The sequence below is a fragment of the Quatrionicoccus australiensis genome, from assembly GCF_020510525.1.
GTDB lineage: Bacteria > Pseudomonadota > Gammaproteobacteria > Burkholderiales > Rhodocyclaceae > Azonexus > Azonexus australiensis_B.
Window position 1 is genome coordinate 786,396 of record NZ_CP075188.1, and the last position, 112,831, is coordinate 899,226.

A 112,831-nucleotide genomic window follows, 5' to 3' on the forward strand; every position below is an offset into this window, starting at 1 on the left:
GATTCGCCGGATGGACTGCCATCACTGTGGTGCTCGGGTGGTGGAGCAGATTGCCTGGCTGGACAAGCGCAGCCGAATCACCCACCGGGTCCGGGCCTGGGTGGAAGCCCTGGCGCAACTCCTGCCGATTGCTCATGTCGCCCAACTGACAGGGCTTCACTGGCACACGATCAAGGCCATTGACCATCAGCGCCTGGAGCGCCTGCACGGTGAATTCAACGCCAAGGGGAGCCGGCGCTTGGTCATGGACGAGTTTGCGTTGCACAAAGGGCATCGCTACGCCACCGTCGTCATGGACGCCCAGTGCATGCGGGTACTCTGGGTCGGAGAAGGCAATAGTCGGGAGGCCATTCGGCCTTTCTTTGAATTGCTCGGGGAGGAAGCTTGCCGACAGATCGAAGCCGTCGCGATGGACATGAATACCGCATTCGATTTGGAAGTGCGCAAACACTGCCCCAATGCCGAAGTCGTCTATGACCTCTTTCATGTGGTGGCGCGCTTTGGCCGTGATGTGGTCGATCGCGTTCGCGTCGATCAGGCCAACGCCCTGCGCGAGCAACCCGCGGCTCGAAAAGTGATCAAGCGCAGCCGTTGGCTCCTGCTGCGCAACCGGGATAACCTGCAAGAGGAGCAGGCCGTCAAACTCGAGGAGTTACTTGCCGCCAACGCACCGTTGGCAACTGTTTATCTCCTGAAAACCGAACTCAAGGAAATCTGGTTTGCCCCGTCCGTCCGAGAGGGGGCACAACGGTGGCGGCGCTGGTATCGCCTTGCCATCGAAAGCCAACTTGCTCCCGCCATCCAGTTCGCTAGGCGATTACGGAAGTATCTCCGTGGGATTCTCGCTTCCGCCATCTACCCAATGAATTCCTCCATCCTCGAGGGCGTCAATAATCGGATCAAGGTCATCAAGCGCATGGCCTACGGATTTCGTGACTCAGCCTACTTCTTCCTGAAGATCAAGGCCGCATTCCCCGGTAAAGCGCGATGAACCAATTTTCAGGGGAAATTCCACGTCTGTTTCGCGATATTAGCCATGTCTGATGGCGGTGTTAGCGGGCGAGTCTGCTAAAATCGCACGACTTTTTCGAGGGTGGTGCTTTGTCGGACGACATTCTGGTCGATATCGAAGACCTTCAGTTCAACTATGACGGGCGGCCGGTGCTGCAGGGGATCAACATGAAGATCCCGCGCGGCAAGGTGGTTGCCATCATGGGGGGCTCGGGTTGTGGCAAGACGACCTTGCTGCGCTGTATCGGTGGTCAATTGCGACCGACCGGGGGGCGTGTTCGTCTGGAAAAGCATCAGGTTTGCGAGATGTCGGAGGCTGAGCTTTATCGCCTGCGGCGCAAAATGGGCATGCTTTTCCAGTTTGGCGCGCTGTTTACCGATATTTCCGTGTTCGATAACGTGGCATTTCCTTTGCGCGAGCACACGGACCTCTCCGAACAAATGATCAGCGATCTCGTCTTGATGAAACTCGAGGCGGTTGGTCTGCGTGGTGCCCATAAATTGATGCCTGGAGAGTTGTCCGGGGGGATGGCGCGGCGTGTTGCGCTGGCGCGCGCGGTGGCGCTTGATCCGATGCTGGTGATGTATGACGAGCCCTTTACCGGCCTTGATCCGATCGCGCTGGGCGTGATCGGCCAGTTGATCCGCAAGTTGAACGATGCGCTGGGGGCGACCTCCATCATGGTGACCCATGATGTGCAGGAGTCCTTGCAGATTGTTGATTACATCTACTTCATTTCGAATGGTCAGATTGTTGCCGAGGGGACGCCGGATGAAATCCGCGCCTCGCGCGATCCTTTTGTGCACCAGTTTGTGCATGCCGAGGTTGATGGTCCGGTTCGTTTCGATTACCCGGCGCCTTCGGTGAAGCAACAATTTCTGGCCGGAGGTGCGCATGTCTAGTCCGGCGGTGTTGTTGCGCAAGCTTGGTCATGCTGTTGTGGAGCGCATCTGGCGGCTGGGTTTTGCGACGCGTTTCCTGTTCGCCATCCTGACCCATTCCGGCACGGCGTTCCGTCGCCTGCCCCTGACCTTGCGCGAGATTTATTTCAGTGGCGTGCTTTCGCTGGTGATCATCCTAGTGTCCGGTCTTTTTGTCGGTATGGTGCTGGGCTTGCAGGGGTTTGAAACCTTGCAGCGTTTCGGGTCGACCGAGGCGCTCGGCATCATGGTGGCCTTGTCCTTAACGCGTGAGCTGGGGCCGGTAGTTGCCGGCTTGTTGTTCGCCTCTCGCGCCGGCACCTCGGTGGCGGCGGAGATTGGTCTGATGAAGGCAACCGAGCAGTTGAAGGCCATGGACATGATGGCGGTCAATCCGATCGCCCGTGTCGTGGCGCCGCGTTTCTGGGGGGGCATCATCTCCATGCCCCTGCTGGCGGCGATGTTTTCCGCGATGGGTGTGCTTGGCGGCTGGTTGATTGGCGTGGTGTTCATTGGTGTTGATGATGGTGCCTTCTGGTCGCAAATGCAGGCTGGTGTTGATTGGCGCTACGACATCTGGAACGGCATCATCAAGAGTTTTGTTTTTGGCATCGCGGTATCGCTGATTGCTGTTTTCGAAGGTTACGATTCGGTGCCAACGGCCGAGGGGGTGTCACGGGCGATTACACGTACCGTGGTGACATCGGCCTTGACCATTCTTGCACTTGATTTCGTTCTCACTTCGTTCATGTTCCGGGGAACTTCATGAACCGTACCGCTCTCGACCTCTGGGTCGGCTTTTTTGTGGCGCTGGGCCTTGCAGCTGTGTTGTTTTTGGCGACAAAGGTAGGCAACCTTTCGTCGGCCAACCTGTCTGAGGCTTATACGCTGCAAGCCAAGTTTGATAACATCGGCGGGCTGAAAGTGCGCGGGCCGGTAAAGAGTGCCGGCGTGCTGGTCGGCCGGATTACCGATATCAGGCTTGATCCGGTGAGCTATGAGGCGGTTGTGACCCTGAGCATCGATGGTCGTTTCCGCTTCCCAAAAGATACTTTCGCTTCGATTTACACGGCTGGCTTGCTCGGTGAGCAATATGTCGGCCTTGATGTCGGTGGCGATGAAAAGATGTTGCAGGCGGGCGATACCGTTACCAAAACGCAGTCGGCTGTGGTTCTCGAAAAGCTGATCAGTCAGTTTCTTTTCAGCAAGGCGGCAGAAGGACAGGATAAAAAATGACGGTGAAGCTTGAATTGTTGCGGCTTGGTTCGCGAAGCCGGTTGCTGCTCGGTGCCCTGATGGCGTTGACGTTCGCCGGAAGTGTCGTGGCCGAAGATAATCCGCGTGACCCTTACGAGGGTTTCAATCGCGCCATGTTCTCGGTCAACGAGGCAGTGGACAAGGCGCTGATCAAGCCGCTCGGGCAGGCTTATGACAAGGCCGCGCCGCTGCCGGTCAAAGCCAGTGTCGGTAATTTTTTCGGTAATACCGGTGATCTCTGGATCGGTGTTAACAGCGCGATGCAGGGCAAGTTCGCCGATGCCGGCATTGACGCCGGACGTTTGCTGATCAATTCGACGGTTGGCATTTTGGGTCTCTTTGATGTCGCCAGCGAACTCGGGCTGGAAAAGCATGATGAAGATTTCGGTCAGACGCTTGCGGTCTGGGGCGTGGCGGATGGCGGCTTTCTCTACTGGCCGATCATCGGGCCGCGCACGCTGCGCGATACGGCAGGCTGGGGGGCTGACTCCTTTGCTGATCCGGTGCGTTATGTGCGGCCGGTTACCGTGCGCAACAGCATGAACGCGCTGCGTGTCGTCGATATTCGGGCCAGCCTGTTGCCGGCGGACAAGGTGGTTGAGGAAGCTGCTCTGGACAAGTACGCCTATGTGCGTGACGCCTATCTGCAACGTCGCCGCAACCAGGTTTTCGATGGCCGCCCGCCGCGGCTGGATGATTGATTCAACTCAGATGACGATGATGAAAAAGCTATTTGCCCTCTTCTTTGCCGGTTTTGTCGCTGCCTCGGCCCATGCCCAGGAGGCGCCAGACGCGCTTATTCAGCAGGTGACGGAAGAGGTTCTGGATATTATCCGCAAGGACAAGGATATCCAGAATGGCAACACCCACAAGGTGATCGAGCTGGTCGACAAGAAGGTCCTGCCGCACTTCAATTTCCCGCACATGACGGCACTTGCGGTCGGCAAGGACTGGAAGAAAGCGAATGCTACCCAGCAGCAGCAACTGGTTGTTGAATTCAAGACCCTGTTGGTGCGTACTTATTCGAACGCATTGACTGGCTACAAGAACCAGAAGGTTGTCTTCAAGCCCTTCAAGATGGCGCCGGGTGAAACCGATGTGCTGGTCCGTACCGATATTCTGCAACCGGGCAGCAAGCCGGTTCAGCTCGACTACAACCTGGAAAAGCTGGAGGCCGGCTGGAAGGTGTATGACGTGACGGTGGCAGGGATCAGTCTGGTCACCAACTATCGCGAACAGTTTGGCCAGGAAGTTCGCAACTCCGGCATCGATGGTTTGATCGCCTCCATTTCGGCGAAGAACAAGTCGCTTGATCCCGTAGCCAAGGCCGATAAAAAATGATCGAGCGTGAAGCCGGGCGCCTGGTTGTCAAGGTGCCGTTGATCATGGCGAATGCGCGCAGCCTGCTTGATGCAGGCTGTTCCGCTTTGGCAGAGGGGGAACAGATCTTTGATTTTTCCTGCGTGACCGAGGCTGACTCTTCGGCTGTGGCTGTGATGCTTGGCTGGCTGCGTGCGGCACCGGCTACACGGTCGACGCTCAAATTTGCCCATATTCCAACCGGCGTTCGTTCCCTGGCTGAGCTTTACGGCGTTTCCGAACTGTTGCCCCTCGCCTGAGGGGGATGCTATGCCGGCTGCCGTTTCCATCGTTGACGTCGTCAAGCATTTTGGCTCGCTGCAGGCGCTGGCCGGGGTTTCGCTCGAAATCGCCGAAGGCGAGTTTTTCGGTCTGCTCGGTCCGAATGGTGCCGGCAAGACGACGCTGATTTCGTCGCTGGCCGGTCTGGTGCGGGCGGATTCCGGTTCGCTGAAAGTGCTCGGTCACGATGTGGTCAAGGATTTTCGCGAGGCGCGCCGTTTGCTCGGTGTTGTGCCGCAGGAACTGGTTTTCGACCCGTTTTTCAATGTCCGTGAAACCCTGCAGATCCAGTCCGGCTATTTCGGTATCCGCAAGAACGACGACTGGATAGACGAGATCCTGCACAACCTTGATTTGACCAGCAAGGCCGACGTCAATATGCGCCGTCTCTCCGGTGGCATGAAGCGGCGCGTGCTGGTCGCCCAGGCGCTGGTGCACAAGCCGCCGGTCATCGTGCTCGACGAGCCGACGGCGGGGGTCGATGTTGAGTTGCGTCAGGGCTTGTGGCAGTTCGTGCGCCGTCTCAATACCGAGGGGCACACCATCATCCTGACCACGCATTATCTCGAAGAGGCTGAAGCCCTGTGCGGTCGCATCGCCCTGATGAAGCAGGGGCGGGTCATCAAGCTCGACAGCACCGCCAATCTGATGGCGGCTCATCCCGGTGGCTCGCTGGAGGATGTTTTTGTGCAGGCGATGAATCAATGATCGGTTTCTCGACCCTGTTCTACAAGGAGTTGCTGCGCTTCTGGAAGGTTGCTTTTCAGACGGTCGGCGCACCGGTGCTCACGGCCTTGCTCTACCTGCTGATCTTCGGCCATGTCCTCGACGAGCATGTGCAGGTGCACGGTGTTGGCTATACGACTTTCCTGGTGCCCGGCCTGGTGATGATGCAGGTCCTGCAGAATGCCTTTGCCAACTCGTCATCCAGTCTGATCCAGGCCAAGATCACCGGCTCCATTATTTTCGTGCTGCTGCCGCCGATTCCCTACAGTGCATTCTTCGCTGCCTATGTTCTGGCTGCGGTGGCGCGCGGCCTGATGGTCGGGGCGGGGGTCTTGCTGGCGACAGTCTGGTTTACCCATTTGCAGGTGGTGGCGCCGCTCTGGATCGTTGCGTTTGCCCTGTGCGGCGGTGCGATGTTCGGCGCACTCGGCATGATTGCCGGCATCTGGTCGGAAAAATTCGACCAGCTTGCTGCCTTCCAGAACTTCCTGATCATGCCGCTGACCATGTTGTCCGGTGTCTTCTACTCGATTTACTCGTTGCCGACGTTTTGGCAACGCCTGTCGCATTACAATCCCGTTTTTTACATGATAGACGGCTTCCGCTATGGCTTTTTCGGCGTCTCCGACGTGGCGCCCGAAATCAGCCTGGCTGTCGTCTTTGCCTGCTTTGCAGGAGTGTCGCTGTTGACGCTCAATCTGCTCAAGCGTGGCTGGAAACTAAGAGCCTGAACCCATGCATCCCGATCAAATCAAGGAACTCATTCTCGCCGGCATGTCCTGCGATCATCTTTCGCTCGACGGCGATGGCCAGCATTTCGAGGCGCTCGTGGTCAGTGCCGAGTTCATCGGGAAGAACCGCGTTCAGCGGCAGCAACGTGTCTATCAAACCCTCAAGGAAAAGCTCGCGACCGGGGAGTTGCATGCCCTTTCCTTCAAAACCCTGACCCCGGAAGAATGGAGCGCCCAGCGTGGATAAGTTATTGATTCAGGGCGGCAATGCCCTTTCCGGCGAAATCTCGATTTCAGGTGCCAAGAATGCGGCGCTGCCTATTCTCTGCGCTTCGCTGCTGACCTCCGATCCCGTCCATTTTACCAATGTGCCGCATCTCAACGACATCTCGACGATGCTGCGCCTGCTGGGTGACATGGGCGTCGGTGTGACCATCGACGGGGTTGATGGTCTGGAGCTCAATGGTGGCGGCCTGAACAATCCCGTGGCTTCCTACGAGATGGTCAAGACCATGCGTGCGTCTATCCTTGTACTCGGCCCGCTCGTTGCGCGCTGCGGCGAGGCGCGGGTCTCGCTGCCCGGTGGCTGTGCCATCGGCGCGCGTCCGGTCGATCAGCACATCAAGGGGCTGCAGGCGATGGGTGCCGAGATCAAGGTCGAGCAGGGCTACGTGCATGCCAAGGCTTCGCGTCTGAAGGGCGCTCGCATCTGTACCGACATGGTGACCGTGACCGGTACCGAGAACCTGATGATGGCTGCCTGTCTGGCTGAAGGCGAAACGATCATCGAAAATGCCGCGCGTGAACCGGAAGTGGTCGATCTGGCCAACTGCCTGGTCAGCATGGGGGCACGTATTTCCGGCGCCGGCACCGACGTCATCCGTATTCAGGGTGTGGAGAAGCTGCATGGCGCAACGCATGCCATCATGCCTGACCGCATCGAGACCGGTACCTACCTGTGTGCGGCGGCTGCGACAGGTGGCGATGTTCGTCTGCTCAAGACCTCGGCGGCCTACCTTGATACCGTGGTCGACAAGCTGATGGATGCCGGTTGCGACATCACCGTCGAGCGCGATGCGATCCGTCTCGTCGCACCGAAGCGCCTCAAGGCGGTCAGCCTGCGTACGGCGCCGTACCCGGCTTTCCCGACCGACATGCAGGCGCAGTTCATGGCGATCAATTGCGTCGCCGAAGGCGTTGCGACGATTCGCGAAACCATTTTCGAAAACCGTTTCATGCATGTCAGCGAGCTGATGCGCCTGGGGGCCGACATCCAGATCGAAGGCAATAATGCCATCGTGCGTGGCGTCAACCGTCTGGAAGGTGCAACGGTCATGGCCACCGATCTGCGTGCTTCGGCCTCGCTGGTGATTGCTGCCCTGGTGGCCCAGGGCGAGACGCTGATCGACCGGATTTACCATCTCGATCGCGGTTACGAGCGGATCGAGGAAAAGCTGGCGCGCCTCGGGGCGCAGGTCAAGCGCGTCCACTAAGCATTGTGCGACAAGGCCGGGCGGGATTTAACCCTGCCCGGTGTGTTGTTTATTCGTTGAATCGGATGCTTTTCACCGGTCGCCCTCCGGGCGACGTAAAAATGTCTTTGCATTACCGATTGAAGAGGGCATACTGCGGGCTTCGGGATTTCCAGGCAGTGTTTTGTGCCTACGCCGTACCCGGCTAGTAGCGTTTATTCGTTACCTGCTTTTCGGTTTGTCAGCTCCTCGGTCTTGATTCTCGTATTTTTCTCGGGCTTGTGTTTAGCCGGCCTGTTCTACTGTTTTTTCCAAGGAAGCTATTCATGGCAACTGGTACCGTCAAGTGGTTCAACGACTCCAAAGGTTTTGGTTTTATTTCCCCGTCTGAAGGCGGCGAAGATCTCTTCGCTCACTTCTCTGCCATTCAAGGCAACGGCTTCAAGACCCTGGCCGAAAACCAAAAAGTGACGTTCGACATCGTCACCGGCCCGAAGGGCAAGCAAGCTGCCAACATTCGCCCTGCTGAATAAGTCAGGCGAAAGCGCAAGCTTCGACAAAAGCCCGGCGTCCGCCGGGCTTTTTTGTTTCCAGAAATATCGCATTGGCTGTGTCGTAGCCCGTGCAGGAGAATCATTGCATGGCTAAAGAAGAAATCATTGAACTGCCGGGCGTTGTCGCCATGGTCTTGCCGGATACCCGTTTCCGCGTCACGCTGGAAAACGGTGTCGAAGTTGTCGCCTATGTCTCGGGCAAGATGCGCAAGCACCGCATCCGTATTCTGGCCGGCGATCGTGTGACGCTGGAAATGTCGCCCTACGATCTGACCAAGGCGCGCATCAGCTTCCGTCACAAGGACGAGCGTTCTGCCGTGGCTTACGCTGCACGTCACCAATAAGCACGATCTGAAGTGCCCTGGCGTCTCGGGGATTTGCCGGCTCTGCTAAAATAGCGGTTTCGCCAATCGAGCAAGATTCCCCGTGACGACCATCACCATTGCCCTGTCCAAGGGCCGCATTTTCGACGAAACCCTGCCTTTGCTGGCAGCGGCAGGGATCGTTCCCACCGAAAACCCGGAAACCTCGCGCAAGCTGATCATCGGGACCAATCGTCCCGAGGTTCGTGTCGTCATCGTGCGCGCGACCGATGTGCCGACCTACGTGCAATACGGCGCCGCCGATCTCGGCGTGGCCGGCAAGGACGTGCTGATCGAGCATGGCGGTGAAGGCCTCTACTCGCCGCTCGATCTCAAGATCGCCAAGTGCCGGATGATGGTTGCCGTGCCCGAAGGTTTCGACTATGCCAATGCCGTGCGCCAGGGCAACCGCCTCAAGGTCGCCAGCAAATACACGCAGACGGCGCGGGAACATTTCGCCAGCAAGGGCGTCCATATCGATCTGATCAAGCTGTACGGCTCGATGGAGCTGGCGCCGCTGGCCGGTCTGGCCGATGCCATCGTCGACCTGGTGTCGACCGGTGGCACGCTGAAGGCCAACAAGCTGGTGGCCTGTGAGCACATCATGGACATTTCCAGCCGTCTGGTGGTCAATCAGGCTTCCCTCAAGGTCAAGCGCGAAACCCTGCAACCGATTATCGACGCCTTCGCACAGGCGGTGGAGAAATAATCCCTATGGTCGCCATCAAGCGTCTTTCAACGGTCGACGCCGATTTCACGGCAAAAATGAACGCGCTGCTCGCCTTCGAGGCGGCGTCCGATGAGGGCATCGAGCGCACCGTCGCCGGCATCCTCGCCGACGTCAAGGCGCGCGGCGATGCGGCGGTGGTCGAATACACCAATCGTTTCGATCGCCTGAGCGCAGGCGGCATGGCTGACCTTGAACTGTCCAAGGCAGAAATGCAGACGGCGCTCGACGGCTTGCCGGCCGAGCAGCGTGCGGCGCTCGAAGCGGCCGCGCAGCGCGTGCGCGTCTATCACGAGAAGCAGAAGCTCGAAGGCTGGTCCTACACCGAAGCCGACGGCACCATGCTCGGCCAGATGATCACGCCGCTTGACCGCGTCGGTCTCTACGTGCCGGGCGGCAAGGCGGCCTATCCCTCTTCCGTGCTGATGAACGCGATTCCGGCCAAGGTGGCCGGCGTCAAGGAACTGATCATGGTCGTGCCGACGCCGGGCGGCGAAAAGAATGCGCTGGTATTGGCGGCGGCCTGTCTGGCCGGCGTTGACCGCGTGTTCACGATGGGCGGGGCGCAGGCGGTCGGGGCGCTCGCCTACGGCACGCAGAGCGTGCCGCAGGTCGACAAAATCGTCGGGCCGGGCAATGCCTATGTCGCCACGGCCAAGCGCCGGGTGTTCGGCATCGTCGGCATCGACATGGTGGCCGGACCGTCGGAAATTCTCGTGGTCGCCGATGGTTCGGGCAATCCGGACTGGGTGGCGATGGACCTGTTCTCGCAGGCCGAGCACGACGAGCTGGCGCAATCCATCCTGATCTGTACCGACGCGGATTTCATCGAGCAGGTGCAGGCCAGCATCGAAAAGCTGCTGCCGACCATGCCGCGTCGCGAGACGATCGAAACCTCGCTGACCAATCGCGGCGCCTTCATCCTGGTGCGCGATCTGGAAGAGGCGATTGCCATCGCCAACCGCGTCGCGCCGGAACATCTCGAACTGGCGCTGGCCGAGCCCGATCCGTGGGTCAGCAAGATCCACCACGCCGGCGCCATCTTCATCGGTCACTACACCTCCGAGTCGCTCGGCGATTACTGTGCCGGCCCGAATCACGTGTTGCCGACTTCCGGCAGTGCGCGTTTCTCGTCGCCGCTCGGTGTCTACGACTTCCAGAAGCGGACCAGCCTGATCAAGGTGTCGCAGGCCGGCGCGCAGACGCTGGGGCGCATCGCGTCGACGCTGGCGCAGGGTGAAGGCTTGCCGGCGCACGCCAAGTCGGCCGAGTTCCGGCTGGAAAACTGAGCCGGAAAAGCCGTTGACCGCTGCGACTGAATCGATGCCCAAGCGCCCGGACCTCCGGGCGCTTTTTTTCGGCTTTTCCGCGGTCGGCCTGTCCGGCTTTGGCGGTGTGCTGCCCTTTGCGCGCCGCATGCTGGTCGAGGAAAAGCAGTGGATGACGGCCGAGGAATTCAACGCCCAGCTTGGTCTCTGCCAGTTCCTGCCGGGGCCGAACGTGGTCAATCTGGCGGTGGTGGTCGGCAAGCGTTACGGCGGTCTGGCCGGTGCCATCGTCGCGCCGCTCGGTCTGCTGGCCGGGCCGTTTGCCATTGTGCTGTTGCTGGCCATGATCTACGACCGTTACGGCAATCTGCCGCAGGCGCAGGCGATGTTGCGCGGCATTGCGGCGGTCGGTTGCGGCCTGCTCTTTGCCATGGCCTGGCGCATGGCGGCGGCGATCAAGGAAAAAGTCTTTTTCCTGCCTTTTGCGCTGTTGACCGTTGGCGCCATCGCTTTTCTGCGCTGGCCGATGCCGCTGGTCATGCTCGGCGGTCTGGTGCTGTCCGGTGGCATCGCCTGGTGGCGGCTGGGTAAGAAATGAGCCTCGTCCTCGAACTCTTCCTCGAGTTTGCCTTGCTCTCCGGCGTCGCCTTCGGCGGCGCGACGGCCTTGCTGCCCGAGATGCACCGCGTCGTGGTCGAGCAGCATCACTGGCTCGACGACACCACCTTTACGCATTTGTACGCCATCGCCCAGGCGGCGCCGGGGCCGAACGTGCTGGTCGTCACCTTGATCGGTTGGAAAATCGCGGGTCTGGCCGGGGCGCTGGCGACGACGCTGGCGATGTGCGCGCCGATGAGCGTGCTGATTTATCTGCTGATCGACCGCTGGGAAAGCTTCGCCGGCAAGCGCTGGCAAAAGGCGATCAGCCTTGGTGTGGCGCCGCTTGCGGTCGGCCTGATCTTCTCCGGCGCAACGCTGATCGCGCAGGCGGCGGGTTTCGGCTGGCCGGCCTGGTTGCTGCTTGGCGCGACGCTGTTTGCCAGTCTGCGCAGCAAGCTGCATCCGCTGTGGTTCATCGGCATCGGCGCGGCGCTCGGCCTGGCTGGCCTCGTCTGATTTTGCCTGCCGGACGGCAGTCGACCGCTAGGACTGCTGGTAAGGGTTGTGCAGCCCGGCGATGACTTCCTGGAAGACGGCGCGGATCTGGCCTTCCTCGCATTCCATCAGCAGCGCATCCTCAAAGGCGTCCTGCGCCATCTGGCGCAGTTCTTCGAGGTTCTCGCGCAGCACCTTGATTTTCTCGGTGCAGGCGACGATGCTGCCGTCCGGGCGTTTCCAGATGGGTTCCATGGGCTTCAGCCGAGGATCTCGCGCAGGGCCGTGGTCAGGGCCTGGCATTCGGCGTCGGTGCCGATGCTGATGCGCAGGAACTGGTCGATGCGCGGCAACTTGAAGTGGCGGACGATGATGCTGCGCTCGCGCAGTGACTTGGCCAGTTCGGCGGCGTCGTGCTGCGGGTGGCGGGCAAAAATGAAATTGGCGGCGGACGGCAGAACCTCGAAACCGAGTTCGCCCAGTTCCGCGCTCAGCGTGTCGCGCGTCGCGATCACCTTGGTGCAGCATTCTTCGAACCAGGCGCTGTCTTCCATCGCGGCGACGGCGCCGACGATGGCCAGGCGGTCGAGCGGGTAGGAGTTGAAGCTGTTCTTGACCCGCTCCAGCGCCTCGATCAGTGTCGGGTGGCCGATCGCGAAACCGACGCGCAGGCCGGCCAGCGAACGCGATTTCGACAGCGTGTGGGTGACCAGCAGGTTGTCGTAGCGGTCGACCAGGGAAATGGCCGATTTTCCACCGAAGTCGATATAGGCCTCATCAACGACGACCACCGAATCCGGATTGGCGACGAGAATCTGCTCGATGGCAGCAAGCGGCAGCAGGCGGCCGGTCGGCGCATTCGGGTTGGGAAAAATGATGCCGCCGTTCGGTCGACCGGTGTAATCGGCCGGATTGATGCTGAAATCGTCAGCGAGCGGCACGGTCTGGTAAGCGATGCCGTACAGGCCGCAATACACCGGGTAGAAGCTGTAGGTAATGTCCGGAAACAGGATGGGCTGCTCGTGCTTGAGCAGCGCCATGAAGACATGGGCCAGCACTTCGTCCGAGCTGTTGCCGACGAACACCTGGCGGGCCGTCACCGCATGCGTGCGGGCGATGGCGTTCTTGAGCAGGTCGGCGTTCGGGTCCGGGTAGAGGCGCAGGCGCGCCGCATCGTCGCCAAGCTCGGCCTGGATCGCCGCCAGTGCCCGCGGGGAGGGCGGATAGGGGTTTTCGTTGGTGTTGAGCTTGATCAGGTTGGCGATCTTGGGCTGTTCGCCCGGGACGTAGGGGGTAAGGTCATTGACGACCTGGCTCCAGAAGCGGCTCATGGGGTTTTCACGGAAAGCTTAAAAGTAGGCCGAAATGGTATCATGGCCCTCCGATCAAATGCCTTTTGCAGCCTTTACCCATGCGGCAAGCCGAAATCACACGCAATACCCTGGAGACGCAGATCACCGTGCGTCTCGATCTCGATGGCACCGGTCAGGGCAAATTCGCCACCGGCGTTCCCTTTCTCGATCACATGCTCGACCAGATCGCCCGGCACGGGCTGATCGATCTCGACATCGTGGCTAAGGGCGACTTGCACATTGATGCGCACCACACGGTCGAGGATATCGGCATCACGCTCGGTCAGGCGCTGGCCAGGGCTTGGGGCGACAAGAAAGGCCTGACCCGTTACGGCCACAGCTACGTGCCGCTCGACGAAGCACTGTCGCGCGTCGTCATCGACCTGTCCGGTCGGCCGGGACTGGAGCTGAACTGCGAATTCACGCGCGCCGTGATCGGCCAGTTCGACGTCGATCTGGTTTCCGAATTCTTCCACGGCTTGGTCAACCACGCCGGCATGACGCTGCACATCGACAACCTGCGCGGCAAGAATGCCCACCACCAGGCCGAGACCATCTTCAAGGCCTTCGGTCGCGCCTTGCGCATGGCGGTGACGCCTGACGAGCGCATGGCCGGTGCCATGCCGTCGACGAAGGGTTCGCTGTGAGCATCGCCGTCATCGACTACGGCATGGGCAATCTGCGTTCCGTGTCGAAGGCACTGGAGCATGTTGCCGGCGGCAAGCCGGTTGTCGTGACTGCCGATCCGGCGGTTGTGGCGGCTGCCGAGCGGGTCGTGTTCCCCGGTCAGGGCGCGATGCCCGACTGCATGCGCGAACTGGATGACCGCGGCCTGCGCGCTGCCGTGCTGGCTGCCGCCAGGGACAAGCCGTTCCTCGGCATCTGTGTCGGCGAGCAGATGCTTTTCGAACACAGCGACGAGGGCAATGTGCCGGCGCTGGGCGTGTTCCCGGGCAATGTCAAACGTTTCCCCGACGAAAAAATGTACCTGCCGAGCGGCGAGCGCCTGAAGGTGCCGCACATGGGCTGGAACGAGGTGCGCCAGACACCGCACGCGCTGTGGCGTGGCATCGCCGATGGCGCACGCTTTTATTTCGTGCACAGCTATTTCGTCGAACCCGCCGATCCGGCGCTGGTGATGGGCACCTGCGACTATGGCGTCCCCTTTACCTGTGCGGTGGGCCGGGATAATATCTTCGCGGTTCAGTTCCACCCCGAGAAAAGCGCCCGCGACGGCCTGCAGCTACTGCAAAACTTTGTTGAGTGGCGTCCCTGAGACGCCTCCTGTTGCCTTCCCCTTCTTCTGATATCCCATGCTGATTATTCCCGCGATTGACCTGAAGGACGGCCAATGTGTCCGTCTCAAGCAAGGCCTGATGGAACAGGCCACCGTCTTCTCCGACAGCCCTGCCGAACAGGCCCGGCACTGGCTGGAGCAGGGCGCCCGTCGTTTGCATCTGGTCGACCTGGATGGTGCCTTTGCCGGCAAGCCGAAGAACCAGGTGGCGATCAAGGCCATCCTGGCTGAAGTCGGCGACGAAATTCCGGTCCAGCTGGGCGGCGGCATCCGCGATCTCGACACCATCGAGCGTTGCCTCGATGCCGGCCTGAGCTACGTCATCATCGGTACCGCTGCGGTCAAGAATCCCGGCTTCCTGCACGATGCCTGCGTTGCCTTCCCCGGTCACATCATCGTCGGTCTTGACGCCAAGGACGGCAAGGTGGCGACCGATGGCTGGTCGAAGCTGACCGGCCATGATGTCGTCGACCTCGGCAAGAAGTACGAGGATTACGGCGTCGAGTCCATCATCTATACCGACATCGGTCGCGACGGCATGCTTTCCGGCCTCAATATCGAAGCCACCGTGCGTCTTGCCCAGGCGCTGACCATTCCGGTCATCGCATCCGGCGGCCTGTCCAACCTCGACGACATCAAGGCGCTGTGCGCTGTCGAAAAGGAAGGCGTGGTCGGTACCATCGCCGGGCGCGCCGTGTACGACGGCTCCCTCGACTTCAAGGCCGCGCAGGCGCTGGCCGACGAGCTGGGCGCCTGATGCTGGCCAAACGCATCATTCCCTGTCTTGATGTCACGGCCGGCCGGGTCGTCAAGGGGACCAATTTCGTCGACCTGCGCGATGCCGGCGATCCGATCGAGATTGCCCGCCGTTACGACGAGCAGGGCGCCGACGAGGTGACTTTCCTCGATATCACGGCGTCCAGCGACCAGCGCGACATCATTTTGCACATCATCGAAGCCTGCGCCGAGCAGGTTTTCATTCCGCTCACCGTCGGTGGCGGCGTGCGCAAGGTTGAGGATGTGCGCCGCCTGCTCAACGCCGGGGCCGACAAGGTCTCGATGAACACGGCCGCGGTCAATGATCCGGATCTCGTCTTCAATGCGTCGAGCAAGGTCGGTTCGCAATGCATCGTCGTGGCGATCGATGCCAAGCAGACGGCACCGGGTCAGTGGCAGGTGTTTACGCATGGCGGCCGCAACAATACCGGCCTCGATGCGGTCGACTGGGCAAAACGGGTCGAAATGCTCGGCGCCGGCGAAATCCTGCTGACCAGCATGGATCGCGACGGCACCAAGAACGGTTTCGATCTGGCGCTGACCCGCGCCGTTTCCGATGCCGTGAAGATTCCGGTGATCGCCTCGGGCGGGGTCGGCAATCTGCAGCATCTCGCCGACGGCGTCACCGAAGGCCGGGCTGATGCCGTGCTCGCTGCTTCCATCTTCCATTTCGGTGAATACACGGTCCGCCAGGCCAAGGAATACATGGCCAGCCGCGGCATCGAGGTTCGCCTGTGAGCGATCTCGACAACAGTCTGCCCTGGCTGGAGGCGCTCAAGTGGGACGCCGACGGCATGATTCCGGCGATTGCCCAGGACGAGAACGGGCGCGTCGTGATGTTTGCCTTCATGAATCGCGAGTCGTTGCAGGAAACGGTCAGTTCCGGCAACGCGGTATACTGGTCGCGTTCGCGCCAGCGCCTGTGGCGCAAGGGTGAAGAGTCGGGCTTCTTCCAGAAGGTGAAGTCGATTCGTACCGATTGCGACGGCGATGTGCTGCTGCTGTCGATTGTACAGGTCGGTAACATTTCCTGTCATACAGGACGGGTAAGCTGCTTCTTCAATGAATTACAGGCGGAACGATGGGTTCCCGTCGATCCGGTTTTGAAAGACCCTAAGGAAATCTACGCAAAATGAGCACGCATGACATCCTGCATCGTCTCTCCGAGACGCTGGCTTCCCGTCGCAACGCCGACCCGGAAAAATCCTATACCGCCAAGCTGTTCTCCGAAGGCCCGGATTCGATCCTGAAGAAGATCGGTGAAGAGTGCGCCGAGCTGATCATGGCCGGCAAGGATGGCAAGCGTCTGAACATCGTCTGGGAATCGACCGACGTGATCTATCACGTGCTCGTCCTGCTCGCCTTCTACGGCTTGAGCATCGAGGACGTTTCCCAGGAAATGCGCCGGCGTGAAGGCATTTCCGGTATCGACGAAAAGGCGGCACGGGGCGCCAAGTGAGCGACTGCATCTTCTGCAAGATCGTGGCGGGCCAGATTCCGGCGAAGAAGGTGTTCGAGGACGAAGACATCCTCGCCTTCAACGACATCAATCCGGCCCGACCGGTCCACGTGCTGGTCATCCCGAAAAAGCACATCACCTCGCTGGCCACGGCCACGCCCGAGGATACGCTGGTGCTTGGCAAGATTCTCGCCAAGGCCAACGAAATTGCCGTCGCCCAAGGAAGCCCGGATGGCTTCCGTGTCATCATCAACACCGGTCGTGTGGGGCAGCAGGAAGTGCCGCATCTGCACGCACATATCGTCGGCGGTCCGGACCCGGTCGGTCCGATGCTGAAACGTATCTAGGAGAAAGTCATGGGCAGTTTTTCCATTTGGCACTGGTTGATCGTTCTGGTCATCGTCATGCTGGTTTTCGGTACCAAGAAATTGCGTAACGTCGGTCAGGATCTCGGTGGCGCCGTCAAGGGCTTCAAGGATGGCATGAAGGAAGCTACCGCTGACAACAAGCCGGCTGAAGAGCAGGCGACGCAGCAGGTCAGCGGCCAGACCATCGACGTCGAAGTCAAGGAAAAGACCAAGGGCTAGGAGCCAGTTGTCAGGATTGAGGATCGAGTGAATATGTTGCTCGATCCGCGATCCTGAATCCTCGATCCCAGGAATCTATGTTCGATATCGGCTTTTCTGAACTCATCGTCATCGCCATCGTGGCGCTGGTCGTCATCGGTCCCGAGCGCCTGCCCAAGGTGGCGCGTACGCTCGGCCTTTTGCTCGGGCGGGCGCAGCGCTACGTCAATGATGTCAAATCCGACATCAGCCGCGAGATGCAGCTCGACGAGCTGAAAAAGCTGCAGTCGCAGGTTGCCGAGTCGGCCCGTACGCTGGAAAGCTCGGTGCGCAGCGAGTTTGACGCGGCCCAGAGCACACTGACCTCGCCGTTCCAGGAGGCTCAGTCGGCGGTTGCCGAGCTTGAGGCTACTGCCCAGGCTGCCGTGCAAGAGTCGCCTGTTGCCACCCCGCCTGTCGTTACCCCGCCGGAAAAAACCGCAGCATGAGCGATAGCCCGGAAGAGTCTTTCATTTCGCATCTGGTCGAGTTGCGCGATCGCCTGCTGCGCAGCCTGATCGCCGTCGCCGTGGTGCTTGGCGTCCTTTGTTTCTATCCCGGTCCCGGCGATATCTACGATTTCCTGGCGGCGCCGCTGACGAGTGCCCTGCCGGAAGGAACCAAGATGGTTGCGATCGGCGTCATCACGCCGTTCATGGTGCCGCTCAAGGTGACTGCCATGGTCGCCTTCGTGCTTGCCCTGCCGTTCATCCTCTACCAGGCCTGGGCCTTCATCGCGCCCGGTCTGTACGACCATGAAAAACGCCTGGGCATTCCGCTGATCATTTCCAGCACCTTCCTGTTCATGCTCGGCATGGCCTTCTGCTACTACTTCGTGTTTGGCCAGGTTTTTCATTTCATTGCCGGTTTCGCCCCGAAGAGCATCACGCCGGCGCCGGATATCGAAGCCTACCTGTCTTTCGTGATGACCATGTTCCTCGCCTTCGGCCTGGCTTTCGAAGTGCCGGTGGCGCTCGTCGTGCTGGTCAAGCTCGGCGTGGTGACGGTTGAGAAGCTCAAGGAATGGCGCTCCTACTTCATCGTCGGTGCATTTGTCGTCGCTGCCGTGGTGACGCCGCCCGACGTAGTGTCGCAACTGGCTCTGGCGATTCCGATGTGCCTGCTCTACGAGTTGGGCATTCTTGCCTCGCATCTGGTTTCGAAGCCGAACCCGGTAGCGGTCGACGCTGCCGCCGAGGCCGAAATGGATGCCGCCGAAGCCGCTTTCCGCAACCTGGAAAAGTAGTCAGCCGGCCTTCTTGACGGGGCCGGGCATGGTTTCCCGCCTTTCCACGACATCGCCCTCGGCAACCACCACAGGGTGCCGGGCGGCATTTCCTGCCAGCGCTCGTTGTCGGTCAGCGGCTGCGTGGCGATGACGGCGACCCGGTCGTGGAAATTGGTCAGGGCGCGGAAGTCGACCGTCACGTCCTGATCGTTCAGATGGGCTTCAGCGAAGGGCGCCTGGCGCACGATGTAGCTGAGCCGGGTCGAAGCGTGCGCAAACAGCCAGTCGCCGTTCGAGAGCAGGAAATTGAACTCGCCGTGGCGGGCAAGCTCAAGAGTCAGTGCGTGCAAGGCCGCAAACAATTCGGCATGCGCCGGGCAATGGCTGCCGAAGCGCTGGCGCAATTGCTGTAGCAGCCAGCAGAAGGCGCGCTCGCTGTCGGTCAGGCCGACCGGGAGAAAGTTGCCATCCAGTTCGGGCGCGAAATCCAGCAGATTGCCGTTATGGGCAAAGATCCAGTATTGCCCCCACAGTTCACGCCGGAACGGATGCGTGTTCTCGAGGCCGATGGCCCCCTGGGTGGCCTTGCGGATATGGGCGATGACGTTCGTCGACTTGATCGGATACTGGCGAACCAGTTCGGCCACCGGTGAGGTGCAGGAGGGATTCGGGTCGAGAAACAGCCGCGTGCCCCGGCCTTCAAAAAAGGCGATGCCCCAGCCGTCGGAATGCACGTCGGTGGCGCCGCCGCGGGCCTGGAAGCCGGTAAACGAAAAACAGATGTCGGTCGGGACGTTGGCATTCATGCCCAGCAGCTGGCACATGGCTTACTCCTGGGAAGCACGCATGGCCGGGCGTTTGCCGATCTTGACCTGGACTTCGAGAATGTTCTTGTCGCGACGCAGGCGGAAGGGCGTGCGCTCGTCCGGTTTGAGCGCGGCGATCAGGTCGAGCATGACCTGCGGATCCTTGACCGGTTTGCCGGCGACTGCGAGCAGGACGTCGCCGGGGCGGATACCGGCGCTGTCGGCCGGGCTGCTGCGTACGACGCCGGCGATCAGTGCGCCTTCGGTGTCGGGCAGGCCAAAGGATTCGGCGAGTTCGGCGGTGATTTCCTGGGCTTCGACGCCGATCCAGCCGCGCGTCACGCCGCCGTTCTGGATGATCTGTTCCATGATGCTCTTGATGCTGGACACCGGGATGGCGAAGCCGATGCCGAGCGAACCGCCGGTGCGCGAGTAGATTGCCGTGTTGATGCCGACCAGGTTGCCGTAGATATCGACCAGGGCACCGCCCGAATTGCCGGGGTTGATTGCCGCATCGGTCTGGATGAAGTTCTCGAAGGTGTTGATGCCAAGGTGCGAGCGGCCGAGCGCCGAGACGATGCCCATGGTCACCGTCTGGCCCACACCGAAGGGATTGCCGATGGCGAGCACGACATCGCCGACGCGCAGGTTGTCCATCTGGCCGAAGGTGATGGCCGGCAGCTTGTCGGCCTTGATCTGCAGGATGGCGAGGTCGGACTCGGGGTCGCTGCCGATGACCTTGGCCTTGAGCGTGCGCCCGTCGTTCAGTGAAACCTGGATGTCGTCAGCCGCTTCGATGACGTGGTAATTAGTCAGGACATAGCCATTGGCACTGACGATGACGCCCGAGCCAAGACCGGAGTTGCGTTGCGGCTGGCCTTCCGGGCGGTCGCCGAAGAAGTGGCGGAAGATCGGGTCGTCGAATAGCGGATGGCGTTGTGCCTTGATTTCCTGTGTCGTGTAGATATGCACGACGGAGGGCAGGGCCGAGCGCGCGGCATCACGGTAGGAACCCGGGGTGCGCGCTTCTTCGCCGGCAATGGCGGGCGCTTCCTGGAGGGCGACGACGCCGCCGCGATGGGGCAGCCACTCGGGTTTCAGGGTGGTGACGACGAACAGAATGGCGACCGCAACAGTCACCGTTTGTGCAAAAATCAGCCACAACCTCTGCATGAAAGACCGTATCGTGAAATGTGAAGCGCTGGTGGAATATCTGGATGGATTGCTTGAGCCCGCCAAGTTCCGGGATTATTGCCCAAATGGCCTGCAAGTGGAAGGACGCCCGCTGGTCCGGCGTATTGTGGCCGGGGTGACGGCCAGTCAGGCGCTGCTCGATGCAGCGGTCGACTGCGCTGCCGATGCCATTTTGGTGCACCACGGCTATTTCTGGAAAGGCGAGGATGGGCGTATCACCGGCATACGCAAACGCCGGCTGGGGACCTTGCTCAATCACGACATCAATCTGCTGGCCTACCATCTGCCGCTCGATGCCCATCCGCTGCTCGGCAATAACGCCCAACTGGCGAGTCGCATGGGCTGGCAGCCGGAGGGGCGCTTCGGCGAGCAGGAAATTGCCTGGCTGGGGCAGTCGACCGCTACGGACAATGCCGGCGCGCTGGCCGTCAAGCTGGAAAACCTGCTGGGTCGTCAGCCCTTGCTGATCGGCGACCCGGCGCGGCCGATTCGGCGGATTGCCTGGTGTTCAGGCGGTGCGCAGGGCTATTTCGAGCAGGCGATTGCGCAGGGTGTCGATGCCTATGTTTCCGGCGAGATTTCCGAGCAGACTGTGCATCTGGCGAGGGAAAGCGGCGTCGCCTATCTGGCTTGCGGCCACCATGCGACCGAGCGTTTCGGGGTGCAGGCACTGGCGGCGCATCTGAGCGAAAAGTTCGCTCTCGACTGCCGTTTCGTCGATATCGACAATCCGGTCTAGCGGGCAGCCCGTGCCGTCTGCCGGCGGCTGACGAAATGCGCCGCCCCGGCGGCGACCAGACCGCCGACCAGCGTGCTGAGCAGGAGTTGCAGCCAGTTGTTGCCGGATCCCTTGCGGGCCGCCACCGGGGCCGGTGCGCTGCTCGTGATGGCCGGCTGCTGCAGGCTTTGCGCCAGTTGCAGCTCATGCTTGGCGGCGAGCATTTCGGTGCTCAGGGTCAGCGAAGTATGCAGGGCATCCATTTCCTGGTTGAGCGTGCTCAGCGAAGTTTCCATCCTGAGTACGCGTTGTTCCAGTTCGGAGCCGGGGTTGCCGGCCGCCGGCGGATTGTCGGTTGTACCGAAGTCGACCGGTGCCGCGCTCAGCACCAGGCGGTCGCCCGTACTCGGCGTGGCTGCGGTGGCGCGCGGCGCACTTTCGCGGATTGCCTGGGCTCGGGGCGGTGTCGAATTGGTGGCAAGGCGTCGTTCCGGCGACTTGCCGGGGGCGCCGGCTTTGGCCTGTTTGCCCGGGCTGGGCGGCGGGTTTGTCTTGCCGGCGGGCGGCCGGGCCGGTGTGAATGCTGGCGGCGGTGCGCTGAGGCGGGGGGCGTTGTCGACCAACATCGCTCCCGGTAGCGGTGCTTCCGGCATCAGGACATAAGTGCGCTGCAAATCAATGCCGCAACCGGCTCTCAGGTTGATGCTGAAGACCGGTTCGGCGAGCGGCTTGCTGCCGATGAGCAGCAGGTGTGTGCCATTCCTGTTCTGCACCAGGCGAATGCGGGCATTGGTGATGACCGGCAGGTCGGCACCGGGAATGGCGGTCAGCGTGAAACAGGCGGCATCGTTGATGTCCCTGGCGTTGCCGGTGAGCGGAATTTCCGCCAGCAATTCTTCGCCAATACGCGAGTGCAGGTTGATCTCGCCCAGGCCGGCGGCGCCGGCCGTGCCGCTCAGCAAGGTGCTGGCGAGCATGATGCCGCGTATCAGGGGCGGGCGGGCTCGCTTGGCTTGAGCCGGGCGGCCTTTTGTTCTCGTTGATTCCATTCCGGCATTGTACTGGCGACAGAAGGGTGAAATATTGCACACTTCTCAGCTGCTTTTTCGTTCAGGGTGAATTTTTATGCCATTTGTCTTTCCTCCGGTCGCCAATTCGGCTTTGCCGGTTGCGGGTAGTGATCAGTTGTTTCCGGTGCGCCGCGTGTTTTGTGTCGGGCGCAATTACGCCGAGCATGCGCGCGAAATGGGCGCGATCGATCAGGCCGACGGGCGCGAGCCGCCGTTCTTTTTCATGAAGCCGGGTGATGCGCTTGTCGGTGGTGACGGTGAACTGGCAGTGGCCTATCCGCCGCAAACCGCCAATCTGCACCACGAGGTCGAACTGGTTGTCGCATTGCGTGCCGGTGGGGCCAACCTAGCGGTCGACGCGGCAAAAGAGCTGATTTTCGGCTACGCCGTCGGCCTTGATCTGACCCGCCGCGATCTGCAGGCGCGCGCCAAGGAGAAAGGCCATCCCTGGGACATGGGCAAGGGTTTCGACCAGTCGGCGGTGATCAGCGTGATCCAGCCGGTTGCGCAGTGCGGCCATCCCGACAGTGGGCGGATCTGGCTGACGGTCAACGGGCAAGTCCGGCAGGACGGCGACCTGGCCTCGATGATGTGGAAGGTGGCGGACATCATTGCCAATCTGTCGCAGTCGGTGTGTCTGGCGGCCGGCGACCTGATCTATACCGGTACGCCGGCTGGCGTTGGCCCCTTGTTGCCGGGCGATGTGCTGGCGGCTGGCGTTGATGGCGTGGCGAGCCTGCAGGCGCGCATCGTCTGAGTGAAATGGAAAACGGCGGCCATCTGCCGCCGTTTTTCAGCTTGCCGCCTATTTCGGCCGCTTGTCGATGACGCGCCTGGCCTTGCCGACCGAGCGCTCGATGCCGCCAATCTCGACCACGTCGATCTTGGCGGAAATGCCGATGTAGGACTTGATGTGATGCTGCAGGTCGTGCGCCACGAATTCCTTTTCCGGGCCGCTGGCAAACTCGAATTCCGGCTTCAGTTCGACATTCACCTTCATCGAGTCGAGGTGGCCATCGCGGGTGACTTCCAGCACGTAGTGCGGCGACAGCTTGGGCTGTTTGAGGATCAGCTCCTCGATCTGCGACGGGAAGACATTGACGCCGCGGATGATCAGCATGTCGTCCGAACGGCCGGTGATCTTGCCGATGCGGCGCATCGAGCGGGCGGTTGGCGGCAGCAGGCGGGTCAGGTCGCGGGTGCGATAGCGGATGACCGGCATCGCTTCCTTGGTCAGCGAAGTGAACACCAGTTCGCCTTCGCTGCCATCGGGCAGGACTTCGCCGGTCAGCGGGTCGATGATTTCGGCGTAGAAGTGGTCTTCCCAGATCACCGGGCCATCCTTGGTCTCGGCGCACTCGTTGGCGACGCCCGGACCGATGACTTCGGACAGGCCGTAAATGTCGATCGCGTCGATATCGAAGGCCTTTTCGATTTCGCCGCGCATGGCGTCGGTCCACGGTTCGGCGCCGTGGATGCCGATACGCAGTTCGGTGCTGCGCGGATCGATGCCCTGGCGGCGGAACTCGTCGGCGATATTGAGCATGTAGGACGGCGTCACCATGATGATGTTCGGCTTGAAATCGCAGATCAGCTGCACCTGCTTTTCGGTCTGCCCGCCCGACATCGGGATCACCGTGCAGCCGAGCTTTTCGGCGCCGTAGTGGGCGCCCAGGCCGCCGGTGAACAGGCCGTAGCCGTAGGCGACATGCACGATGTCGCCCCTGCGCCCGCCGGAAGCGTAGATCGAACGGGCGATCAAGTCAGCCCAGGTGTCGATGTCCTTCTGCGTATAACCGACGACGGTCGGCTTGCCGGTCGTGCCGCTCGAGGCATGGATGCGCACGACGTCCTGGCGCGGCACGGCAAACATCCCGTAGGGGTAGTTGTCGCGCAGGTCCTGTTTGGTGGTGAACGGAAATCTGGCGATGTCGGACAACTGTTGGAAATCATCCGGATGGACGCCGGCGGCATCGAACTTTGCCTTGTAGTGCGGCACATTGGCGTAGGCGTGCTGCAGTGTCCATTTGAGACGTTCTGTCTGGAGTGCCACGATCTCGTCGCGGCTGGCGGTTTCTATGGCGTGCAGGCCTTTATTCATTATGTAACTCCTCCTCAGCCCCGAATTTTCGTTTGCCGGCCGGAAACAGCGCTTGAGCCAGATCAATTCGGCATGTTTTTGCCGGTCGACCGCTGGCCGGCAAATGTCGCATGCGACAATTCCCACCATGCTTCTCGCCGCCGCCCGCGGGCTTCTTGCCCATGCCTTCCCGATCCTGATCGCCCAGCTTTCCTCCATTGGCATGATGGTGGTCGATACCGTCGTGCTCGGTCATGTCAGTCCGCTCGATCTGGCGGCAGTGGCCATTGGTGGCGGTATCCATATTTCAGTGGTGTTCGCGCTGGTCGGCATCCTGCAGGCGGTGGCGCCGCTGGTTGCCCACCTGCACGGCGCACGGCGCGACGGGGAGGTCGCCGGCGTTCTGCAGCAGGGATTCTGGCTGGCCTTGCTGCTGAGTGTGCCGGGTGTGCTTTTTCTGACCCATCCCGGTGTGGTACTCGGCATGGCCGGGATGGAGGCGGCGGTCGAAAGCAAGGTCAGGTTGTATCTTGCCCTGCTTGCCTGGAGTCTGCCGGCTTCGCTTTGCTATCGAACTTTCTATGCCTTCTGCAATGCATTGGGCCGGCCGCGGGTGCTGATGGTGATCGGGCTGGCCGCCTTGCCCCTGCACGCCATCCTGGCTTGGGGGTTTGCCATGCAGGGCTGGCTGGGTGGGGCGCAGGGGGTTGCCGGTTGCGCCTTGTCCAATATCGTGATTGCCTGGGTGGCCTGTCTGGCAGCCGCCGCATATCTCGCCTACGGGCCGCTGGGGGCGCGTTACCGCCCGTTCTCCGACTGGAAAATGCCGGACGGGAAAACATGGCGGGAATTGCTGCGCCTTGGTCTGCCGATGGGTTTTTCCAATCTGGTGGAGATCACGGCGTTTACGCTGATTGCCCTGTTTGTCGCGCCTCTGGGGGCGGAGGTGGTGGCCGGTCATCGTATCGTCGCCAATCTGGCCGCGCTTTGTTACATGCTTCCCCTGTCGCTGGCGATTGCGACGCTGTCCGCGGTCGGGCAGGCGGTCGGCGCGCGTGACTGGCCGCGGGCGCACGCCGTGATCGGTGCCGGTCTGCTACTGGCCGCCGGCTTGTCGACTCTGCTTGGTGTGCTGCTCTGGCTTGCGGCTGTGCCGCTGGTGGCGGCCTACACGGATGATCCTGGTGTCCGGGCGGTGGCGATGAGCCTGGTTGCCTACATCGCGCTCTATCAGTTTTTTGATGCCCTGCAGACGGTTGCCGGCCATGTTCTGCGCGCCTACCGGGTGACTTTCGTACCGATGCTGATCCAGACCTTCTGTTTCTGGGGCGTCGGCCTGTGGGGCGGTTGGTGGCTGTGTTATCGCGCTCAGTCCCCGCTTGGCATCGACGGATTCTGGCTCGGCTCGGTGGCCAGTCTGGTATGTGCAGCGGCCTTGCTCGGACCGTTGTTGTGGCAGGCGGTTCGAGGCACGGAATCGGCGCCGTAATTATGAATTTTGGCGCGCAATGATTTTTGCCGTATGTGGTAATATTTTGGGTCCAAGACGGTATAACCGGGCGGGGTCAGGGGGAAACTCGGCCACTGCTCATTGCTCGCAACTCAACTAAACGCAAGGAAAGCGCATGAAAATTCACGAATATCAGGGCAAACAACTCCTGAAAAAATTCGGCGTTACGGTTCCGCGCGGGATTCACTGCACGACCGTCGATGACGCGGTCAAGGCAGCAGAAACCCTGGGCGGCAAGGTTTGGGTCGTCAAAGCCCAGATTCACGCCGGTGGCCGTGGCAAGGGCGGCGGCGTCAAGGTCGCAACCTCCCTGGAAAAAGTGCGCGAATACGCCAGCCAGATCCTCGGCATGCAGTTGGTCACGCACCAGACCGGTCCGGAAGGCCAGAAGGTTCGTCACCTGCTGATCGAAGAAGGCGCTGACATCCAGCACGAGTACTACGTTGCAGCGCTGACCGATCGCGCCACGCAGTCCGTCGCCATCATGGCCTCCTACGAAGGCGGCATGGACATCGAAGAAGTTGCCCACAATACCCCGGAAAAGATCGTCAAGGTCTTCGTCAATCCGCTGGTCGGCCTGACCGACGAGCAGGGCCTGGAACTGGCCAAGGGCATGGGCATGCTGGAAGCCTCCATTCCGCAGTGTATCGACACGCTGAAGAAGCTCTACACCTGCTACATGGAAACCGATGCTTCGCTGGCCGAAATCAATCCGCTGATCCACGAAGGCGACGGCACCGTCAAGGCAATTGACGCCAAGTTCAACTTCGACTCCAACGCCCTGTATCGCCAGCCGGAAATCGTCGCCATGCGCGACCTGGACGAAGAAGATGCCGACGAAATCGAAGCTTCCAAGTTCGATCTGGCCTACATCTCCCTCGACGGCAATATCGGCTGTCTGGTGAACGGTGCCGGTCTGGCCATGGCCACGATGGACACCATCAAGCTGTTCGGCGCCGAGCCGGCCAACTTCCTCGACGTCGGTGGCGGTGCCACGACCGAAAAGGTGACCGAAGCCTTCAAGATCATGCTCAAGAACACCAAGGTCAAGGGCATCCTGGTCAATATCTTCGGTGGCATCATGAAGTGCGACACCATTGCTGCCGGCGTTGTTGCCGCTGCCAAGGAAGTCAATCTGTCCGTGCCGCTGGTCGTCCGCATGAAGGGCACCAACGAAGACATGGGCAAGCAGATCCTCAAGGATTCCGGTCTGCCTATCATTTCTGCCGATTCCATGGCCGAAGCCGCCACCAAGATCGTCGCTGCGGTCAAGTAAGGAGCTATTGAATGTCCATCTTCATCAATAAGAACACCCGTATCATTACCCAGGGCATCACCGGCAAGACCGGTCAGTTCCATACGGAAAAGTGCCAGGAATACGCAAACGGCAAGGAATGCTTTGTTGCCGGCGTGAATCCGAAGAAGGCCGGCGAGTCCATCTTCAACATTCCTATCTACGCTTCGGTCAAGGAAGCTGCCGCCGAAACCGGCGCCACCGTTTCCGTGATCTACGTGCCGCCCCCGGGTGCTGCTGCTGCGATCTGGGAAGCTGTTGAAGCCGACCTCGATCTGGCCATCTGCATCACCGAAGGCATCCCGGTCCGCGACATGCTGATCCTGCGCAACAAGATGAAGGCCAAGGAAGCCGCTGGCGGCAAGAAGACCCTGCTGCTCGGCCCGAACTGCCCTGGCCTGATCACCCCGGAAGAAGTGAAGATCGGCATCATGCCGGGTCACATCCACCGCAAGGGTCGCATCGGCGTGGTTTCGCGCTCCGGCACCCTGACCTACGAAGCCGTTGGCCAACTGACCGAAATCGGTCTGGGCCAGTCGTCTGCCGTCGGTATTGGTGGTGACCCGATCAACGGTCTGAAGCACATCGACGTCATGAAGGCTTTCAACGACGATCCGGATACCGACGCTGTCATCATGATCGGCGAAATCGGTGGTCCGGACGAAGCCGAAGCTGCCATGTGGTGCAAGGAAAACATGAAGAAGCCGGTGGTTGGCTTCATCGCCGGTGTTACCGCGCCGGCCGGCAAGCGCATGGGCCATGCTGGCGCCCTCATTTCCGGTGGTGCTGACACGGCTGATGCCAAGCTTGCCATCATGGAAGAGTGCGGCTTCAAGGTCACCAAGAACCCGTCCGAAATGGCCAAGCTGTTGAAGGCTATGCTGTAAAATTCGAGCCTAGCTCAACCAAAAAGGCGGGCCTTGTGTCCGCTTTTTTTACGTCTGATGGTTTATGGAACTTGATTTTCTCTCAGCTGCATTCTGGATTGCCGTCGGTCAGATCATTCTGATCGATATCGTGCTTTCCGGCGACAACGCCGTGGTGATTGCGCTTGCCTGTCGCAATCTGGCGCCCGAGCAACGGCGCACCGGCATTTTCTGGGGCGTGGCTGGTGCCGTCAGCCTGCGCGTCGTGCTCACCGTCTTTGCGGCGCTGGTGATGAACCTGCCCTGGCTGAAGCTGGGCGGCGGTCTCTTACTGATCTGGATTGCCGTCAAGCTGATGCTGCCGGAGGACGAAGAAGGGCACGACATCAAGCCATCCTCGCATTTGTGGGGCGCGGTCAAGACGATCGTCGTCGCCGATTTCGTCATGAGCCTCGATAACGTGATTGCCGTTGCCGGCGCCGCCCACGGCAGTCTGGCCTTGCTGCTCTTCGGTCTGGCGGTCAGCATTCCGCTCATCGTCTGGTCGAGCCAGTTGATCCTGCACTGGATGGAGCGCTTCCCGTCCATCGTGTTGTTCGGCGCTGCCCTGCTCGGCTACGTCGCCGGTCAGATGATATTTACCGATCCCGGTGTTCTTGATTTGCTGCCGCCGCTGCCGCTTTGGTCCGCGAAGGTGGCCGGCGCAGTGGGGGCGCTTCTGGTCGTGGTGCTTGGGCGTTGGCTTGAGCAGCGGATTCTGGCGCGTCAGGATGTCACCATCGTTTGATGCAATGATTTTGGGAATGGTAGGAGTTCGGCATGGCCCTGTTTCTCTCGGAAAATGATGTAAAAAAGCTGTTGACCGTCGAGATGGCCCTGGAGGGGGTCGAGTCGGCGCATCGTGACCTGGCGCTCGGCCAGGCCCTGGATACGCCGCGTGCCCGCTCGCGCCTGCCGCAAACGGTACTGCACATCCTGCAGGGTGCCTTGCCGGCCCAGGGCGTGCTTGGTTACAAGGCCTATACCAGCAATCGCAGTGGCAACCGCTTTCTGGTGCACCTGTTCGATGCGGCCAGCGGTCAATTGCGGGCGGTGATCGAGGCCGACTATCTGGGCATGATCCGGACCGGGGCGACCAGTGGCCTGGCTGCGCGCTGGCTGGCGCGGCCGGATTCGACGGTGGCCGGCGTGTTCGGTGCCGGCTGGCAGGCAGAAGGGCATGTTCGCGCCATCTGCGCGGCCTTGCCGCTGGAGCGGGTCAAGGTGTTCAGCCGCAAGGCCGATAAATTGCAGGCTTTTTGCCAGCGCATGAGCGAGGCAACCGGCGTTGCGGTTGAACCGGCGGCCAGCGCCGAAGAACTTGTGCGCGGCAGTGACTTGCTCGGAACCGTAACCACCGCAGCGCAACCGCTGTTTGAAGCCGAATGGCTGGAGCCGGGGACGCATATCAACGCGGCCGGTTCGAATGCGCTGATTCGCCAGGAGTTGTCGGAAGCCGCCTTGAAGCGTTGTGACCTGATTACGGTCGATGCCGTGCCGACGGCTTTGGCGGAAGCGGGAGACTTGCTGCCGCTGCTCGAAAAGGGGCGTTTGCATCCGCGGCAGATGGTCGAGCTGGGCGATGTGATCATCGGTCGGCATCCCGGCCGTACGGACGCCGGCCAGATTACGGTTTTCGAGTCGCAAGGCATGGCCATCCAGGATCTGGCGGTGGCGTTGCGCGTGCTGGCCGCGGCCGAGGCGCAAGGGCTGGGGGTGGAGATTCCCTTGCGTTAAGGTTTGACCGCCAGCCTTGCCTGGCGTAAAAAGATGCCCGGGCAATATGCCATCGGTGCTTTGAAAGGGTTGGGGGATGGCGAAAGCCGCGTTCTGGAAGGCGGACTGGTTTCTCGGGGTGCTGGTCACCCTGGTGATGCTGTTCGCCGGTACCGGGGATCTGTTGCAGAGTCTGGAGCGCAAGGCCTACGATCTGGCGGTGCAGGCGTCGGGCAAGACGGCTTCCGATCGCATAGCCGTGATTGCCATCGATGACCAGAGTATTGCCAACCTCGGCCGCTGGCCATGGTCGCGCGACCTGCATGCGCGTCTGACCGATCTGCTGGCCGGTGCGCAGGTCAAGCTGGTTGCCAACACCATTTTCTTCTCCGAGCCGCAGCTTGATGCCGGCTATGGCTACGTTACCCGCCTGATCGACATGCTGGAGCAGAGCAAGGGTGAAAATGCCGCGTTATCGCCTGAGCTGGAAAAAATTTCGGCCGTACTCCGCGAGGCCGAGGCGGCGCTCAACACCGATGCCCGCCTGGCGAGCAGTTATGCCAATGCCGGTAATGTGCTGTTGCCGCTGCTATTCAGGCTGGAAGAGGCGCCGGGGCGGCCGGACAAACCCTTGCCGGATTTCATCCAGGCCAATCGTCTGGTGCAGGTGACTGATGGCGGCGGCATTGCCTTGCCGGCGTCGCAGGTGCAAATGCCGATCGAGCTGCTGGGCAGCAAGGCGCAGGCGCTTGGTCATCTCAACGCGCTGCCCGATGTCGATGGCGGGATCCGGACGGAAGCCCTGGTCGTGCAGTATTTCGATCAGTTCTACCCGGCACTGTCGCTGGTGATCGCCGCGCGCAGCCTCAATCTCGGGCCGGCCGACATCAAGGTGCAACTCGGGCGCGAAGTCCGGCTCGGCAAGCTGAACATTCCGACCGACCGGTCGACGGCGATGCATACCTATTTTTACAAGGATCGGGACGGTCGACCGGTATTTCCGGTCGATTCTTTCTACGATGTCCTGTCCGGCAAGATTCCGGCCAGCAAGTATGCCGGCAAGATCGTCCTGATTGGTGCGACGGCCGCCGGTGTCGGCTCGGCGCAGGTGACGCCGGTTTCACCAACCATGGCGCCGGTGCTGACGCTGGCGCATGCCGTTTCGAGCATTCTGCAGGAGCATTTTTTCCTGACGCCGGCCTGGGCTGAATGGGCCAGTCTGGCGGCGAAGGTGGTGGTCGGGCTTTATCTGATCCTGCTGTTGCCCCGCCTCTCGGCGGCGGCTGGCGGCTTGCTGACACTGTTTTGTCTTTCCGTGTTGCTCGGCAGTCACTTCGGGCTGATGCTGGGTGCCGGGATCTGGGTGCAATTGATGGGCGCGGCCAGTTTGTTGCTGGTCGGCCATCTGCTGCTGACCACCAAGCGCTATTTGGTCACCGAGCGCAGCAAGGAGAAGTCGGAGCTCGATTCTGCCGAGTCGAACCGCATGCTGGCGCTGGCTTTTCAGGGACAGGGCCAGCTCGACATGGCCTTCGACAAGTTCCGCAAGTGTCCGATGGACGCCGGCCTGCTGGAAAACATGTACAACCTGGCGCTCGACTACGAGCGCAAGCGGCAGTTCAACAAGGCCGAGGCAGTATTCCGCTATGTTGCAGACTTCGATCCGCAGTTCCGCGACGTGACACAACGCCTGCAGCGCGCCAAACAGATGTCGGAAACCGTGCTTCTTGCCGGTGCGAACGGCAAGACGGCTAACGGGACGCTGGTGATGGGCGTCGAGCAGGCCATGCTGGGACGCTACAAGATCGAGAAGGAACTCGGCAAGGGCGCGATGGGCGTGGTCTATCAGGGGCGCGATCCGAAGATCAATCGTGTCGTCGCGATCAAGACCATGGCGCTGGCGCAGGAGTTCGACGCCGACGAGCTGGACGAGGTCAAACAGCGCTTCTTCCGCGAGGCAGAAACGGCCGGGCGTCTCAATCACCCCAATATCGTGACCATCTACGATGCCGGCGAAGAGCACGACCTGGCCTACATCGCCATGGAATTCCTGAACGGGCGCGATCTCGTGCCGCAGACCAAGCCGGCCGGACTGCTGCCGCTGCCCGAGGTGGTGTCGATTGTTGCCCGCGTTGCCGATGCGCTGGATTACGCGCACCGCAACCATGTCGTGCATCGCGACATCAAGCCCGCCAACATCATGTATGAACCGGGCAGCGACCTGCTCAAGGTCACCGATTTCGGCATCGCCCGGATCACCGACTCGTCGCGGACACGGACCGGCATGGTGCTGGGCACGCCCTCCTACATGTCCCCCGAACAACTGACCGGCAAGAAGATCGACGGCCGTTCCGACCTTTTTTCGCTCGGCGTCATGCTTTATCAGATGTGCAGCGGTCAACTGCCGTTTAGCGGCGAATCCATGGCACAACTGATGTTCCGGATCACCAACGAGTCGCCCACGGACATTTTGAGTATCAAACCTGACTTGCCTGCTGGTATTGTGGCAGTCATCACCACGGCGCTCAGCAAGAACCCCGGGCAGCGTTACCAGCAGGGGGCGGAAATGGCTGCAGCCCTGCGTGCCTGCCTGAATCCGCCAGAAAGTCACGTCTCTTGAAAAAAAACCGTCTGGAGTGCAGCCCATGAGGCTTGCCGACGCGCTGGAAATGGTTACCCGCACCGATCCGGGTATGGTCCGTTCGCATAATGAGGATGCGGTGTTTGCCGATGCCAGCCTCGGACTGGCTATCCTGGCTGACGGCATGGGGGGATACAACGCCGGCGAAGTGGCGAGCGGCATGACCACCACCTTGCTGGCCAGCAATCTGACCCAGTTTCTGAGTCCGCCTGCCGTGCCTGACGGTGAGGTCATGACCCCTGAGTTTCTGCAGCAGCGCCTGCTGGACGAAGTTTCGGCCGTCAATGTCGCCGTGTTCAACGCCTCCGAGAGTCAGCCGCAATATGCGGGCATGGGAACGACGGTGGTTGCGGCGCATTTTTACGATAACCGCGTGATCGTTGCCCATCTTGGCGACTCCCGGCTGTATCGCTTGCGCAACGGCCGTTTCGAACAGTTGACGCGGGATCATTCCCTCTTACAGGAACAGCTTGATGGTGGCATGATTAGCGCAGAAGAGGCGCGCCATTCGCACAACAAAAACCTGCTGACCCGGGCGCTTGGGGTCGATCCCTTTGTCGAAACGGAAATCCACGTACATGCTGTGGCACCGGGGGATCTTTTCCTGATCTGTTCGGATGGTCTGAATGACATGATCGACGATGAGGAAATCGCCAATGTCCTGCTGGCGCTGGGTGGCGATTTGTCGCTGGCGGCCGAGGAGCTGATCGAGCTGGCCAACGGCAATGGCGGGCGGGATAATATTTCGGTAATTCTGGTACGGGTGCACAGCAGTTTTGCCGTACCGCGAGGCTGGTGGCAAAAGCTGCTGGCCCGGTTCAAATGAGATGAGGCTGGCAACATGGCAAAAATGATCCTTTCAATGGACGGTCTGGTACTGAAGGAAATTCAGCTCGACAAGGAGCGCCTGACCATCGGTCGCAAGCCGCACAACGACATCCAGATCGACAATCTCGCCATCTCCGGCGAGCACGCGGCGATTGTCACCATCCTCAATGACTCCTTTCTTGAGGACATGAACAGTACCAACGGGACGCTGGTCAATGGCCAGCCGATCAAGAAGCACTTCCTGCGCAACAACGATGTCGTCGAACTGGGCAAGTACAAGCTCAAGTACATGGCCGATCTCAGCGATGCCGCGGCCACCATCGACGAGCATGAAAAGGCTGCCGCGCCGCGTGCCACGCCGCTGCGTCCGGAGGACATGCAACTGGTCGAGAGCGCCACGCGCAGCAATATCGGAACGCGCAGCAATGTGGCTGGCGTTGCCGTCGCCTCGGCTGCCGTGCAATTGCTCAGTGGTGCCAACATCGGCAAGGAGCTGGAACTCACCAAGACCCTGACCACGCTCGGCAAGCCCGGGCTGCAGGTGGCGGTGATCGCCAAGCGGCCGAACGGGTTCTTCATCACCCATGTGGAAGGGACGCAATTTCCCATCGTCAATGGCGAGGTCCTCGACGCCCAGGCCTATCAGCTCAAGGATCACGATGTCATCGAGATCGCCGGCATCAAGATGGAATTTTTCCTGAAGACCTGATGCCCGGCGCGCCGCTGTCATGAAAAAACATCTCGTTCGTTTCGTGCTCGGCGCGCTCTGCATGCTGGTACTGCTCGGTCATGCCGGGCGTGCCTGGCAGATTCCCTTCGTTTCGGCGCTCGATGCCTATCTCTACGATGTCCGCCTGCGGTTGACCATGCCGCGCACGGTCGATGAACGCATCATCATCGTCGACGTCGATGAGAAGAGTCTGGCCGAAGTCGGGCGCTGGCCCTGGGGGCGCAATACGCTGGCCGAGCTGGTGCGGCGCCTGACCGACGACTACAAGGTTGCGGTAATCGGTTTCGACGTTGTGTTTGCCGAGCCGGACGAGAGTTCCGGGCTCAAGGTGCTGGAGAACATCGGTCGCCAGCAGCTGAAAAACGAGCCGAGCTATCAGCGTGCCTTGCAGGATCTGCGCTCGACGCTGGATTATGACCGCCTGTTTGCCGATACCCTGCGTGGTCGACCGGTGGTGCTGGGCTATTATTTTTCCAGTCTGGACAACGCCCAGCGCAATGGTGCCCTGCCGGCGCCGGTCTTTGCGCCGGGTACCTTTGCCGGGCGGCGGATTCCCTTTGTTTCATGGTCCGGTTACGGTGCCAACCTGCCGGCCTTGCAGGCGGCGGCCAGCAGTGCCGGGCATTTCAATCCGCTGGTCGATTTCGACGGCAATTCGCGGCGTGTCCCGCTGATCGTCGAATACCAGGGCGCCTATTACGAGGCGCTGTCCCTTGCCGTCGTGCGTACCTTGCTTGGCCATGGCGAACTCCGCCCCGGCTTTCCCGATGCCGAATCGGCGATCGAATGGCTGGAGGTCGATTCGCCGCGTGGCTCGTTGCGCATTCCGGTCGACGAGCATGTTTCGGCGCTGATTCCCTATCGCGGCTACGAGCGCAGTTTTCCCTATATCTCGGCGGTCGACGTGCTGCGCGGCCGGGTTTCTGCCGAGCAGCTGGCCGGACGCATCGTGCTGGTCGGGACAACGGCGCCGGGCCTGATGGATTTGCGGTCGACGCCGGTGGGGGCGACTTTTCCCGGAGTCGAGGTGCATGCCAACCTGATCGCCGGCATGCTTGAAGGCAGCATCAAGGACAAGCCGGGCTTCGTCCTTGCCATCGACGTCATCCAGTTGCTGCTGTTCGGCGGCATGCTGGTCATGTTGCTGCCCTTGCTCTCGCCTTTCCGCGCAACGCTGCTGGCCGTGGCGACGCTGTCGGCCATGCTCGGCATCAACATGCTCCTGTGGTCGTCGGCGAATCTGGTCATGCCGCTCGCGGCGGGCGTGCTGTCGGTGCTGCTTCTCTACGGTCTCAACATGTCCTGGGGCTATTTCGTCGAATCGCGGACCAAGCGGCAATTTGCCGACTTGTTCGGGCAGTACGTGCCGCCGGAACTGGTCGACGAGATGGCGAAAAACCCCGAGAGTTACAGCATGGAAGGGCAGAACGAGGAACTGACCGTGCTTTTCTCGGATATCCGCAGCTTTACCAGCATGTCCGAGGGGATGGAGCCGAAGGAACTGGCGCGGCTGATGAATGAATATTTCGGGGCGATGACCGAAGTGATCCGGCAGCAGCGCGGCACGCTCGATAAATACATCGGCGACGCCATCATGGCGTTCTGGGGCGCGCCGGTGAATGATCCGGAAAATGCCCGCCACGCGGTGTTGACCGCCCTGGGCATGCGGCAGCGCCTGCGCGAACTTGCCGAACCGTTCAAGGCGCGTGGCTGGCCGGCGCTGCAGGCCGGCATCGGGATCAACACCGGAACAATGACGGTCGGCGACATGGGCTCACCGGTCCGCAAGGCGTATACGGTGATGGGCGATGCGGTCAATCTCGCGTCGCGTCTCGAAGGCATCACCAAGGAATACGGTGTCGACATCGTGGTCGGTGAGGAAACACGGCGCCAGGTCGATGACATCACCTTCCGCGAACTTGACCGGGTACGCGTCAAGGGCAAGGACGCACCGGTCGCGATTTACGAGCCGCTTGGCCTGAGCGCCGAATTGCCGGCCGCCAGCCGCGATGAGCTGGCCTTGTGGCAGCATGCGCTGAGCCGTTACCGGGCGCAGGACTGGGATCAGGCCGAACTGCAATTGTGCATTTTGCGTGAGCGTTTTCCGGCATGCCGTCTGTACGAACTGTACATCGAGCGGATTGCCTATCTGCGGGCGCATCCGCCAGGTGAAAGTTGGGATGGGGTAACCGTCTTCCAGGTGAAATAGCGATGAAACTCAGAGTCCTTGGCTGTAGCGGTGGCATCGGCGGGCAGCACCTGCGGACAACTTCGCTGCTCGTCGATCACGACATCCTGATCGATGCCGGGACCGGTGCCGCAGACCTGTCGATCGCCGAACTGGCCGCCATCGACCATGTTTTCCTGACCCACAGCCATCTCGACCACATTGCCGCCTTGCCGCTGCTGATCGATACCGTGGCCGACCGGCGCGAGAAGCCGCTGACCGTTTATGCCTCTGCCGCCGTGTTGACCGTTCTGCAGAAGCACATCTTCAACTGGGCAATCTGGCCTGACTTCACCGAAATTCCGGATGCCGAGCATCCGGTCATGCGCTACCAGAGCATCGCACTGGCCGAGACCGTGAGTATCGATGGTCGTCGCATCACTGCCTTGCCAGTCGAACACACGGTGCCGGCAGTCGGCTATTGCCTCGACTCCGGTGCCGGCAGCCTGGTTTTCTCCGGCGATACCGGCATCTGTCCTGACTTCTGGCGGGCGGTCAACCGGATAGACAAGCTCAAATACCTGATCATCGAATGCGCCTTCTCCAATCGGGAGGAAGGACTGGCCCGGCGATCGCAGCATCTTTGTCCGAGCCTGCTGGCGGCAGAGTTGCAGAGCCTGGAGCGCGCCTGTGAAATCCACATCACGCACCTGAAACCGGGGCAGATCGAACTGACCATGGCAGAGATCGAGGCCGGTCTCGCCGATTATCAGCCGCGCATGCTGCAGAACAATCAAGTCTTCGAGTTTTGAAATGCTGCTGAATGGTGCCCAACCAGCTTGCCCGGTCTCGCCGCAACGCTTGTCTGTCCGGTCGACTGGATAATTGGAGAAGAAATGACTGATGTCGCCAGCCGCCTGCTGTTTCTGAAAAAATTGCAGGCCGTGACCAACCGGGTGCATGCGACGAGCAATATCGACCAGATCATGCTCGAGTTGTCGCAGGATATCTGTGATCTGTTCGATGCGGACCGCCTGACCATCTACGCGCTGGGCGATGATCGCCAGACCATCGTTTCCAAGGTCAAGACCGGGCTCAATTCCTTCAAGGACATTCGCCTGCCGCTGACCGAGCAAAGCATTGCCGGCTATGTTGCGCTGAATCGTCGGTCGGTGAATATCCGCGATGTTTATGACACAGCCGAACTGCAGCGAATCAGTCCGCAAATCCGCTTCCTGCAGGAGGTCGACCGGCGCACCGGCTATCGCTCGAAGCAGATGCTGGTGGTGCCCATTCTCGATGCAAGCGACGAGTTGCTGGGGGTTCTGCAACTGATCAACCAGCGTCAGGATCAGCCGTTTTCCGAATTTCAGGAAGAAGAGGCGGCCGATCTTGCCAAGACCCTGGCCATCGCCTTCACCCTGCGCCGGAAATCGGCCTTTGTCGTGCGTTCGCGCTATGACCACCTGATTGCCGACGGCGTGATCTCGGCCGGCGAAATGGACGGTGCCTTGCACAGCGCCCGGCACAGCGGCATTGATCTCGAAGAGCTTCTGATGCGTGAATTCGAAGTCAAGCCAGCGACGATCGGGGCAGCGCTGGGCAAGTATTTTGATGTCGGCTACGAGCCATTTCGCGCGGATCGCATCAAGCCGGTCGATCTGCTGCGCAACATCAAGCGCGATTACGTCGATGCCAATGCCTGGCTGCCGCTCGAAGAGACGGCGGAAGGCGTGGTCGTGATGACGCCCGATCCGGAAAGCCTGCGCAGTTCGCGCATGGTGAACAACGTTTTTCCCAAGGCACGCATCGTTTACCGGGTGACTACCCGCAGCGAGTTCGGTGCAACGGTCGACCAGTTTTTTGGTGCCATTTCCGAAATGGGCACGGTCGATGACCTGCTTTCCGGCATGGGTGAGCCGGATGAAGTGGCCGAAGCCGGTGACGAGGCATCGGCTGCCGCCGACAACGAACTGGTGCGCCTGGTCAACCGGATCATCGTCGAGGCCTACCAGCAGGGCGCTTCCGATATTCACATCGAACCGCGACCGGGCAAGGAAAAGACCATGGTCCGCTTCCGCAAGGACGGTTCGCTGGTCAATTACATCGAAGTGCCGGCTTCCTATCGCTCCGCCCTGGTGACGCGCCTGAAGATCATGTGCGACCTCGATATCTCGGAGAAGCGCAAGCCGCAGGACGGCAAGATCAAGTTCAAGAAATACGGACCGCTCGACATCGAGTTGCGCGTCGCAACCATCCCGACCGCGGGTGGTGTCGAGGATGTGGTGATGCGCATCCTGGCGGCCGGCGAGCCGATCAAGCTGGACCAGCTTGGCTTGTCGCCGCGCAATCACGAGAACCTGATCAAGTGCATCGAGAAGCCCTACGGCCTGTTTTTCGTCTGCGGTCCGACCGGTTCCGGCAAGACAACGACGCTGCATTCGGTGCTTGGCTACCTGAACCGTCCGGAAACCAAGATCTGGACGGCCGAAGATCCGGTTGAAATCACCCAGAAGGGCCTGCGCCAGGTGCAGGTGAACAAGAAGGCAGGTCTCGATTTTGCGACCGTGATGAAGGCCTTCCTGCGCGCCGATCCGGACATCATCATGGTCGGTGAAATGCGCGATCCGGAAACCACCGGCATCGGCATCGAGGCCTCGCTGACCGGCCACCTCGTTTTTGCGACGCTGCACACCAACTCGGCGCCGGAATCGATCATTCGTCTGCTCGACATGGGTATGGACCCGTTCAACTTTTCCGATGCGCTGCTCGGCATTCTTGCCCAGCGTCTCGGCAAGCGCCTGTGCAAGGACTGCAAGGAAGCCTATCAGCCAGCACCTGAGGAGATTGAGGCCTTGTTGCACGAGTATTGCGCCGAGCTGACGCAAACCGAAGCCTGGAAAAAAGATCCGCAGGGATCGCTGGCGGCGATCCGGCAGGAGTGGCAGAGTCGCTACGCCAAGGATGGACAGTTCACGCTTTATCGCGCCTGTGGTTGCCCGGCATGCAGCGATACCGGCTATCGGGGGCGCGTCGGTCTGCACGAATTGCTGGTCGGTACCGATGCTGCCAAGAAGCTGATCCAGGAAAAGGCGCGGGTGGCCGATATTCTCGCCTGCGCCTTGAACGAAGGCATGCGTACCCTGAAAATGGATGGCATCGACAAGATCATGCAGGGCATCACCGATATCAAGCAGGTCAGAGCGGTGTGCATCAAATAGGAGCCGAGCATGGAAACCCTCGATGATCTTTTTCACCGTCTTGAACAGCTCAATGACATCGGTGCTTCGCTTTCCAATGAGCGCAACCTGAACCGGCTGCTCGAAAAAATCCTGCTTGCTGCCAAGACCATTACCCGGGCTGATGGCGGCACGCTCTATCTGGTTTCCGAGGACAGGCAGCGCCTGCATTTCGAGATCGTGCGCACCGACTCGCTGGCGATTGCCTTCGGTGGCAGCGACGCGCCGCCGACTTCGGGCAAGTTTCCCGATCTGGCGCTGTATCGGGAAGACGGCTCGGCGAACGACAGCATGGTGGCGGTCCACGCCGCAATTAATGGCAAAACGGTCAATATTGCCGATGCCTACAGCGAAGCCGGCTTCGATTTCTCCGGTACGCGCAAGTTCGACGAGCGGACCGGCTATCGCTCACAGTCCTTCCTGACCGTGCCGATGCAGAACCACGAAGGCGAAATCATCGGTGTCCTGCAACTGATCAATGCGCTCAGTCCGCAAACCGGTGGCGTCGTCGAATTTTCCCAGGCGGATCAACGCCTTGCCGAGTCGCTCGCCTCGCAGGCGGCGATCGCATTGACCAACCGGCAGCTTGTGCAGCAACTGGAAGGCTTGTTCGAATCCTTCATCAAGCTGATCAATCTGGCGATTGACGAAAAGTCGCCCTATACCGGCGGTCATTGCCAGCGCGTGCCGGAACTGACCATGCTGCTCGCCGAGGCGGTCAATGCGACCAGCGAAGGTCCGCTCGCCGACTTCCACCTGACCGACAAGGATAGCTACGAACTGCGCATCGCCGCCCTGCTGCATGATTGCGGCAAGATCACGACGCCGGTGCATGTCGTCGACAAGGCCACCAAGCTGCAAACCATCTTCGACCGCATTCATCTGGTCGATACGCGTTTTGAAGTCCTCAAGCGCGATGCCGAAATCGCCGCGCTGAATGAAATCATCGCTGGCGCCGATGCGGAACAGGTCCGGGAAAAACTCGCGGCAAACCATGCGACGCTGAATGCCGAGCGCGAATTCCTGCGTTTTGCCAACATGGGCAGCGAGCGCATGCGCGATGAGGATATTGCACGCGTTCGTGCCATCGCGCAGAACTATCACTGGCGCAATGAGCAGGGCGAAGAGGTGCCCTTTCTGAGCGACAACGAACTGGAAAATCTCAGCATCCGGGCTGGGACATTGACCGCCGGCGAGCGCGAAATCATCAATCACCACATCGTCGCCACCATCCGCATGCTGGAACAACTGCCCTGGCCGAAGCACCTGAAAAATGTACCGGAATACGCCGGCGGCCACCACGAGCGCATGGATGGCAAAGGCTACCCGAAAGGCCTCACGCGCGAAGAAATGAGCTGGCAGGCCCGCATGATGGGCATTTCCGATATTTTTGAAGCGTTGACCGCGAAGGACCGGCCGTACAAGGAAGGCATGAAGCTATCGCAAGCCCTGGCGATCCTGGAAAGTTTCAGAAACAACGGCCATATCGATCCGGACTTGCATGCGGTTTTCTGCAAGGAAGATGTTTATCGGAAATATGCAGCGGGTTTCATGGCGGAGAAGCAGATTGATTGCTGATACAGGGGTGCCGAGAAACGAAGTTAAGGTGACGGTTTTTGTCACATGCTTTCTGTCTGGTGCCGTGATCGGTGCCAGGCTGTACCGGGTAAACCCATGATAATCAGATAGGTATTTACTGGTTAGATTGGTTTTGTTGTTCGTTTTTTTGTTGGCCTGGTTCGTGCTTTTACTGTGGCAGCGGTTTTCCGCTCTTTTCGCGAAAAAAGGAGATTCAAATGAAACAGATTCAAAAGGGTTTTACCCTGATCGAACTGATGATCGTTGTTGCGATCATCGGTATTCTGGCTGCTGTTGCGTTGCCGGCTTATCAGGATTACACCAAGAAGGCCAAGGTTTCCGAAATTGTTCTGGCTGCAAGTAGCGGTCGGACCTGTGTGTCGGAAATTGCCCAGTCCAGTTCTTCCATTTCGTTTTCGTCCTGCGGTACTACCAAGACGAGCAAATATGTGACTGGCGTTGGCGTTGCAGATACGACAGGGATCATTACAACGGGCGGTACGGTTGATGGTGTCACCATCAGTGTCACATTGACCCCGACGCCGACTTTGTCGGCAAGTCAGCGTGATATCGGTACTTGGTCTTGCGTTGGAACTCCGACCAGCTTGATGCCGGGCTCCTGCCGCGGCTAATATTGTTTGAGCCTATTCTGGCCACCCCGATTTAGGGGTGGCTTTCGTTTTTTTGGGTGCTCTAAATGTGGCTACGATGGTTGAGGTCTGTGTTCGTTGGGCCTGTCGCTCCTACAAGGGCCGTGGGCAAGGCCTCCTGCGGTTTGCCAGTGGAGATTCTGTCTTTTTTCGGGCCGGGCAAAGCGGAAGCTTTCAAGGAGTCAATCAAGAAAGATTTTGAAACCACGAAGGACTGCCAGCCGTATGTCGATAGGTTGATTTGTGAAGCTCGCCGTGTTGGTTGGAGCGAGGGCGAAATTGAAAAAATTCAGATCTACGGGGATTACTTTTCCGATAAGACGGCGGCGGCTTACCAGAGAATCGTTGCCAAGGGATTTCACGAAACCGATTTTGATCTGTTTATCATTGCCTGCATGGCCTTGTATCTGAATGATGATTTTGAACCAGCCTATGCCTTGCTCAAGACTCGCTCCATTGATGATCCTGAGTTCCTGAAACACCCCGATTTCTTGGGGTTTGCTGGCTACATCGCGCTTTCTGCCGGTGCAGGGGTCGAAAATTCATTGCGCTATTTCGATCGAGCGTTGGAAGAGGGAACAATATCGAACTCGTTTCTCGCGAATGCCTATCCAGTATATTTTGAGGCAGGTCGGCATCAGGTTGTTGCCGACCTGTGTCGTTGCATTCATGAAAGTTATTCGCATGACCCTCAAGTGCTTTTTGCTCTGGCTTGTGTTGAGCTGGCAAGGGGGTTTTATCCCGAGGGCTTCCGGTTGGCTGAGGAACGCTACAATCATCCTGATGCAACCCAGTTCATTAACGGAGATTTGTTTGATAAGCCCCGCTGGCAAGGCGAACATTTAGCTGGAAAAAGCTTGCTGGTACATGCCGAGCAGGGGCTTGGTGACTTGGTGATGTGTGCCCGATATTTGCCTTTGCTGACTGATATGGGGGTGAAAGTCGTACTTGAGTGTAACGAAGTGGCAATTCCCCTATTGGCGCCAAACTTTCCCGAAGTAGAACTGTTGCCTGTCCATCGAAAAACGGCAGCAGGTATTGGCTTTGACTATTGGGTCGGAGCTATGAGCCTTCCCCATCTGCTGAATTCGACGGCCGATTCTATTCCCGGGAAAAAATCCTACCTTCAGTGCCCTGTCGAGCATATGCAACACTGGCATGAGCGCCTTCTATCTCATGGCCTTGATAACAAGGCTCGTATTGGTGTTGCTTGGTCTGGAAATCCAAGGCATCGAGCAGACCGAAGGCGATCGATAAGTTTCGATATATTGCGTCAATATATCGATTCACAGAGAAGCGCAGTTTTTTTCTCGCTGCAGACTGATGTGCCGGAAAGTTGCCCTGATAATTTGACGAATTTTTCTGATGAACTGATAACCTTGGCCGATACGGCTGCATTGATCATGGAAATGGACCTTGTCATTACGGTGGATACCTCAGTAGTGCATATTGCTGGTGCACTCGGGAAGCCGGTCTGGTTGCTCTTGCCTTACCGCTACGATTGGCGCTGGGGGCTTGAAGGAGAGAACAATGCTTGGTATGACTCCGTGCATGTATTGAGGCAACCAGTTTTTGAAAACTGGACGGCTCTCCTTGATGACGTGTTTAATTGCCGCCTGCCGCAGTATCTTGGTACGATTTCGAGGAATAACGCATGAGTCTATTGGATTGGCTACTGCCGCAAAGTGATGCCTTGTTGGCCAACGAACTGGCGGAGAAAATTGCTCGCCATTTTCCGCCAACGAGTGAGGCCAAGCTGGCCAAGCTGGGTGGGCGGCGGAGACTGGAGTCGGTATTGCAAACAGTAATGGATGACCTTGATACCCAACGGTTACCGACGAAAATTGGGTGGTTCCGTAAAGCACGCCTCGGGAATGTTTTTCGTTGGCGTCTGGTTGATCTTGGCTACTCCAGTGGCTTTGTTGAAGCGTTGACAGAGGGATTGATCACCCACCTGGCTACCCATAAGTAACCTATGTAGTGAGTGTGGCAATGTCTAGAGTATCGGTAGTAATTCCTCTCTATAACGATCATTTGCGAATTGAAAGAGCCATGTGCAGTGCCTTGGATCAGATGCATCTGAAAGAGGTGATTGTGGTAGACGATTGCTCCAGCGATGCTTCTGTTGCGGTTGCCCAGCGGTTTTCTGCCAAGCATTCTGAAATCAAGATTTATTCCCTGACGGAGAACTCTGGTCCTGCAGCTGCCAGGAATTTCGGGGCATCAATGGCAAGTGGCGAATTCCTCTGCTTTCTCGATTCCGATGATGAGTTACTTGATGGCTATTTTTCTGAAGTCGTTCCATTACTTGATGCAAACCCGAAATTCCATGCTTTTAAGGTTGGGATGGAGTTTTTCGATTCGGTAAGGGGCTACGTCTTGCCAGCCCATGACCCAAGATATAGTGCTGCTGTATTCAGTTCGGCATGTAATGTACTTATTCGTCGTGACTCGTTTAATAAAATGGGTGGGTTCCCGGTCGATATGGCATTTCGGGCAGCGAATGGGGGGGAGGATCATGCCTTCTGTGAAGCTTTGGCGAAGCATCTTCCCCCTTTGGGGAAAATCGAGAAGCCTTACTATCGATGCTGGAGTTATGAGGGGAGCCACCTTCACCGGTTTCTGTCCAACACGAGATTGGCGGAAAATACCGAGGGTTTCCAATTTGTTTCACTCACTTTGGATCAACGGCCTGACGGTGATCTGTCGAGGGCTTTGCGCAACTATTCGAACAAGGTTCGGAAAAATCTCGAAGCGTAATATTGTCGCGTTGCCATCCAATTGAATGTGCATTCAAGCTAATTGAGCTGGAGTAAATTACTTGAATGCAGAGCTTTCTCCACGAGGGAGTTAAATGTCTCGGGTTTCAATAGTTATTCCCTGTCTACGGCAAGACGATCTTGTGGAGATTGCCGTTCGTTCCTGCTTGAGACAATCGCATTTGCACGAAATTATTATTGTTGTAAGCGATGTTTCCCAAGGGTTTTTAACTGAACTTTCCGGCCTGGTATCAGAGTTCCCTCTCCTTCGCTTGACCAGCATGGATGCTCACGTAGGAATGGGGAGTGCGAGAAATTTCGGAGCTGAGCAGGCGACTGGCGATTATATTTGCTTTCTGAACTCACATGACGAGTTGCTAAGTGACTTTCTTGCTACAACCGTTCCTTTGCTGGATCTCCATCCGGAGTTTTCGTCGATCAAGGTCGGTATACAAGTGCTTGATATATACGGAGAACCAGTCATTTTGCCGGGAGATCCTCGTTATACCGCGCTGTTATCAACCTTCTCCGGTAACTTGATTTTGCGGCGGACGGCCTTTGTACGGATGGGGGGCTTTTCCGAAGACCCCCGGTTTTCTGGAGAGTTAGCCGGGGAGGAGGCCGCTTTTTCCAGTGCCGTTGAGCAATATCTGGCCCCTGTGGGATTTTTGCCGGAAGCTTTCTATCGTCACAATGATCGTCCAGGTTCCCGTCTTCAAAATTTCTTGAAGAGTACAAAAGTAGTCGGTAACAATGTTTTTGAGTTTCGTTCCATTGTGCCCGAGCAGGCAGCCGATGGCATATTGGGGCAAGCAATTGATAATTATTTGAAATTGGTTAAAGTGCGGCTGCTGGTTAGCGAAGGGGAGGGGCAAGGATAAGTGCGCGCTTAACGTATCCCAGCGACGATGTCACTCTCACTGGATTTGATGTACCAGATGATGCTAATTTTAGGCTATTGCTTTCGGTTGAACATGAAAATGACGGCAGTCATCGACAACGCAAATATTGTCCAAAATGTGATCCAGTCAGCGACGTATTGCCGTGAGCTTCTCTCGAAAGGGTAAGGTTTGTAGCTGGCAAAGTTTAGTAACTGACTGGATTGAGATGCCTTAAAGGCATCCCATAACTTGCAGTTATTCTCGGCTGGGAACACGAGACAAGCTGGGTTGTGTAGATTCAGCGAACCAGAAGGCGTGATGCTGGTAATAGGACCCGGGACAAGTGGCTCAATCTGCAGTTTCTCTAGGCGATATCCATAAATGGGGTTGTAGCAGCGCATTGGCGATATGCCTGTGAGAAATAAGCCATTGTCGATGATTGAATACCCATTTGGGGCTTTTGGATCGGCAACTTGCGTAATTTGCGGGGTGATCTCGCCGCGTCTGACCGCGTTGTAATAACTGACAATCGGGGTCGGGTCGAAGTCCTGCTGCTGATAGTACTCACGACTTTCCAATGCATTCAGAAGAGGTATCCCGACTACGGTGATGACTGCCAGCCATGTTTTGTATTTGCCTGAGGCTTTTACAATAATGCCAGTCACAGCTGCAATTAGTGGGATATAGATGATAAGCCAGCGGTATGGTGATGTGGTGGAGCCAATCAATGGAAGGTTCTTTAGGACGGAGTTCCATTCCGGGCTGTAGTAGAGAAGAGCCATAGGCACCAAAAGGATCGCGCCTAACACGATGCTTGGAAATCGCGTAGAGGACTTGTCCTGTGCAGGGAATGACAGTTGTGATTGCTTGGAAAGTGCGAATGCTCCGGCGCCAACAAGCATTACCAGTAGAGGCAAAGGCGTTAGGCCGTAGGCCAACTCATGAGGCATGGCTGCCCACTGCATGTTTTTCCACAGAGGGGTAACCGTTTGATACGTGTGTTCGCTTGAATAAAATAGGCTCTGAAAGACAAAGGTGAGCAGGCCGCCTATATCGGATACTCCGGGCAAGGGGTAGTAGTCACGGGAAAAGTTGCTCATCAAAGCCATATTTGCATTGAGCTTTGAGGCACTCAAGGCAATGGCAACGGCTCCCGCAACCAATCCCCGGACAAGAAAAGTCTTTGCAATATATTCCCTGGTGCTGATTGCCATGACGCAGGCCAGGCCAATGACGGCCAGGGTTGCCGGGATCATCAGGGTGGTCAGCCCCGAATGAAACCAATAGGCAACCGCTAGTCCGGCAATGAGTGATTGCCGGATGCTGCGTGCAGAAAGGAGTGGGCTATCCGGCACCTTGAGGAGAAGGTAGGCAATGAATGGCACCAGCATGAAGGACTGGTAGCCGTAGTGGCCAATGATGATGCGGTGCGCGTAAAACCCGTTGAACATGAAAACTGTTGCTGCGACGAGCGCACTTAGGCGCCCCATATACAGGCAACGCCTTGAGAACAAATACATTCCCCAGAAGCCAAGTCCGGCGAAAATCAGAAACGCCGAATAAACCGCCTGAAGTGGATCGACTATGAAGGTCAGGAACTGCGGCAGGGAGTAGAAGGCAGATTGCGGATCGGCAAAGAGTGCCTGGCCACCACAGAACGAGGGAGTGAACCAGGGTGGGGTGATAAAGCCGTTGTTCTTGTACCAGAGGAAGCCATCGAGGAACCCCCCTAGGGTCAGCACATAATCGTGGCCCATTCTTCCGTTGGCTAGCGGGAAATAATTCCGGAAGATCAGGTGGTAGGCGAGCAGCAATAGGCAGAAGACGCCTGCAACGTGGATGGATGATTTGTGCAGGTTCCTAAACATCTTTGCCTTTACGAAAGGTGAAATGTTGGTGAATAAAATAGCTGGCAATGACGATCAGCGCGGTGATCATTGCCTGGGCTATTAAGGGCGGAATGCTGAGGATTTCGACCGCCAATGACAGGCCGACCAGACCCATGGCCAGCGATCCCAGGTGGGCAATATGAAAGCGCATATATTCGGCCCAGACATTGCCGGCAGAGCGGAAAACGATCCAGCGCTGGGTCGCGAATGACTGGGTCACGGCGATCATGTGGCTAAGCACGGCGATGACCATGTATCCGATGTATTTGCTGAGCGCCAGATACAGCCCTGCAAAAATGGCGTAACCGGCCAGCGTATTCCAGGCACCGATGGCCAGATAACGAAATTTCAGACTGTTTTGCCAAAACAGTTTGAGGTTGGCAGGGGGCGACTTCCCGTTTTCTGGCATATGGTTGGTTCTAGTTGCAGGGCAGATCGCTAGGCGAAGCCATTGTGATCCAATGCGCCGATGTGTCGTCCGGCGGGAAGACTCTGTAGCCCCATGGGGCCATACAGAAAGCGAGGCCATTGGCGTTTGAGGCGGAACTGTCTTCCGACTGGTCGCCAGCGTAGGCCGTTGAGGTAACGGCCACCTGTTGTTCCCCGTGAAGCCCCGCCAGCATCGCTGCTTTGTCGGGGAATGCCAGCGTGTACATGACCAGGATTTTCTTGGCTAACGCTTTTCATTGGCGATATTGGTAGCAGCGGGCTGTTGCGATGCTTCTGGCGTATCAAAATTGACCCGCTCCTTCTCGACCACTAAGGGCCGCTTCATCACATGTGTATGGATGGATGCGATGTACTCCCCCAGAATGCCGATGAAAAAAAGCTGTACCGAGGCAAAGAAAAACATGCCGATCAACACCGGGGCCGTGCCCAGCGAAAAGCTATCCCAAAAAATCAATTTAGCAATTAAATAAGCAAGCGCAATCAGCATGCTCAAACCAGAAAGGGTAAATCCGGCAATTGTTGCGAGGCGGATCGGAACCTTGGAGTGGCTGGTCATGCCAAGCATTGCCAGATCGTACAGGGTGTAGAAATTGTTTTTGCTCAGGCCGCGCAGTCGCCGTGGCTGCTCGAACGGGATGGTGACGTAATCAAAGCCCAGTTCGGCAACCAGGCCGCGAAAATATGGGTAGGGGTCATCGATGTCTCGAACGGCGCGTATGACCTGTCGATCGTAGAGGCCGAAACCGGTACAGTCGGGAATCAGTTCAACTTCCGAAATGCGACCGATGGTTCGATAATAGAAGCGGCGGGCCAGGAACATCAAGGGCGTTTCGCGGCTCTTGGGTTTGACCGCAAGCACCATCTTTACCCCTTTTTCCCACTCGGCAATGAACTGCGGAATCATCTCGGGGGGGTCCTGCAAGTCGGAAGCCATGCCGACCACCGCATCGCCGGTGGCGGCCAGAAGCGCATGTACGGGCGAGCGGATATGGCCGAAATTGCGGGTATTGGTGATCAGCTTGATGCGCTTGTCGGTTGCCGCCAGTTCCTTGATTTTCGCCACGGTAGCATCGGTCGACGCGTTGTCGATCAGGATATGCTCAAAGCGATACTGCGGCATGGTGGCAAAGACGGCGCGCAAGCGCCCGACCAACGGCGCGATATTTTCTTCTTCATTGAAGCAGGGCGTAACGATACTGATCAGTTTCATCGTTGCTGCTCAAAGTCCGCGTGCATAGATCAAGGACTTGAGCTCCGGCGTTTCGGCATAGGGGCTGTCGATGACATCGATTAGCAGCGGCGCATCGGCGGCGATGTCCGCAAGAAGTACTTCTCCGTTCATCAGTTCCCGGCAAGAGATTTGCCCTTTTTGCAGGGGAATCGCCAGGTAAATGTCATCGGCAGTCAGGATCTGGCCCGCGGTTAAATTGCGCCGGGCATAGACCCCGCGCACTAGGCCGTCGAGGTATTCGATTTCCCGTTTCGGGGGGTTGCGCTTAGCACTGCCTGGAGGACCACACATTTCAACGGATTTTTTCCAGGCCTTGAACCATTGGTCGGCCTGGTGCGGCAAACTGCAATAGGGGGAAACGGCAATGCCATCGGCTTCGATGTCAATGTGGCGCTCAAAAGTGCGAGCGCCCTTGGCGTAGGCCATCATTACTGAACTTTGCCAATCATGATATTCGTGGGTTGAATAACCGATAACGTTGAGCGGATAGCGCTGCCGCAAGAAATCGATCTGGTTCAATTCCAACTCGTGGTCCTCCGAGGGGTAGAGCGAAACACAGTGGTTGATCGCTAAGGGAATGTTGCGATTGGCAAAAAAAGTTACCAGATCGTCGATATCTTTTAACGAAGAGCCTCCGGTCGACACGATCACCGGCTTTTTCGTCTTCGCGATTTTTTCTATGAGAATCCAGTCATTCAAGTCGGAGCTTGCGATCTTGATAATTTCGACGTCCAGTTCCACGCACAGGTCGACCGATGCCTCATCGAATGGTGTGCACATTGGAATGCATCCGCCCTGCCGGATGGCCTCGACCATGACCGCGTAATCGTCCCTTGAAACCTGGGTATCGAGTGTTTTCTTGATATAACGAAGATCGGAGCGTTGCCGGAAATCCTTATGGATGAAATTATCGACGTCCCGGAATTGTAGTTTGATAGCGGCCTTGACGTTGTTGAAACGGACGATCCGCGAATAATCGGTGATGATTTTCAGGGCCCGGTCGAGGCGCCCCCAATGGTTGTTGGCCAACTCAAGCACAAAAAGGCCATCAAAAAGCGTATTCGGGGAGGAGTGATTCATTATTTGATAGCTCCGCAACAGGAGTTAGTGGATGCAAGCATGTTTTCGGCTAGTTCTTCCGGGGAAAGGAAGGGGTACATATCTTCCAACGGGGGGCTGACGATACGGCCATCCGACAGTTGGCGAGAACTCATTCGAGGTTCAAAGCCCTGCGTGTCGTCGAGGATGACTTCGCAAAGATGGGGACCGGGGGTGGCGAGTATCCGCTCGATTTCCTCGTCGAATGCGGCTTGGTTGAGCCGGCTGGCGGGCAAACCGTAAGCCTGCGCCACCTTGCAGAAGTCTGGGAAAGAAACGCCGCTCGACGGGCTTTCGCCCATGACCCGACCAAAGAAGTTATTTTGGGAACTGCGGATCGACAGATAGCCGCGATTATTCAGGACGAAAATCTTGATCGGCAGTTGGTGGAACGCTACGGTCTGCAATTCTTGGATGTTCAGTTGTAGGCTGCCATCTCCGGCCAGACAGATGACGCGCTGCTGGGTGCTGCGCGAAGCCAGAGCACCATACCAGGCACCGATGGCCGCAGGCAGGTCATAGCCCATCGATGCGCTCCCAGAATTGGAAAACAGTCTTTGTCCCTTTTTGAGTTTTGCCGTCTGAAAGGGCACGATGCAGGCACTTGCATTGCCGCAGGCGACAATGTCGTCGTCGGCCAAATGGGAAAACAGGGTATCAACAAAATGGTAAGGATTGATCTTGCCGTGATACTCCCTCTGTTGGGGGGTGACGCCGGGGTAACGGGCCTGCCGCTTCTTGCACCAGGCCAGCCAGTCGGCGAATCGTCGTGGGGCATGACCGCTCGCGGCGGCTTGTTGCGCGAGTTCGGCCAGCAAAGGGCGGACGTCGGCGACTAGGCCGTGCTGCGGTCGATAGGTCGGCTTCTTAAGCTCAGCAGGGTCGATGTCGACCTGGATAACCTCTGCATGGCGGGCAAAGGCGGCGGTGTTGTAGCTGGTCTGGCGGATATTCAGGCGGCTGCCCAGGACTAGTAACAGATCGGCGTTTTGCACGGTGAAGTTGCCAGCCCGGGTACCGATGCTTCCTTGCCGACCGCAGAAGAGTGGGTTGTCGGAAGCAATCAGATCATGCGTCCAGGCAGTAACGACGGGAATACCCAGTGCCTGGATTGCGGCTTCGAATTCGGCGAGTGCCTTGCCGACACGGACGCCGCTGCCTGCGAGGATGACCGGGCGTTCCGCCTGTGCAATTTTGCCCAGGATGAAACGAGCCTGTTGCGGAGTGTCACCTCGGTTTGCCCCTGCTTTTACCCATTCAATGTCCCGTTCTGGTATGTAGGGGGGAATCGTTGTCGGATCGATAAAAGCTGATTGCACGTCGATGGGAATGTCCAGCCAGCATGGACCAGGACGGCCACTCATGGCGAGATGCAAGGCGCGTCCGAGTTCACGGACAATATCTTCCGGGTTTCTTACCATTGTGGCGTACTTGGTGATACCGCGGACCATGGGAATAATATCGGCCTCTTGGTCGCCCAGTTGGCGCAGGTTGGGAAGGTCGAAGCAGCCGAGGTGGGTTTCTCGCTTGACCTGCCCGGAAAGAATCAGCATCGGGATGGAATCCGTCCAGGCGCCAAAGACGCCATTGAGGGCATTGATGCCGCCGGGGCCGGTGGTGACATTGATCACCCCGATGTGGTTGTTGATGCGGGCGTAAGCTTCGGCCGCCATGGCGCAGCTTTGTTCGTGGTGGCAGCACACCGCTTCCAGGCCGGACTGATGCCCCAGCGCATCGTTAAGGAACATGGCGCCGCCGCCTGTCAGCAGAAATACGTGGCGCACACCTTGGGCCACAAGGGTTTGGGCGATGTACTCGGAAACGCGGATCGGTTTGACTTCAGTCATGGTTGAGTCACGGTACAGTTAATTGGGAATGGCATATAAATCAAGTTCAAAGGTGCTGTGGGCATGCTGACGAATAAAGAACCGGTAATTCAGTTGCCAGCTGGCAATCATTAACGGAATTTGCCAAAGATGCGCTGGGTGGTGATACAAGCCAATGGCTAGGCCGGGACGGCAGGATTCGATGGTCTTTCTGGCACCCAGCAGGGCGTCCGGTTCGGCTCCTTCAATATCCATCTTGATCAGGTTGGGGCGAAAATTGATCAGTGCTTCATCGATGGCGACGCATTGAATGTTGGTGTTGCCCTGAGTGCCAAGTGCGCTTGCGGTACCCTGTTCTGCATTGAAGCGCTGCATGGCAGAGGTGACCGAAACACCGCAAGGGAAGCAGGCCGCAGGAGTGTTCGGCATTTGGGCGCGGATGCGTTTGACCAGCGCTTGGTAATTGCGCATATCGGGTTCAAATGCCGCGATAGCCTCAAAATGGTAACTCCCCTTCTGCAAATGATCGAGCGTGTCGCCGTTGAATGCACCGCAATCAATGAAGCGCAAGGGGTTTTGCCACGGAGGCAAATCGCTGGCTCGGTACTGGTCATCAAACGTCGGGGCCGGAAGCCTGCCGTAATTCCCGGTGGTCCGGAATTCAACCACTGCATCGAGCAACTGGCGGCTTTTTTCATCTGCCAAGAGCTTCCTCAGCGAGTCAATGGCTGTTGCAAACGGCGCGTAATAGCCTGCATCGGTTAGCCAGTAGTGGTCGGGCAGGGCGTGTGGGAAACGGTTGTAGAACTCGACGACGTTGATGACCTCGGCGAAGCCCATAGCCCGGATGTCGCGCAGCAGGGGCTCCATATCGACTGCAAAATTGTGGATGGCGACGATGACGCTGACCGAGTCTGGTGTGTGCTGAGCGAGCCAGGCGGCTGGGGAGCAAACCGGAAGCCCGAGGCTGGTCTGGCCGGGCTGTGCATGGGTATCGATGAAGCCAGAAACCAGTCGGCCTGATTGGCGGAGATAGGTGCAGATTTCCCGCCCCTTGTTGCCGGCACCATAGATCACGAAAGAATGAGATGAGGGGTGTTTGTTGCCCATATCAGTTCCCAAGAGTTTTTAAGCTGCGGCAGGAAGCACGATTTCACCCATATAACCCAAGCTGCGGATGCGTGCGCAAATTTCCTCGCTATGCAATGCGGCGGCGACGACGATCACCGTATCTGGCATGAGGTTGCTCAGCCCGGTTTCGGGGGCGGAGATGGTTGTGCCCGCAAATTGCCGCCCCTGTTTGTTGCTGTCCTGGTCGACGATGGCGACGATACGGCATTGCCTCAGCGGGGAGTCCTCGAGCAGTCGTTGGGCGTAAGAGCCCGCTCCCCACAGCAATACCGGACGGCGTTCGTGGGCCAGTGCTTCCAGTGCAGGGTAACTTGCCGCTTGTCGCGACTGCTCGATGTAGGCACGCACTAGTTCGGCTAGTGGCGGCGGTTGGGCCGGCAGCGACGGCATCGCGTTCGCATCCGCTTCGAACAACGCCCAGGCTGCTGGATAGCTACGTTGGTTCGGCAGGGCGATGTCGGTTTCGCCGCCCGCAATGACTTTGAAGCCGTGAAATCGGGCTAGTACGCCTAGTGTCTCCCGGCTGAAGTGGTTGATGTGCTCGCTGTCGAAGTAATAGAAAGGGACTGCAGGGTGGTCTACATAGTGGCTGGCGTCGGGCACTTCGACATAGAGCAGGCCCCTTGGAGCAAGGCGAGAATGCAGGCGTTTCAGCGGGGTGCTAACGTCGAGCAGATGTTCGAGGACGTGAGAAAGGATGATCACGTCGAATGGCTCCTGGTCGGGCAGACTGTCTGGATCTGACAGAACGCCGCGGCTAGCCTGGATGCCTGCCGACTGAAGATGGGTGACACAAACCTGTGACGGGTCCACCCCGTACAGGTTAACAAAACCGTGTTGGCGCAGAACTTTCAGGATGCCGCCCCGTGCGCAGCCGATGTCCAGAATACGGGCGCTCTTGTCGAATAGGTGGGGCAACAGGCGGCCTGCCGTATCTGCAATACGTGTTGCGTCTAGTTCGGAGTCGCCCCCGCCGGTTGCAACACCAGGGTCTTCGTAGTGCGAGAAATCGCTGTAATAACGGTCGTAATCGACTTGTGATGCGCGTGTGTCGGCGTGTACACCACCGCAGTGCGGGCAGGCAACGATAGTGTAGCCAGGGGGCAGAGGGCTGTTTTCCGGTAGCGTGAAGCGCATCGGATGCAGAGGCGTGGCTTCGTTGCTACCGCAGAGCGGGCAGGGGCGGTGGGCAGTGTCGGTCACAAAGCTTCCTTGTGCCAGGCTAGGGTCTTGTCGATACCGTCAGCCAGGGAAATCCAGGAGGATAGCCCGAGTTCTAGGCGGGTGCGGTTTGTATCCGGGACATACGCTTGACGTGCCCGGTTGTGATCAAGGGGCGTGCGAATTTCGACGGGCAGGATCGGGGTGTTGTTTGCCGCGATCAGGTGCGCCAAGTCGGCAATTGAGATCGCTTGTTCTGAACCGACGTTGTAAGGGTGGCAGCTTTGACCGGCCACCATAATGCGCATCAGCCAGATCACCAGGTCGGCAGCGTAGAGATAGGAGCGTAGCGGCTGACCGTCGCCTTCTATCTGGATCGGTCGTCTTTCAAGGGCGTCGCCAATGAAGTTGCCGATGGCGAAATGTGCATCGAGAGGCAGGTGTGGACCGACGAAGGCAAAACAACGGGCGATCTTGATCTCGATGCCGCTCTGCTGTGCGGCAATGGCGCATAGCAGTTCGGATAGGCGTTTGCCCTCCGCGTAGGCAGAATGCGCGGAAAGGCAATTTGGAGCACCGGCATACGTTTCCGGAATGCCGGGCAGTTCAGACGGTTGTGGGCCGTACACCGCGCCGGAACTGGTCAGCAGGAGTTTTCGTGTGCCATGCTGCTCGGCAAATTCGAGCACCCGCTCGGTTCCCCGAACGATGGTGTCCAGCATTTTTTGGGGGCGGGTTACGTTCAGTTGGGCACTGGCCGCCGTCGCCGCGTGAATGATGTGACTGAAAGAGCCCGTGGGGAAGGCAAAATCGGTGATGTCGCCGGTGAGCCAATGAATGCCAGGAGCGTTGGCTAGATGAGGTGAGCGCCGGGCAAATGCGGCCGGATCCCGGCTTAAAATCCAAGCTTCTATATTCGTTCCAAGTAACTGGTTGGCGGCAGTCAGCGCTTCCAGTAACCAGGTTCCGAAAAAGCCGGTTCCGCCTGTGATAAACACACGCTCTCCGCTCAGCGCGAGCCAGTCCGCTTCTCCGTGGGAAAAAATGTGGTCCAGATCGGCCCTGGCAACGGGAGGCAGGTGGCTCATCGTCGGTTTAGCGGCCGCAGAACAGGTCAAGCGACTCTGCTGTGTGATCGAGAGCCTCCTGCCCAAGGCCTGGCCACAGACCCAGCCAGAAGGTCTGGTTCATGATGCGGTCTGCTTGCTCGAGATTGCCAGCGACGCGGTAATGGCGACCAGCCATGTACGGTTGGCGGGTGACATTGCCGGCAAACAATAGACGCGTACCGATTTTTTGTTGATCAAGGTAACGAATCAGTTCTAGGCGATTAAACGGCGCATCATTTGCAAGTGTGATTGGATAGCCGAACCATGAAGGAGCGCTACCGGAAGTTGCAATTGGCAGCATCAGGTGCGCGATGCCGCCCAGTTGGCTGCTCAGATAGGTGAAGTTGCGGCGGCGGGCCGCGACAAACTCGTCAATCCTGTCCAGTTGCGCCAGCCCGATCGCCGCTTGCATGTCGGTAATCTTCAGGTTGTAGCCGAGATGCGAATAGACGTATTTGTGGTCGTAGCCGGCTGGCAGGTCGCCGAGTTGCCAGTCGAAGCGCTTGCCGCAGGTGTTGTCGCAGCCGGGATTGCACCAGCAGTCACGGCCCCAGTCGCGGAATGATTCGACGATGCGCTTTAGTTGGGGGTCGGCGGTGAACACGGCACCACCTTCGCCCATCGTGATGTGGTGGGCCGGGTAGAAGGAGAGGGTGGCTAGGTGGCCGAAGGTGCCGACTTTTTTGCCGCGATAGGTCGAGCCGAGTGCGTCGCAGCAGTCTTCGATCAGCCAGAGATTGTGACGGTCGGCGATGGCACGGATTTCTTCGACGGCAAAGGGGTTGCCCAGCGTGTGGGCGAGCATGATGGCCCGGGTCTTGTCACTGATCGCAGCTTCGATGGTTTCCGGCAGCGGGTTGTAGGTCGGGATATGCGAGTCGACAAAAACCGGAACCAGGTTGTTCTGCAAAATAGGGTTGACCGTCGTCGGGAAGCCCGCAGCCGCTGTAATGACTTCATCGCCCGGCTTGAGGGCGCGCTCGCCGAGAAGCGGCGAGGTCAGCGCGGTCAATGCCAGCAGATTGGCGCTGGAACCCGAGTTGCAGGTCAGGACATGCGGTACGCCGAGATAGGCGGCGAGCTTTTTCTCGAAAGCATCATTGAAGCGGCCGGTGGTCAGCCAGGCGTCGAGCGAGGCATCGACCAAGTTGACCAGTTCCTCTGGGCCGAGCACCTTGCCGGAGGGCGGGATGGCTGATTTGCCGGGAACAAAGGGCTGCGGCGCGAGCTTTTTTTCGGCATAGGCGCGAACCTGTTCCAGCAGCGAAGCGCGTTCGGTATCAAACTCTGACATGGTTGCTGAATTCATTGATCTGTTGAAGGGTGACATCCCGCATATTGGCACCGGTCAACCAGGTTTTATGCCAGGAAATGGTTGCCGCGAGGGCTTCGTCAAGCGAGAGGCGCGACTTCCAGCCCAGTTGCTCTCTGGCCAGCGAGGAGTCGAGGCGCAACAGGCCCGCTTCGTGCGGGAAGTTCGATGTTTCCGGTGCCCAGTTGGCATCGCCCCCCCAGAGCGAACTCATGCGGGTGGCAATTGCACCAGTGCTAAGGCAGTCGGCATCGCCAGGGCCGAAGTTCCAGGCGCCAACGAGGTGCGGGTTGCTGACCAGCCGTTCGGCCAGTATCAGATAGCCGGCAAGTGGTTCCAGTACATGCTGCCAGGGGCGGATTGCGGCGGGGTTGCGCAACTGGGCCGGGCGGGAGGCTGCAAAGGCGGCCAGCAGATCGGGAATCAGCCGGTTGGCAGACCAGTCGCCACCACCGAAGACGTTACCGGCCCGGGCGCTGGCAAGCGCAATGCCGGCCGTTGCCAGGAATGACTGGCGATAGGCTGCCGTCACCAGCTCGGCGCAGGCCTTGCTGCTGCTGTAGGGATCATGGCCACCCAGTGCTTCGTTTTCCCGATAGGGCCAGGACCACTCCTTGTTCTCGTAACATTTGTCGCTGGTGACGACGACGACCGCCTGGACGCCCGGGGTGTTGCGTACCGCTTCGAGAAGGTTTGCCGTGCCCTGAACATTGGTCGCATATGTGCCCAGCGGGTCGCGATAACCTTCGCCGACCAGGGCCTGGGCCGCCAGATGGATAACGATCCGGGGCTGGCTGGCGCTCAGTGCTTGCTGCAGGTGCATCTGGTCACGAATGTCGCCGATGACCGAATGCATGCCATGGCCGACATCTGCAATGTTGAACAGGTTGGGCTGTGTATTGGGCTCCAGGGCGTAGCCGGTCAGTTCGGCCCCCATTTGCTGCAACCACAGGGAAAGCCAGCTGCCCTTGAAGCCGGTATGTCCGGTAACAAAAACCCGCTTGCCAGACCAGAATGCAGGATTTACCACGTTTTCCATGGTGCCTTGCCGGATTGCCAGAGTTCTTCGAGCAGATTCTTGTCGCGCAGGGTATCCATCGGCTGCCAGAATCCGTGGTGTTTCCAGACGGAGAGCTGTTTCTGGCTGGCCAGGGATTCCAGCGGGCTGGATTCCCACGGGATGTTGTCCCCATCAATCAGATCGATGACGCTCGGAGAGAGAACGAAAAATCCGGCATTAATCATTCCTTCGCTGCCATGTGGTTTTTCGTTGAAACGGCTGACCGTCGTGCCGTTGATTTCGAGCATGCCGAAGCGTCCGGGCGGTGTTGCTGCCGTCACGGTGGCAAGAGTTCCCTGCTGGCGATGGAATGCGATGCTCGCCGAGATGTCGATGTCGCCAACACCATCGCCGTAGGTAAAACAGAATTCCGATTCGCCTTGCAGGTATTTGCGGACTCTCTTCAAACGTCCGCCGGTTTGTGTGTTTTCTCCGGTGTCGACCAGTGTGATGCGCCATGGCTCGGCATGACGTTCATGCACCTCCATCTGGTTATTGCTGAGGTCGAAAGTGACGTCGGAGGTATGCAAAAAATAATTGGCAAAATATTCCTTGATCACATAGCCGCGGTAACCCAGGCAAATGATGAAGTCGTTGATGCCATGCGCCGCGTAGGTTTTTAGGATGTGCCAGATGATCGGCTTGCCGCCGATCTCGATCATGGGTTTCGGTTTCAGGTGCGATTCTTCGCTGATCCGGGTGCCCAATCCACCTGCAAGGATGACGGCTTTCACGTTTTGTATCGTTTCACTGGTGTGCGCAGGGGGGCAATTGTATCTGCAATTTCAAAGCCCCCGTATGGCCAGCCAGGTTTCCAGCGTTTCCGGCAATTCGCCGATCAGCAGTGCATGCCGGCCTGCCACCCAGCCGTGAATCGGGCCGTGGGGGCGTTTGCCGAGCGCTTCCTGGAGCAGTTCTTCGGCGGTGATGTGATCGTTGATCAGACCGAGTTCGTCCTGCAACTGGCTGAGTGCCGCGAGGTAGGAACTGAGTTTTCTTTTGGGCAGCAGCGGCTCGAAAAACTCCAGTGAGTAGCGCAGTTTTTTGAAACAGATGCGCATCTGGTGGCGTTCGGTCGACGTCAGTTCGGCATGCCTTTTCGCCAGTTTCCTGGCTTTTCTTGTGTGGCTGGCGACGCGGCTGGCGACGAAGTCGGGCAGCGGGGTGGGCAGTACGTCGCCCAATGCATAGATGGCGGCGGTGAACTCGACCAGCAGGCGCGGATATTCGCGCCCGGCCAGAATGCGGGTGATCGCCTGGCGGGCCGCCTTGGCGCGGCGGCGGGCGGCGTTACGCAGTTGCTTGATGTCGCGATTGTCCGGGAAGGCGGTTTGGATCGGGGGCAGCGTTTCCGTCAGGAAAACATCCCAGTTGCGTGCGTCGCCCAGCGCGCTGGCCAGTGTTTTCCAGGTTTGCCCGTAGGCGCTGACGAATTGTGCCGGCAGGACTGGCGCGAAGAGCTTGATTGCCGAGCGCAGGCGGCGCAGCGCGACGCGCGCCTGGTGTACGAACTCAAGATCGTTGCCGCTCAGCAGGCCGGGTTCGTTGCGCTGGAAATGTTCCAGGCAGCCGAGTGCAATCTGGCGGAAGGCTTCGACCGGCGTCAGCTCGGGCGTCAGGGGCGCGGTTTTGGCGCGGAAGGGGCGTAACGGGGTGTTGGTAAACAGGTTGTAGCCGCGCTCCGCCTTGCTGGCAATGGCGGGTATGAGGTTGAGGTCTTCCTGCAACTGCCGGGTCAGGCCGAAAATGTCTTCGACGGTGCCGCGCAGCAGTTCCAGCTCGATTTCGCAGATCGGCGTGCTCTTGCCGCGGCTTTCAATGCTGCCGCGGTCGACTGCCAGTTCGATCAGCGATTCACCGAAAGGCACGTGCCAGATCTGACGGCGGAAATCGGTGGTGAATACGGGTTCGAGATGTTCGGTGGCATCTTCGAGAAAATGCCGCAGTTCGTCGTTGTCGACGTGGCTGAAGTTGAAATTGCCCGGCGTGGCTTCGGTTTCCCATTCGCTGCGCATGGCGAGGCCGCCGCTGGCCGGTTCGGCCGATTTCACGGTGAGCAGCCACTGCCAGCCCTTCTGGCGAAAGCGGATGGCGATCCGGCGGGCGTGCAGTTGCAACTCCGGTGTGTCGAAATAGGTGTTGAGCAGATGCTGCTTTTGCGGCGTGATATCCGCCAGTAGCGGATGGCTGCCGAGTTGTTTGGCTGCTTTGGGTGTCAGTTGCAGCTTGAGTTCGATTTCTGTGCTCATGGTTTTCTTCAGTTGCGCGGAATGGCCGGGCCGGTGGCGCCGTCAAAGCCGAGGGCGGGGAGCATGGCGAGTTCGGCCGGTGTTTGCACGCTCTCGGCGATGACCGTCAGGCCGATGTTATGGGCAATGCTGCACAAACCCTTGAGGAAGGCCTGGTTGCCGGGTTGGCTGTCGATGGCGCGGATGAAGCTGCCATCGACTTTCAGGTAGTCGAGTCCGATGTCGTGCAGGCGGCCGATTTCGCTGAACTGGCGACCAAAGTGTTCGATGCCGAGGCGGCAGCCGAATGGGCGCAGCGAGTTGCAGAATGCCTGGAACTCTTCGAAATGCTGGAAGGCGCCGATTTCAGGAACTTCCAGCCAGAGGCGTGGCGCCAGGTCCTTGCGGGCGCTGATCAGGGCTTGCAGGCTGCTGCGGAAGGCCGGGCTCAAAATCGACTCGCCGGAGAGGTTGACCGCTACGGCCGGCGTCCCGGCGGCAATCCGGTCCAGTGCCAGGCGGGCGACCGCGAGGTCGAGTTCACTGGTCATCGCGAGGCGTGAGGCCATCGGCATGAAGCTGCCGGCTGCCAGCCATTCGCCGTTTTCGCTGGCCTGCAGGCGCAGCGGACATTCCAGGTGCAGCAACTGGCCGCCGTTGGCGGCCACCGGGAATTCAATCAGGCGCAGGCGATGCATTTCGATGGCGCCTTCGAGCAGTTTCTTCCAGTCCGCATTCGAGGTCGCAATCTGTTCGCAGCCGCTTTCGGCGCGACACCAGGCCAGTCCGCTCTGGCCTTCCGCCGAGGCCAGGGCGGCATCGATATGCGAGAGCAGGTTGCCGATGCTCTGGCCGTGCTGGTAGGTGCCGCTGGCCAGGTGGGCGATGCGCTCGCCTTCGATCAGCCCGGCAGAAGACAGGTCGCGCATGACATGCAGCAGCTTTTCGGCAGCTTCGCTCGGGTCGGAGAGGCCGGGCAGCAGGACGGCAAAGTCGGCGCCATTCAGGCGGGCCGCCGCGGCGTTCGGGCGGCTACCGGCAATCTCGGCAAAGGCGCTGCCGATCCGGCGCAACAACTCGTCGGCGGTTTCACGGCCGGCCCGCTTGTTGATGCCGGCGAGGTCGGCGATGCGCAGCATCAGCAGGCTGCCGCTGGTCGCAGCGTCGTCATTGCTCAAGGCAACTTCCAGCTGGTTGAGGAAGAAGGCGCGGTTGGCCAGCCCGGTCAGGCTGTCCAGCGTCGCTTCCTGGCGCACTTGTTCGAGGCGGGCGGCTTCTTCGGCAAACATCGCCTTGAGGCGTTCGACCATGGCATTCATGGCGCTGGCGAGGCTTTTCAGTTCCGGGGTTTCGGGAACCTGAATGCTGACGAAACGCCGCTCGCTGATCGCGCGTGCCTGCCCCACCACAGCATCGAGCGGGCGCTTGATGCGGCGCAACAGTTGCATGCCGAGCAGTCCCATGCCGATGCCGCCGAGCAGGAACCAGAAGAGCAGCTTGATGCCGCCTTCCCAGAGCTCGCGATAAGCGAAGCGGCTGTGACTGACCAGCTCGATGGTGCCGAACTGGTTCCAGCCGGATGAAACCTGGGCCATGCCGGGGCGCGACTCGATCGGGAAAAGACGGACGAACCATTCGGGAACCGTACCGGCCATCGGCGAGCTGGTCTTTTCGATCACCGTTTTGCCTTCCGGATCGACCAGGCTGACCCGAGCATATTGCCCGCTGTCGAACACGGCCGCGACCTGCAGTTCGATGGTGACCGGATCCTTGTCCAGTTGCGACATCGACAAGGCGAGCGAGGCGGCATTGTCGTTGTTCTTGACCGCCAGTTGCTGTTCCAGATACTGGCGGGCAGTGAACATGCTGACGACAAAACTGCCGGCAAAGGCGATGACGGTGCTGGCAATGACGGCGAGCCAGAGCTGGCGGAAAAGGGACATGGCGAATTACCTCACTGGAAGCCTTCGGCGCGAGCGCGAGCCAGCAAATCCTGCCAGCGCGAGAGATTGCTCTGGCTGGACTGATTGCCGGTGCCTTGCCAAAGCCCCGAACTGTTGAAACTGAAAATGGGTGAGAGATCGCTGCGGCGCGACGCCGGGCGAATCTCGGGAACAAGGTTGTCGAGCACGAGCGGGTCGGCGCTCGGCGACGCGTAATAGACCAGCACCATGTGCGCCTGCTGCACCGGGCCATTGACACCGTTGAGCAGCGCCTTGACGTAGACCAGGCGAAGTTTGGCGACCGGGATGCCGAGGTTGAGCAGGGAATAGTACTTGCCGATCGAGAAATCTTCACAGTCGCCGCGGCCCTGGCCGATGAACTCCATCGGCGTCGCCCAGTAGTCGGATTGGCCCCAGACGCTGAAATCGTCATCGAAAGCGACACGGCGGTTGAAAAAGTCATTCACGCGGCGCAGCTTTTCGGCTTCGGATGTGCCTTGGCCATTGCCAAGCATCTGGCGCCATTCGTCAAAGCGGGCGCTGGCCCATTGATTGTTGAAGCGAGCGCTCAGGGCCTGTTGCAGACGGTCGAAGTCGAGCCCGGCGCCGGCCGTCAGACTGAGTGAACAGACGATGGCAAAGAGGGCGGTCAGGACGAGCAGGCGGAGGGAGTCGAGCGGTTGTTTTGCCAAGTCGGAAAGGCTGCCAGAGTCGATTAGCCAAAGCGGCGAATTTACACGGAATACTTGCAAACGGCTCCAATATAATCCCGGCAAATGTTACCTTGCTCGACCATGAATACCAATAAACTTCTTGTCTGTGCATTTCTGGCTTGCCTTGCCATGGTTTCTGCCGTGGCGGCCGATGAGCCGGTCCGTCCGGTCGGGCCGACGCAAGCCAAGGTGGCGGCCCGTCAGGTTCTGTATGTCGGTTATCGGGAGGAGGCGTTGCCCTTTTCCTACCTGGTGCCTGGACATGCGGAGCCGGTCGGCTACATGTGGGATGTTTGTACGAGTGTTTTTGCTGCCGTGCGTGCGGTGGCTGGCAATGCAGTCCGGGTGGTGCCGATTTCCGTCACCGAGAACGCCCGCACGATGATGCTGAAAACCGGCATCACGGATCTTGATTGCGGTGGTGCCGGCAATACGGTGGCACGCCAGAAGCAGGTCGATCTGTCGTATAACGTCTATGTCAGCGAAATCAAGATCATGGTTCGCAAGGAATCCGGGATCGGCAGTTTCGAGCAACTTGCCGGGCGCAAGCTGGTGACGCTGGCCGGCGGTTCGGCCGAACGTCACGTCAAGCATGCCGCGCTGGGCAGCAACATCACCTTCGTCCATCTACTGGCCGGCACGCCGCAGGAGGCGATGACTCAGCTGGCGCAGGGCGAGGCCGATGCCTTTGCGGCTGATGATGTGGTCCTCGCGGCGCAGCGGGCAGCCAGTCCGGGCAATTTTGTCATCCTCGAAACAGCCTTGGCCAGGGAGCCTTACGCGATCATGTTGCCCAAGGATGATGCGGCATGGAAAAAGCTGGTCGACGACACCCTGGTCGGGTTGATGCAGAGCGGCGAGCTGGAGCGGATCTACGAAAAATGGTTCCTGAATCCGATACCGCCGCTAGGCCACAGCCTGGCATTGCCGATGTCGCCTTCGCTGAAGGCGGCGATTCAGGCGCCGGGCGACGTACCGGTCAACTGAGAGAAACAGGCAAAAAAGGCCATGTCGCGAGTTGCGGCATGGCCTTTTCTGATTGGTCCGGAACTCAGGCGAGCAGCGCCGGATTCAAGGTGTAAGTTGCGCTCAGGCTGCCCTGCGCAAGGATGTGCCCGGCGATGGCCTGGCGTACCTCGGGCCCGCCAAACTTGCCGGTGAGCGGCAATTTGTCGATATCCAGCGCGTAGACCGTAAAAATGTAGCGATGGATGATTTCATCGTTCCATGGCGGGCAGGGACCATCGTAGCCGTAGTAGTCGCCGCGCATGTCATTGTCGCCGGCAAACCAGTCGGTGTAGTTGTTGATGCCCTGCCGGCTGTCATGCGGGGCCTGCGGCCCTGATTTGCCGCGCGGCGTCACTTCCTTGCTGAATTCGCCTTCTGAAATCGCGTTGACCGTTGGCGGCAGGTCGATTAGTACCCAGTGAAAGAAATCAACGCGCGGCAAGCTGGCCGGAACCGTCCTGCCTTCCTGGTTGACGTCGTCGCCCTGGCTCGGTACGTCGGGGTCGTGACAAATCAGCGCAAAGGAACGGGTGCCTGATGGCGCATCGGTCCACGCCAGTTGCGGGTTCAAGTTGCTGCCCAGGCAGACATGGTGCGCCGGGTCGGCAATGCAGAAGGAAAACTCGCCCGGCATGCGTTGTCCATCGGTGAAGCTGGTGCTGGTCAGTTTCATGCATGCATCTCCTTTATTCGGCAGCCCGACGCTTGAAGTCGCGCAGGCGGAAGCCAAGTAGCCATAGTGTAGCGAAATAGGCGCCGGCGCCAAGCGGCACCAGCCAGGCGAGGTGGCTGATGCGTGCCAGCAGGTTGCCGTGCAGCCAGTCGCTGTCCTGCCCCTGGCCTGCCCACAGCGCACCCGCCATCACCGCCATGGCAATGCCCAGCTTGACGATGAAGACGGTCCACCCCGGCTGTGGCACAAAAATGCCCTGCTGGCACAGGCCGCGGTAGAGCAGTGCGGCATTCAGACAGGCAGCAAGGCCGATCGACAGTGCCAGACCGGCATGTTCCAGCCAACCGATAAAGGCAAGATTCATCACTTGTGTTGCCAATAGCGAAATCAGCGCGATGCGTACCGGGGTGCGGACATTCTGGCGGGCGTAAAAACCCGGTGCCAGCACCTTGACCAGAATCAGCCCGGTCAGGCCGACGGAGTATGCAACCAGCGCATTCCGGGTGTTGAAGACATCACTGGCGAGAAATGCGCCGTGGAAAAACAGGGTGGCAATCAGGGGGACGGCCAGCATGGCCAGTGCCAGCGCGGCTGGTGCGGCGAGCAGCAGGGTCAGGCGCAGGCCCCAGTCGAGCAGCTTGGAATATTCTTCATGGTTTTCGCTGGCGTGATAGCGCGACAGCGACGGCAGCAAAATGGTGCCCAGCGTTGCGCCCAGCATGCCGGATGGAAACTCCATCAGGCGATCGGCGTAATACAGCCAGGAAACGCTGCCGCTCTGCAGGAATGAGGCGAAAACCGTATTGATCAGCAAACTGATCTGGGATACCGAAACCCCAACCAGGGCGGGTGCCATCAGTTTCGTGATGCGGCGTACGCCGGGGTCGGCCCAGGCGGCTCGCCAGTCGAGCGAAATGCGCGGCAGCATGGCGATTTTCTTTAGCGCGGGGATCTGCAGCAGAAGTTGCAGCAGGCCGCCAAGAAACACGGCCCAGGCAAGTGCCAGGACCGGTGGGTCGAAATAAGGCGCGGCGAACAGCGCCATGAAAATGAAGGTCAGGTTGAGCAGAACCGGTGTGAAGGCAGGGATCGCAAAACGGCTCCAGCTGTTGAGGATGCCGCCGGCGAGCGCGACCAGCGACATGAACAGGATGTAGGGAAAAGTAATGCGAGTCAGCGTGACCGTCAGTTCGAACTTGCCGGGAACGGCAGTGAACCCTGCTGCGGACAGCCAGACCAGCGCTGGGGCAGCAATGATGCCGATGGCGGTGACGATGAACAGTGCAATGGACAGCATGCTGGCAACGTGATCGACCAGGGTGCGGGTGTCCGCTTCGCCGCGCTTGTTCTTGTATTCACCGAGTATCGGTACGAAGGCTTGCGAAAAAGCGCCCTCTGCAAACATCCGGCGCAGCAGGTTGGGAAGCTTGAAAGCGACAAAAAATGCATCGGTGGCCAGGCCGGCACCAAAGGCCCGGGCGATGACGAAATCCCGGACGAAGCCGAGAATGCGGGAGAGCAGGGTCATGCCACTGACCGTGGCCAGGGCGCGCAATAAATTCATGGATGCTTGGGTACCGGAATGCCAGGCGGCAATTGTACGCTGAGCGCCTGTTTCCGGTCGGCGCAGCAAAAGCCTGAGGGGGGATGTGCTGATTTGCCTGCCAAACTGTTGCCCGGGCTGTTTTCCTGCTGTACAATCCGCGGCCTTGGTTTGCCGCTTTAGCTCAGTTGGTAGAGCAGTTCATTCGTAATGAAAAGGTCGCCAGTTCGATTCCGGCAAGCGGCACCATCTTGATCAAGCCCACTTTTAGTGGGCTTTTTCATTTCTGCATGCGGCAATGTCGCGCTTGCGTCTATCCGGTCACGATAAAAATTGTTATAATCCACCACTTGCTGCGCTTGTGGTGAGGGTTTTTTGTGTTAAGAAAACCTTTTCTGCTCTGGTGGATCGAGGGTTCGGTTCGGGTTGGCAGCACGAAAACGATTCAAGCATTCAGCCTCGGTCGCGCCGGGGCTTTTTGCTTTTGGGCCTTGCATCTTCTTCTGGTGCAGCCTGTTTCGTCAATTTTGACGGCGGATAGTTGATCGGCGTCTTTGTAAAGGTTTTGACTATGCACTCCGACGCAATTCTCACCCATCTGAAAAAACACGGCCAACTGCTTGATGCCGATATCGCGGCAAAAACCGGGATCGCGCTTGCCGACGTACGTACCTGTCTGCAGGAACTCTCTGCCCAGAAGGCCATTTCCATGTGCAGCATGACCGTATTCAAGAATGGCGAAGCCATTGAAGGCCTGTTCTGTCGTGTTGCCGGTTACATGCCGTCCGCAGCGCCTGGCAGAAAGCCTGGCGTCAAGACCTGATTTGCGTCGGCTGCAGGCTGTGGATGGCTTGCAGCACGCTTTTGCAGGATTTGTGATTTGATTGATCGTCGAACCGGATTTTCCGGTTCGCGATACTGGTGCCTAAAGGGCGTGGTCGAACTGCTTGGGTAATCCAATCTGGTTCCGGCCGGCCCGCTTGGCGGCATAAAGGTTGGCGTCGGCCGAGTGCAATAGATCGAACGCGGGTTGGTCGGCGTTCGGCCTGGCTGTTGCGATACCAAAGCTACATGAAACGTGGCCGCCTATTCCCTTTTCGTGGGGAATTCGCAACTCGCGCGCCGAGCGCAGCATGCGCCGGGCAACGGAAAGGGCGCCGCAGGCGTCCGTGCCGGGCAGGATGGCGGCAAACTCCTCGCCGCCATAGCGGGCAACCATATCTTCGACGCGGAACAGCGATTCGTTCAGTGAGCTGGCGATGGCCCGCAGGCAGGAGTCCCCGGCCTGGTGTCCGTAGATGTCGTTGAATTGCTTGAAAAAATCCACGTCGCCGATGACGATGCTCAGCGGGCTCTCCAGTCTGATGCAGCGCTTCCATTCAGTGCTCAGCGTCTCATCGAAGTGGCGGCGGTTGGGAATGCCGGTCAGGCTGTCCAGGAATGATATTTCCCGCAACTTGCGGTGGGCGTCGTGCAGTTCTTCCTGCATGGCCACGATGCGCAACATGGCGCGTACTTTGGCGAGCAGAACGACTTCCGATACCGGTTTGTAAAGAAAGTCATCGCCGCCGGCAAGAATGCCTTGCGCCAAAACATCTTCATCCGTGACTGCGGAGAGGAAAATGATGGGTGTCCATCTCGATAACCCGAGGTGCTGGGTGTTCTGTTCGGTTTCGCGGATGGCTCTGGCTATCGAAATGCCCTGCGTGTCGGGTTGGGCGACATCAAGCAGGACCAGGCTGGGCGAGTGCTGGCGAAACATCTGCAATGCCTCGCTACCGGTCGACGCCCCCAAAAGCTCGATTTCCGGAAGCTGGGCCAGACATTCGCAGATCAGTGCCCGGTTTCTCGCGGAGGGTTCAACGACCAGTACGATCAGTCTGTCTTTGTCGTGCATTGCCTGACTGTGGGTGTCTGAAGGAAATCCTGTTCATCATACACTTTTCAGGCGAAAGACTGTCCCACCCTGCTTTAGTTGATCCGGTTTGTCTCGATGCCGGTTTCGCTAATGCCGCTTTGTTCGGCGAAATAGCCACACAAGGGGCAGATGCGGTTGGGCGGGCAGGCATGCTCGCGGGCGCATTCGGCTTGGGTTTCATCGGTCAGGACCATTTCACGAACGGCTTCACAGCGAGCGATGGGGGAATCGAATATGGACATTTTCTTCTCCTTTGAGGTGGCTGGTGTGCTTTGTTGTGACTATTCAAGTCTAGGTCTTGATTGCCTTGATTGCCAATGGCATCGGGATTTTTTGTCAGCTTGGCGCTGGCGTTGTAAGATGCTTCTCTCCATACGCTACCGTGTGGAGTAGCTGTTTGTTTTTGTGAGGTTTTTGAGGAGAGAGCGGCAATGCAAATCAAGGATAAAGTATTTCTGGTCACCGGTGCCGGTTCCGGTCTCGGGGCGGCAACGGCCAAAGTGTTGGCTGAGGCGGGTGCCAAAGTGGTTCTGGCTGATCTGAATCGCGAAGCCGGTGAAAAACTGGCCGCAGAATTGGGGGCTGGGGCCAGGTTTGTCGAAACCGATGTCGCCAGCGAGGCTTCAGCGGTCAACGCCGTGCAGACGGCAATTTCCGTTTTTGGCGGTCTGCATGGCCTGGTTAACTGTGCCGGCGTGGCACCGGCCGAGAAAGTCGTCGGCAAGGAGGGTCCGCACCGTCTGGAGAGTTTTGCCAAGGTCATCAACATCAATCTGGTCGGAACTTTCAACATGATTCGTCTGGCTGCCGAGGCGATGATGAAGGGGGAGCCGGATGTGGGTGGTGAGCGTGGCGTCATCGTCAATACGGCGTCAGTAGCGGCCTATGAAGGCCAGCTCGGTCAGGCGGCCTATGCCGCTTCCAAGGGCGGTATCGTGGCGCTGACCCTGCCGGTGGCGCGCGAGCTGGCACGCAGCGGCATCCGCGTCATGACGATTGCTCCGGGCATCATGGAAACGCCGATGTTGCTCGGCATGCCGCCGGAAGTTCAGGATTCGCTGGGCAAGATGGTTCCCTTCCCTTCGCGCATGGGCAAGCCGGCAGAATACGCAGCGCTGGTGAAGCACATTGCCGAAAACGCTTACCTGAATGGCGAGGTCATTCGTTTGGACGGCGCCATCCGCATGGGTACCAAATAAACTATACTTCGGCTCCACCATCGACCCCCAAAGGCACTTCGGTGCCTTTTCCATTTGCATGCCAGAAGTAACCTGCTATCACTGCGGTCAGGCTGTTCCCGATGAACTCGATTTGCCGGTCACCATCGGCGGGCAGGCGCGCAGCATGTGCTGCTACGGTTGCCAGGCGGTAGCCCAGTCAATTGTCGATAATGGCCTGGAAGACTATTACCGCAGCCGCGATTCGCTGCCGGAGTCGCAGCGTGAGGCGATGCCGCAGATCCTTGATCAGCTGGCACTTTACGATCATGCTGATTTTCAGAAGAGTTTCGTCAAGGAACTGGGCGAAACCGAGCGGGAAGCCTCCCTGTTGCTCGAAGGCATTACCTGCGCCGCCTGTATCTGGCTCAACGAACAACATGTCGGGAAGTTGTCGGGTGTGACCGCGGTCGACATCAATTACGCCACCCGGCGTGCCCGTGTGCGCTGGGACGAATCGCGCATCAAGCTCTCGGACATCCTCGGGGCGATCGCTGCGATCGGCTATCGGGCCTATCCGTATGATGCAGCCAAAAACGAGGAAATCTCGCGCAAGGAGCGACGCGAGGCGCTTTGGCGTTTGTGGGTGGCCGGCTTCGGCATGATGCAGGTGATGATGTACGCCTTCCCGGTCTATATCGCCAATGGCGACATGACCTCGGATATCGAAAGCATGATGCGCCTGGCCAGCTTGCTGCTGACCCTGCCGGTCGTTTTCTATTCCTCGGCGCCCTTCTTTCGCAATGCCTGGCGCGATATCAAGTTGCGGCGCGTCGGTATGGATGTGCCGGTGGCTCTGGGTGTTGGCGCGGCCTTTCTGGCTAGTTGCTGGGCAAGTCTGACTGGGGAAGGCGAGGTCTATTTCGACTCGGTGACGATGTTTGTTTTCTTCCTGCTCGGTGGGCGTTATCTCGAGATGACAGCCCGCCAGAAGGCGCTCAGCGTGACCGAAGCCTTGGCCAAGTTGCTGCCCGCCTTTGCGCAAAAACTGCTTAATTTTCCGGTCGACCGTGCGGTTGAACAATGCGTGGTTGCAGACCTGAGGCCGGGCGACCATGTCCTGGTCCGTGCGGGTGAGGCAATTCCTGCGGATGGCAAGGTGGTTGAGGGCTTCAGTTGCGCCAATGAGGCGTTGCTGACCGGGGAAAGCAAGCCTGTTGCAAAAGCACCGGGCGATTCGGTGACGGGTGGTTCGCTGAATGCCGAAAGTCCCCTGGTTGTCAGGGTTGAGCAGGTCGGAGAGGCAACCCGCCTGTCGGCCATTGTTCAGCTCATGGAGCGAGCAGCAACTGAAAAGCCAAAAATCGTCGAGATGGCTGACCGCATTGCCAGCTATTTTGTTGCCGTGCTGCTGCTGGTGGCAGCCTTGGTTGCGGTTGGCTGGTACATCGTTGATCCCTCAAAGGCGCTTTGGATTACGGTCTCTGTGCTGGTGGTGACCTGTCCTTGCGCTCTTTCCCTGGCGACCCCGATCGCCTTGACGGTGTCGGCCGGCGCGTTGGCTAAGAACGGTTTGCTGGTGACGCGCGGTCACGCAATCGAAACCCTGGCGAGGGCAACGCATTTTGTCTTTGACAAGACCGGGACGCTGACCAGCGGACGCATGAGTTTGCGGGGTGTTCTCGTCGTCGGCAGTCTTCCTGAGTTTGAGTGTCTGGCCATGGCGGCGGCGTTGGAGCACTCGTCCGAGCATCCGGTTGCAGCCGCATTGCGCCATGCGGTGAGCGGTGAGTTGCCGGAGGCGACCATGGCGCTTAGCGAACCGGGGCAAGGCATTGAGGGGGTGATTGATGGTCGTCGTTGCCGTATTGGCCGTCCGGATTACGCCCTGGCCTTGTCCGGTGCGCAACTTCCGGCAGCAGCGGTCGACTGGCTGGAGAGTGGTGAAACGGTTGTGGTGCTGGCTGATGCAAGTGCTTGCCTGGCGTTGTTCCGGATTGGCGACGAGTTGCGTCCTGAGTCGAAATTCTTGGTTGATTACTTGCTCAGCTTGGGAAAGCACGTAGTGCTCCTGACGGGAGATGCTCCGTCGGTGGCGCAGCGCGTTGCTGCCAGGCTCGGTATTCAAGATGTGCGGGCTGGTATGACGCCGCAAGGCAAGCATGCCTGTGTCAAGGCCTTGCAGGAAAGTGGTGCCGTTGTCGCAATGATTGGTGACGGGGTCAATGACGCGCCGGTTCTCGCGCAGGCGCAGGTCTCGATTGCAATGGGTGGCGGAGCTCAGTTGGCCAGAACGCAATCCGATTTTGTGCTGCTATCGGAAAACCTGGATCATCTGCGTGATGGCTTGCGTCGAGCTCGGCAAACCCTGGTCATTATTCGTCAGAATTTGTGGTGGTCATTTGCCTATAATTTCGTTGCGCTACCACTGGCGATTGGTGGCTATGTGACGCCGTGGCTGGCTGGCATCGGTATGTCGGCCAGTTCCTTGCTGGTGGTTCTTAACTCCCTGCGCATTCAGCGCGCAAAGGCGGATTGATGGAAAGTATTTATTTGCTGGTGCCGATTTCGGTCATTCTGGTTTTTGTGATCGCCGTCATTTTCTGGTGGTCGGTTCGCAGTGGCCAGTTTGATGATCTCGAGGGGCCGGGTTTTCGTGTTCTGATGGATGATGATGAGCGGCCGCCGCAACCAGTTGATGCTGATGGCAAAAAAGATAATTCAGGGAAGGTTTGATTTGGGTCAACCCGGTGGCATCTCTGGTCGGGCATCATGGCGGCTGTGTGAGGGTGATGCCTTACGAAAGTTCTCTGTTGGGGTTGGGGTGCGTTGCGACGCACCCTTTTTTTGTTTACAAGCCTGAAAAGCCGCACGGATACTGCATTGGGCAGGCATAAGTCGACCGAGATAATCGGTAGATTGATCTAGGTCAAAACAGCGTCGCTGATCTAGAATAGTATCCGCATTTATGCGCCGCCTTGGGTTCAGGGGGGTGGACATTCTGATTTTCATTAACGAGAGGTGGGTTCATGTCTGGATCGCAAACCACATATAACGATAAGGTCGTACGGCAATTTTCCGTCATGACCGTCATCTGGGGCATCGTCGGCATGCTTGTCGGTGTCATCATCGCTGCACAACTCGTGTGGCCAGAGCTGAATATCGCTTGGCTGCACTTCGGGCGCTTGCGTCCGTTGCATACCAATGCGGTTATTTTCGCGTTTGGTGGCTGTGCTCTGTTTGCAACGTCTTACTGGTGCGTTCAGCGTACCTGTCACACCCGTCTTTGGGGTGGTCCGCTGGTTCCCTTTACCTTCTGGGGTTGGCAGATTGTTATCTTGTTGGCTGCCGTTACGCTGCCGCTGGGTATTACCCAAGGTAAAGAGTATGCCGAACTGGAGTGGCCGATCGACATCCTGATCACGTTGGTCTGGGTTTCGTATGCTCTGGTCTTCTTCGGTACGATCGCCAAGCGTAAGGTTTCGCACATTTACGTGGCTAACTGGTTTTTTGGGGCGTTCATTGTTGCCGTTGCTCTCTTGCATTTGGTCAATAGTGCTGCGGTTCCTGTTTCGCTGACCAAGTCCTACTCTGCTTACTCGGGTGTTCAGGATGCAATGGTTCAATGGTGGTATGGCCATAACGCCGTGGGTTTCTTCCTGACCGCCGGCTTCCTTGGCATGATGTACTACTTCGTTCCTAAGCAGGCTGGTCGTCCGGTTTACTCCTACCGTCTGTCTGTGGTCCACTTCTGGGCGCTGATCTTCACGTACATGTGGGCGGGTCCTCACCATCTGCATTACACGGCCCTGCCGGACTGGACCCAGTCTGTCGGCATGATCTTCTCGCTGATTCTGCTGGCTCCGTCCTGGGGTGGCATGATCAACGGCATCATGACCTTGTCGGGTGCTTGGCATAAGCTGCGCGATGATCCTATCCTCAAGTTCCTGATTACCTCGCTGTCCTTCTACGGTATGTCCACCTTTGAAGGTCCGATGATGTCGATCAAGACCGTCAACGCGCTGTCGCATTACACGGACTGGACCGTTGGTCACGTGCATTCCGGTGCCTTGGGCTGGGTGGCTATGGTTTCCATTGGCTCCATGTACTACCTGTTGCCGCGCTTGTTTGGCAAGTCCGAGATGTACAGCACCAAGCTGGTTACGACCCATTTCTGGATCGCCACCATCGGTACCGTGCTTTATATTGCCTCGATGTGGATTGCCGGTGTGATGCAGGGTCTGATGTGGCGTGCTGTCAATGCCGACGGGACCTTGGCTTACAGCTTCGTTGAATCGGTTAAGGGTTCCTATCCGTTCTGGGCGATTCGTTGGCTGGGTGGTGTTCTGTTCCTGTTCGGCATGCTGATCATGGCTTACAACATGTTCAAGACCATGGCCGGTGGTAACACCAAGGACATGCCGGTTGTTGCTCCGGCTGCTCACCACGCCTGATTAGGGGGAATAATAATGATCAAGCACGATCAAGTTGAACGGAACGTAGGCCTGCTCTTCGTTCTCACGCTGTTTGTTGTCCTGTGGGGCGGTTTGCTGGAAATTGTGCCGCTCTTCTTTCAGAAATCGACCACGACGCCGGTCGAGGGCCTTAAGCCTTACGATGCAGTTCGTCTGGCCGGTCGCGATGTCTATGTTCGTGAGGGCTGCTTCTTGTGTCACTCGCAGATGATTCGTCCGTTCCGTGCAGAGACCGAGCGTTACGGTCACTACTCGGTGGCTGGCGAATATGTTTACGATCACCCGTTCCAATGGGGTTCGAAGCGTACCGGTCCGGATCTGCATCGTGTCGGTGGTCGTTACTCCGACGAGTGGCAGCGCGCTCACCTGATCAATCCGCGTGACGTGGTTCCCGAATCGAATATGCCAGCCTTCGCCTTCTTGGCGAATACCAAAGCAAAAGATAGCGTAGCTGCTGACATCGAGAAAAAGATGCAACTCATGCGTGGTTACGCCAACGTGCGTGGTATCCCAACCTACTCCGATGAAGAGATCAAGGGTGCCAAGGCTGCCATCGGCGACAAGACCGAAATGGATGTTCTGATTGCGTACCTGCAGGAAATGGGTACCTCCTTGAAGAACACCAAGTAATAGCCATGGACATCAACGATCTGCGCTCCATCGTTACCGTTGCCGGGTTACTCTGCTTCTTGGCGATCGTGGGATGGGCATATGGCAAGAGCAGCAAAAAAGGCTTTGAGGAAGCTGCCAACTTGCCATTCGCGGAGCATGATGATGAGGGTGTGGCGTCTGGTACGTCACATCCGCGCTGAAAAAAAGGAAAGCAAATGAGCGATTTCGTTAGCGATTTTTGGAACCTGTACGTTGTGGTAATCGTCTTGGCAAGTATTCTTGCTTGTGCGGTTCTGCTGATCGTCCAGGGTAAAGCGACTTTCACCCCGGGCAAGACCATGGGTCATGTCTGGGATGAAACCCTCGAGGAATACAACAATCCGATGCCCAAGTGGTGGAGCTGGATGTTTGTCATCACCGTGGTTTTTGCGCTGGTGTATCTGGCGCTCTATCCGGGGCTTGGCAACTTCAAGGGCATGCTGGGCTGGACTTCCGGTGGCCAACATCAGGCTGAAGTTGCCAAGATGGATGCTACGGTCAAGCCGCTGTTCGACAAGTACATGGCCATGGATCTCAAGGCTGTTGCTGCCGACAAGCAGGCCAACGAGATGGGCAAGCGTTTGTACCTGACCTACTGCATGCAGTGTCACGGTGCCGATGCTCGCGGTGCAAAGGGCTTCCCGAATCTGACCGATGCTGACTGGCTGTACGGCGGCGAGCCGGACCAGATCAAGGAAACCATCGCCAATGGTCGCATGGGTGTGATGCCTCCGCATGCCCAGCTGGGTGCTGACACGATCAAGGATGTGGCGAATTTCGTCCGCTCTTTGTCGGGTCTGCAGAACGATGCTGTCCGCGCTGCCAAGGGTAAGGAAGTCTTTGCCAGTGCTGGTTGTGTCGGCTGCCATGGTCCGGAAGCTACCGGTATGCATGCCATCGGTGCTCCGAACCTGACGGACAAGGTCTGGTTGTATGGCTCTTCCGAAGCCACCATTACCGAAACCATTACCAACGGTCGTCAGAACAAGATGCCCGCTTGGAAAGAGTTCCTCGGTGATGCCAAGGTCCATCTGCTTGCAGCTTACGTGCTGAGCCTGGGTCAAGGCGCCAAGTAATTGGTCAGAACGGGGCGGTTCGCCGCCCCGTTTTTATTTCAGATTGCATTTCTTGCGTCTGATCAGTATCCAAATTGTTTTAGTGAACTCCCAAGCGAGTTGGTACTAGAGCAATTTTGATACGGATACGGTCTTATGGAACCAACCGAAAAAATCGCCCAAAATCCCGCTGTCGTTTCGTTTTACGAGAAGCACAGAAAAATCTACATTCGCGATGTCAGAGGATGGTGGAATACTTGGCGTTGGGTGCTGGTTTTCCTGACCCAAATATTGTTCTTCGGCCTGCCTTGGCTGCAGTGGAATGACCGGCAAGCGGTTCTTTTTCACTTGGTTGAGAGGAAGTTCTATCTGTTCGGACTGGTTCTCTGGCCTCAGGATGTCTTTTATCTGGCGCTTTTGCTGATCATTTCGGCCTATGCGCTATTCCTATTCACCGCAATTGCTGGTCGCCTGTTTTGCGGCTACGCCTGTCCCCAGACTGTTTATACCGAGATCTTCATGTGGGTCGAGAACCGTATTGAAGGTGATCGATCAGCACGGATGAAGCTCGACAAGGGGCCAATGAGTGCGCGCAAGTTCGGCTTGAAGGCTTTCAAGCATGCGGTTTGGTTGATGATCTCGATTTGGACAGGTTTTACCCTGGTCGCTTATTTCACGCCAGTTAACGAGTTGCTGTCGGCGTTGCCATTCAATCTTTCCGGCTGGGAGTTGTTCTGGTTGTTTTTTTATAGCGGCTTTTGTTACATGCAAGCGGGCTTTCTGCGTGAACAAGTCTGCAAATACATGTGCCCCTATGCACGCTTTCAGGGGGTGATGTTCGATCCCGATACTCTCGTCATTACTTATGATCCCGAACGCGGAGAGCCTCGCGGGGTTCGCAAAAAAGGCATCGATGCCAAAGCGGCCAACTTGGGCGATTGTGTGGATTGCGGTTTGTGTGTGACTGTTTGCCCAACCGGTATTGATATTCGCAACGGAATTCAATACGAGTGCATCGGTTGTGGTGCATGTATCGATGCCTGCGAACCTGTCATGGACAAGCTCGGTTTGCCTCGAGGCCTGATTCGCTATACAACTGAAAATGCACTGGCCAGGCATCTCGGTCCAAAGGAAGTGATGGGGCATATCCTGCGTCCCCGTGTTCTTTTGTACTCGGCGATCCTGATCGGTATTACTCTTGCCGCGATCTGGTCTTTGGCGGTTCGCATTCCGCTCAAGGTGGATGTCATTCGTGATCGCTCCGTGCTGGCGCGAGAAGCCGATGATGGGCGCATTGAAAACGTCTATAACCTGAAGATAATGAACACAACCGAGGAGCCTATGCGCTATCTTCTGTCGGTCGACGGAATGGAGGGGGTGGAAATCCAGGGTGCTGATTTCGTTGATGTTGCAAGTTCCGAGAACCACGAATTGACCGTCGTTGTGCGGGTGCCACCTGAGTCCGGTAAGAAAGGCGCCAACACGATATATTTTGATGTAAAGGCTGCGAATCGCGAAAAAATTGCGGTTCATGAAAAAGCCTCTTTCTTGATGCCCTGACTTATGAGTTCAACAATGACCCTACGAAATGACAATCGCCCTTGGTATAAGGAGCGCTGGCCGTGGATTTTGATATCTGGCCCTGCAACCGTTATCGTGGCGGGGATCGCTACTTTATGGCTGGCTGTAATCAGTAATGATGGCTTGGTTACAGATGACTATTACAAGCAGGGGCTTGCCGTAAATCAAAGCCTGAAGCGTGATCACGAAGCAGGTAGCTTGGGCTTGCAGGCAGATTTGATGCGTGCAGATCAGAACGTTCGTTTGTTACTCAATTCTGATAGTGCGGTAATTTTACCTAGCCAGATTAACCTCAAACTGGCGCATCCGACGCGTGCCGGTCATGATCAAGTGCTGGAAATGGTTGCCGAAGGACAAGGGTTTTATAGCGGCAAATTGAATGCCGATATTGGTGGCCGTTGGCTCGTCTCAATTGAGGACCCTGCAGGGCAGTGGCGCTTGCAAGGAGACTGGCTGGCTGATTCAGGGGAACCGCTACGCTTGACGGCGAAGGCGGGTAAGTAGTTTTTTTCGTTACTGGGAGGTAACTTATGGCTTGGGAACTTTTGTTCAATAGTGATATCGGTCTGATGAGCTTGGGCGTTATTGTCGGCGTTCTTGTCATCGGTGCTTGGATGGGCAAAATGTACAAGGCGAAGATGGAAGAAGAGGCCCGCAATCTGGGTAAATAACTCTTCGGTTTTGCCCTTCTCGCTTGAAGGAAAAGAGTCCCTCGCCAATGGTTTTGGCGGGGGATTTTTTTTGCCCACCGAATTATGAATAATGACGTTCGTGTTGCGGACGACTTTGGCTATTTCCTTACTGATGCATTTGTTGCTGGTGTCGCTGATAACTTCCCGGTCCGGTTTGATCGAGACGGCGTCAGTCAGTCAGGGGGAGGCTTCGTCCCCGAATTTACTGGCCTCGTTAAGGACAGGGGAGCAAAGCGTGGTGCCTCCTGCATCGATATCTCATATATCTGCGACAGAGCAGGCAAAGTCTGGCTCTGTCGCGGCTAATTCGGGTGTGCGAAGAAAAGCTGCATCTGTACGGTCGACCGCCAATTCAGGCAAAAATAGCTGGCGAGGCGACTCGCTGGAGTCGATCGCAGCAAAGGCGGGTAGCCAAGATGCTGTTTCGGATATTAACGAAGAGATTGTTACAAGGTATCGCTTGGCGCTGGCTAGGGAGATACGGCTTCGCAAGAAGGGCTTGTTATGGGAGTATGACAAATGGCCGGGGGGTGAGGTGCTCCTGAGTGTCAATTTTGGCGCTAAATCAGGTGTGCCGGAGTTAATGCTTGTGCGGTCAAGTGGACAGGATATGCTCGATCAACAAGTGATGGTGATGGTCAGCAAGGTGCTGTCAGATAGCCCGCTTCCTGAATATCTCAAAGGCCGGGCATTCAGGATGAGTTTGCTTGTGGGGTCAGTAGTTGAGTGATTAATGGCTTTCATCAAGCGGTGGCAGCGAATTTTCGTGAAAACCGAATGTGCCTGATTCGATATCCTCAAGGTAGTGCCGCAGGCAATATGTCACGCTACGAAATGCGATTTCTTGCCAGGGAATGTCTTCCGGGGCGACGAGCATGACCTCAAGGCTTTCCTCTCCGGCCTCAAAGTGCGATGAGGTAAGGTGGCCACGATAAAACAGGTGAACCTGGTTGATGTGGGCAATACTGCTCATCGAGAACAGGGCATCTATGGCGATAGATGCGCCGGCTTCTTCCTGCGTTTCTCGCCGCGCGGCGTCAGCAGTGGTTTCGCCGTTCTCCATGAAGCCGGCAGGTAGGGTCCAGTAGCCTCGCCGTGGTTCGATAGCTCTGCGGCAGAGCAGTATTCTGTTCTCCCAAGTGGCAACGCAGCCCACGACCAGGCGGGGGTTTTCGTATTGGATATTGCCGCAGGCCTCGCACACATGCCGCGCTCGAGAGTCTCCGGCCGGAATGAGGTGTTCGACTTCGCCGCCGCAGTGATTGCAGTACCTGATCATGATCATCCCGTTTATGCCGTAGCTGGTCATGAGTTTAGCACCGCCTTGTGGCTGGAAATGCGGACGGGTAGGACATCAGGCGCGATTTCTTTCTTTGCGCTTCGGTAACGCCTGTGGCTACAATAGCGGACACCAATAAGTCAGTGCATTTGCGCTGCTGGACGTTGGGCGCATTCGGGGGCTCTGCATGTTTCTAATCATCGGTTATGTGATCATTCTGGCAGCGGCCTTGGGCACGTATGCTGTTCACGGCAGTTTGCTGGCGCTATGGGTGCCGACCGAATACATCGCGATTATCGGGCTGGTGATTGGCTACTTTGTTGCTTCGAACGACATCAAGATCATCAAGGGCACGATTGCTGCGGTGCCCGGCATCCTCAAGGGCTCCAAATTCACGAAGGCCTTTTATATCGATACGCTTGCCATGTTGTTCGAGATTCTCGGCAAAGTACGCAAAGAAGGGCTTATGTCGATTGAGGGCGATGTCGAGAATCCGGACGCCAGTCCAATCTTCAGCAAGTATCCGAATTTGGTGCATGACCACCACATCATGGAGTTTGTTACTGACTACCTGCGCATGATGGTCGGTGGCAACCTGAATACGGTGGAAATCGAAAGCCTGATGGATGTTGAACTGGAAAGTCACCACCATGAGGCAGCGGAACCTGGGCATGTGGTTTCGGCGATTGCCGGTGCTGCTCCTGCATTCGGTATCGTCGTTGCCGTGATGGGCGTGGTGAACGTGATGGGCTCGGTGGGCAGTCCCCCGGCAGTACTGGGTAAGATGATCGGCGGCGCCCTGGTCGGTACCTTTCTTGGTATTTTGCTGGCGTACGGTATCGTCGAACCGATTGCCAAGCTTCTGGAACAAAAGGCCCATGAGGGTGCAACCATCTACAAGTGCATCAAGATGGTCTTGCTGGCATCAATGTCCGGTTACGCGCCACAAGTTGCCATCGAATTCGGGCGCAAGGCGCTTGATGCCGGGGTTCGCCCCAGCTTCCGCGAGCTGGAAGAAGAGCTCAAGGCTCGCAAGGGCAAATAACCATGTCGCAAATTAGCGGGTTCAAGCCATGAGCGACGACTCCACACGTCCGATAGTCATCAAGCGCAAGAAGGTTGTTGCCGGAGGAGCTCACGGCGGCGCCTGGAAAATCGCCTATGCCGACTTCGTGACGGCCATGATGGCATTCTTCCTTCTCATGTGGCTGCTTGGTTCTACCGCCAAAGGGGATTTGCAGGGCATTGCGGATTTCTTCCAGAATCCGCTCAAGGTCGCGCAGCAAGGGGGGAGTGGCTCTGGCGATGCGACCAGTATTCTGCAGGGGGGCGGCAAGGATTTGACGCGTCAGGCCGGGCAGGTCAAGAGCGGTGACGTCGAGAAAAAGAGGGAGACTTCATTTTCCAAGGAGGCGCAGGCCGATTTTCGCCGCAAGGAGCAGGAGCGGCTGGAAACGCTGAAGGCGGATATCGAAAAAATGATCGAGCAGAGTCCGCAACTCGCGCAGTTCAAGAAGCAGATGCTGCTCGATATTACCTCTGAGGGCTTGCGCATCCAGATTGTGGACGAGCAAAACCGACCGATGTTCGACTCCAGCAGTGCAGACCTGAAGCCATATACGCGCGATATCCTCAGACAGATTGGCAAGGCGCTAAACGGTGTCAGTAATCGGATCAGTCTGGCCGGGCATACGGATGCCGCACAGTTCTCCGGTGGGGAGCGCGGATTTTCAAACTGGGAGCTCTCTGCCAATCGGGCCAATGCTTCCCGGCGTGAACTGGTGGTCGGAGGCATGGATGATGCCAAGGTGTTGCGCGTGGTTGGCCTGGCCTCAACAGTATTGTTTGACAAGAACGATCCGCTGGGGTCGGTGAATCGACGGATCAGTATCGTGGTACTAAATCAGAAAACGGAGATGGCTATTCTGCAGGAAGAAGGGCCGGAATCCGAGGTTGCAAATGAAGAAGCCGTTCCACAAGGCTTGAAGTTGCCCAATATGGGCAAGGGAACTGCCGGCTAGTTGGGTTGGTTCCGAGGGGGCGAGGAGAGAGTGTGAGCAGCAACAATAAAGCGGTTTTTGTCGGGGTGCCCTGGTCGGTGCTTGTGCTTGTGGTCTTGCTGGCAGCTGATACGTCGGCAAGGTCAGGGGCCGTTATTTTCGCGCTGGTGCTATTGGTGCTGGGATGGGTGGCCGCCATCGTCTTTTTTTCGCCATCTCCTCTGGAGCAGACAGCACCGAGCGTTGTGTCGGATGCTGACCGGCAGATTATCGAGCATAGCAGCGATGCAATTGTTCGCGTGTCTGCCGAATTTTCGACGCAAGTAGCCGAGATTCGCGGCGAAGTGGCGCGTGCCCGGGATATTTTTTCCGAAGCCATCGCTCACTTGATCGAGAGTTTTCAGGGCATGAATATGCATGTGCAGCGTCAGCGGCAGTTGGGCATGCAGATCATAGCGGCCGAAGGCGACGGCAATTCGGTTGCCGAATTTGAACAGTTTGCGACCAAGACATCCGAGACCTTGCGCCAGTTTGTCGAGAGTGTCGTGGAAAACTCTCGCCTGGCAATGAGTCTGGTCGAAATGACTGACCGGATGAGCGTTCAAATGCGCGAGGTGCGCGGTCGACTTGGTGAAATCGAAGGAATTGCCAAGCAGACCAATCTGCTGGCGCTCAACGCCGCGATTGAGGCTGCCCGGGCGGGAGAGGCCGGGCGCGGCTTTGCTGTGGTGGCTGACGAGGTGCGCGATCTCTCCGGACGAACCAACCATTTCAGCCAGCAGATACGTGCTTCACTCGATGGCATGCAGGTTACTATCGACTCTTCCGAGAAGGCAATCAACCAGATGGCGGCGCAGGACATGACCTTCGCCCTGACATCGAAGGCCGATGTCGAGAACGCCATGTCCGGTATTGAGGATTTGAATCATCGAACCGGAGAAACCGTTGGCGAACTCAACCAGATAGCGGTGCAGGTCGAGGCCTCGGTTAACCAGGCCGTCATGTCATTGCAGTTTCAGGACTTGGTCACCCAATTGCTTGGCCATGTTGAAAAGCGGCTTGATTTGCTGGATGAGGTGGTGACTGACGAGCAGCGTATGGCGACGGTCTTGCGGGAGACCAGGGATCCGGTTGGTGCAGTTCAGGCACTTGATGCCCTGCGTGAGCATGTCGAGCAGCTGTCACAAAAAATGACCACCCTGAAACTTGGGGTGGACAAGAATCCTGTTGGTCAAACTGCATACACCAGCGGTGATGTTGAATTGTTCTGATGAATACAAGAGGAAAACATGGCTAAGACCATTCTCGCAGTTGATGACTCCGCGTCCATTCGTCAAATGGTGTCCTTTACGCTGAAGAGCGCCGGATACGATGTGATCGAAGCGGTGGACGGGATGGATGGCCTGGAAAAGGCAAAAGCAAAGAGTGTGAATTTGGTCTTGACTGATCAGAACATGCCGCGCATGGATGGACTGACCTTGATCAAGAGTCTGCGCAGTACGCCGCAATATGCGTCGACTCCCATTCTCATGCTGACGACGGAGTCTTCCGATGCAATGAAAATGCAGGGGCGTGCGGCAGGTGCTACCGGTTGGCTGGTCAAGCCGTTTGATCCCCAAAAACTTATCGAAGTCGTACGCAAGGTCATCGGCTAGCGCCGAGGGCGGCGAACCAGCGTCTACGCTGTTCGCAGCATTCGATTTCCGGCTGTCGCCCTGAAGGCAGCCGTGGTTAGGGGGTGGCATGGCTATCGATATGAGTCAGTTCTATCAGGTGTTCTTCGAGGAGTCCGAGGAGCATCTGGCGGCAATGGAGGCGCTGCTGCTCGATCTGGATCTTGAAAATCCGGATATGGAGCAGCTCAATGCCATTTTTCGGGCGGCACACTCGATCAAGGGCAGCGCAGGCACCTTCGGTTTTACCGATCTGGCTGACGCAACACACATTCTTGAGAACCTGCTTGATCGTATTCGCAAGCAGGAACTTGTGCTGCGTGCCGATATGGTTGATGCGTTCCTGGAGTCGGGTGACCTGCTGCGCGCCATGCTTGAGGCGCATCAGGGGCGAGGCGAGGTAGATTCGCAGGCGGTTGCGTCCGTGATGGCCCGGTTGCGTCAACTTTCCTCTGACGAGGCCGCTCCTGTTGCGTCGTTATCTCCTGTCGAGCTACCGGTCGACGTCCCCGTAGAGCCTAAAATTCCCTCGGTCCGGCGGGTTTTTGACATTCAGTTTGTACCAACCGAGCTGGCGGCGAAAGGTGATGCAGTTGCCAACCTGCTTGAGGACCTGCGGACTTTCGGTACGCTGGAGGTGATCAGTCAGCCGGATGCCGAGTTGCACGATGTGGGTTTCTGGCAATTGCGACTGAGCACGAACAGTCTTGAGAGCGATTTCTCCGATCGCATTGATTTCATTGCTGACAACGGTGCCTGGCGGATTACGGAGGACCTGACGGCAGCCAATCCGGAAACTGCTTTTGGCCTCTTCAGTGATTCCCCTGGCCTTCCTGATGATGAACGTGGCTACGGTTTTTTTGAGCCGGTTGCCGAGCATCCGCTGAAAGAGATTGTGGCCAGGGTTGAGTCTGCCGACGACAGCTATGGCTTTTTTGAGCCATTGGCCGAGGCGCCTGTTTCGGCCGAGAGTGGTTCCGAGGACGGCGAAGGCTATGGCTTCTTCGCTCCTTTGCCGGCCGTGCCAGCGCCGGTCGTCGAGGATGGCGAGGGCTACGGCTTCTTTGCTCCCTTGCCTGCGGTAGAGCCCGTTACAGAGGTTGTTGTGCCTGCCCAGCCGGTTCCTGCTGAGAAGGAAAGCGCTGTTCGCCCGGCGCGGCCGGCCAAGAATTCAACTGCGGCAACAGACTCCTCCATTCGGGTCAGTGTCGAAAAGGTTGATCAGCTGATCAATCTGGTTGGCGAACTGGTCATCACGCAGGCCATGCTGTTGCAAACCGTGACGCAAATGCAGGAGAGTGCGCCGGAAAGACTGGTCAGTGGTCTGGGGCTGCTCGAGCGGAATACGCGTGATCTGCAGGAGTCCGTGATGTCGATCCGGATGATGCCGATTTCGGCGGTTTTCTCGCGCTTTCCTCGGGTGGTGCGCGACCTGTCCGGCAAATTGGGCAAGCAGGTGGAGCTGAAGACCTCGGGTGAAAGCACCGAACTTGACAAGGGCTTGATCGAGCGCATTGCAGATCCGCTGACCCATCTGATCCGGAACAGTCTTGATCACGGCATCGAGTCGCCGGAGAAACGTGTCGCGGCAGGCAAGAGCCCGGTGGGTACCATTACGCTCAAGGCATATCACCAGGGTGGAAATATAGTCATCGAGGTGGGTGATGATGGTGCCGGCTTGCCGCGCCAGAAAATTCTCGCCAAGGCCAGGGAGCGCGGCCTGCCGGTGTCCGATCAGATGACCGACGGCGAAGTGTTCAACCTGATTTTCGAGGCGGGTTTTTCGACGGCGGATCAGGTGACCGACGTTTCCGGTCGAGGTGTCGGGATGGACGTGGTCCGTCGCAACATCCAGGCAATGGGTGGTCGGGTCGAGATAGAGTCGATTTATGGTGTTGGCACCCGGATGACCGTGCGCCTGCCGCTGACCCTGGCGATTCTCGATGGCATGTCGGTTGCGGTAGGCAACCAGACCTACATCCTGCCCTTGTCGTATGTGGTTGAGTCATTGCAGCCGCAGCCGGGCGATATCAAGACCTTGTCCAACCAGGCGCGGGTGATGCAGGTGCGCGGCGAGTATTTGCCGGTAGTGGTGCTGCATGAAGTATTCAACCTGAAGTCGAACTGGACTGATTTCACGCAAGGCATCATGGTTGTGCTGGATGCCGACGGAGCCAAGGCCGCATTGTTTGTTGACGGTCTGCTCGGGCAGCACCAGGTGGTCATCAAGAGTCTGGAAGCCAATTATCGGCGGGTGACCGGTGTCTCGGGTGCGACCATCATGGGGGATGGACATGTCGCCCTGATCCTTGATGTTTCGGCAATTGCCGGCATGGCCAAATCGAATGTGCAGAAAGCCGGCTGACGGCTGCAATCTGGAGTAAACAAATGGAACCGATGACGCATGCAGGGGCGGTAGTGAGCGATGAGGATCTGGTCGCCAGCGAGTATCTGACCTTCACGCTGGGAAGTGAGGAGTACGCCATCGACATCCTCAAGGTGCAGGAGATTCGTGGTTACGAGCAACCAACGCTGATTGCCAATGCGCCTGATTTCATCAAGGGGGTGATCAATCTGCGCGGCATCATCGTCCCGATCGTTGATTTACGCATCAAGTTCAAGCTCGGCAAAATCGAGTACACCCCGTTTACCGTAGTCGTTATCCTGAATATTGTCGGTCGGGTAATAGGCGTAGTGGTTGACAGTGTTTCCGATGTCATTTCTCTGAATGCCTCCCAGATCCGGCCGGCCCCCGATTTCTCGGGGTCTTTCGACACCAAATACATTCTTGGATTGGCATCGATGGATGCCCGCATGATGATCGTGACCGATATCGAGCGCCTGATGAGCAGTGCCGACATGGAACTGATCGATTCAGCTGTTGAGTGACCCATTGCGCGGCAAAAGGGAATACGGAAATGTTTAATCTTCGCAACTACAACATTGGTACCCGGCTCATCGTGACGACGATCGGGGCTCTATGCCTGATGCTGGCTTTTGTTGGCATTGCCCTGTTTAGCCTGAACACGATAGGTGCGCAGGTTGATCACATCATCAATAACAACGTCAAAAAAACCGATTTGGCGGGCGATATGCGCATGCGCAACCTGCTGATCGGCCGTCACGTCCGTACTGCCCTGATTCTTGAAGAGTCGGAAAAGCAGATGGGCGAAAAGAAGAAGGTGGACGATGATCTGGCCAAGTATCTTCAAGCCGAGGCCAGGATCAGCGAACTGACGGTGTCGGCTAAAGGCAAGGATATCGTCGAACATATTCAGGCCAGTCGTCGCCTTGCCGAGGCCTCGACCAACCAGTTGTTTGTCCTGATCAAGGCGGGTAACCGCCCGGAAATCGAAAAACAGTTTCTTGAAGACTTCCGCCCCAAGATGCAAGCCTGGTTTGATGCAGTGGGCGAATACGTCCAGTTGCAACATGACAACACGGATCGGGATGTGGCCGAGATCAATGTCATCAAATCCAATGTCCAGACGACGATGCTGTTTTTGATGGTGTTTGCGGTGGTTGTCATGATTCCATCCGGAATCTGGGTGACACGACAAATTACGCGCCCCCTTAACGAGGCTGTTGAATTGGCCGAATCTGTTGCTGCCGGGAATTTTGATCACACCGTCAACCCGGTCGGTGACGATGAGCCGGCGCATTTGCTGAAAGCGCTCGACAAGATGCAGGCTGATCTGAAACTGCGTAATCAGGCTGATCGCAAGGCTGCGGACGAAACCCTGCGCATCAAGGTGGCGCTTGATGTTGCCTCGAACAATGTGATGGTGGCCGATCCGGAAGGCAAAATCATTTACTGCAACGAATCGGTGCTGGCGATGATGCGGCATGCCGAAAATGATCTGCGCAAGGAGCTGCCGAATTTCCGGGCGGCAGAGATTGTTGGCGCCAACTTCGATATTTATCACAAGCAGCCGAGTCACCAGCGAAATCTGCTGGCTGGCTTGAAGGGGACATATCGCAACTCGATCCGTGTTGGTGGCCGCTCTTTCAATCTGGTGGCCAACCCGATCATCAATGCCCGTGGCGAGCGCCTCGGAACGGTTATTGAATGGCTGGACCGAACCGATGAGGTGGCCATCGAAAGTGACGTGGCTGGCATTATCGGCGCAGCGGTGTCCGGAGACTTCAGCAAGCGTCTGGACAGCAGCCGGATGAATGGCTTTTTCAAGCAGATATCGGATGGTATCAATGCCTTGCTCGAAGCCAATTCGCGGGCGTTGGGCGATGTGGGCGCCATGCTCGCACGCATGTCGAAGGGCGATCTGACGACGAAAATCGAGACCGATTATCAGGGCATGCTGGGCAAGCTCAAGGATGATGCCAATACAACGGTCGACAACCTGCAGGACATCATTTTGTCGATCAAGGATGCAACTGGCTCGATCAATACGGCGGCCAAGGAAATCGCTTCCGGTAACCAGGATCTGTCGAGCCGGACTGAGCAACAGGCGAGCAGTCTGGAAGAGACCGCTTCCAGCATGGAGCAGTTGACCAGCACGGTGAAGCAGAATGCCGACAGTTCCCGGCAGGCCAGTGAACTGGCCGGCAATGCCCAGCAGGTGGCCGTCAAGGGCGGGGAAGTGGTCGCTCAGGTCGTGCAGACGATGAGTGCCATTCATCAGTCGAGCAGCAAGATTGCCGACATTATCGGCGTGATCGACGGGATCGCTTTCCAGACCAATATCCTGGCGCTTAATGCGGCGGTCGAGGCGGCGCGTGCCGGCGAGCAGGGCCGCGGCTTTGCCGTGGTCGCCACCGAGGTGCGCAATCTGGCGCAACGCAGTGCTGCTGCAGCCAAGGAAATCAAGGGGCTGATCTCGGACTCGGTCGAAAAGGTATCGGTGGGGAATCGTCTGGTTGATCAGGCCGGGCGGACGATGGAAGAGGTCGTGACGAGCATCCGGCGGGTCGCCCAGATCATGTCCGATATTTCGTCGGCCAGCCGTGAGCAGAGTGCGGGGATCGAACAGGTTGGTCTGGCGGTGACCCAGATGGATGAAGTGACGCAACAGAATGCTGCCCTGGTCGAAGAGGCTGCGGCTGCGGCAGAGAGTCTTGAGGAGCAGGCAAATAGCCTGGCGCGTACGGTTGCAGTATTCGCGCTGGCTTCCGACAATCAGCGTTCGGTGACGCCAGAGGCCCGCTCGCAACCGGCAATGTCAAAGGCGCGTGCTGCCTTGGCACACAAGGAACCGGTCCGGCTCGGCACCCCGGCGGTCGACAAGCCGTGGGCGGCAAATTTACACGTGCAGGGTGATGACGAGTGGGCCGAGTTCTAATAACAGATAAACCAACAGAGTAGCGGGTCTAACGTGCGTACAAATCTACCGGTAAGCGATGTCGAGGTTGTTCTTGGCGAGCAGGCAATTATTGTTTCGAAGACTGACCTCAAGGGAAAGATTACTTACATCAATCAGGACTTCATCGAGGTCAGCGGTTTTACCGCGGAGGAACTGATTGGTCAGCCACATAATCTGGTGCGTCATCCGGATATGCCGGTAGAGGCCTTCGCCGATTTCTGGCGCGATCTGAATGATGGGCGTCCGTGGACCGGCATCGTCAAAAATCGCTGCAAGAATGGCGATTATTACTGGGTGCTGGCAACGGCAACGCCGATTCGTGAAAACGGCGAGATGGTGGGCTTCCTTTCGGTACGCCGCAAGCCGACGCGCGAGCAGGTGTCGGCAGCCGAAGGTGCTTATCGCTTGTTCCGCGAGAAGCGGGCGGGCGGGTTGCAGATTCGTCATGGCCAGGTGGTTAATGGTGGCAGTGGATTGTTTGCGAATCTTTCGCTGAAAGCCCGTCTTGTCTCCGGTTTCGCTGCAATCCTGTTGGCGCTCATGCTGGTCGCCGGCATGGGCTTGTTCGGCATGGCGCGTACGGATGATGCGGTCGAGGCACTTTATCGTGAGCGTCTGGCACCGGTTCAGGCACTGGCCGTCGTTGGCAAGTTGATGGCGGACAATCGGTCGCAGGTTCTGCTGTCCTTGCAGCATGATCCTGCTGGCGCTTATGCCAAATTGCATGATCACGAATTGAGCATGCACCTTGATACCATCGCCAAGAACAGTGCGGAGGTCGGACGCCAGTGGGACTCGTATCGCCAGAGCGTTAGCGCCCCCGAGGAGCAGGCTCTGCTGGGTGATTTCCAGCAGGCCTGGCAGCGCTATCTGGCCGAGGGGCTGCAGCCGGCTAGTGCTGCCTTGTCAGCCGGCCGTTTCGATGAGGCGAACCAGATCCTGTTGAGCAAGATCAATCCCTTGTACACGCAGGCTGCCGCCAAGGGGAATGAATTGTTCCGGCAGCAAGTCGAGCATGGCCAGTCACAGATGGCTGCGAGTGCAGAGAACTTCAGTCGCATGCGGGGCTGGATTGTCCTGCTGGTGGCCTTGGCTTTGCTTGCCGGCATTGTCATTGCGCTGTTGATCACCCGTTCGGTAACGCGGCCGATTGCGACCGTTATCGAGACCTTCCAGGCTTTGGCCAATGGCGACTTTACCCGGAACGTCGATGCATCGCGCAATGATGAGATGGGCAAGATTCTGCAGGGCCTGCAGTCCATGCAAATCCAGCAAGGATTCAATGTCGCGGAGAGCGTCAGGCTGGCCAACGACAATTTGCGTATCCGCATAGCCCTCGATTGTGTGTCGGCCAATCTGCGGATTGCTGATGACGATGGCCGGGTGATCTACGCCAACCGCGGCTTGCTCAATACCTTGCGGGCGATTGAACAAGCCTTGCGGGAAAAGACCCCTGGTTTCTCGGTCGACCGCTTCGTTGGCAGCAATATCGGCAATTTTTACGAAAATCCGTCTGCCGCGGTACAGGCTCTGCGCGAGTTGAAGCAAACCAGTTCGCGCGAAATGGAAATTGGCGGGCGTATATACAAGGTGCTGACCAACCCGATCGTAAATGATCGCGGCCAGCGTCTGGGAACGGTTGGCGAGTGGGTGGACCGCACGGCTGAACTGCATGCCCAGCATTCCGTGGCTGAGCTGATCAGCAAGGCGGCAGCGGGTGATCTCGAGGCGCGCCTTGATACCGGCAGCATGGAGGGTTTCTACAAGCAGTTGGGTGTTGGTATCAACAGCTTGCTTGAGACCAGTGGTGGCGTGATTGGCGAAATAGCAACACTTCTCGAGCAGATGGCGGTCGGCGATCTGACCCGCACCATTACCACCGATTATCAGGGCAGCTTTGCCAAATTGCGTGACGATGCCAACGATACGGTCGCGCGCTTGCGTGAATTGGTCAGGGATATCCAGTTTTCGGCAGAAACGATCAATACGGCAGCCAAGGAAATTGCTTCGGGCAATCAGGATTTGTCGAGCCGAACGGAAGAGCAGGCAAGCAGCCTGGAGGAAACCGCGTCGAGCATGGAGCAACTGACCGCGACCGTACGCCAGAATGCCGAAAATGCCCGTCAGGCCAATACGCTCGCCAGTACGGCGCAGGGCATTGCTGAAAAGGGGGGGGTGGTGGTGGGGCAGGTGGTCGAAACCATGGGCTCGATTCATCAGGCGAGCAGCCGGATTGCTGACATCATCGGTGTGATCGACGGGATTGCTTTTCAGACCAATATCCTTGCCCTCAACGCGGCCGTTGAGGCTGCACGCGCCGGGGAGCAGGGGCGTGGTTTTGCCGTGGTTGCCACGGAGGTGCGTAATCTGGCGCAACGCAGCGCAGCCGCAGCCAAGGAAATCAAGAATCTGATCTCCGATTCGGTGGATCGGGTTGCCGTGGGGAGTCGACAAGTCGACCAGGCCGGGCGCACCATGGAAGAAGTGGTGGTCAGTATCAAGCGCGTGGCCAAGATCATGTCGGATATTTCCGATGCCAGCCGCGAGCAAAGTGCCGGTATTGAACAGGTTGGACTGGCCGTCAGCCAGATGGACGAGGTCACGCAACAGAATGCCGCGTTGGTCGAAGAGGCCGCTGCGGCTGCTGAAAGCCTTGAGGATCAGGCAAACAGTCTTGCCCGTTCGGTGGCAGTATTCCGGGTTGAGGCGGGCGGGCAGGCACCTCGCCTGGCGGCGCCGCAGGGGCGGAATGAAGATGCGCAGAATCGGGCCAACCGCTCGGGCAGCAAAAAGCCGCTGGCAATGCCGGCAAGTATTGATGATGAATGGGAAGAGTTCTGACCATGGTCGAATTTCGCAGGCCGGGCATACCCGGCAGTACATCAGCGCCGGTCGGAGTGCAGCCTTTGGCTCCCCGTGAACAGGGTATTCGGGAGTTCAGCTTCTCAGCGGCTGATTTTGAACGGGTCAGAAAACTGATTTATCAGCACGCCGGCATTTCCCTTTCGCCAGTCAAGCAGGACATGGTGTACTCGCGGCTGGCCAGGCGTCTGCGTGCCACCGGCAAGCAGAGTTTTGCCGAATATCTTGATGCCCTGGAAAAAAATGGCGGGACGGAGTGGGAAAAGTTCGTCAATTCCCTGACCACAAACCTGACCTCGTTTTTCCGCGAGCCGCACCACTTCCCGATTCTCGCCGAGCAGTTGCAGAAGCTGGGAACGCAGCGCCCGATCCGTATCTGGTGCTCGGCCGCTTCTACCGGTGAAGAACCCTATTCGATCGCAATGACCGTTGCCGAAACCTTCGGCAGCAATATGTCGCACGTCTCGATTCTGGCTTCCGATCTGGACACCAATGTCCTGGCTACCGCACAAAAAGGTGTCTATGCACTGGATCGGGTTGAAAAAATGTCGCCCGATCGGTTGCGCAAGTTCTTTCTGCGTGGCACAGGCGTTCAGGACGGGTTCGTTGCCGTTCGTCCGGAGCTCAAGCAATTGATTGAGTTTCGCCGTATCAACCTGCTGGAGGCAAACTGGCCGGTCAAGGAGCCGCTGGACATCATTTTCTGCCGCAACGTCATGATTTACTTCGACAAGCCGACCCAGTACAAGATCCTTTCCCGTTTCGCGCCGTTGATGCAGGCCGGCGGTCTCATGTTTGCCGGTCATTCGGAAAGTTTCCTGCATGCGGCAGACCTCTTCAAGTCCTTGGGCAAAACGGTGTACGCCCCGGTCAAGAGCCGCTAGTCGATTGTTCGGGAGCTTGTGTGCAGCACGCCTATGATGAAAATCTCGCCGCCAATCGCTACTACGATCGAAACTTTCAGTCGGATGCAGCGAAGATATTGCCGGGGGAGTATTTCGTCTCGAATCAGGGGATGCTGCTGGTCACTGTTCTTGGGTCTTGTGTCGCTGCGTGCATCCGCGACGTTGATTCCGGTATCGGTGGCATGAACCATTTCATGCTGCCAGACGATGGCGGTCGTGATGTGATGAGTACTTCGGCTCGTTATGGCACTTATGCCATGGAAGTGCTGATCAATCATCTGCTGAAGCTGGGGGCCCGGCGTAACCGCCTCGAAGCCAAAGTATTTGGGGGGGGAGCCGTGATGGCGAGTTTGTCGAGCAGCAATGTCGGCGCCAGAAATGCCGAATTTGTCCTCGATTACCTGAAAATGGAAAACATCCCGATCGTCGCCAAGGATCTGCTCGATTCATATCCCCGGAAGGTCTACTATTTTTCGGCAACGGGGCGTGTTCTGGTCAAGAAACTGCATCGGGTCCATAACGAAACACTATTTGATCGCGAACGCGACTACAAGGGCCGTCTGGCTGGTGGCAAGGTTGAGGGCGATGTCGAACTGTTTATTTGAGCGTAAGTCATCCCGGTTGGAGGACAGGCTGATGCTGGAACTGCACTGATGAAAATTCGAGTTTTGATCGTTGATGATTCTGCCCTAATGCGCGGCTTGCTGACGGAAATGATTAATTCTGCCCCGGATATGACGGTGGTGGGGGTGGCTCCGGATGCGCCGACGGCTCGGGAAATGATCAAGGTGCTAAATCCGGACGTCCTGACTCTGGACGTTCACATGCCAAAAATGGACGGGCTGGAGTTTCTTGAACGTCTGATGCGCCTGCGGCCAATGCCTGTGGTCATGGTTTCATCATCCACCCAGGCAGGTTCCGAGACGACTCTGAAGGCACTGGAGCTTGGGGCAATCGACTTTATTGGCAAGCCCCGCGCCGATAATCCGAAAGTAATGGAAAGTTATGCGGAAGAACTGGTGGAAAAAATCCGGGCGGCCAAAGGGGCGCGTTTGCGCATCAGGCCGATGAGCGCGGCAGCCTCTTCGTTGCCGCAGGCGCCTGTTGTTTCAACATCGGTTATTCGGTCGGCCGCGAGTGGCAAAATCATCTTTGTTGGCGCGTCGACCGGTGGGACTGAAGCTATCAAGGAATTTTTGCTGCGTATCCCGGCAGACTGTCCGCCAATCATGATCGTGCAGCACATGCCTGAGTCTTTTACGGCTTCATTTGCTCGCCGCCTTGATAGTCTGTGCGCGCCTCGGGTAATCGAGTCGCAGGGAAATGAAAAGCTGGAGTCCGGTACGGTTTATATCGCTCCCGGTCACTCTCACCTCCAGGTTAAACGGACCGCTTCCGGATTGATGACCGAGTTGCTCTCGACGCCGCCGGTTAACCGGCATCGCCCGGCAGTGGATGTGCTTTTTGATTCTGCAGCAACGGTGGTCGGGCGACAGGCCGTGGGTGTCATTCTCACCGGAATGGGCAAGGATGGCGCCCAGGGGCTTTTGCGCATGCGTCAAAGTGGTGCGCGTACGATAGGTCAGGATGAGGCCAGTTGTGTCGTGTACGGCATGCCGCGCGAGGCATTCCTGGTCGGTGCCGTCGAAGAGCAAAGTCCCCTTGATGATATTGCACGGCGTGCATTGCAGGCGGTTGGTCGATGAATCGTCAATGACAGGCTTGCCGCCCCGGTCTAAAGTATTAAACTAGTTCCGACTCCTCCGATTTCCAGGAAAGAAAATGCAAGCAAACGTTATCAAAGAAGCTGGCAAAGCCACCATCAAACTGAATGGCCGTTTCGACTTCAACACGCATCGCGATTTCCGCAGCGCCTATGAACCGCTGATTGCCGATGCTGTTGTAAAAGCTGTAACAGTTGATTTTTCCAGTGTTGACTATCTTGATAGTTCGGCACTTGGCATGTTGCTGATGCTGCGCGACAAGATGGGGGGGGCGAACAAGGAGGTTGTGTTGACGGGTGTTCGTGGTAATGTCAAACAAGTTCTCGATATTGCCAATTTTGGCAAATTGTTCCAAATTTGCTAAAGTCGAAGCTGGTCCGGTCGATAAGTGTTGGTGGCACAGTGATGCTGGATGTGCCGGATGGCGCTTGGGTGCGCAGTTTGAGGCGAATGGAAAAGCGTGTATGCTAGATTCGCATCGGTGCCAAAGCCATTAAACAAGCCGATTGCACGAAGTGCGAGGGGATTACGATGTCTGAGTTGTTGAAGAATATCGACGCGCGAACCAAGCTGGCGGGAACCAACAAGCTTGAGATTTTGCTATTTTTTCTTGGCGTGGATCAGCGTACTGGTCGTCGCGAGACCTACGGGATCAACGTGTTCAAGGTCAGGGAGGTCATGCGTACTCCGCTGATCACTGCTGCGCCGGACATGCCGGCTTCGGTTGAAGGCATGGTCAGTTTGCGTGGCGCGCTGGTTCCGGTGATCGATCTCGCCAAGTACTCAGGCATCAGTGCCGATACGCCGCGTGAAATCATGATCGTGACCGAGTACAACGGCCATACGCAGGGTTTCCTTGTTGAAGGCGTTGATACCATTCTTCGTCTCGACTGGAGCAAGATGCGGGTTCCGCCGGAAATGCTGACGGCGCAGACCGGCGGTCTGGTTACCGCGGTTACGGAACTCGACGATGCCCGTTTGGTGATGATGATGGACGTTGAAAAAGTCCTCTCGGAAACCACCAGTATCGACAACGAAATCATGTTCCGTGGCGTTGTGCCGGTTGACCGTCCGGATTGCACGGTTTTCTATTGCGATGATTCCAGTGTTGCCCGCAAGCAGATCGAGCGTACCCTCAGTGTCATGGGGGTCAAAGGCTTGAGCGCGGTCAATGGCCGACAGATGTGGGAAGAAATGGAAAAAGTGGCGACCTACGCCCAGTCCATTGGCAAGCCGGTCTCCGAACTGATCAATCTGGTGCTGACCGATATTGAAATGCCGGAAATGGACGGCTACATCCTGACCAAGAAAATCAAGTCGGACCCGCGTTTCAATGGCGTTCCGGTCATCATGCATTCCTCGCTCTCCGGCATGTCGAATCAGAAACTCGGACAATCGGTTGGGGTTGATGAGTATGTTCCAAAATTTGAGCCGCAGCGGCTTTCCGAAACCTTGGCACGCCGCCTGGGCGTCGAGGTTTCCGCTCCGGTCGTGGCAGCCTGAACACTAGCGGGAGAGGATGATGGATCTCGTTGAAAATAAAAACCTGCTAGACAGCGTTGATGCTCGCACCCGTCTTGCTGGCTCCAACAAAATGGAGATTTTGCTTTTTACTTTGGGGACGCGCGAAATATTCGGCATCAACGTCTTCAAGGTCCGGGAGGTGGGGCGCACGCCACGGATCACCAAGACGCCCAACATGCCGCGCGGTGTCGAGGGGTTGATTTCCCTGCGTGGCAATGTCATTCCCGTGCTTTCTCTGGCGCCGTTCATGCATCTTGATGGCGTGGCCCCGGGGCTGGGAAAAACGATGATGGTGGCCGAGTACTCGAAGAGGACGCTTGGTTTCCTTGTGCACGAAGTGGATCGAATCATTCGTGTCGACTGGGAGCGGGTAAAGGCGCCTGAAAGCGTTTTGGCAGCTAATCAGGGATTGATTACAGCGGTTATCGAACTTGATGGCAGTAATCTGGTTTCGATTCTTGATGTCGAGCAGATTCTTGCCAACGCCTTTGGCGAGGCGATGATTGTTGATATCGCTCCGGCCCGGGTTGATCCCGACACCAGTGTTTTCTTTGTCGATGATTCCGTTGTGGCCCGCCGCAAAATTTCGGAAGTGCTCGACAAACTGGGCGTTCGCCACAAGCATGCAACCAACGGTATGGAGGCTTGGACGCGTTTGCAGGGTATCGCTGCGCATGCCTTGCAGAGTGGTCAGAATATTCGCGACGAGATTCGCTTGATTCTGGTTGATGCAGAAATGCCGGAAATGGATGGCTATGTGCTGACCAAGAATATCAAGTCGGACCCCCGCTTTGACGGCGTGCCGGTTGTGATGCATTCGTCTCTTTCATCCGAAGCCAATCGTGCGATGGGCAAGTCGGTGGGGGTTGATGCCTACGTCGCAAAATTCGATGCCGAAGCGCTGGCCGATACGCTGCGCCCGCTGATTGAACGATAACAAGCAAGCTCTGGAGTACTCATGGCAGCTGATCCAAAAATGAGATTTCTCGTGGTGGATGATTTTTCCACCATGCGTCGTATTGTCCGTAATCTTCTCAAGGAATTGGGCTACACCAATGTTGATGAAGCGGAGGATGGGGCGATTGCCTTGCAAAAATTGCAAGGTGGCGGTTTCGAGTTCGTCGTGACCGACTGGAATATGCCCAACATGGATGGTCTGACGTTGTTGCAGACGATTCGCGCAACGCCCACCCTCAAGCATCTTCCGGTTTTGATGATTACTGCCGAAGCCAAAAAGGAAAACATTATTGCTGCTGCTCAGGCTGGTGCCAGCGGCTATATCGTGAAACCTTTCACGGCAGGAACCTTGTCTGAAAAGCTGAACAAGATTTTCGAAAAGATGGGCTTGGCCTGAGGTGACCATGACCGCAAATAACGATTCCAATGACCTGGAAGCCCTCTTCGACTCGATTGCTGCCGACTTTACGCCGGAGCCGGTGAAGGCGCCTGCTCCGGCCGTGTCAGCAGCTCCTGCAACGGATGATAGTGATGATTTGCAGGCGCTGTTCGATAGCGTGGCTGCGGAATCGCAAGCATCCCACGTTGACTCCGCATCGAATTCCGCGCCGGGTGAACCGGCAGAGGGTTGGTCGAACCAGGAGTCTGTCTTCAACCGGATTGGTCACATGGCGCGTGCCTTGCACGACACCCTTGGTCAGCTTGGATACGACAAACTCCTTGAGAAAACAGTGTCGGCGTTGCCCGATGCCAAGGATCGCCTGGCATATGTGGCAAATTTGACTGAGCAGGCCGCTTGTCGGGTTTTGAATGCGACCGATATTGCCAGTCCGCTGGTGGATGAAATTGAGACTGGTGCGCGCGCATTGGGGCAACGCTGGGATCAGGTCTTTGCTAACCAGGTTTCACCGCAGGATTTCAAGCAACTGGCCGTTGAGACAAGGTCTTTCCTGAATGAGCAGATGCCGCAGAAGACCAAGGCAACCCATGCTCAACTGACAGAAATCATGATGGCGCAGGATTTTCAGGATTTGACCGGTCAGGTCATCAAGAAAATCGTTGCATTGGCGCAAGAGCTTGAGGCTGGCTTGATGAGTGTTTTGGTGGAGATCGTGCCGGACGCCAAGCGCACCGATGAGGTCAATAATTTGATGAATGGGCCGGTGGTTAATGCCGAAGGGCGCACCGATGTCGTTGTCAACCAGGAACAGGTTGACGATTTGCTGGATAGCCTCGGTTTCTGAGGGGGGTCGAAGATGAGCGACTTTGCCGGAATGGAAGACCTGCTGCAGGATTTCTTGCAGGAAGCCCACGATCTGTTGTCGGATGTGGATAACAAATTAGTCGATCTTGAGAAGATGCCGGATGACCGCAGCTTGCTCAACGACATCTTTCGAGGATTCCATACCGTCAAGGGCGGTGCTGGTTTCCTGAATGCCTCCGAGTTGGTGACTCTGTGCCACCTGACGGAAAATCTTTTTGACCGCTTGCGTAATGGCGAGCTCGAGCTGACGCCTGAGTTGATGGATATCATCATGGCTGCCACCAAGGGCGTGCGCGATATGTTTGGCGAGTTGGGGCAAATGGTTTTGCCCCAGCCGGCCGATCCCGAGGTGATCGCTGCCCTGCAAGGTGCGTTGACCGGTGAGCCGCCTGCTGCGCACGCTGCTGTAGATGCCGCTCCGGCGCCTGCTGCCGCGCAGCCTGCAGAGCGTGTCTCGGGTGAGCCCGACTGGAATGCACTGCATGCTGCTGTTACCGGCGAAGCGACAGCTGCACAAGGTGAGGTCATCACCAAGGCCGAGACTGTTGCGGCGCAAGTGCCGGTTACCGCTGCTCCGGCAGGAACGGCCGCGGCCACTACTGGTGGAGCCGCAGCTCCATCTCCCTTCGGTCGTCGTGCAACGGATCGTCCAGGTGGTCAGCCAAGTGCTGCTCGACGGACGGAAGAGCGTGGTCGCGAAAATACCATTCGGGTCGATACCTCGCGTCTGGACCAGGTGCTGAATCTTTCCGGTGAAATCGGATTGACGAAGAATCGGCTGACCAGCCTGCGTGCCGATATTCTGGCGGGCAAGAATGATTCCGAGACCTTGCATGCCCTTGATCAGGCGGTAAGTCAGCTCGATCTGCTGGTGTCGGATCTGCAGAATTCGGTGATGAAAACCCGGATGCAGCCGATTGGTCGCCTCTTCCAGAAATATCCGCGGATCGCGCGTGATTTGGCTCGTCAGTTAGGCAAGGATGTCGAACTGGTCCTGGCTGGTGAGGAAACCGAGGTCGACAAGACGATGATCGAGGATCTTGCCGATCCGTTGATCCACTTGATTCGCAATGCGGTCGATCATGGTGTCGAAATGCCGCTTGAGCGGCAGGCTGCGGGCAAGCCGCAGAAGAGTCTGGTTCGTCTCGAGGCGCGTCAGGAAGGTGATCATATTGTTCTGATCATTGCTGACGATGGCAAGGGTATGAGCGCCGAGCGTATCCGTGCCAAGGCGGTCGAAAAGGGCCTGATTTCGGAAGAGGAGGCCAATACGCTGGATGAGCGTCAGAGCCTGAACCTGATCTTCCTGCCGGGATTCTCGACCAAGTCGCAGATTTCGGATGTTTCCGGTCGTGGCGTCGGCATGGATGTGGTGAAAACCAATATCCAGAAACTGAATGGCGCGATCGAAATTCGTTCTGAGCCGGGCAAGGGCTCTGTCTTCATTATTTCCCTGCCGCTGACTTTGGCCATTTTGCCTGTCTTGCTGGTTTTGCTGGGCGATCAACCTTTTGCCTTGCCGCTTTCTTTGGTCCGGGAAATCCTGCCGATCGAACAAGGGCGCATTCAGGAGGTTGGTGGCAAGGAAACGCTGGTCGTGCGTGGCGAAGTGTTGCCGGTCATTTCCCTGGCGCGCTTGCTCGGTTGGCCGCTTGAGCGTTATCCGGAGTACGGTGTTTTCATGCAGACCGCAGAGCGCAGTTTCATTCTCGGAGTGGATAGTTTTGCCGGGCGTGATGATGCGGTGATCAAGTCGCTTGAAGACTTCCGTCCGCGTGGGGTAGCCGGGGTGACTACGCTTTCGAATGGTCAGATCGTGCTGATTCTCGACATGAAGGAGTTGCTGGCCGATCTCGGGCAGCATGCCGACATGGGGGCTGCCATGCGGGCACTAGAGTTCGTCTGATTTTCCTTTGTGGTCAACGAGTTGAGAGGAGGCTATGCCTCCTCTTTTCTTTTTAAAGTTTACTCTGTCGTCATGTGCTTGCAGTTGGCTGCTGAGAAACAAGCTAAATAAACACACGTACCTCTTTATTTTTTCAGGTTTTTTCCTATAATGCCCATAACTACTACCCAAGACGGTTATGGCAGAAGACAGCGACCTCGAAAAAACCGAAGAGCCTAGCGGAAGGCGAATCGAGCAGGCCCGCGAGCAGGGTCAGGTCCCTCATTCCCGTGAACTTGGTACTTTCCTTGTCTTGATCGTTGCTGGCTCCGCCTTCTGGATGATGGGTGGCTGGTTTTCGCAGCGTGTCATGGCGATTGTCCGCAAGGGCTTTTCCGTTGAGCCAAAGTTCATGCATGAGCCAGCCCAGATGTTGCCCCGGCTGGCTGATATATCCAGTGATGCCTTGCTGGTGTTTTCACCCTTGCTTGCGCTGCTGTTGCTCGCCGCCGTGCTGCCCCCCTTCTTCTTGAATGCCTGGGTGTTTGCGCCAAAGGCATTGGTGCCCGATATCAATCGGATGAATCCGCTCACCGGCTTTGGGCGCATGTTTTCCTGGAACAGTCTGATGGAGTTGGGCAAGGCTGTTCTCAAGGCCGGCTTGCTGGGTGGTGTCGCCGTCATGCTGATCTGGAAAGAGCGTGACGAGATTTTTGGTTTGCTGGCCCAGCCGCTTGAGGCGGCCCTGGCTCACGCTGGCCACTTGGTCAGCTTTTCATTCCTGGTGCTGGTTGCAGCCCTTGTGCTGGTCGTGGCTGCCGATGTTCCGTTCCAGTTGTGGCAGCACTTCGACAAGCTGAAGATGACCAAGGAAGAGGTCAAGCAGGAAATGAAGGAAATGATGGGTGACCCGCACGTCAAGGGTCGCATTCGCAGTCTCCAGATGCAGGCTGCGCGCAAGCGGATGATGGCCTCGGTGCCACAGGCCAATGTGATCGTGACCAATCCGACTCATTATGCGGTGGCGCTCTCTTACCAGGCGGGCATGGCTGCTCCCAAAGTGGTTGCCAAGGGAATGGGGGCGATTGCGCTCAAGATACGGGAGGTCGCCGCCGAACATGCGGTACCGGTGCTCGAGGCGCCGCCATTGGCGCGGGCCTTGTACAAGCATGCCGAGCTTGACACAGAAATTCCCTCCGCCCTGTACAACGCAGTCGCGGAGGTTCTTGCTTATATCTATCAGCTTGCCAACTGGCGTCAGGCGGGCGGTGTTTATCCTGTGCCCCCTCGCGACCTCTCAGTGCCGCCCGAACTCGTTCCGGAGGCTGCGTAAATGGCCGCTCCTTCACTTGGCATGCAAGGCTTGCTGACCCGCCTCAATGTGACGCAGCTTGCTGCGCCTATGCTGATCCTGATGATCCTGGCGATGATGGTCTTGCCGTTGCCGGCATTTGCACTGGATCTGTTGTTCACCTTCAATATCGCCATTTCGATTCTGGTGTTGCTGGTCGCGGTCAACACGCAAAAAACCCTGGATTTCTCGGTTTTCCCAACGGTTCTGCTGGTGACCACGCTGTTGCGTTTGTCTCTTAATGTGGCATCGACCCGGGTGGTGATGCTGGAGGGGCACAAGGGGCCGGACGCCGCGGGCAAGGTGATCGAAGCGTTCGGGCACTTCCTGGTTGGCGGTAATTTTGCGGTTGGTATCGTCGTTTTCCTGATTCTGGTGGTCATCAATTTCGTCGTGATCACCAAGGGTGCAGGCCGGGTGGCCGAAGTGTCGGCGCGCTTCACGCTGGATGCGATGCCTGGCAAGCAGATGGCGATCGATGCCGACCTCAATGCAGGTCTGATCGGCGAAGAAGACGCGCGCAAGCGGCGTCAGGATATTTCGCGCGAGGCCGAGTTCTTCGGCTCGATGGATGGTGCTTCAAAGTTCGTGCGGGGCGATGCGGTGGCCGGCATCGTCATCATGCTGCTCAATGTGGTTGGTGGTCTGGTGGTTGGGGTTGCCCAGCACAACATGGAAATCGGGCTGGCGGCCAAGAATTACACGCTGCTGACGATTGGTGATGGCCTGGTCGCGCAGATTCCCGGTCTGATCATTTCGATTGCCGCCGGTATGGTGGTGACCCGTGTTTCCGATGATCGTGATATCGGCCAGCAGGTGGTCGGTCAGATGTTCCGCAATGCCAAGGCAATCGCCATTACCGGCGCCATTGTCGGTTTCCTCGGGCTGATTCCGGGTATGCCCAACCTGGTGTTTTTGACGCTGGCTTCCGGGCTGGGCTGGGCTGCCTGGAAGATGCAGAAGAAGGAGCAGCAGATCGTTGCCGCACCTGTTGCGGTTGCGCCTGCTCCGGCCCAGGAGTCGATGGAGGCGACCTGGAATGACGTGGCCCCGCTCGATGTGCTGGGGCTTGAAGTCGGCTATCGCCTGATTCCGCTGGTCGACAAGTCGCAAGACGGCGAGTTGCTGCGGCGCATTCGTGGTATCCGCAAGAAGTTTGCTCAGGAAGTCGGCTTCCTTGTCTCGCCGGTCCACATTCGTGACAACCTCGAATTGAAGCCGAATGCCTATCGTATCCTGCTCAAGGGCGTCGAGGTTGGCATGGGCGAAGCCTATGTTGGCCAGTTCCTGGCAATTAATCCCGGCCGTGTTGCCGGTACGTTGAATGGAACGGCAACCAAGGATCCTGCCTTTGGCTTGCCGGCAACCTGGATTGATGGCGGTCAGCGCGATCAGGCTCAGGCTTATGGTTACACCGTGGTCGACTCGTCGACGGTCGTTGCCACGCATCTGAATCATCTGATTTTGACCCACGCGGCAGAGTTGCTCGGGCGTCAGGAAGTGCAGCAGTTGCTCGAACACCTGGGCAAGGAAATGCCCAAGCTGGTCGAGGACCTTGTGCCCAAGATCTTGCCGCTTGGAACACTGCAGAAAATTCTCCAGGGCTTGCTCGATGAAGGTGTCCATATCCGCGATATGCGGACCATCATCGAAACGGTCGCCGACCATGCGACGCGTACGCAAAATGCCGACGAACTTACGACCCATGTCCGCAATGCGCTGGGTCGGGCGATTGTCCAACAGCTCTTCCCCGGTTCTGGCGAGATGCAGGTCATGTCGCTTGATCCGACGCTGGAGCGCCTGCTGGCGCAGGCCGTCGCCGGTGGTTCCGAAAATACCAGTTTCGAGCCGGGCCTGGCCGATACCCTGGTCCGGGAAACCGCTGCTGCGTCGACTCGCCAGGAAGGCCTCGGCCTGCCGGCTGTTCTTCTGGTTCCAGCCAGCCTGCGCCTGCTTCTTTCCCGCTTCCTGCGCCGTACCGTTCCTCAGTTGAAGGTGCTGGCCCATAACGAAGTTCCAGAAACACGAATTATCAAGGTGACCTCGATCATCGGAGGTAAGACATGAACGTCAGAAAATTCATCGCCGCCAACGCAAGGGATGCCTTGAGGAAAGTGAAGGAGACGCTCGGTAACGATGCGATCATCCTCTCCAACCGGGGGATTCCCGGCGGGGTTGAAATCATGGCGGTGGCCGCTCGCGATATGGCGATGATTGTGCCGACCCAGGTTGCCGACAGCACCCCGCCCGAGCGTCGTCCCGCGCCGGCTCCGGTTTCCATGCCCGAAGCTGACGATGATTATCGCGTCCTGCTCAGTTCGGCCCGTGCCAATCTTGCCCAAGGTGGTCAGCCGCGGCCCGTCGCTTCGGCACCAACCCGTCCGGTTGCACCAGCGGTTGCCTCGCCGCGCTCCACCGGAACAGTGAATGCCGGCATTCCGCGCACCGGTTCGCTGCGCAACCTGGAAATGGGGCGGCCGCAGCAGTCGACCGTCCAGCCGCAAGCGCCGATTCCGAATCCGGTGCAGCAGCAGGTCCGGCCGCAGCAAGCGCCGCAAAGTGTTCAGCCCAAGCCGGCGGCCGAAGTCGTGCCGATGGAAGTGATGGACGAAATCCGTTCGTTGCGCCGGATTGTCGAGCAGCATCTCGCTGGCTTTGCCTGGGGCGAGTCGGCGCGTTCCGAACCGGTGAAAACGGATGTTCTGCGTCAGATGCTGGATGCCGGATTCTCGCCGCAGTTTGCGCGTGATCTGCTGGCTGATTTGCCGCTCGAAATGGATGGTTCGCAGGCCATGGCTTGGGTCAAGGGCGCGGCTGACCGTTCGCTGTTTACGATCGGGAATGAGGGCGATATCGTTGATCGGGGTGGTGTCTATGCGCTGGTCGGACCGACTGGCGTTGGCAAGACGACGACCACGGCCAAGCTGGCGGCACGTTGCGTGCTCCGCCACGGTCCGAGCAAGGTGGCTCTGGTCACCACAGACGGCTACCGGATCGGCGCTCACGAGCAATTGCGCATCTATGGCCGCATTCTTGGAGTCTCGGTTTATCTGGTCAAGGACGCTGCCGAGTTGCGTCAGACTCTGAAAGAACTGCAGCACAAGCACATGGTTCTCGTCGATACGATGGGGATGAGCCAGAAGGACAAGCTGGTGCCTGAACTGACCGACATGCTTGCCGGTTGCGATGTTCAGCGTTTGTTGCTGCTGTCGTCGACTTCGCGCGGCGATACGCTCGACGATGTGGTGCGGGCCTACGAAGGTGACAATCTGGCCGGCTGCATTCTGACCAAGATCGACGAGGCGGCCAGTCTCGCTACGCCGCTCGACGTGATCATGCGGCATGGCTTGAAGCTGCACTATGTATCCAATGGTCAGCGGGTGCCGGAAGATTTGCACCTGCCCAACCGGGGTTACCTGTTGCACCGCGCTTTCAAGGACGTGCCGGATAACTCGCCGCACAAATACGATGGTGTCGAACCGGGGCTGCTGATGGCCAATGCCGGCATGGTCGCGGCAGGTGGGCGTCGTGGCTGATTTTCGCGTCGATCAGGCGGCTGGCCTGCGCCGTCTGCTTGGTGGCGGCGGGCAACTGCAGGTCGTGACCTTCGTCGCGGGCTGCGAGGGCGTTGGGCGCAGTGTTTCCGTGGCCAATATCGGTGCTGCCCTGGCGCGTCTCGGCAAGGAAGTGTTGATCATCGACGAGCATGCCTCGCGCGACGATATCGCCTCCTCTTTCGGTTTGATTGCCCATTACGATTTGCTCAATGTCGTCCAGCGCGAACTGAGTCTGGCTCAGGTTTTGTTGCAGCCAATGAATGGCTTGCGTGTCCTGCCGGCTGCTAAGGCAGTCAAGAAGCTGGGGCGTCTGTCCTTGCCACAGCAGCAGACTCTGCTCGATGCGATGTCCGGCTTGGAGCGTCCGGTTGACGTGATTCTGGTTGATGCCAGCATGGCACACCCGCATGGCTTTTCGCCTTTCGGTCTCGCTTCGCAGGAGGCTGTTGTGGTTTTGTCGGGGAACAGTGCATCGATCACCGAGGCCTATTCGCTGATCAAGAAAGTCAGCCACGCTTTCTCGCGGCGCCAGTTCCGGATTCTGGTGAACAAGGTGCGCAGTCAGCCGGATGCGCGCTCAATTTATGAAAACATTGCGCAGGTAGCCGCTCAGCGCGGAATTGCCCGTCTCGACTACGCCGGTGCGATCCCGCTTGACGAGTCATTGCGCCAGGCCAGCCAATTGTGTCGTTCCGTCCTCGTTCAGGCACCTGACTCTCCTTCCGCCCATGCTTTCCGTGATATCGCTGCCGATCTGCTTTACTGGCAGCGCGGCGACAGTGAGGCAGGCGGGGTCGAACAATTCATGCAGCAACTGCTACACTTGAGCCAACGCATAACCCCGAACGTATTACGAGCCTGATGTATACCGCTGCAGGGCAGCCAGACAGGGAACAGTTGGTTCAGCGCTTCGTGCCGCTGGTGAAGCGTATCGCCTATCATTTGATGGCCCGCCTGCCGGCCAGTGTTCAGTTCGACGATCTGGTGCAGAACGGCATGCTGGGCTTGCTGGATGCGATGGAGCGCTACCAGGAAGGATTTGGTGCCCAGTTCGAGACTTATGCCACGCAGCGCGTGCGTGGAGCCATGCTCGACGGCCTGCGGGAAAATGACTGGTTGCCGCGTAATCTGCGGCGCGAGTTGCGGCGCATCGAGGGGGCCATCAATCAGCTTGAACACACCCACGGCAGGGCGCCTTCCGAGCGAGAACTGGCTGAGGCGCTCGAGATGTCGCTCGAGGACTACCAGAAAACCCTGCATGAAGCCCGCGGTCATCAGTTGGTTTATTTTGACGACTTCGCCAGCGATGGTGAAGAGGGCTTTCTTGAACGGCATTTCACCGATAATGATGCAGATCCGGCCAATATTCTCGAAGACAAGAAGGTCAAGGAAACGCTGGTTACAGCCATTTCCCGTCTTCCTGAACGTGAGCGCCTGATGATGGCGCTCTACTACGAGCAGGAGCTTAACTTGCGGGAAATCGGTGAGGTCATGGGGGTTACCGAGTCCCGCGTTTGCCAGTTGCACAGTCAGGCGATCGCCCGTTTGCGTAGTCAGGTGATTGGTGAGTTGCCTGCAGCGAAGAAACGTCGCAAGGAGAAGGTGAGTGGATAAGATCAGTCTGGCTGGTCTTGCCATCGGCTTGATCGCCATTCTTGGCGGTCAACTGCTCGAAGGTGGCAATATTGGTTCGCTGGTCCAGCCGACCGCACTGTTGATTGTTTGTGGCGGGACATTGGGCGCAGTGCTGCTGCAGAGTCCGCTGCATGTCTTCAAACGCGGGATGAAAATGGCCAAGTGGGTCTGGGTGCCGCCGGTGATTGAGCAGAAGCGCCTGGTCGACCAGATTCTCAACTGGAGCCAGTTGTCGCGGCGCGAAGGACTGCTGGCGCTTGAGAATTTCATCCCTGGCATCAAGGATGAGTTCATCAAGAAAGGCTTGCAGTTGCTTGTCGACGGTGCTGATCCGGAGCGTATTCGTGAATTGCTTGAGGTGGAAATCAATACCTTTGAGGACGAGTGGCGCCAGTCAGCAAAAATATGGGAGTCAGCTGGTGGTTACTCGCCAACCATCGGTATTCTGGGGGCGGTGATGGGGCTCATCCATGTGATGGAAAACCTCTCCGACCCAACCAAGCTGGGCTCGGGGATTGCTGTCGCCTTTGTCGCCACCATTTATGGTGTCGGGCTGGCCAATCTTGTCTATCTGCCGATTGCCGGCAAGCTCAAGTATTACATTTCGCGGATGGTCTCCAGCCGCGAGATGCTGATTGACGGTCTGGTGGGGATTGCCGTTGGCGATAATCCACGCATCATCGAAGGCCGCCTTCGGGGTTATCTGCTGTAATGGCTCGCAAGCGCCGGGTGGAAGAGCCCGAAAATCACGAGCGCTGGCTGGTGTCCTACGCCGATTTCATTACCCTGCTTTTTGCCTTTTTCGTTGTGATGTATGCGATCTCATCGGTCAACGAAGGAAAATACAAGGTTTTGTCCAACTCCCTGACCAACGCGTTCAGGAATGTGACGGCCGAAGTTGGAGGGCAGCCCATTGCGGTGATTCAAGGCGCGCCGCCCATTCCGCCGCAGCCTATCCTCAAGCCTGACAAGCTGCCCGAGCAGGTCAAGGCGGAAGAGAAAAAGCTTGAGCAGCGCAAAAAAATGAAGAATGTCGCCGGCGACATCATGGCTGCCCTGCAGCCACTGGTTGCGCAAGGCAAGGTGAGGTTGCTGGAGACAAGCCGTGGCGTGACGATCGAGATCAACGACAGTATTCTCTTTCCGGCCGGCCAATCGAAGCTGCAGCCGGCATCGATCAATGCCATGCTGGCAATTGCCAGCGTCCTGGCTCAGTCGGATTTCCCGATCACGATCGAAGGGCACACCGACAATATTCCCATTGCCACGCCGCAATTTCCTTCCAATTGGGAACTGTCGGCGATGCGGGCAACCACGGTCCTGCGCTTGTTCAATGATGGTGGTGTAGGGGCGGAGCGCCTGACGGCGATCGGCTATGGCGAAACCCGGCCGGTGGAAACCAATACGACTATCGAAGGCAGGGCTCGTAACCGGCGAGTGAGCATTCTGATTGACTCCAATCGCCCCGAGGAACCAACGGAAATTCCGCCGGCTCGCAACGCTACGCCCTGATTGGCCTCAGGCCGAGTCGACGATCCTGCTGCCGGTGAGTTGCGAGGCTTGTCCGTTGCTGCCGTAAAGCGCTTGTTTCTGTGGCTGCTGCGTCAGGGCGGACAGCAACTCGCTGGTCTGGTTGAGGTGCATGCTCACCAAGCTGCTGTTCAGGTTATTGAGGGCTTTGGCCTCGCGCGCCAAATCCATCAGTTTTTTCCAGTTGGCCCCGACCCCCGCTTGTCCCGGGTTCTTTTCCAGCCACAGGGTCATCGCGGTGCCGACGTTTTGGCTGTCTGTGACACCGAGCAGGGCCGCACGCATTTTCTCGAAGGCGTTCAGTTGCTCGATCAGTTGAGCTTTTTCCACGGCCAAGTCAGCCAGTGGGCTGACTTCAGCTTGTTTCAGGGCCTCGCATTCCTTTTTCAGGAGCGCAACAAAACGCGAAACCAGATCGATTTCCTGTTTTGTGATTGATGCCAGATCAGCCATCAGGCTTGACGCTTGCCAACCAGGTCACGCGCGGTCTCGATCAGGCGGTCGGCGATGGCCTCGGGATTGATCGTGAAGCGGCCTTCGGAAATGGCCTGACGGATTTCCTGAATCCGCGCCGAGTTGACCGGTGGCTTCTCGGTGCTTTGCAGACTGCCGGCGAGCGGACTCAGACTGACGGCCTCCTGAGTACTGCCGGCGGTTGTCGGTGTCTGTGTCGTTCGCGGTGCGACAGGCGCTACTGTCGGTTTGTATGAGCTATCGATTTTCATTTTGGATCTCGCAATGCTTTAGAACTCAATCCGGTTAACGGTTGCATGAGATAAAACTTTAGGCCTAAAAAGCAATTTCTATGCTGCCATCGGATTTGGCAACGCCACTGACTGTTTGTCCCGAGTTCATTCGAATCTGGGCGATCTGACCCGCGGCGGCATTGTTGAGCGCCTTGCCTTCACTGCTTACGGCAAAGCCATTGCCTTTGGAAATGACCCTTACGCTTTGCCCTTGCTGAATGACCAGGGGGGCAAGCAATTGGTCTCCGCGCAGGGCCTGGCCGGCACCCAATGAGTTGCGCAAGGTTTTGCCGATGGCGTTTGCCGGATCTGTAATGACTCCCGTTGGCTGGCTGCTCAGGTCGCCGGTCATGATTGCCAGATCGCCCGCCTGAATAAGTTGTCCTGCGCCAAGTGGTCGAGTCGTTGTGACATAGGTGCCAGTTGTTGTGATCTGGACCGGGACGAGTGCGCTCCAGATGTTGGGGCCGAGGCAGCGTATGCCGACATGGGTTCTGCCACTAAGCCGTGTTCCGGGTGGAGAGAAGGCTTCGTATGCTGAGCAGGGGGGGAGACGGACGGTGTCCAGTTTTCCCATTGTGATCGTGGTTTTGCCAGGGATGCCTTGTGTTTGCTGGCGAACGAAGCGTTCTGCTGTATCCAGGGCGGCATCCGTTTCGGCCGCGAGTAACGGTCGACCGGCGAAGAGCAGCAAAAATGCGAAGAAAAGGGAGCGAACAGGCATCCCTCCATTCTGCCCGAGCCGGGATCAGGATGGAAAATAAAAATCGCCGGATGTGGCGGCAAGTTTTGCCGAGTCTTGCCAATATTGTTGCCGGATGGGCTTCGTTTGCCGCTTTTTCTGATGGCATGGACTGTGCTTTTGTTAAAGCAAAACCAATGGAGTTTCCCATGAGCAATCTTGAGCAGCACTTGTCCGTTTATAGCCAGGCGATGAATTTTCGCACGCAGCGGCATCAAGTTCTGGCATCGAATATTGCCAATGCCGATACCCCGCACTACAAGGCGCGCGATTTTAGTTTCGAAAGCGCCATGCAGAACGCAATGGCTGGCCGCGGGAGTGACTCGATTGCCATGGCAACGACGTCGGGTGGGCACATCCGGGGCGGTGGTTCCGGGGGGCAGGCAGCATTGCAGTACCGTACGGAAACCCAGTCGGCGGTAGATGGAAATACCGTTGATATGGATGTCGAACGCGCCCAGATCACCGATAACGCGCTGCAATATCAGATTGTCAGCCAATTTATCAGCGAAAAAATTAAAGGTATGCGCAGTGCCTTGGCATCCACTTCGGGTTAAGGAGAGCTGAATGAGCTTGTTTAATGTGTTTCAGGTGTCTTCCAGTGCGATGACGGCGCAGTCGATGCGCCTCAATGCCGTCGCCTCCAATCTGGCTAATGCCGACAGCGTTGTCTCGTCGGATGGCAAGCCGTATCGCGCCAAGCAGGTGGTGTTCGAGGCGACGCCGATGGGTAATGTCGGCCAGACCTCGACCGGCGTGCGGGTGCGCCAGGTGGTGGAGGATCCCTCTCCTGCCCGCATGGTGTATGACCCGAAAAATCCGGCGGCTGACGAGAAGGGCTATGTTGCCTTTTCAAACGTCAATGTCGTCGATGAAATGACCAACATGATTTCTGCCTCGCGTTCCTACCAGACCAACGTTGAGGTCATGAATACTGCCAAGACCATGATGCTGCGTACGCTCAGCATTGGTCAGAGCTAACTGGAGATAGCCATGAGTACCGTTAATTCGACAACGAGCGACGCAGATGTCATCAAGACCTTGAATGGCTCCAGTTCAAAGTCTTCGAGTTCAAACAAAGCCCAGGATCTGCAAAACAGCTTTCTGACCATGCTGACGACCCAGTTGCGGAATCAGGATCCCCTGAATCCAATGGATAACTCGCAGATGACGACACAGCTGGCACAGATCAGTTCGCTGGAAGGGATCCAGAGTCTGAATACGACGCTGACCAGTCTGCTGGCTTCCTACAATACCTCACAGGCTTTGCAGGCAGCTGGTGCAATCGGGTCTCAAGTGCTGGTTTCCGGTAACGGTCTGACTCTTAGCAAAGGCGCTGCGCAGGGTGGTGTCACGCTGCCCAGCGCGGCTGACAAGGTTACGGTCACGATCAAGAACAGCGCCGGAAAAGTCGTCCAGACCCAGGAATTGGGTAAGCAGGCTGCCGGCACTGTAGCCTTCCAGTGGGATGGCAAGAATGCCAGCGGTACTCAACTGGCTGACGGCAAATATACCTTCTCGGTTGAGGCCTCGTCTGGTGGGAAAGTAGTCACGACGAGCCCGATTCAGGTTGGCACGGTATCTGCTGTGGTGAAGAGCGGCTCGTCATTTGTTCTTGAGCTTAGCTCGGGCGATACGGTCGCATTCAGTGATGTTCTGCAATTCATGTAATTCCGGGAGACGGCAATGGCATTCCAACAAGGGCTGAGCGGCCTCAATACATCCTCCAAGGCGCTGGACGTCACCAGTAACAATATCGCGAATGCGAGTACGGTTGGTTTCAAGGGTGCATCCACCCATTTTGCCGACGTCTACGCCGCATCGCTTAACGGCAGCGGTGCTTCGCAGGTGGGTATCGGTGCGGCAAACAGCGCAATCGCCCAGCAATATACCCAGGGCAATATCACGACGACGAGCAACTCGCTGGATATCGCGATCAACGGCGGCGGTTTTTTCCGAATGAGTCAGAACGGCGCGGTGACCTATACCCGCAACGGGCAGTTTCACGTTGATGCCAAGGGGTTTATCGTAAATGACCAGACGGATAATCTGACTGGTTATCCGGCTGATGCGAATGGCAATGTCGTGCCGACGACGGCTCAGCCGCTGCAGATTTCGACCGCCAGCATTGCGCCGCAAGCAACGGGTTCTACCTCCGAGGGGGTTACGGCCCAACTTCAACTCGACTCGACGAAGAGCGCTCCGGTCACGGCGTGGACCGCACCGACCGGTACCAATGCTCCGGAAACGGATACTTATAACTATTCGACCGCGCTGACTATCTATGATTCGCTCGGTAATCCGCATACGGCCACGATGTATTTTGTGAAGAGCACGCCGGCGGCGACCGATCCGACTGGTACGACCGGGGCTTGGGATGTTCACTATCAGATTGATGGTACGAGCGAGGCCAATGTGACCAGCGGCGCTTCACGACTGGCGTTTGATTCAAGCGGCAAGTTGCTGACGACCATGCCGCTGGCGTTCTCCATCGACTTGAATCAGGTCATCACTGATACCGATCCGCTTGATGTCAATGATGCGAGCAGCCCTCTTGCCTTTAATTTCGATTTCACCGGCACAACCCAATACGGCAGTTCCTTCGCTGTCAACAAGCTGACCCAGGATGGTTATGCAGCCGGTAATCTGGCCGGATTGTCGGTTGGTAGCGATGGCATCATCAAGGGTAACTACAGCAACGGTCAAACCAAGAATCTGGGTCAGGTCGTTCTTTGCAATTTTACGAATCCGAACGGCTTGCTTGCCATGGGTAACAACTCATGGATCGAAACAGCGGATTCTGGCCAGCCCCAGATTGGTACGCCTGACAGTGGGACGCTGGGTGTCCTGCAGTCTGGTGCCGTGGAAGACTCCAATGTCGACCTGACCGCTGAGTTGGTCAACATGATCGTCCAGCAGCGCAATTATCAGGCGAATGCACAGTCAATCAAGACGCAGGACCAGATCATGCAGACCCTCGTCAATATTCGCTAAGACGACCGGAGCTGATTGAATGGATCGTCTGATCTATACCGCGATGACCGGTGCCAAGCATGTCTTCATGCAGCAGGCCGGTACGGCAAATAATCTGGCCAATGCCAGCACGATTGGCTTCAAATCGCAGGAGCATCGTTTTCGTGCCGTGCCGGTGGAAGGCTCGGGCATGCCGACGCGGGCGTTTGTGGTCGATGCTTCAGTCAGTGATGTGATGGATGAAGGGCCTTTGATGTTCACCGGTCGCAATCTTGATGTTGCGGTGAATGGCAAAGGCTGGCTTGCCGTGCAGTTGCCCGATGGCAGCGAAGCCTATACGCGGGCAGGCAGTCTTGATGTCGATGTGACGGGCCTGCTGCAGACCAAGGGTGGATATTCGGTGGTTGGTGACGGTGGACCGATCAACATTCCACCCGACAACACGATCGAGATCGCACCGGATGGCACGGTATCAGTGGTGCCGACCTTTGGTACGCCGAATAACGCCAATGCGATTGGGCGGATCAAGCTGGTTAATCCGCCCGAAGCAAATATGGTGCGAGGCGCCGATGGCCTGTTCCGGACGCGCGATGGTCAGGCTGCACCGGCTGATCAGAACGTCAAGCTGACTTCCGGGACCCTGGAGGGCAGTAACGTGAATGTGACGGATGCGATGGTCAATCTGATCAGCCTCTCCCGCCAGTTCGAGATGCAGATAAAGATGTTGCAGACGGCAGATACCAACGCCCAGCGGGCCGATCAACTGTTGTCGCTAAGTTCCTGATAGGACATAAATCATGATTCGTTCCCTGTGGATTGCCCGTACAGGTCTGGATGCCCAGCAAACCCAGCTCGACGTTATCTCCAACAATTTGGCCAACGTCAGTACCAACGGTTTCAAACGCGGTCGCGCCGTTTTCGAGGATTTGCTTTACCAGACCCTGCGTCAGCCGGGCGCCCAGTCGTCGCAGCAGACGCAGATTCCGAGTGGCCTGCAGCTGGGTACCGGTGTGCGTCCGGTGTCGACGGCGCGAATTTTTACCCAGGGCAATCTCCAGAAAACCGACGGCACGCTGGATATGGCAGTCCAGGGTAACGGCTTCTTCCAGATTCTGCTGCCGGACGGGACGACGGGGTACACGCGGGATGGATCTTTCCAGAAAGATAACCAGGGGCAGATCGTTACTTCGGACGGTTATCCCTTGCAGCCCAACATCACGATTCCTGCGAATGCCTTGAGCGTGACGATTGGTACTGACGGCACTGTCTCGATTACGCAATCGGGCAGTTCGGCAACGACCCAGATTGGCAGCATTCAACTGGCAACCTTCATCAATCCGGGTGGCCTGCAGAGCATGGGGCAGAATCTCTTTCTTGAGACGGCCGCGAGCGGTACGCCAACCCCCAATACGCCGGGCACAAATGGGGCTGGCGTCGTCAATCAAGGTTACGTTGAAACTTCCAACGTCAATGTCGCGGAGGAACTGGTGACGATGATCCAGACTCAGCGTGCGTATGAACTCAACTCCAAGGTGGTGTCCACGTCTGACTCCATGCTTGCTCGCCTGACTCAGTTGTGAGGTGTGCCATGAAAGGCTTTAGCTGGATTGCTGCGATTTTCTGTGCTGCTTGCAGCACGGTGCCACCGACGAATGTCCATCAGCCAATGTCGGCTCGTCCGGCTCCGCGTTACGAGGCGGCGTTAGCCAATGGATCGATTTATCAGGCGACGAGCAGTCGACCGCTGTTC

Annotated in this window: 115 protein-coding genes, 1 tRNA gene and 3 pseudogenes (2 of these 119 only partly in view); 91 read left to right on the forward strand and 28 right to left on the reverse strand. The window is 57.9% G+C overall.

The window, feature by feature from the left end:
* The 17 genes and pseudogenes from KI612_RS03835 to KI612_RS03915 form a co-directional block, all read left to right on the forward strand.
* Positions 1–991, forward strand: the 3' portion of a protein-coding gene (locus KI612_RS03835; RefSeq protein WP_226441412.1) for an ISL3 family transposase. 221 nt of this gene lie to the left of the window's left edge; the window shows 991 of its 1,212 coding nt (coding positions 222–1,212); its start codon lies off the left edge, out of view; the stop codon is at positions 989–991.
* Positions 992–1,101: 110 nt separating this feature from the next.
* The gene (locus tag KI612_RS03840) at positions 1,102–1,914 is read left to right on the forward strand and encodes an ABC transporter ATP-binding protein (protein WP_226442517.1); all 813 of its coding nucleotides are present in this window, start codon (positions 1,102–1,104) and stop codon (positions 1,912–1,914) included.
* Positions 1,907–2,701 (forward strand): lipid asymmetry maintenance ABC transporter permease subunit MlaE, encoded by a 795-nt coding sequence (gene mlaE / locus KI612_RS03845; protein ID WP_226442518.1) that lies wholly within the window; start codon positions 1,907–1,909, stop codon positions 2,699–2,701. Before KI612_RS03840 ends, mlaE begins: the two co-directional genes overlap by 8 nt.
* Positions 2,698–3,168 (forward strand): outer membrane lipid asymmetry maintenance protein MlaD, encoded by a 471-nt coding sequence (mlaD, locus tag KI612_RS03850; protein ID WP_226442519.1) that lies wholly within the window; start codon positions 2,698–2,700, stop codon positions 3,166–3,168. Before mlaE ends, mlaD begins: the two co-directional genes overlap by 4 nt.
* Positions 3,165–3,890 carry an MlaA family lipoprotein gene (locus KI612_RS03855; RefSeq protein WP_226442520.1) on the forward strand — a complete coding sequence of 242 codons (726 nt, stop codon included), beginning with the start codon at positions 3,165–3,167 and terminating at the stop codon, positions 3,888–3,890. Before mlaD ends, KI612_RS03855 begins: the two co-directional genes overlap by 4 nt.
* A 16-nt stretch (positions 3,891–3,906) precedes the next feature.
* Positions 3,907–4,530: an MlaC/ttg2D family ABC transporter substrate-binding protein gene (locus KI612_RS03860; protein WP_226442521.1), complete on the forward strand. Its 624-nt coding sequence runs from the start codon at positions 3,907–3,909 to the stop codon at positions 4,528–4,530.
* Positions 4,527–4,808, forward strand: a complete 282-nt coding sequence (locus KI612_RS03865; RefSeq protein WP_226442522.1) for an STAS domain-containing protein — start codon at positions 4,527–4,529, stop codon at positions 4,806–4,808. The genes KI612_RS03860 and KI612_RS03865 overlap by 4 nt, the downstream gene beginning before the upstream one ends.
* A gap of 10 nt (positions 4,809–4,818) precedes the next feature.
* A pseudogene (locus KI612_RS03870) lies at positions 4,819–5,481 on the forward strand (ABC transporter ATP-binding protein); the annotation flags it as partial.
* Between the two features lie 53 nt (positions 5,482–5,534).
* Complete coding sequence (locus KI612_RS03875; RefSeq protein ID WP_226442523.1) at positions 5,535–6,287, forward strand: ABC transporter permease; 753 nt, start codon at positions 5,535–5,537, stop codon at positions 6,285–6,287.
* A 4-nt stretch (positions 6,288–6,291) separates the two neighbouring features.
* Positions 6,292–6,534, forward strand: a complete 243-nt coding sequence (locus KI612_RS03880; RefSeq protein WP_226442524.1) for a BolA family protein — start codon at positions 6,292–6,294, stop codon at positions 6,532–6,534.
* Positions 6,527–7,780: a UDP-N-acetylglucosamine 1-carboxyvinyltransferase gene (gene murA / locus KI612_RS03885; protein ID WP_226442525.1), complete on the forward strand. Its 1,254-nt coding sequence runs from the start codon at positions 6,527–6,529 to the stop codon at positions 7,778–7,780. Before KI612_RS03880 ends, murA begins: the two co-directional genes overlap by 8 nt.
* Positions 7,781–8,085: 305 nt before the next feature.
* Positions 8,086–8,292: a cold-shock protein gene (locus KI612_RS03890; protein WP_226442526.1), complete on the forward strand. Its 207-nt coding sequence runs from the start codon at positions 8,086–8,088 to the stop codon at positions 8,290–8,292.
* Between the two features lie 107 nt (positions 8,293–8,399).
* Positions 8,400–8,657: a translation initiation factor IF-1 gene (gene infA, locus KI612_RS03895; RefSeq protein ID WP_226442527.1), complete on the forward strand. Its 258-nt coding sequence runs from the start codon at positions 8,400–8,402 to the stop codon at positions 8,655–8,657.
* A gap of 82 nt (positions 8,658–8,739) precedes the next feature.
* On the forward strand, positions 8,740–9,384 hold the full coding sequence (gene hisG, locus KI612_RS03900; RefSeq protein WP_226442528.1) for an ATP phosphoribosyltransferase: 645 nt from the start codon (positions 8,740–8,742) through the stop codon (positions 9,382–9,384).
* 5 nt (positions 9,385–9,389) lie between these two features.
* A complete protein-coding gene (gene hisD, locus KI612_RS03905; protein WP_226442529.1) occupies positions 9,390–10,691 on the forward strand; it encodes a histidinol dehydrogenase in 1,302 nt (433 codons plus the stop codon).
* Positions 10,692–10,704: 13 nt separating this feature from the next.
* Positions 10,705–11,268: a chromate transporter gene (locus KI612_RS03910; protein WP_226442530.1), complete on the forward strand. Its 564-nt coding sequence runs from the start codon at positions 10,705–10,707 to the stop codon at positions 11,266–11,268.
* Positions 11,265–11,786 carry a chromate transporter gene (locus KI612_RS03915; protein ID WP_226442531.1) on the forward strand — a complete coding sequence of 174 codons (522 nt, stop codon included), beginning with the start codon at positions 11,265–11,267 and terminating at the stop codon, positions 11,784–11,786. The genes KI612_RS03910 and KI612_RS03915 overlap by 4 nt, the downstream gene beginning before the upstream one ends.
* 27 nt (positions 11,787–11,813) lie before the next feature.
* On the opposite strand, the gene KI612_RS03920 is transcribed toward KI612_RS03915, so the two are convergent.
* Positions 11,814–12,020: a hypothetical protein gene (locus KI612_RS03920; protein WP_226442532.1), complete on the reverse strand. Its 207-nt coding sequence runs from the start codon at positions 12,018–12,020 to the stop codon at positions 11,814–11,816.
* 5 nt (positions 12,021–12,025) lie between these two features.
* Positions 12,026–13,096: a histidinol-phosphate transaminase gene (hisC, locus tag KI612_RS03925; RefSeq protein ID WP_226442533.1), complete on the reverse strand. Its 1,071-nt coding sequence runs from the start codon at positions 13,094–13,096 to the stop codon at positions 12,026–12,028.
* Between the two features lie 80 nt (positions 13,097–13,176).
* On the opposite strand from hisC, the gene hisB reads away from it, so the two are divergent.
* From hisB to tatC, 10 genes are all read left to right on the forward strand, one after another.
* Positions 13,177–13,764, forward strand: a complete 588-nt coding sequence (gene hisB, locus KI612_RS03930; RefSeq protein ID WP_226442534.1) for an imidazoleglycerol-phosphate dehydratase HisB — start codon at positions 13,177–13,179, stop codon at positions 13,762–13,764.
* Positions 13,765–13,787: 23 nt separating this feature from the next.
* Positions 13,788–14,393, forward strand: coding sequence for an imidazole glycerol phosphate synthase subunit HisH (hisH, locus tag KI612_RS03935; protein ID WP_404818090.1), 606 nt, complete (start codon positions 13,788–13,790; stop codon positions 14,391–14,393).
* Positions 14,394–14,430: 37 nt separating this feature from the next.
* A complete protein-coding gene (gene hisA, locus KI612_RS03940; RefSeq protein ID WP_226442536.1) occupies positions 14,431–15,171 on the forward strand; it encodes a 1-(5-phosphoribosyl)-5-[(5-phosphoribosylamino)methylideneamino]imidazole-4-carboxamide isomerase in 741 nt (246 codons plus the stop codon).
* Positions 15,171–15,929 (forward strand): imidazole glycerol phosphate synthase subunit HisF, encoded by a 759-nt coding sequence (gene hisF, locus KI612_RS03945; protein ID WP_226442537.1) that lies wholly within the window; start codon positions 15,171–15,173, stop codon positions 15,927–15,929. The genes hisA and hisF overlap by 1 nt, the downstream gene beginning before the upstream one ends.
* Positions 15,926–16,327, forward strand: coding sequence for a phosphoribosyl-AMP cyclohydrolase (gene hisI / locus KI612_RS03950; protein ID WP_226442538.1), 402 nt, complete (start codon positions 15,926–15,928; stop codon positions 16,325–16,327). The genes hisF and hisI overlap by 4 nt, the downstream gene beginning before the upstream one ends.
* Complete coding sequence (locus tag KI612_RS03955; RefSeq protein ID WP_226442539.1) at positions 16,324–16,650, forward strand: phosphoribosyl-ATP diphosphatase; 327 nt, start codon at positions 16,324–16,326, stop codon at positions 16,648–16,650. Before hisI ends, KI612_RS03955 begins: the two co-directional genes overlap by 4 nt.
* Complete coding sequence (locus tag KI612_RS03960) at positions 16,647–16,997, forward strand: histidine triad nucleotide-binding protein (protein WP_226442540.1); 351 nt, start codon at positions 16,647–16,649, stop codon at positions 16,995–16,997. Before KI612_RS03955 ends, KI612_RS03960 begins: the two co-directional genes overlap by 4 nt.
* Positions 16,998–17,006: 9 nt before the next feature.
* Positions 17,007–17,237, forward strand: coding sequence for a Sec-independent protein translocase subunit TatA (tatA, locus tag KI612_RS03965; protein ID WP_226442541.1), 231 nt, complete (start codon positions 17,007–17,009; stop codon positions 17,235–17,237).
* 77 nt (positions 17,238–17,314) lie between these two features.
* A complete protein-coding gene (tatB, locus tag KI612_RS03970) occupies positions 17,315–17,704 on the forward strand; it encodes a Sec-independent protein translocase protein TatB (protein WP_226442542.1) in 390 nt (129 codons plus the stop codon).
* Positions 17,701–18,501, forward strand: a complete 801-nt coding sequence (gene tatC / locus KI612_RS03975) for a twin-arginine translocase subunit TatC (RefSeq protein WP_226442543.1) — start codon at positions 17,701–17,703, stop codon at positions 18,499–18,501. The genes tatB and tatC overlap by 4 nt, the downstream gene beginning before the upstream one ends.
* Positions 18,502–18,572: 71 nt before the next feature.
* Here tatC and KI612_RS03980 read toward each other — a convergent pair.
* A pseudogene (locus tag KI612_RS03980) lies at positions 18,573–19,307 on the reverse strand (class II glutamine amidotransferase); the annotation flags it as partial.
* 3 nt (positions 19,308–19,310) lie between these two features.
* Positions 19,311–20,462 (reverse strand): Do family serine endopeptidase, encoded by a 1,152-nt coding sequence (locus tag KI612_RS03985; RefSeq protein ID WP_226442544.1) that lies wholly within the window; start codon positions 20,460–20,462, stop codon positions 19,311–19,313.
* A 13-nt stretch (positions 20,463–20,475) separates the two neighbouring features.
* Here KI612_RS03985 and KI612_RS03990 point away from each other — a divergent pair, with 13 nt between their 5' ends.
* The gene (locus KI612_RS03990) at positions 20,476–21,222 is read left to right on the forward strand and encodes a Nif3-like dinuclear metal center hexameric protein (RefSeq protein ID WP_404818092.1); all 747 of its coding nucleotides are present in this window, start codon (positions 20,476–20,478) and stop codon (positions 21,220–21,222) included.
* On the opposite strand, the gene KI612_RS03995 is transcribed toward KI612_RS03990, so the two are convergent.
* The gene (locus KI612_RS03995; RefSeq protein WP_226442546.1) at positions 21,219–22,178 is read right to left on the reverse strand and encodes a type IV pilus assembly protein FimV; all 960 of its coding nucleotides are present in this window, start codon (positions 22,176–22,178) and stop codon (positions 21,219–21,221) included. The two genes, KI612_RS03990 and KI612_RS03995, sit on opposite strands and share 4 nt — an antisense overlap.
* 148 nt (positions 22,179–22,326) lie before the next feature.
* Here KI612_RS03995 and KI612_RS04000 point away from each other — a divergent pair, with 148 nt between their 5' ends.
* Positions 22,327–23,028: a fumarylacetoacetate hydrolase family protein gene (locus KI612_RS04000; RefSeq protein WP_226442547.1), complete on the forward strand. Its 702-nt coding sequence runs from the start codon at positions 22,327–22,329 to the stop codon at positions 23,026–23,028.
* A gap of 48 nt (positions 23,029–23,076) precedes the next feature.
* On the opposite strand, the gene paaK is transcribed toward KI612_RS04000, so the two are convergent.
* A complete protein-coding gene (gene paaK, locus KI612_RS04005; protein WP_226442548.1) occupies positions 23,077–24,372 on the reverse strand; it encodes a phenylacetate--CoA ligase PaaK in 1,296 nt (431 codons plus the stop codon).
* Between the two features lie 127 nt (positions 24,373–24,499).
* On the opposite strand from paaK, the gene KI612_RS04010 reads away from it, so the two are divergent.
* The 17 genes from KI612_RS04010 to KI612_RS04095 all read left to right on the forward strand — a co-directional run bounded on the left by KI612_RS04010 (position 24,500) and on the right by KI612_RS04095 (position 45,249).
* Positions 24,500–25,840 (forward strand): MATE family efflux transporter, encoded by a 1,341-nt coding sequence (locus KI612_RS04010; RefSeq protein WP_226442549.1) that lies wholly within the window; start codon positions 24,500–24,502, stop codon positions 25,838–25,840.
* Between the two features lie 136 nt (positions 25,841–25,976).
* Positions 25,977–27,137, forward strand: a complete 1,161-nt coding sequence (gene sucC / locus KI612_RS04015) for an ADP-forming succinate--CoA ligase subunit beta (protein ID WP_226442550.1) — start codon at positions 25,977–25,979, stop codon at positions 27,135–27,137.
* A gap of 11 nt (positions 27,138–27,148) precedes the next feature.
* Positions 27,149–28,042: a succinate--CoA ligase subunit alpha gene (gene sucD / locus KI612_RS04020; RefSeq protein WP_226442551.1), complete on the forward strand. Its 894-nt coding sequence runs from the start codon at positions 27,149–27,151 to the stop codon at positions 28,040–28,042.
* A 64-nt stretch (positions 28,043–28,106) separates the two neighbouring features.
* Entirely contained in the window at positions 28,107–28,808 is a 702-nt protein-coding gene (locus KI612_RS04025) for a TerC family protein (RefSeq protein WP_226442552.1), read from the forward strand.
* A gap of 32 nt (positions 28,809–28,840) precedes the next feature.
* Complete coding sequence (locus tag KI612_RS04030; RefSeq protein ID WP_226442553.1) at positions 28,841–29,797, forward strand: ornithine cyclodeaminase family protein; 957 nt, start codon at positions 28,841–28,843, stop codon at positions 29,795–29,797.
* A 76-nt stretch (positions 29,798–29,873) separates the two neighbouring features.
* Entirely contained in the window at positions 29,874–32,396 is a 2,523-nt protein-coding gene (locus KI612_RS04035) for a CHASE2 domain-containing serine/threonine-protein kinase (RefSeq protein ID WP_226442554.1), read from the forward strand.
* A 25-nt stretch (positions 32,397–32,421) separates the two neighbouring features.
* Positions 32,422–33,243, forward strand: a complete 822-nt coding sequence (locus KI612_RS04040) for a Stp1/IreP family PP2C-type Ser/Thr phosphatase (protein WP_226442555.1) — start codon at positions 32,422–32,424, stop codon at positions 33,241–33,243.
* A gap of 15 nt (positions 33,244–33,258) precedes the next feature.
* Entirely contained in the window at positions 33,259–33,954 is a 696-nt protein-coding gene (locus tag KI612_RS04045; protein ID WP_226442556.1) for an FHA domain-containing protein, read from the forward strand.
* Positions 33,955–33,973: 19 nt separating this feature from the next.
* Complete coding sequence (locus KI612_RS04050; protein ID WP_226442557.1) at positions 33,974–36,184, forward strand: CHASE2 domain-containing protein; 2,211 nt, start codon at positions 33,974–33,976, stop codon at positions 36,182–36,184.
* A 2-nt stretch (positions 36,185–36,186) separates the two neighbouring features.
* Positions 36,187–36,954, forward strand: coding sequence for a 3',5'-cyclic-nucleotide phosphodiesterase (locus KI612_RS04055; protein ID WP_226442558.1), 768 nt, complete (start codon positions 36,187–36,189; stop codon positions 36,952–36,954).
* Positions 36,955–37,038: 84 nt separating this feature from the next.
* Complete coding sequence (locus KI612_RS04060) at positions 37,039–39,363, forward strand: GspE/PulE family protein (protein ID WP_226442559.1); 2,325 nt, start codon at positions 37,039–37,041, stop codon at positions 39,361–39,363.
* A 9-nt stretch (positions 39,364–39,372) separates the two neighbouring features.
* Complete coding sequence (locus tag KI612_RS04065) at positions 39,373–40,959, forward strand: HD domain-containing phosphohydrolase (RefSeq protein WP_226442560.1); 1,587 nt, start codon at positions 39,373–39,375, stop codon at positions 40,957–40,959.
* Positions 40,960–41,177: 218 nt separating this feature from the next.
* Entirely contained in the window at positions 41,178–41,591 is a 414-nt protein-coding gene (locus tag KI612_RS19815; protein ID WP_264180798.1) for a pilin, read from the forward strand.
* 122 nt (positions 41,592–41,713) lie between these two features.
* Positions 41,714–43,267, forward strand: coding sequence for a glycosyltransferase family 9 protein (locus tag KI612_RS04080; protein ID WP_226442561.1), 1,554 nt, complete (start codon positions 41,714–41,716; stop codon positions 43,265–43,267).
* The gene (locus KI612_RS04085; protein WP_226442562.1) at positions 43,264–43,581 is read left to right on the forward strand and encodes a hypothetical protein; all 318 of its coding nucleotides are present in this window, start codon (positions 43,264–43,266) and stop codon (positions 43,579–43,581) included. Before KI612_RS04080 ends, KI612_RS04085 begins: the two co-directional genes overlap by 4 nt.
* A gap of 80 nt (positions 43,582–43,661) precedes the next feature.
* A complete protein-coding gene (locus KI612_RS04090; RefSeq protein ID WP_404818073.1) occupies positions 43,662–44,369 on the forward strand; it encodes a glycosyltransferase family 2 protein in 708 nt (235 codons plus the stop codon).
* 94 nt (positions 44,370–44,463) lie between these two features.
* On the forward strand, positions 44,464–45,249 hold the full coding sequence (locus KI612_RS04095) for a glycosyltransferase family 2 protein (RefSeq protein ID WP_226442564.1): 786 nt from the start codon (positions 44,464–44,466) through the stop codon (positions 45,247–45,249).
* A gap of 74 nt (positions 45,250–45,323) precedes the next feature.
* Here KI612_RS04095 and KI612_RS04100 read toward each other — a convergent pair whose 3' ends face one another.
* The 14 genes from KI612_RS04100 to KI612_RS04165 all read right to left on the reverse strand — a co-directional run bounded on the left by KI612_RS04100 (position 45,324) and on the right by KI612_RS04165 (position 62,379).
* On the reverse strand, positions 45,324–47,063 hold the full coding sequence (locus tag KI612_RS04100; protein ID WP_226442565.1) for a hypothetical protein: 1,740 nt from the start codon (positions 47,061–47,063) through the stop codon (positions 45,324–45,326).
* A gap of 46 nt (positions 47,064–47,109) precedes the next feature.
* A complete protein-coding gene (locus KI612_RS04105) occupies positions 47,110–47,547 on the reverse strand; it encodes a GtrA family protein (protein WP_226442566.1) in 438 nt (145 codons plus the stop codon).
* Between the two features lie 264 nt (positions 47,548–47,811).
* Positions 47,812–48,798, reverse strand: coding sequence for a glycosyltransferase family 2 protein (locus KI612_RS04110; RefSeq protein ID WP_226442567.1), 987 nt, complete (start codon positions 48,796–48,798; stop codon positions 47,812–47,814).
* Positions 48,799–48,807: 9 nt separating this feature from the next.
* Positions 48,808–49,899 carry an N-acetylneuraminate synthase family protein gene (locus tag KI612_RS04115; RefSeq protein WP_226442568.1) on the reverse strand — a complete coding sequence of 364 codons (1,092 nt, stop codon included), beginning with the start codon at positions 49,897–49,899 and terminating at the stop codon, positions 48,808–48,810.
* Entirely contained in the window at positions 49,899–51,764 is a 1,866-nt protein-coding gene (locus KI612_RS04120; RefSeq protein WP_226442569.1) for a thiamine pyrophosphate-binding protein, read from the reverse strand. The genes KI612_RS04115 and KI612_RS04120 overlap by 1 nt, the downstream gene beginning before the upstream one ends.
* Positions 51,765–51,782: 18 nt before the next feature.
* A complete protein-coding gene (locus KI612_RS04125) occupies positions 51,783–52,853 on the reverse strand; it encodes an FkbM family methyltransferase (protein ID WP_226442570.1) in 1,071 nt (356 codons plus the stop codon).
* Between the two features lie 18 nt (positions 52,854–52,871).
* Positions 52,872–54,077 carry a class I SAM-dependent methyltransferase gene (locus tag KI612_RS04130; protein ID WP_226442571.1) on the reverse strand — a complete coding sequence of 402 codons (1,206 nt, stop codon included), beginning with the start codon at positions 54,075–54,077 and terminating at the stop codon, positions 52,872–52,874.
* The gene (locus tag KI612_RS04135; RefSeq protein WP_226442572.1) at positions 54,074–55,153 is read right to left on the reverse strand and encodes an NAD-dependent epimerase/dehydratase family protein; all 1,080 of its coding nucleotides are present in this window, start codon (positions 55,151–55,153) and stop codon (positions 54,074–54,076) included. The genes KI612_RS04130 and KI612_RS04135 overlap by 4 nt, the downstream gene beginning before the upstream one ends.
* Positions 55,131–56,438 carry a lipopolysaccharide biosynthesis protein RfbH gene (rfbH, locus tag KI612_RS04140; RefSeq protein ID WP_226442573.1) on the reverse strand — a complete coding sequence of 436 codons (1,308 nt, stop codon included), beginning with the start codon at positions 56,436–56,438 and terminating at the stop codon, positions 55,131–55,133. Before rfbH ends, KI612_RS04135 begins: the two co-directional genes overlap by 23 nt.
* Positions 56,425–57,495 carry a CDP-glucose 4,6-dehydratase gene (rfbG, locus tag KI612_RS04145; protein WP_226442574.1) on the reverse strand — a complete coding sequence of 357 codons (1,071 nt, stop codon included), beginning with the start codon at positions 57,493–57,495 and terminating at the stop codon, positions 56,425–56,427. The genes rfbH and rfbG overlap by 14 nt, the downstream gene beginning before the upstream one ends.
* Positions 57,480–58,250 carry a glucose-1-phosphate cytidylyltransferase gene (gene rfbF, locus KI612_RS04150; protein ID WP_226442575.1) on the reverse strand — a complete coding sequence of 257 codons (771 nt, stop codon included), beginning with the start codon at positions 58,248–58,250 and terminating at the stop codon, positions 57,480–57,482. The genes rfbG and rfbF overlap by 16 nt, the downstream gene beginning before the upstream one ends.
* 51 nt (positions 58,251–58,301) lie before the next feature.
* Positions 58,302–59,765, reverse strand: coding sequence for a CYTH and CHAD domain-containing protein (locus KI612_RS04155; RefSeq protein WP_226442576.1), 1,464 nt, complete (start codon positions 59,763–59,765; stop codon positions 58,302–58,304).
* 8 nt (positions 59,766–59,773) lie between these two features.
* Positions 59,774–61,687, reverse strand: a complete 1,914-nt coding sequence (locus KI612_RS04160) for a bifunctional diguanylate cyclase/phosphodiesterase (protein ID WP_226442577.1) — start codon at positions 61,685–61,687, stop codon at positions 59,774–59,776.
* A gap of 11 nt (positions 61,688–61,698) precedes the next feature.
* A complete protein-coding gene (locus KI612_RS04165; RefSeq protein ID WP_226442578.1) occupies positions 61,699–62,379 on the reverse strand; it encodes a transglutaminase-like cysteine peptidase in 681 nt (226 codons plus the stop codon).
* A gap of 150 nt (positions 62,380–62,529) precedes the next feature.
* On the opposite strand from KI612_RS04165, the gene KI612_RS04170 reads away from it, so the two are divergent.
* Complete coding sequence (locus tag KI612_RS04170; RefSeq protein ID WP_226442579.1) at positions 62,530–63,387, forward strand: amino acid ABC transporter substrate-binding protein; 858 nt, start codon at positions 62,530–62,532, stop codon at positions 63,385–63,387.
* A gap of 64 nt (positions 63,388–63,451) precedes the next feature.
* Here the strand turns inward: KI612_RS04170 and KI612_RS04175 are convergent, their stop codons facing one another.
* Both KI612_RS04175 and murJ read right to left on the reverse strand, forming a co-directional pair.
* Entirely contained in the window at positions 63,452–64,081 is a 630-nt protein-coding gene (locus tag KI612_RS04175; RefSeq protein WP_226442580.1) for a YbhB/YbcL family Raf kinase inhibitor-like protein, read from the reverse strand.
* A 13-nt stretch (positions 64,082–64,094) separates the two neighbouring features.
* Positions 64,095–65,645 (reverse strand): murein biosynthesis integral membrane protein MurJ, encoded by a 1,551-nt coding sequence (gene murJ / locus KI612_RS04180; protein ID WP_226442581.1) that lies wholly within the window; start codon positions 65,643–65,645, stop codon positions 64,095–64,097.
* Positions 65,646–65,797: 152 nt separating this feature from the next.
* On the opposite strand from murJ, the gene KI612_RS04185 reads away from it, so the two are divergent.
* A tRNA-Thr gene (locus KI612_RS04185) sits at positions 65,798–65,873 on the forward strand.
* Between the two features lie 322 nt (positions 65,874–66,195).
* A complete protein-coding gene (locus KI612_RS04190) occupies positions 66,196–66,447 on the forward strand; it encodes a transcriptional regulator (protein ID WP_226442582.1) in 252 nt (83 codons plus the stop codon).
* A gap of 102 nt (positions 66,448–66,549) precedes the next feature.
* Here KI612_RS04190 and KI612_RS04195 read toward each other — a convergent pair whose 3' ends face one another.
* On the reverse strand, positions 66,550–67,521 hold the full coding sequence (locus KI612_RS04195; RefSeq protein ID WP_226442583.1) for a diguanylate cyclase: 972 nt from the start codon (positions 67,519–67,521) through the stop codon (positions 66,550–66,552).
* A gap of 74 nt (positions 67,522–67,595) precedes the next feature.
* Positions 67,596–67,784, reverse strand: coding sequence for a hypothetical protein (locus KI612_RS04200; protein ID WP_226442584.1), 189 nt, complete (start codon positions 67,782–67,784; stop codon positions 67,596–67,598).
* Between the two features lie 189 nt (positions 67,785–67,973).
* Here KI612_RS04200 and KI612_RS04205 point away from each other — a divergent pair, with 189 nt between their 5' ends.
* The 11 genes from KI612_RS04205 (at position 67,974) to KI612_RS04255 (ending at position 77,883) form a co-directional block, all read left to right on the forward strand.
* The gene (locus tag KI612_RS04205; protein ID WP_226442585.1) at positions 67,974–68,741 is read left to right on the forward strand and encodes a 3-hydroxyacyl-CoA dehydrogenase; all 768 of its coding nucleotides are present in this window, start codon (positions 67,974–67,976) and stop codon (positions 68,739–68,741) included.
* Between the two features lie 58 nt (positions 68,742–68,799).
* On the forward strand, positions 68,800–71,238 hold the full coding sequence (locus tag KI612_RS04210; RefSeq protein ID WP_226444137.1) for a heavy metal translocating P-type ATPase: 2,439 nt from the start codon (positions 68,800–68,802) through the stop codon (positions 71,236–71,238).
* Entirely contained in the window at positions 71,238–71,435 is a 198-nt protein-coding gene (gene ccoS / locus KI612_RS04215) for a cbb3-type cytochrome oxidase assembly protein CcoS (RefSeq protein ID WP_226442586.1), read from the forward strand. Before KI612_RS04210 ends, ccoS begins: the two co-directional genes overlap by 1 nt.
* 293 nt (positions 71,436–71,728) lie before the next feature.
* A complete protein-coding gene (gene ccoN, locus KI612_RS04220; protein WP_226442587.1) occupies positions 71,729–73,153 on the forward strand; it encodes a cytochrome-c oxidase, cbb3-type subunit I in 1,425 nt (474 codons plus the stop codon).
* A 9-nt stretch (positions 73,154–73,162) separates the two neighbouring features.
* Positions 73,163–73,804: a cytochrome-c oxidase, cbb3-type subunit II gene (gene ccoO / locus KI612_RS04225; RefSeq protein ID WP_226444139.1), complete on the forward strand. Its 642-nt coding sequence runs from the start codon at positions 73,163–73,165 to the stop codon at positions 73,802–73,804.
* 5 nt (positions 73,805–73,809) lie between these two features.
* Positions 73,810–73,986, forward strand: a complete 177-nt coding sequence (locus KI612_RS04230) for a cbb3-type cytochrome oxidase subunit 3 (protein WP_226442588.1) — start codon at positions 73,810–73,812, stop codon at positions 73,984–73,986.
* A gap of 15 nt (positions 73,987–74,001) precedes the next feature.
* Entirely contained in the window at positions 74,002–74,901 is a 900-nt protein-coding gene (gene ccoP / locus KI612_RS04235; RefSeq protein ID WP_226442589.1) for a cytochrome-c oxidase, cbb3-type subunit III, read from the forward strand.
* Between the two features lie 135 nt (positions 74,902–75,036).
* The gene (gene ccoG / locus KI612_RS04240) at positions 75,037–76,440 is read left to right on the forward strand and encodes a cytochrome c oxidase accessory protein CcoG (protein WP_226442590.1); all 1,404 of its coding nucleotides are present in this window, start codon (positions 75,037–75,039) and stop codon (positions 76,438–76,440) included.
* A gap of 15 nt (positions 76,441–76,455) precedes the next feature.
* A complete protein-coding gene (locus KI612_RS04245; RefSeq protein ID WP_226442591.1) occupies positions 76,456–76,965 on the forward strand; it encodes a FixH family protein in 510 nt (169 codons plus the stop codon).
* A 26-nt stretch (positions 76,966–76,991) separates the two neighbouring features.
* Positions 76,992–77,132 carry a DUF3149 domain-containing protein gene (locus KI612_RS04250; protein ID WP_226442592.1) on the forward strand — a complete coding sequence of 47 codons (141 nt, stop codon included), beginning with the start codon at positions 76,992–76,994 and terminating at the stop codon, positions 77,130–77,132.
* Positions 77,133–77,223: 91 nt separating this feature from the next.
* Positions 77,224–77,883 (forward strand): hypothetical protein, encoded by a 660-nt coding sequence (locus KI612_RS04255; RefSeq protein ID WP_226442593.1) that lies wholly within the window; start codon positions 77,224–77,226, stop codon positions 77,881–77,883.
* On the opposite strand, the gene KI612_RS04260 is transcribed toward KI612_RS04255, so the two are convergent.
* Entirely contained in the window at positions 77,884–78,429 is a 546-nt protein-coding gene (locus KI612_RS04260) for an NUDIX hydrolase (protein ID WP_226444141.1), read from the reverse strand.
* 190 nt (positions 78,430–78,619) lie between these two features.
* Here KI612_RS04260 and motA point away from each other — a divergent pair, with 190 nt between their 5' ends.
* The 24 genes and pseudogenes from motA to motD all read left to right on the forward strand — a co-directional run bounded on the left by motA (position 78,620) and on the right by motD (position 106,602).
* Complete coding sequence (motA, locus tag KI612_RS04265) at positions 78,620–79,477, forward strand: flagellar motor stator protein MotA (RefSeq protein WP_226442594.1); 858 nt, start codon at positions 78,620–78,622, stop codon at positions 79,475–79,477.
* A 28-nt stretch (positions 79,478–79,505) separates the two neighbouring features.
* Positions 79,506–80,453 carry a flagellar motor protein MotB gene (motB, locus tag KI612_RS04270; RefSeq protein WP_226442595.1) on the forward strand — a complete coding sequence of 316 codons (948 nt, stop codon included), beginning with the start codon at positions 79,506–79,508 and terminating at the stop codon, positions 80,451–80,453.
* A gap of 614 nt (positions 80,454–81,067) precedes the next feature.
* Positions 81,068–81,703, forward strand: a pseudogene (locus KI612_RS19920) (methyl-accepting chemotaxis protein); the annotation flags it as partial.
* A gap of 18 nt (positions 81,704–81,721) precedes the next feature.
* On the forward strand, positions 81,722–82,087 hold the full coding sequence (locus KI612_RS04280) for a response regulator (RefSeq protein ID WP_226442596.1): 366 nt from the start codon (positions 81,722–81,724) through the stop codon (positions 82,085–82,087).
* Positions 82,088–82,175: 88 nt separating this feature from the next.
* Positions 82,176–84,470: a chemotaxis protein CheW gene (locus KI612_RS04285; protein ID WP_226442597.1), complete on the forward strand. Its 2,295-nt coding sequence runs from the start codon at positions 82,176–82,178 to the stop codon at positions 84,468–84,470.
* Positions 84,471–84,493: 23 nt separating this feature from the next.
* Positions 84,494–84,994 carry a chemotaxis protein CheW gene (locus KI612_RS04290; RefSeq protein ID WP_226442598.1) on the forward strand — a complete coding sequence of 167 codons (501 nt, stop codon included), beginning with the start codon at positions 84,494–84,496 and terminating at the stop codon, positions 84,992–84,994.
* Positions 84,995–85,023: 29 nt separating this feature from the next.
* Positions 85,024–87,405 carry a methyl-accepting chemotaxis protein gene (locus KI612_RS19875; RefSeq protein ID WP_319002987.1) on the forward strand — a complete coding sequence of 794 codons (2,382 nt, stop codon included), beginning with the start codon at positions 85,024–85,026 and terminating at the stop codon, positions 87,403–87,405.
* A gap of 33 nt (positions 87,406–87,438) precedes the next feature.
* Positions 87,439–90,267 carry a methyl-accepting chemotaxis protein gene (locus KI612_RS19880; protein ID WP_319002988.1) on the forward strand — a complete coding sequence of 943 codons (2,829 nt, stop codon included), beginning with the start codon at positions 87,439–87,441 and terminating at the stop codon, positions 90,265–90,267.
* Positions 90,268–90,332: 65 nt separating this feature from the next.
* Entirely contained in the window at positions 90,333–91,172 is an 840-nt protein-coding gene (locus KI612_RS04315; protein ID WP_226442599.1) for a CheR family methyltransferase, read from the forward strand.
* Between the two features lie 20 nt (positions 91,173–91,192).
* On the forward strand, positions 91,193–91,798 hold the full coding sequence (cheD, locus tag KI612_RS04320) for a chemoreceptor glutamine deamidase CheD (RefSeq protein WP_226442600.1): 606 nt from the start codon (positions 91,193–91,195) through the stop codon (positions 91,796–91,798).
* Between the two features lie 48 nt (positions 91,799–91,846).
* Complete coding sequence (locus tag KI612_RS04325; RefSeq protein WP_226442601.1) at positions 91,847–92,899, forward strand: protein-glutamate methylesterase/protein-glutamine glutaminase; 1,053 nt, start codon at positions 91,847–91,849, stop codon at positions 92,897–92,899.
* Positions 92,900–92,975: 76 nt separating this feature from the next.
* On the forward strand, positions 92,976–93,281 hold the full coding sequence (locus tag KI612_RS04330; protein WP_226442602.1) for an STAS domain-containing protein: 306 nt from the start codon (positions 92,976–92,978) through the stop codon (positions 93,279–93,281).
* A 167-nt stretch (positions 93,282–93,448) separates the two neighbouring features.
* Positions 93,449–94,420 carry a chemotaxis protein gene (locus KI612_RS04335; protein ID WP_226442603.1) on the forward strand — a complete coding sequence of 324 codons (972 nt, stop codon included), beginning with the start codon at positions 93,449–93,451 and terminating at the stop codon, positions 94,418–94,420.
* A gap of 19 nt (positions 94,421–94,439) precedes the next feature.
* Positions 94,440–95,378, forward strand: a complete 939-nt coding sequence (locus KI612_RS04340) for a chemotaxis protein (RefSeq protein ID WP_226442604.1) — start codon at positions 94,440–94,442, stop codon at positions 95,376–95,378.
* A gap of 21 nt (positions 95,379–95,399) precedes the next feature.
* On the forward strand, positions 95,400–95,795 hold the full coding sequence (gene cheY, locus KI612_RS04345) for a chemotaxis response regulator CheY (RefSeq protein ID WP_226442605.1): 396 nt from the start codon (positions 95,400–95,402) through the stop codon (positions 95,793–95,795).
* Between the two features lie 7 nt (positions 95,796–95,802).
* The gene (cheZ, locus tag KI612_RS04350; protein WP_226442606.1) at positions 95,803–96,642 is read left to right on the forward strand and encodes a protein phosphatase CheZ; all 840 of its coding nucleotides are present in this window, start codon (positions 95,803–95,805) and stop codon (positions 96,640–96,642) included.
* Positions 96,643–96,654: 12 nt separating this feature from the next.
* Positions 96,655–98,568: a chemotaxis protein CheA gene (locus tag KI612_RS04355; RefSeq protein WP_226442607.1), complete on the forward strand. Its 1,914-nt coding sequence runs from the start codon at positions 96,655–96,657 to the stop codon at positions 98,566–98,568.
* Between the two features lie 178 nt (positions 98,569–98,746).
* Positions 98,747–99,880, forward strand: coding sequence for a flagellar biosynthesis protein FlhB (gene flhB, locus KI612_RS04360; RefSeq protein ID WP_226442608.1), 1,134 nt, complete (start codon positions 98,747–98,749; stop codon positions 99,878–99,880).
* Complete coding sequence (flhA, locus tag KI612_RS04365) at positions 99,881–101,965, forward strand: flagellar biosynthesis protein FlhA (protein WP_226442609.1); 2,085 nt, start codon at positions 99,881–99,883, stop codon at positions 101,963–101,965.
* Positions 101,962–103,434, forward strand: coding sequence for a flagellar biosynthesis protein FlhF (gene flhF / locus KI612_RS04370; protein WP_226442610.1), 1,473 nt, complete (start codon positions 101,962–101,964; stop codon positions 103,432–103,434). Before flhA ends, flhF begins: the two co-directional genes overlap by 4 nt.
* On the forward strand, positions 103,427–104,317 hold the full coding sequence (locus tag KI612_RS04375; protein ID WP_226442611.1) for a MinD/ParA family ATP-binding protein: 891 nt from the start codon (positions 103,427–103,429) through the stop codon (positions 104,315–104,317). Before flhF ends, KI612_RS04375 begins: the two co-directional genes overlap by 8 nt.
* Entirely contained in the window at positions 104,317–105,069 is a 753-nt protein-coding gene (locus KI612_RS04380; protein ID WP_226442612.1) for an RNA polymerase sigma factor FliA, read from the forward strand. The genes KI612_RS04375 and KI612_RS04380 overlap by 1 nt, the downstream gene beginning before the upstream one ends.
* Positions 105,062–105,802 carry a flagellar motor protein gene (locus tag KI612_RS04385; RefSeq protein ID WP_226442613.1) on the forward strand — a complete coding sequence of 247 codons (741 nt, stop codon included), beginning with the start codon at positions 105,062–105,064 and terminating at the stop codon, positions 105,800–105,802. Before KI612_RS04380 ends, KI612_RS04385 begins: the two co-directional genes overlap by 8 nt.
* On the forward strand, positions 105,802–106,602 hold the full coding sequence (gene motD / locus KI612_RS04390; protein WP_226442614.1) for a flagellar motor protein MotD: 801 nt from the start codon (positions 105,802–105,804) through the stop codon (positions 106,600–106,602). The genes KI612_RS04385 and motD overlap by 1 nt, the downstream gene beginning before the upstream one ends.
* A gap of 6 nt (positions 106,603–106,608) precedes the next feature.
* Here the strand turns inward: motD and KI612_RS04395 are convergent, their stop codons facing one another.
* The 3 genes from KI612_RS04395 to flgA form a co-directional block, all read right to left on the reverse strand.
* Positions 106,609–107,073, reverse strand: coding sequence for a flagella synthesis protein FlgN (locus KI612_RS04395; protein ID WP_226442615.1), 465 nt, complete (start codon positions 107,071–107,073; stop codon positions 106,609–106,611).
* Positions 107,073–107,345, reverse strand: a complete 273-nt coding sequence (gene flgM, locus KI612_RS04400; RefSeq protein ID WP_226442616.1) for a flagellar biosynthesis anti-sigma factor FlgM — start codon at positions 107,343–107,345, stop codon at positions 107,073–107,075. Before flgM ends, KI612_RS04395 begins: the two co-directional genes overlap by 1 nt.
* A 64-nt stretch (positions 107,346–107,409) precedes the next feature.
* Positions 107,410–108,090 carry a flagellar basal body P-ring formation chaperone FlgA gene (gene flgA, locus KI612_RS04405; RefSeq protein ID WP_226442617.1) on the reverse strand — a complete coding sequence of 227 codons (681 nt, stop codon included), beginning with the start codon at positions 108,088–108,090 and terminating at the stop codon, positions 107,410–107,412.
* 29 nt (positions 108,091–108,119) lie between these two features.
* Here flgA and flgB point away from each other — a divergent pair, with 29 nt between their 5' ends.
* The 7 genes in view from flgB to KI612_RS04440 are tightly spaced (at most 19 nt apart) and all read left to right on the forward strand, a layout consistent with a single transcriptional unit that may run on beyond the window.
* The gene (gene flgB / locus KI612_RS04410; RefSeq protein ID WP_226442618.1) at positions 108,120–108,665 is read left to right on the forward strand and encodes a flagellar basal body rod protein FlgB; all 546 of its coding nucleotides are present in this window, start codon (positions 108,120–108,122) and stop codon (positions 108,663–108,665) included.
* 10 nt (positions 108,666–108,675) lie between these two features.
* Positions 108,676–109,089, forward strand: coding sequence for a flagellar basal body rod protein FlgC (gene flgC / locus KI612_RS04415; protein WP_226442619.1), 414 nt, complete (start codon positions 108,676–108,678; stop codon positions 109,087–109,089).
* Between the two features lie 12 nt (positions 109,090–109,101).
* A complete protein-coding gene (locus tag KI612_RS04420) occupies positions 109,102–109,779 on the forward strand; it encodes a flagellar hook assembly protein FlgD (RefSeq protein WP_226442620.1) in 678 nt (225 codons plus the stop codon).
* 15 nt (positions 109,780–109,794) lie between these two features.
* Complete coding sequence (gene flgE / locus KI612_RS04425; RefSeq protein WP_226442621.1) at positions 109,795–111,102, forward strand: flagellar hook protein FlgE; 1,308 nt, start codon at positions 109,795–109,797, stop codon at positions 111,100–111,102.
* A gap of 19 nt (positions 111,103–111,121) precedes the next feature.
* Entirely contained in the window at positions 111,122–111,865 is a 744-nt protein-coding gene (locus KI612_RS04430; protein ID WP_226442622.1) for a flagellar basal body rod protein FlgF, read from the forward strand.
* A gap of 13 nt (positions 111,866–111,878) precedes the next feature.
* Positions 111,879–112,661: a flagellar basal-body rod protein FlgG gene (gene flgG / locus KI612_RS04435; RefSeq protein ID WP_226442623.1), complete on the forward strand. Its 783-nt coding sequence runs from the start codon at positions 111,879–111,881 to the stop codon at positions 112,659–112,661.
* 8 nt (positions 112,662–112,669) lie between these two features.
* Positions 112,670–112,831 carry the 5' portion of a flagellar basal body L-ring protein FlgH gene (locus KI612_RS04440; RefSeq protein WP_226442624.1) on the forward strand. Its footprint extends 495 nt past the window's final position, so the window shows 162 of its 657 coding nt (coding positions 1–162); the start codon lies at positions 112,670–112,672; its stop codon lies beyond the right edge, outside the window.

Excerpts from the sequence above, each read along its gene's own strand:
- mlaE (WP_226442518.1), top strand. The coding sequence starts at position 1,907 with ATGTCTAGTCCGGCGGTGTTGTTGCGCAAGCTTGGTCATGCTGTTGTG.
- mlaD (WP_226442519.1), top strand. The coding sequence starts at position 2,698 with ATGAACCGTACCGCTCTCGACCTCTGGGTCGGCTTTTTTGTGGCGCTG.
- KI612_RS03855 (WP_226442520.1), top strand. The coding sequence starts at position 3,165 with ATGACGGTGAAGCTTGAATTGTTGCGGCTTGGTTCGCGAAGCCGGTTG.
- KI612_RS03860 (WP_226442521.1), top strand. The coding sequence starts at position 3,907 with ATGATGAAAAAGCTATTTGCCCTCTTCTTTGCCGGTTTTGTCGCTGCC.
- KI612_RS03865 (WP_226442522.1), top strand. The coding sequence starts at position 4,527 with ATGATCGAGCGTGAAGCCGGGCGCCTGGTTGTCAAGGTGCCGTTGATC.
- KI612_RS03875 (WP_226442523.1), top strand. The coding sequence starts at position 5,535 with ATGATCGGTTTCTCGACCCTGTTCTACAAGGAGTTGCTGCGCTTCTGG.
- KI612_RS03880 (WP_226442524.1), top strand. The coding sequence starts at position 6,292 with ATGCATCCCGATCAAATCAAGGAACTCATTCTCGCCGGCATGTCCTGC.
- KI612_RS03890 (WP_226442526.1), top strand. The coding sequence starts at position 8,086 with ATGGCAACTGGTACCGTCAAGTGGTTCAACGACTCCAAAGGTTTTGGT.
- infA (WP_226442527.1), top strand. The coding sequence starts at position 8,400 with ATGGCTAAAGAAGAAATCATTGAACTGCCGGGCGTTGTCGCCATGGTC.
- hisD (WP_226442529.1), top strand. The coding sequence starts at position 9,390 with ATGGTCGCCATCAAGCGTCTTTCAACGGTCGACGCCGATTTCACGGCA.
- KI612_RS03915 (WP_226442531.1), top strand. The coding sequence starts at position 11,265 with ATGAGCCTCGTCCTCGAACTCTTCCTCGAGTTTGCCTTGCTCTCCGGC.
- KI612_RS03920 (WP_226442532.1), bottom strand. The coding sequence starts at position 12,020 with ATGGAACCCATCTGGAAACGCCCGGACGGCAGCATCGTCGCCTGCACC.
- hisC (WP_226442533.1), bottom strand. The coding sequence starts at position 13,096 with ATGAGCCGCTTCTGGAGCCAGGTCGTCAATGACCTTACCCCCTACGTC.
- hisB (WP_226442534.1), top strand. The coding sequence starts at position 13,177 with ATGCGGCAAGCCGAAATCACACGCAATACCCTGGAGACGCAGATCACC.
- hisH (WP_404818090.1), top strand. The coding sequence starts at position 13,788 with ATGGGCAATCTGCGTTCCGTGTCGAAGGCACTGGAGCATGTTGCCGGC.
- hisA (WP_226442536.1), top strand. The coding sequence starts at position 14,431 with ATGCTGATTATTCCCGCGATTGACCTGAAGGACGGCCAATGTGTCCGT.
- hisF (WP_226442537.1), top strand. The coding sequence starts at position 15,171 with ATGCTGGCCAAACGCATCATTCCCTGTCTTGATGTCACGGCCGGCCGG.
- KI612_RS03955 (WP_226442539.1), top strand. The coding sequence starts at position 16,324 with ATGAGCACGCATGACATCCTGCATCGTCTCTCCGAGACGCTGGCTTCC.
- tatA (WP_226442541.1), top strand. The coding sequence starts at position 17,007 with ATGGGCAGTTTTTCCATTTGGCACTGGTTGATCGTTCTGGTCATCGTC.
- tatB (WP_226442542.1), top strand. The coding sequence starts at position 17,315 with ATGTTCGATATCGGCTTTTCTGAACTCATCGTCATCGCCATCGTGGCG.
- tatC (WP_226442543.1), top strand. The coding sequence starts at position 17,701 with ATGAGCGATAGCCCGGAAGAGTCTTTCATTTCGCATCTGGTCGAGTTG.
- KI612_RS03985 (WP_226442544.1), bottom strand. The coding sequence starts at position 20,462 with ATGCAGAGGTTGTGGCTGATTTTTGCACAAACGGTGACTGTTGCGGTC.
- KI612_RS03995 (WP_226442546.1), bottom strand. The coding sequence starts at position 22,178 with ATGCTCGCCAGCACCTTGCTGAGCGGCACGGCCGGCGCCGCCGGCCTG.
- KI612_RS04000 (WP_226442547.1), top strand. The coding sequence starts at position 22,327 with ATGCCATTTGTCTTTCCTCCGGTCGCCAATTCGGCTTTGCCGGTTGCG.
- paaK (WP_226442548.1), bottom strand. The coding sequence starts at position 24,372 with ATGAATAAAGGCCTGCACGCCATAGAAACCGCCAGCCGCGACGAGATC.
- KI612_RS04010 (WP_226442549.1), top strand. The coding sequence starts at position 24,500 with ATGCTTCTCGCCGCCGCCCGCGGGCTTCTTGCCCATGCCTTCCCGATC.
- sucC (WP_226442550.1), top strand. The coding sequence starts at position 25,977 with ATGAAAATTCACGAATATCAGGGCAAACAACTCCTGAAAAAATTCGGC.
- sucD (WP_226442551.1), top strand. The coding sequence starts at position 27,149 with ATGTCCATCTTCATCAATAAGAACACCCGTATCATTACCCAGGGCATC.
- KI612_RS04025 (WP_226442552.1), top strand. The coding sequence starts at position 28,107 with ATGGAACTTGATTTTCTCTCAGCTGCATTCTGGATTGCCGTCGGTCAG.
- KI612_RS04030 (WP_226442553.1), top strand. The coding sequence starts at position 28,841 with ATGGCCCTGTTTCTCTCGGAAAATGATGTAAAAAAGCTGTTGACCGTC.
- KI612_RS04035 (WP_226442554.1), top strand. The coding sequence starts at position 29,874 with ATGGCGAAAGCCGCGTTCTGGAAGGCGGACTGGTTTCTCGGGGTGCTG.
- KI612_RS04040 (WP_226442555.1), top strand. The coding sequence starts at position 32,422 with ATGAGGCTTGCCGACGCGCTGGAAATGGTTACCCGCACCGATCCGGGT.
- KI612_RS04045 (WP_226442556.1), top strand. The coding sequence starts at position 33,259 with ATGGCAAAAATGATCCTTTCAATGGACGGTCTGGTACTGAAGGAAATT.
- KI612_RS04050 (WP_226442557.1), top strand. The coding sequence starts at position 33,974 with ATGAAAAAACATCTCGTTCGTTTCGTGCTCGGCGCGCTCTGCATGCTG.
- KI612_RS04055 (WP_226442558.1), top strand. The coding sequence starts at position 36,187 with ATGAAACTCAGAGTCCTTGGCTGTAGCGGTGGCATCGGCGGGCAGCAC.
- KI612_RS04060 (WP_226442559.1), top strand. The coding sequence starts at position 37,039 with ATGACTGATGTCGCCAGCCGCCTGCTGTTTCTGAAAAAATTGCAGGCC.
- KI612_RS04065 (WP_226442560.1), top strand. The coding sequence starts at position 39,373 with ATGGAAACCCTCGATGATCTTTTTCACCGTCTTGAACAGCTCAATGAC.
- KI612_RS19815 (WP_264180798.1), top strand. The coding sequence starts at position 41,178 with ATGAAACAGATTCAAAAGGGTTTTACCCTGATCGAACTGATGATCGTT.
- KI612_RS04085 (WP_226442562.1), top strand. The coding sequence starts at position 43,264 with ATGAGTCTATTGGATTGGCTACTGCCGCAAAGTGATGCCTTGTTGGCC.
- KI612_RS04090 (WP_404818073.1), top strand. The coding sequence starts at position 43,662 with ATGTGCAGTGCCTTGGATCAGATGCATCTGAAAGAGGTGATTGTGGTA.
- KI612_RS04095 (WP_226442564.1), top strand. The coding sequence starts at position 44,464 with ATGTCTCGGGTTTCAATAGTTATTCCCTGTCTACGGCAAGACGATCTT.
- KI612_RS04105 (WP_226442566.1), bottom strand. The coding sequence starts at position 47,547 with ATGCCAGAAAACGGGAAGTCGCCCCCTGCCAACCTCAAACTGTTTTGG.
- KI612_RS04110 (WP_226442567.1), bottom strand. The coding sequence starts at position 48,798 with ATGAAACTGATCAGTATCGTTACGCCCTGCTTCAATGAAGAAGAAAAT.
- KI612_RS04115 (WP_226442568.1), bottom strand. The coding sequence starts at position 49,899 with ATGAATCACTCCTCCCCGAATACGCTTTTTGATGGCCTTTTTGTGCTT.
- KI612_RS04120 (WP_226442569.1), bottom strand. The coding sequence starts at position 51,764 with ATGACTGAAGTCAAACCGATCCGCGTTTCCGAGTACATCGCCCAAACC.
- KI612_RS04125 (WP_226442570.1), bottom strand. The coding sequence starts at position 52,853 with ATGGGCAACAAACACCCCTCATCTCATTCTTTCGTGATCTATGGTGCC.
- rfbH (WP_226442573.1), bottom strand. The coding sequence starts at position 56,438 with ATGTCAGAGTTTGATACCGAACGCGCTTCGCTGCTGGAACAGGTTCGC.
- rfbG (WP_226442574.1), bottom strand. The coding sequence starts at position 57,495 with ATGGAAAACGTGGTAAATCCTGCATTCTGGTCTGGCAAGCGGGTTTTT.
- KI612_RS04155 (WP_226442576.1), bottom strand. The coding sequence starts at position 59,765 with ATGAGCACAGAAATCGAACTCAAGCTGCAACTGACACCCAAAGCAGCC.
- KI612_RS04160 (WP_226442577.1), bottom strand. The coding sequence starts at position 61,687 with ATGTCCCTTTTCCGCCAGCTCTGGCTCGCCGTCATTGCCAGCACCGTC.
- KI612_RS04170 (WP_226442579.1), top strand. The coding sequence starts at position 62,530 with ATGGTTTCTGCCGTGGCGGCCGATGAGCCGGTCCGTCCGGTCGGGCCG.
- KI612_RS04175 (WP_226442580.1), bottom strand. The coding sequence starts at position 64,081 with ATGAAACTGACCAGCACCAGCTTCACCGATGGACAACGCATGCCGGGC.
- murJ (WP_226442581.1), bottom strand. The coding sequence starts at position 65,645 with ATGAATTTATTGCGCGCCCTGGCCACGGTCAGTGGCATGACCCTGCTC.
- KI612_RS04190 (WP_226442582.1), top strand. The coding sequence starts at position 66,196 with ATGCACTCCGACGCAATTCTCACCCATCTGAAAAAACACGGCCAACTG.
- KI612_RS04195 (WP_226442583.1), bottom strand. The coding sequence starts at position 67,521 with ATGCACGACAAAGACAGACTGATCGTACTGGTCGTTGAACCCTCCGCG.
- KI612_RS04200 (WP_226442584.1), bottom strand. The coding sequence starts at position 67,784 with ATGTCCATATTCGATTCCCCCATCGCTCGCTGTGAAGCCGTTCGTGAA.
- KI612_RS04205 (WP_226442585.1), top strand. The coding sequence starts at position 67,974 with ATGCAAATCAAGGATAAAGTATTTCTGGTCACCGGTGCCGGTTCCGGT.
- KI612_RS04210 (WP_226444137.1), top strand. The coding sequence starts at position 68,800 with ATGCCAGAAGTAACCTGCTATCACTGCGGTCAGGCTGTTCCCGATGAA.
- ccoS (WP_226442586.1), top strand. The coding sequence starts at position 71,238 with ATGGAAAGTATTTATTTGCTGGTGCCGATTTCGGTCATTCTGGTTTTT.
- ccoN (WP_226442587.1), top strand. The coding sequence starts at position 71,729 with ATGTCTGGATCGCAAACCACATATAACGATAAGGTCGTACGGCAATTT.
- KI612_RS04230 (WP_226442588.1), top strand. The coding sequence starts at position 73,810 with ATGGACATCAACGATCTGCGCTCCATCGTTACCGTTGCCGGGTTACTC.
- ccoP (WP_226442589.1), top strand. The coding sequence starts at position 74,002 with ATGAGCGATTTCGTTAGCGATTTTTGGAACCTGTACGTTGTGGTAATC.
- ccoG (WP_226442590.1), top strand. The coding sequence starts at position 75,037 with ATGGAACCAACCGAAAAAATCGCCCAAAATCCCGCTGTCGTTTCGTTT.
- KI612_RS04245 (WP_226442591.1), top strand. The coding sequence starts at position 76,456 with ATGACCCTACGAAATGACAATCGCCCTTGGTATAAGGAGCGCTGGCCG.
- KI612_RS04250 (WP_226442592.1), top strand. The coding sequence starts at position 76,992 with ATGGCTTGGGAACTTTTGTTCAATAGTGATATCGGTCTGATGAGCTTG.
- KI612_RS04255 (WP_226442593.1), top strand. The coding sequence starts at position 77,224 with ATGACGTTCGTGTTGCGGACGACTTTGGCTATTTCCTTACTGATGCAT.
- motA (WP_226442594.1), top strand. The coding sequence starts at position 78,620 with ATGTTTCTAATCATCGGTTATGTGATCATTCTGGCAGCGGCCTTGGGC.
- motB (WP_226442595.1), top strand. The coding sequence starts at position 79,506 with ATGAGCGACGACTCCACACGTCCGATAGTCATCAAGCGCAAGAAGGTT.
- KI612_RS04280 (WP_226442596.1), top strand. The coding sequence starts at position 81,722 with ATGGCTAAGACCATTCTCGCAGTTGATGACTCCGCGTCCATTCGTCAA.
- KI612_RS04285 (WP_226442597.1), top strand. The coding sequence starts at position 82,176 with ATGGCTATCGATATGAGTCAGTTCTATCAGGTGTTCTTCGAGGAGTCC.
- KI612_RS04290 (WP_226442598.1), top strand. The coding sequence starts at position 84,494 with ATGGAACCGATGACGCATGCAGGGGCGGTAGTGAGCGATGAGGATCTG.
- KI612_RS19875 (WP_319002987.1), top strand. The coding sequence starts at position 85,024 with ATGTTTAATCTTCGCAACTACAACATTGGTACCCGGCTCATCGTGACG.
- KI612_RS04325 (WP_226442601.1), top strand. The coding sequence starts at position 91,847 with ATGAAAATTCGAGTTTTGATCGTTGATGATTCTGCCCTAATGCGCGGC.
- KI612_RS04330 (WP_226442602.1), top strand. The coding sequence starts at position 92,976 with ATGCAAGCAAACGTTATCAAAGAAGCTGGCAAAGCCACCATCAAACTG.
- KI612_RS04335 (WP_226442603.1), top strand. The coding sequence starts at position 93,449 with ATGTCTGAGTTGTTGAAGAATATCGACGCGCGAACCAAGCTGGCGGGA.
- KI612_RS04340 (WP_226442604.1), top strand. The coding sequence starts at position 94,440 with ATGGATCTCGTTGAAAATAAAAACCTGCTAGACAGCGTTGATGCTCGC.
- cheY (WP_226442605.1), top strand. The coding sequence starts at position 95,400 with ATGGCAGCTGATCCAAAAATGAGATTTCTCGTGGTGGATGATTTTTCC.
- cheZ (WP_226442606.1), top strand. The coding sequence starts at position 95,803 with ATGACCGCAAATAACGATTCCAATGACCTGGAAGCCCTCTTCGACTCG.
- KI612_RS04355 (WP_226442607.1), top strand. The coding sequence starts at position 96,655 with ATGAGCGACTTTGCCGGAATGGAAGACCTGCTGCAGGATTTCTTGCAG.
- flhB (WP_226442608.1), top strand. The coding sequence starts at position 98,747 with ATGGCAGAAGACAGCGACCTCGAAAAAACCGAAGAGCCTAGCGGAAGG.
- flhA (WP_226442609.1), top strand. The coding sequence starts at position 99,881 with ATGGCCGCTCCTTCACTTGGCATGCAAGGCTTGCTGACCCGCCTCAAT.
- flhF (WP_226442610.1), top strand. The coding sequence starts at position 101,962 with ATGAACGTCAGAAAATTCATCGCCGCCAACGCAAGGGATGCCTTGAGG.
- KI612_RS04380 (WP_226442612.1), top strand. The coding sequence starts at position 104,317 with ATGTATACCGCTGCAGGGCAGCCAGACAGGGAACAGTTGGTTCAGCGC.
- motD (WP_226442614.1), top strand. The coding sequence starts at position 105,802 with ATGGCTCGCAAGCGCCGGGTGGAAGAGCCCGAAAATCACGAGCGCTGG.
- KI612_RS04395 (WP_226442615.1), bottom strand. The coding sequence starts at position 107,073 with ATGGCTGATCTGGCATCAATCACAAAACAGGAAATCGATCTGGTTTCG.
- flgM (WP_226442616.1), bottom strand. The coding sequence starts at position 107,345 with ATGAAAATCGATAGCTCATACAAACCGACAGTAGCGCCTGTCGCACCG.
- flgA (WP_226442617.1), bottom strand. The coding sequence starts at position 108,090 with ATGCCTGTTCGCTCCCTTTTCTTCGCATTTTTGCTGCTCTTCGCCGGT.
- flgB (WP_226442618.1), top strand. The coding sequence starts at position 108,120 with ATGGAAAATAAAAATCGCCGGATGTGGCGGCAAGTTTTGCCGAGTCTT.
- flgC (WP_226442619.1), top strand. The coding sequence starts at position 108,676 with ATGAGCTTGTTTAATGTGTTTCAGGTGTCTTCCAGTGCGATGACGGCG.
- KI612_RS04420 (WP_226442620.1), top strand. The coding sequence starts at position 109,102 with ATGAGTACCGTTAATTCGACAACGAGCGACGCAGATGTCATCAAGACC.
- flgE (WP_226442621.1), top strand. The coding sequence starts at position 109,795 with ATGGCATTCCAACAAGGGCTGAGCGGCCTCAATACATCCTCCAAGGCG.
- KI612_RS04430 (WP_226442622.1), top strand. The coding sequence starts at position 111,122 with ATGGATCGTCTGATCTATACCGCGATGACCGGTGCCAAGCATGTCTTC.
- flgG (WP_226442623.1), top strand. The coding sequence starts at position 111,879 with ATGATTCGTTCCCTGTGGATTGCCCGTACAGGTCTGGATGCCCAGCAA.